Origin of the sequence: Bacillus cereus group sp. MYBK5-2 (assembly GCF_051915685.1) — a bacterium.
Lineage (GTDB): Bacteria > Bacillota > Bacilli > Bacillales > Bacillaceae_G > Bacillus_A > Bacillus_A cereus.
In genome coordinates this window covers 1-115,343 of sequence record NZ_JBQAFE010000003.1, presented here as the reverse complement: position 1 = coordinate 115,343, position 115,343 = coordinate 1, and the positions used below count along the sequence as shown (strand labels likewise).

Here is a 115,343-nt window from a genome sequence, read left to right as displayed (position 1 = left end):
AACAACATATCAAATAAAGGAATTCCTATCGGATATGCTCTTTAAGAAATGTAAGATAAATTTACCATATAGAAAAGAAAAGTGTCAATTGTATTTTTCTTATTTAAAAGAAGAAAGTTAATAAAAGAAATTTAGTTATCTCCACTATATGTAAATATAATATATCTTGAGATTCTCTAGATTCCTACGTTACAATGATTTTATACATACATAAAGGAAGTGAATCTATGTCCATATTTACCCAATTCGTAAAAAGCATATACTCGCCTAAAGATATGGCGCTATTCCGTTTTCAAAAAATCGGTAAAACCATTTTGTATATTATGCTACTTTGCTTAATTACTACTATTCCAAGAACTTTTTTGTACGGTAGTTTTATCCAGGATGGTGTTGGCATGGTAAATCAAGTCATCGATAAAGATTTACCTGATTTTAAAATCGAAAATGGCGAACTAAAAGCCGATATTGATCAACCTATTGAAAAAGAAGAAGGAAATACACTTTTCGTATTTGATCCAAATTCAACAGACCTAGAAAAATATCAAAATAAAACAGGTTTATTTGTTTTAAAAGATAAAGTAGTCTCTATGGGAAATGGTCAAACACAAACGTATTCTTATAACGATTTGTTAGGTGCATCTCTTGAGAAAAAAGATCTACAAGAATTCATTTCTTTATTCGATAATATTTATCCAATTTTATTATTTGTTATTGGATTCTTAGTGTACCTATTCCAATTATTCATAACTTTTGTAGGTGTGACTTTACTTGCGTTCATCGGTTCTGCTATGAGCGGTCAACGTAAACTATCCTATAAACAAGTTTGGACACTAACTGCATACAGCTACACAATTCCAACAATCTTCTTTATGATTATGGATGCATGCAAGATTGTCGTACCTGGATCAACATTCATCTATATCGCAGTTGTTTTAATTGTTCTGTACTTAACAATTAAAGAAGTTCCAAAACCGAAAGAAAAATAAGAACGAAAAAAAATGCCTAAATAGGCATTTTTTTTTTGGACAAGCATATATTCCTAGCAAAGGAGTGAAGAATATGAAGAGATTAGGTATATTCCTATTCGTGCTTGTTCTCGGTTATATATTTTATTACGATATAAAAATCGGTACTTTACCGATGTTAAGTTCATATAAAAAAACAACTGCTGCTCAAACAATTAAAAAAGAAAACACAGACAGTCAACAAAATAAAGCGAACAAAACAGAAAAAGAAACGGATGTATCTTATAAAACAATTGAAGTAAAAACTGGTGAGACAGTTCTTTCTATTACAGAACAAATTAACAAGAAAAAAATTCCTTCCATAGAAAAAGTCATTGACGACTTTAAACAATTAAACAAAAGTACCTCTGCTACAAAAATACAAATTGGAAAGTCTTATAAATTCCCGTTATATCAATAAGCTATCACTTAATCCTTGTCAATTACATAAAGGCGCTGATACAATAGTAAAAGTGAAACCGAGTACTTCGGTTTCTATAGCCCTATATCACGTATACTATCATTGATATGAGGGACTAAATAAGAAACTTCTTTTATAAGGAGAGCGATCTATTCGTGAATGAAATGACTCATCGTACAAAAACACGTCCAGTTAAAGTCGGTAATTTAACAATCGGCGGTAATAATGAATTAATTATACAAAGTATGACAACAACAAAAACACATGATGTTGAAGCAACAGTTGCTGAAATCAAGCGTTTAGAAGAAGCCGGCTGTCAAGTCGTCCGCGTTGCCGTTCCAGATGAACGCGCAGCAGATGCTATTGCTGATATAAAAAAACAAATCAACATTCCACTTGTTGCTGATATTCATTTTGATTATCGCCTTGCTTTAAAAGCAATTGAAGGTGGCATCGATAAAGTACGTATCAATCCAGGTAATATTGGTCGTCGCCATAAAGTAGAAGCTGTTGTAAATGCAGCAAAAGAGCGCGGTATTCCAATCCGTATCGGTGTAAACGCTGGTTCATTAGAGCGACACATTTTAGAAAAGTACGGGTACCCAACTGCAGATGGTATGGTTGAGAGCGCGCTACATCATATTAAAATTTTAGAGGACTTAGATTTCCACGATATTATCGTATCTATGAAAGCCTCTGATGTTAACTTAGCAATCGAAGCATACGAGAAAGCTGCTCGTGCTTTTGATTATCCATTACATTTAGGTATTACAGAATCTGGAACATTGTTTGCCGGAACTGTAAAAAGTGCTGCTGGTCTTGGAGCAATCTTAAATAAAGGCATCGGAAATACACTACGTATTTCATTAAGTGCTGATCCAGTTGAAGAAGTAAAAGTTGCTCGCGAATTATTAAAATCATTCGGTCTTGCGTCTAATGCAGCAACACTTATCTCTTGTCCAACTTGTGGTCGTATTGAAATCGATTTAATTAGCATTGCTAACGAAGTGGAAGAATACATCTCTACACTTCAAGTACCAATTAAAGTTGCAGTACTTGGTTGCGCTGTAAATGGCCCTGGTGAAGCTCGTGAAGCTGATATCGGTATTGCCGGTGCACGTGGAGAGGGATTATTATTCCGTAAAGGGCAAGTCGTTCGTAAAGTGCCAGAAGAAACAATGGTAGAAGAACTGAAAAAAGAAATCGACGTAATTGCTGCTGAAATGGCTGCTGAACGAGAAAAAGAAAAAGAGACACAAGAACAATAAAAAGAAGGTTGCCACAATATTTGTGAGCAACCTTCTTTTCTACGTAAAAAAGCTCGTCAGTTATATAACCGACGAGCTTTTACTTTGCACACTTTGGACAACGACCATATATTTCAAACTTATGACCCGTTACTTCATAACCGGTAAAATCTTTATTCATAAAATCCATTGGGCAGGAAGTAATCTCTTTCGTTCCCCCACAATCCAAACAAATAAAATGATGATGATGTTCCATAATAGAACAAGTAAAACGAAAATGTTTTTCACCATTTAATTCCGTTTGTTCTAAAACACCAATCTCAGCAAAAACTGTTAAGTTACGATAAATCGTATCAAAACTAAGCCCTGGATAATCGTCCTTCATATGCTCTAAAACGTCTTTCGCAGTTAAATAACGATTATGTGCTGCAAATAATCTGAGCATCTCTTCTCTTTTTCCAGTATGTTTATATCCTTTTTCTTTCATTAGGCGTAAAGCTTCTGTTAGATTCATACCTATCCCTACTTTATGCAGTTTTTTTCTTCTTCCATAAAATCGCACCGATTAAAATAAGAACTGCTATCATAACAATTGTACCACCTGGCGCTAGATCAAGTTGATACGAAGCAAACATTCCACCAATTACTGCAATTTCACCAAATAAAATGGAAAAGAAAATTGTTTGTTTAAATCCTTTAGCAATACGAATACTTGCTGCAACTGGTAACGTCATTAATGATGATACAAGAAGAACCCCCACTACACGCATTGATACTGCAATGACAAGAGCAACTAATATAATGAAAATAAAGTGAATCCATTTCGCTCTTAAACCAGTTGATACTGCGTATTCCTCATCAAATGATAATAGAAACAGCTCTTTATATAATAAAATAATTGTCGCAACAACAACAATTGCTACAATCCCAATAATAATTAAATCCGTACTTGTTACAGCACTGACACTACCAAATAAATAACTAAATAAGTCTGTGTTAAATCCATTTGCAAGTGAAATGAAAATAACTCCAACCCCCATCCCTGCCGAAAGGATAATTGGAATTGCTAATTCTTGATAGTGCTTATATACAGTTCGTAACTTTTCGATTAGTAGCGCTCCACCAATCGAGAAAATCATCCCCATATATAAGGGGTTTAAAAATCCCCCTGTAAAAATGGTTTTTTCAAGTAATAAACTTGCTGCAATACCCGATAACGTCACGTGACTTAATGCATCCGCAATAAGAGATAAACGACGAATAACAACAAACACACCAATTAGTGGTGCAACAAGTCCAATTAAAATACCTGCGTATAAAGAATTACGTAAAAAGTCATATTGTAAAAAATCTTGTATCATTATATCCTCCCGTGATGCTCATGTTCGTGTTCTAAACGATGAACATGATGTCCATATAAGACGGACATTTCTGCATCTTCTAACTCTCGGAACTTCTCTACATTTCCATGGAAATGTAGATGTTGGTTTAGGCATGCAACATGTGTTACTTTTTCGGTAACAGCTCCCATATCATGAGTAACAAGAATTAATGTGATCCCGAGCCTTTTGTTTAAATCCTCTAATATTTCGTAAAAACTTTCCACATTTTTTACATCAATTCCAACAGTAGGCTCGTCCAAAATAAGCAATTCAGGATCACTAACGAGCGCACGAGCAATAAATACACGCTGTTGCTGTCCACCAGAAAGCTCTCCAATGTTACGATCTTTAAACTCACTCATCCCTACATCAGCAATTGCTTTTTCTACCTTTTTCTTATCCTCTTTTGTGAAAAAGCGAAAAAGCCCTTTTTTCGAAACAAGTCCCATTGACACAACTTCAGAAACAGTTGCTGGAAAACCAGAATTGAAACTATTTGCCTTTTGGGATACATAACCAACTTTGTTCCATTCCTTAAACTTCTTACTATCAACGCCAAACACGCGAATGCTTCCTTCTTTTGGCTTTAAAACACCTAATAAACACTTAAGTAAAGTTGATTTACCTGAACCATTCGGTCCCACTAAACCTAAAAAAGCTCCCTTCGGAACTTGCAAATTAATATTTTCTAACACATTCCGATCTTCATATCGGAATGTTAAACCTTCAATTTCTAATATATTATTCATAGCATCTCACCTATTTTAATTCAGAATGATTCCGATTTATATCTATTTGAATTATAGTACAGCTTATTATAGTTGTAAACCAATCTGCCTAAAATATATCTATTTTTTCAAGAAACCTTACTATTATAACAAAAAGCAGAGAAAAATTCTCTGCTTCCGAAAAATATTCCTATAAACTTTTTAGTGAATAGCCGATTTAAACTTACCACCATTTGTCTCTTGCGTGCTCATAATCGTAACAAATGCATTTTCATCAATTTCATGCACAATTGATTTTAACTTCGTCACTTCTAGACGCGTTACAACTGCATAAATAACTTCTTTTTCTTTATCCGTGTAACCACCTTTCGCTACAAGCTTTGTAGTTCCACGGCCAAGACGATGCAAAATCGCGTTTGATACTTCCTCATATTGATCAGATACAATTAAAACCGCCTTCGTTTCATCTAGCCCTTGAATTACTGTATCGATCGTTTTAAATGCGATATAGTACGTCATAACAGAATACATCGCTTGTTCCACACCAAACACAAATGCTGCCCATGCAAAAATAAATAAGTTCACAAACATTACGAATTCACCAACAGAGAATGGTAATTTCTTCGTTAATAAAATCCCCATAATTTCAGTTCCATCTAGCGATCCACCATGACGAATTACAAGTCCTACACCAAGACCTAAAATAAGACCACCAAACACTGTCGCTAAAATAGGTTCTGTTGTAAATGGCGGTACCGCATGTAACGTTGACTCAATGAAAGCTAACGCTACAATACCAAATGTCGAAGATAACATAAATGTTTTTCCAATTTGCTTATAACCGGAATACATAAATGGGATATTGAGAACAACGACTAAAGTAGAAAAACTTAACCACCAAATGTTAGGAGTAAGATAATCTAATATAAGAGAAATACCAATAATTCCACCATCAATAATTTTATTTGGCATTAAAAATAGTTCAATTGCTACCGCCGCGCATGCTGCTCCAAAAATAATCATAACTAAACGATAAATGAGATGAATAACACTTTCTTTTCGATGTTGCTTTTGCTCCATAAGTCCTCCCTTTACTCTTTTTCTGTAGTTTTGTCCTTATATTATAACATACGCTTCTTTTCCTCATGAAAAAGAAACTCCACACGAATATGTACAAGCTATATGCTCATATATTTCGATAGAAGAACGCGTGAAGGAGGATAATAAGATGAACCTCATTAAACAAATTGTTAATAAAAAATTAAATCATATTTCTACAAAAGAGCTATTAAAATATAGCAAAGAATATGAAGTTCCCATTACAGCCGCACAAGCTGATCAAATCGTTTTACTTATGAAGGGTAAAAATATTAATATTTACGATAACAACGAGCGACTAGAGCTTTTAAAACAAATCGCAAAAGTAACTTCCCCTGCCACTGCCCAACAAGTAAATACATTATTTCAGCAACTACTAAAATAAGGAGGGGATTTCCCCCTCCTTATTGCGCTTTAATTTTTTCAAGAAGCCCTTCATCAAAAGTGCCGTTTTTCAGCATTTCGATTTCCAATTTGTATGGTGGCTTCTTATCTTTTTTATCTTCCCCTACATACGGTGTTTCAAGAATTTTTGGTACATGCATTAACTGTGGATGATGTACAATGTGATGCAATGCTTTATACCCAATGTGACCAAATCCAATGTTTTCATGACGGTCTTTTCCTGCTCCGCGTACATTTTTACTATCATTAATATGAAGTACTTGTAAACGATCTATACCAACGATTTTATCAAATTCGTTTAATACGCCGTCAAAGTCATTTACAATATCATATCCTGCATCGTGCGTATGACACGTATCAAAGCATACAGATAGCTTTTCATTATATTTTACACCATCAATAATTTTTGCAATTTCTTCAAAGCTACGACCGCATTCTGTTCCTTTTCCTGCCATCGTCTCTAACGCAATGTTAACCGTCTGTTCTGGCGTTAATACTTCATTAAGCCCTTTAATAATTTGTTGAATACCAGCATCTGCTCCAGCACCAACGTGCGCTCCTGGGTGAAGAACAATTTGTTTCGCTACACCTAATGCCGATGTTCTTTCAATTTCCATGCGAAGAAAGTCTACGCCTAATTGGAATGTTTCTGGCTTCGTCGTATTCCCAACATTAATAATATACGGCGCATGGACGATAATTTCCTCAATTCCGTTCAGCTCCATATGTTTTCTTCCTGCTTCTATGTTCAATTCTTCAATTGGTTTTCTTCGTGTATTTTGCGGTGCACCTGTATAAATCATAAACGTTGTTGCACCGTATGAAACAGCCTCTTCACTTGCTGCTAATAACATTTTCTTACCACTCATGGAAACATGAGATCCAATCTTTAACATACAATCACCTCTTCAATATACAATAGATATAATGATAGCATAATTTGTAGAAATATGTAGTGAATTGTTTGTTCACAAAAGACGCACTACACAAATTCATATGACTATTTAGACAGACTATACTCTTCATTTAAATTAGCGGGATTAAAAAAAGATAAGGGAAACCCCTTATCTTTTTTTATTGCTATATTTTCTCTTCACTTTGTCACGTTCTGTTGCAAGTTTACGTTTATAGTTTGGTTTTACTTTTTTCGGTTTTTTAATAACTTTCGTTGCCATAACATCAAGTTCGTCATTTGGTTTTTTACGGCTCTTACGACGACGACGCTCACCTAAATCTGCCCACTCATCTCCACGTAAATCTACATGTTTAAACTCGATATGACGTTGTTTTTCTAAGCTATCTAACGCTTCTTCGTTTGCTGGATCATAAATCGTCACTGCAATACCAGAATGCCCTGCACGTGCTGTTCTTCCAACGCGGTGAACGAAGAAATCTAAATCTGATGGTAGCTCATAGTTAATAACATGGCTAATCCCTTCAATATCAATACCACGTGCTGCTAAATCAGTCGCAACAATATATTGGAATTCAAGGTCACGAATTTGTTTCATCATTTTTTTACGATCACGTGGTGATAAATCCCCGTGAATTCGTCCAACTTTTAAGCCACGTTCCATTAATCCATCAGCAACTTGGTCTGCCATCTTTTTCGTATTCGTGAAAACAACTGCTAAATACGGTTTAAATTGAAGTAGCATTTTATGCACTAAATCAATTTTATTACGATGTTTAGAAGGCACTAAATAGTGTTCAATGTTTCCAGCTGCAACTTGTTTTGGATTGATATGAATATGCTCTGGATTCTCCATATATTTCTTCAGAAACGGTTTTAGTTTTTGAGGAATTGTTGCAGAGAAAACTAACATTTGCAAGTTTTTAGGCATGCGTGCTGCAATTTTGTCTACATCATGAATGAATCCCATATCAAGCATTAAGTCTGCTTCATCGACAATAATCGTATTTGCTTTATGAACAAATAACGCTTGTTCTTCAACTAAGTCTTTAATACGTCCTGGTGTCCCAACTACGATATGAGGTTGTTTTTTCAATTTCTCAATTGAACGTTGTTTATCAGTTCCACCAATTAAACAACGTGCTGTAATCATTTGGTCTTCCGCACAAAACTTTGTTAATTTCACGATTTCTTCGTAAATTTGTTGTGCTAACTCACGAGTAGGCGCTGTAATAACAAGTTGTACTTCTTCACGACTTGCATTAATTCTGTTTAATGTAGGAAGTAAGTATGCATGTGTTTTCCCAGAACCTGTTTGGGATTGTCCAATTACACTTACACCTTTTTTCACGACTGGGAAAATTTTCTGCTGAATTCCTGTCGGCTCTGTAAAGCGTAGTTCACGAACTGCATCTATTAAAAATGGTTTAAAATCATACTGTGTAAAAGTTTGTTGTGTCATAAGTTACACCTTCTTTCTAAAATTTCTACTGCGCGCACAAATCAGTCAAGTCTACATTATATCGAAATCTACAAGTAAAATCCATCTTTAGTTTAGGTTTTCACTTCAAAAACTAACCTTCTTCCCTTTTATTGCATATTGTATGTGTATATACCTAACTGAAGAAAGGAGGATTTCTCACATGTTTCCGAAATCCCCTACAAGGCAAATGTATCCGAATCCAGGGCAGCAACCTTATACACCATATCCAATTCCACAACTACCACCAATGGCACAAAAAAAGAAAGGTTTTCTTGCTAAGCTTTTTAAAAAACACGATCCAACCGAGCCATTTATGCAAATGGTTCCACCTTACCGACAAATGGAAGGGCAACCAATGATGCATCAGCAACCACCACCGCCGCAATATCATCAGCAATATCCGCAGCAATACCAGCAACAATATCCGCAGCAACATCCACAATATCAACCATACATGCAGCAACATCCTGAGCAAATGATACCGCCTCAAATGTATGAATCAAATGAAACGCGCGGCGGCTCAACTACAACTGCGGCAACAGCAAGCAGTGGCATCGGCAGTTTTTTTTCGAACTTAATTTCGAATCCAACTAATATGATAAATAACATCGAAAAAGTATCCCAAGTCGTTCAATCTGTAGGTCCTGTCGTCGAACAGTATGGTCCTATTATGCGTAGTCTACCAAGCATTGTTAAAATCCTCACCTCTGGAAAAAGCACGGAAGAAAATCAAACGGAAAATGTAACAGAGCCAGTTGAGGTAGAAAGTCCGCCTCCTGCACCTCAAAAAAAGAAACGAAAACGAAAGAAAATAGTGATTGAACCTGTAATAGAAAAAGAGTTACCGAAAGAACCAGTTCAACAAACAGCAACAAAACCAAAACTATATGTGTAACAATCCTTTGTTTTCTATCCACTCCTCCTTTATAATGTAAAAGACTATGCACAAAAGTATCCCTTGTTTAGAAGGAGAGGATTACTCATATGAAAATTGTTAAAATTTCCCCTCGTGGTTATTGCTACGGTGTTGTCGATGCAATGGTAATTGCACGTAACGCCGCATTAGATAAATCATTGCCGAGACCCATTTATATTTTAGGTATGATTGTTCACAATAAACATGTTACAGACGCTTTTGAAGAAGATGGAATCATCACATTAGACGGTCCAAGTCGCTTAGAAATTTTAGATAAAATTGATTCTGGTACTGTTATTTTCACTGCACACGGTGTTTCTCCAGAAGTTAAACAACGCGCAAAAGAAAAAGGTTTAACAACAATCGATGCTACTTGCCCAGATGTTACCAAGACGCATGACCTTATCGAAGCTAAGAAAGCGGAAGGGTATCATGTCATTTATATCGGTAAAAAAAATCATCCAGAGCCAGAAGGCGCAGTTGGTATTGCACCTGACATCGTTCACCTTATCGAAAGAGCCGATGATTTAAAAACATTAGAAATCCCAACAGATAAAATTTTAGTAACAAATCAAACAACGATGAGTCAATGGGATGTTCAACATTTAATGGAGGACATTCAAAAAAAATTCCCAACAGCAGAATTCCATAAAGAAATTTGTTTAGCAACTCAAGTTCGCCAAGAAGCTGTCGCTAAACAAGCTGATGTTGCAGACTTAACAATTGTTGTTGGTGATCCGAAAAGTAACAATTCAAATCGCTTAGCACAAGTATCACAAGAAATCGCGGGTACAAAAGCATATCGAGTTGCTGATGTAAGCGAAATTCAATTAGAGTGGCTACAAGGTGTAGAAAACGTAGCTGTTACAGCAGGTGCTTCTACTCCAACGCCAATTACGAAAGAAGTTATCGCTTTCTTAGAGCAATATAACCCAATGAATCCCGCTACATGGGAAAGAGTTCGAAAAGTACCGTTACAAAAAATATTACCTCGCGTGAAAGTGAAAAAAGAACAATAATAAAAACCGTTGCTTGCATGAGCAACGGTTTTTATTTTTCTTATACAAATATAAATGGATCTGTATGTAACTGCGAAGCATGAATGTGTACATTGAGTTTCTTTGCATCCACTTTTTCTTGTAATTGCTTTTGTACACCTTGTTTCATTACTTTTTCAACATTATGTCCTGGGTCAACTATATTTAAACCGAGCATCATCGCATCATGAGCAACATGATAGTACATGTCACCAGTTACATATACATCTGCTCCTTTAAATTTCGCTTGGTTTATATATTTATTACCATCTCCACCAAGTACAGCTACTTTACGCACTTTATCGTCTAACTTACCGACAACTCTTGCGCCCTTCACGTCTAATGATTGTTTCACATGTTCTGCAAATTGACCAAGCGTCATTTCTTCTTGTAAATATCCTATTTTTCCTAGGCCTAACGTTTCACCTTTATTATCAAGCGGATACACATCGTATGCTACTTCTTCATAAGGGTGCGCCGTTACCATTGCTTTAATCACTTTCCGCTGTAATGAAGCTGGAATAATCGTTTCGATTCGCACTTCTTCTACACGTTCTAACTGTCCAGTTTCCCCGATATAAGGATTTGTCCCCTCTTGAGGTACAAATGCGCCTGTACCCTCGCTACTAAACGTACAGTGGCTATAATTGCCGATATGACCAGCACCTGCGTCTCCTAATGCATTCCTTACTTCTTCTGCATGAGTGACTGGCACAAACACAACAACTTTTTTCATTTCTTCTGCATATGTCGGTGCCAAAACTTCTGTATTTTGCAATCCTAACGCCTCAGCAAGTAAATCATTTACCCCGCCCTTAGCAACATCCACATTTGTATGCGCTGCATAGATTGCAATATCATTTTTAATACACTTTTCAATAATTTTCCCATACGCCTTATCTGTATGAATCGCTTTTAACGGGTTAAAAATTAAAGGATGATGAGCAATAATGACATTTGCCCCTAATTGAATTGCTTCATCCACAACTTCTTCCGTTACATCTAACGCAATCAATACGTGCCGCACGGGTTTATTAAGCGCTCCAATCTGCAGGCCAATCTTATCTCCTTCCATCGCCAAATGCTTCGGATACATACTTTCAAATAAAGAAATAATTTCATGGCCATTTGGAATTTTACTCATGATAAAACCTCCCCTATCATTTTCATTTTCGCTTCTACTTCCCCACGCTTCGCTTTTGTTTCTTCAGAATCAGCTGCACGTTCTAACTGTTTTAAAATATTTTGGAAGTTTTTTAATTCTCCTTCCCATTTTTCAACGAAGGCTTCACTTTTTTCTGTTATTAAAAATGGTCCCATAAACAATTCAGCTTGTTTATTTTCAGAGTAAGGCGCTGCAACATTTCCTCGCTCCCCTACTAAAATTTCGTAAATTTTCCCATCTTCTTTTACGATTTTTTCATGGATAAGCTCCCAACCATTCTCAATAAACCATTCACGAATATGATGCGCTGCAATATTAGGCTGTAAAATTAAACGTGTTACACCTTCTAATTTTTCTTTACCACTTTCTAAAATGTCACGAATTAACGCTCCGCCCATTCCGGCAACCGTAATTACATCTACTTCTCCTGGTGCGATAACAGCTAATCCATTCCCTTTACGCACATCTACTTTATCTTGTAAACCACTTTCAGCTACAGTTGCTTGCGCAGAGCGAAATGGTCCATCTACGACCTCTCCTGCAACTGCTTTTGTAGCAATATTATTTATAATTGTATAACACGGTAAATACGCATGATCCGATCCAATATCAGCCACTGTAGATCCTACTGGTATTTCACGTACAACTTCTTCTAATCGTTTTGAAAGCTTTACTTCATTCATGTATTTCCATTACTCCTTCTCTTGTCAGTCTGTCTCCATGATAATGAATTTATAGTAGTTGTTGCAAGCCCATAACAACAATTCACTGCTCTATCATTCATCGTATTTTAGAAAATATAGAAAAACAAGCCCTTTGCATAAGCAAAAGGCTTGTCATACGGAACTTTATTTTTTCTTCGATAACCAATCAGCTACTTTAGCGGCTTGATCAGCTGGAACTATATTGGCAGGCATATTGCCTTTTCCTTTCGAAAGAATTTCTTTAATTTCATCCTTTGAAAGTTTCCCACCAATTTTTTGCAAGTTAGGTCCAACTGCCCCTTGTAACTGATCACCATGGCAGCTCGTACAACTTTGCTTCACAATATCTTCTGGTTTTGATGCCGTTTGTGCTGGCTTCCCGCCATTTTTTGCATCAGCTAACTCTTTAGATTTATTTAGCCCCTGAAATGAAAATACAAACATAACGATAATACCCAATGCTGCAATAAGAGCGAACGGAATCAGCGGATTACGTTTCATATCTCTTCTCCCCCTTCTATATCCCTAAATAGTTAGATGATTCAGTCATTTCCATTGTACTTGAAAACGCTCTATCAGAAAAGAGTAAACTACCACTCGTTAAAAATATTCCATAAATTCAGTTTATTGTTTTTTATTGTCATATCGCTTATTATTTCGATAATTATTAACGTTTCTCATCATATTTTTCGCTTTTCTACATATATTTTTGTATAGAATAAACAAAATTAATCGAAAAATCGAAAAATGAGCATTTGCAAATCAAAAGACAATTCTGTAAAATAAATTACAAGAAATTGTAATCGTTGCCGATAGCTAAATTTTAACAAAAATTAACAAAATAAAAAAGTTTACTTCACAATGGTGAAGTAAACTTAAAAAATAACCTATTCTAAGAAATCCTTAAGACGCTTACTACGGCTTGGATGTCTTAATTTGCGAAGTGCTTTTGCTTCAATTTGACGGATACGCTCTCTCGTTACGCCGAATACTTTCCCAACTTCTTCAAGCGTACGAGTTCGTCCATCATCTAAACCGAAACGAAGACGTAGAACATTTTCTTCACGATCTGTTAGCGTATCTAACACATCTTCTAATTGTTCTTTTAGCAATTCATAGGCTGCATGGTCCGCAGGCGATGTTGCTTCTTGGTCTTCAATAAAGTCACCTAAATGGGAGTCATCTTCTTCACCAATTGGTGTTTCAAGAGAAACTGGCTCCTGTGCAATTTTTAAGATTTCACGTACTTTTTCTGGAGCAAGATCCATTTCTTCACCAATCTCTTCAGGAGACGGTTCACGACCTAAATCTTGTAATAATTGGCGTTGTACACGAATTAACTTGTTAATCGTTTCAACCATATGAACTGGAATACGAATTGTTCGCGCTTGGTCTGCAATGGCACGTGTAATAGCTTGGCGAATCCACCAAGTTGCATACGTACTAAATTTGAAACCTTTACGATAATCGAACTTTTCAACAGCTTTAATTAGACCCATATTACCTTCTTGAATTAAGTCTAAGAAAAGCATACCACGGCCTACATAGCGCTTTGCAATACTTACTACAAGACGTAAGTTTGCTTCTGCAAGACGACGTTTCGCTTCTTCATCGCCTTCTTCAATACGCGTTGCAAGTCGAATTTCTTCTTCTGCAGATAGTAAGTCTACACGACCAATTTCTTTTAAATACATACGAACAGGATCGTTGATTTTAACCCCTGGTGGTACACTTAAATCATTGAGGTCAAACTCTTCTTCTGTTTTTGAAATTTGGCGATTATTAGGGCCTTCTTCGTTGTCATTATCACCAACTAAGTCAATGCCTTGTTCACCTAAATATTCATAGTATTCATCCATTTGATCGGATTCAATTTCAAATCCATTCATGCGTTCTGCAATCTCTTCATATGTAAGAACGCCACGTTTTTTTCCGAGCTCAGTGAGTTGTTCTTTCACTTGCTCAAGGGTCATTTCAGTTTCAATTTGTTTAGAACGAGCTGGTTTGTCAGCCATCTGTTCCCCTCCTTACGCGAGATACAAACATTCATTATACTAAAACTTTATCAAAAAAGCTATTTTCTCGCTTTTTGATTTTGTAAATATGCTACATAATATTTAGCAGCCTCTACAGGATCTGTTTTTTCCATTTGTTTCACTTTAAAGATGATCTCCATCTTTTCAAGTTTTTCCTGATGCCGTCTAAGCGTCTCCAAATGGCCTTGTAACACTTCTTCTGTGTATTCTGGATTAATAAATTCATCCGTCGAAATATCAGTGATAATATTTTTCAACTTTTCATCAGAGAGCCAACTTAAAAATGTTCCGACTGAAGGTTCATTTCCCTTTTCATAATATGCGTATAGTTCATATAAAATCCCTTTATGTTCTTCTGTATGAAAATCTTCTATATGGGATTCCATACGAACAGCTACTTCTGCACTTTGCAACATATGGTAAATAATTTCTCTTTCCGCTCTTTCAAAACCTGTTAACTTCGGTTTTGTTTGAACGACTTGAGACGGTTTAGCAACCTGCTTTATTTGTTTTTGCTGTACCTTTTGTTCTTTGCGATATTGGTGCAATTGATTCAAAAGTGTTTCCATTGAATACGAAAATTCTTGCGATAATGACTTCAAATATGACTCTGCCTGCATCGCATCTTGTAACAACGATAACTCTTTTAAAACACTTTTCACATATTCTTCTTTGCCAGACTCATCTTGCAAATTTTTCCCTAAACGCAAATAATTTATTTTAAAACCAACAAAACTCACACTTGATTTCACAAGATTTTCAAAAGCAGTAGTCCCATATTGTTGCACATATTCATCAGGATCAAGCTTATCTGGCAAGGATGTGACTTTCACTTGGCAACCAACTTTTAGCAATAATTGCCCTGCTTTCATCGTCGCTTCTCGCCCTGCTTTATCACCATCATAGCAAAGAACAACAGTTTCAACGTTACGTCGCAGAAGTTTTGCTTGTTCTTCAGTTAAAGCTGTTCCCATTGTCGCAACAGCTTCTTCCACACCACTTTTTACCGCAGCTAGCACATCGGCATATCCTTCGAAAAGAACCACTTGCCCACGCTTTCTAATAAATGGTCTTGCTTGGTGGAAGTTATACAACAATTTACTTTTGTGAAAAATCGGTGTTTCAGGACTATTTAAATATTTCGGAGTGTCATCTCCTAACGCCCTTCCACTAAACGCTATCACCTTACCTTGTAACGTATAGATCGGGAACATAACTCTTCCACGGAAGCGATCATAATGACTACCATCCTTCTCACTTCTTATTAGAAGGCCAGCTTGTTCCATAGTAGACAGCGATAAACCTCTTTTTTGTAAAATTTTCGTCGCTGCATCCCAAGCAGGTGATGCATAACCAATTTCAAACTTCTCAATCATCTCTTTCGTAATACCACGGTTTAATAAATATGAAAGTGCTTCATTTCCCTCTTCCGTATTTACTAATAAATGATGATAATACTTTTTCAATAATTCATGAGCTTGTTGCATGATGACAGTGTCATCAGATATGTCTTCTTGTTGTCCTTGCCCTGATGTATACTCTGCAACCGCAATTCCATTTCTTTCGCCTAGCTTTTGAACAGCCTCGGTAAAAGCCAGTCCTTCCATTTTCATTAAAAAGGAAAATACATTTCCACCTTCTCCACATCCGAAGCAATGAAAAATTTGCTTATCAGATGAAACAGAGAATGAAGGAGAATTCTCACCATGAAATGGACAAAGACCGAAATAGTTACGCCCCTGTTTTCTAAGTTGAACGTATTCACCAATGACTTCTACAATATCGGATGATGTCCGAATCTGTTCAACAACTTCTTCGGGAATTCTGTTCCCCATAACTCCATCTCCGTGTCGTATTTTGTATTCGATATAAATTAAAAAATTCCTTTATAATTCGACAATATTTTTCTAAACTTGTTAGAAAGTGTTGCCGATTACATTGTATAAACGATTTTGAACCTTTCCTATAGGTCCCTTATCTGTATAAATCGCATATACATACTTGCTATATAAAATTGTATACATTTGCTCATCTGTTACAAATGTATCTCTTAGAAACAATACATATACACCTTTTTACAAGAAGAGTAGCAAGCCACATATACTGTTTGATCTTGAGATTTGTAACTTTTTTATGTTGATCCATATAACAATCAACTACATTTTGTTCAGTATCTACAAAGATCCAATTGCCTTGCTATTTCCTTAAAGGATGAGCATATGATGCGACAAACAAAATTCCGACATGAAATTCCGCTCCAACTTGCACAATTTTAGCCTTCACGGGATATACATCTACACCAACTAATATGTTGTTGATGTTTTGCATATTTCTGTATTCTACATCCCTTCTGTGAATCCTTCCATAATGTGCGTTTTCTTGTATAGATTTTGTCGATTTAACGTAATTACATGTCTTTTTCGTAAATCCTATCCCTAGTTTATTCTGAAAAATTAAAGTCTAAACGTAAAATATAGGTTTTTATCACAATTTTTTATTATAATATATTTTCTTCAACTACGCTACATATCCCTTTATTTTTTCATCTTACATTTCAGGATGACAAACTCACACCTTGAATATACTAAAAGACAAAGGAGTATAAGTATAACCATTACACTACAATCTATTACAAAGTCCATAGGCACCATATTTCACACGAGCGAAAAAAGCACATTCACCTTTGGTAAATGTGCTAAAACATTTTTTGGTTTTGCACTGCATTCACAATAATATTTGCTGTTTCTTCAATCGCTTTATTCGATACATCGATTACTTGGCAATTTATTCTACTAATTACTTCCTCAAAGTGATCAATTTCTTCTTGAATACGATTAATATTTGCATATGTTGCTCCATCACTTAATCCAAGTGATTTTAATCGTTCTTTTCGAATATGATTTAACTTATCTGGCGTAATTTTCAAACCGAAACATTTTTCTTTTGCCACTTGATATAGTTCTTCAGGTGGGTCAACTTCTGGCACGAGTGGTACATTCGCAACTTTCAAGCGTTTGTTATGAGCTAAATATTGGGAAAGTGGTGTTTTTGATGTACGCGAAACACCAATCAACACGATATCTGCTTTTAAAATACCTCGTGCATCTCTGCCGTCATCATACTTCACAGCAAACTCAATCGCTTCAATCTTTTTAAAGTATTCTTCATCTAACCTACGGACAACACCTGGCTCATATCTCGGCACTTGCCCCGTAATTTCTTCAATTTGATCAATAAGAGGGCCGATAATATCGTATGCCTCTACCCCTTCTTTTGCAGCCTCTGTTACTAAATACTGGCGCATATCAGGCTTAACTAACGTAAAACATATAAGTGCTTGATTACTCTTAGCAATCGAAATCACTTCTTTTAATGTCCCTGTATCTTCTACATACGGTACACGTCTAATATCAGGAGCAAACGGGAATTGCCCCATTGCTGCTCGAACAACCAAATCAGCCGTTTCTCCTACAGAGTCAGATACGACATATACGATTTTATTATCCATTACATTACCTCACTTTAAACAAATTACACTTATTCGTTATTTACTAAATTTACAAACGCACGTGTAATATTTGTTTTTGTAATTCGCCCAATCACTTCTAAACCTTGTTTCGTATCTTTTACAACTGGCATTGCATCAATCTGTCTTTCTATTAATTCCATCGCAATATCATATAAAGAATCCTCTCTACGACACATCGCAATGTTTGGCATCCTTGTCATGATAATATTAACCGGAAGAGAGGTTAAATCCTGCTTTCCTAAGCTCGCTCTTAATAAATCTTTACGAGACACAACACCAACTAATAGAGTCATCTGATCTACAACGAACAATGTACCAACGTCCTCTAAAAACATCGTACAAATTGCATCGTATACGGAAACATTTTTATCAATTACAACCGGTCTAGATTGATAATCTTGTACTTTAATTTTCTTAACAGCTTCAGATAATAGCTGCCCCCCAGTTTTACCCGTATAAAAATAACCTACGCGTGGACGTGCTTCTAAATAACCAGCCATCGTTAAAATTGCTAAGTCTGGTCTTAGCGTCGCACGTGTTAGACCCAATTGCGCTGCAATTGATTCCCCTGTAATAGGACCGTGATCTTTTACAATCTGAATGATATGTTCTTGCCGTTTATTCAGCTCTATGATAATCACCACCTTTAATGCACAACGAAAAAAGTTATACTATCTCTTAAATATTATATACTAAATATGCTATTCGAAAAAGAAAGTATGTAAAAAGGACCGTATACGGCCCAAAATTATATTTGAAACTTATCAAGTTGTTCTAAAAAACGTCTTGATTTCAAATAAATTCCGCAATATTCATCATAATATGTATTCAATACTAAACGCATTTGTTTTTTTGTGCTATCCTTTACCGATACATTTCCGAGCCTATGTAAATCGAAATGGAAGAAAAGGCGTAATAATTTATGAACAGCTTCTCCTACCGGTATACGATATGGGTCTTGCTCTGCATGACGTGAGCACAGAAAACCGCCTTCCCTTACGGAGAAGGCGACAAAGTCTGTTTCTTGATGACAAATCGCACATGTATCAAAGTACGGGCGCATCCCTAATACCGGAAGCATTTTCGTTTGATAAATTAATGATAATACTTCTGGATCAACACCCTCACACATATAATGCAACGTTTGATATAACATTTCAAATAAATACGGATTATGTTTTTTATCTTCTGTTGCTTTATCAGTTAACTCAACAATAAATGATGCATAAGCAGTTAAAAATATATCCTCGCGAATTTCTTTCATAGTTGAAATAATCTCGCCTTGTTGCAATGTTCCAAGCCCAGATCCCATTTGAATTAGAAAATGGCCATGTGTCATTAATTGCGACACAGATGCTAATCGGCTTTTCGGTTTTTTTGCCCCTCTTGCCATTGCACTTACCTTACCAAGTTCTCTTGAGAATATTGTAACAATTTTGTTCGTTTCTCCGTAATCTGTCGTACGGATAACGATGCCCTCAACTTTTTGAAACATGTTCGTCACCATCCAAGGTTTGAACAAAACGGGTCAAGAAATTGGAGAGTCTAGATGCGCTAGCTCCTCTTCATGTTGATCCATCTCATCGTTTACGTCTTTTTCCATTTCTTTCAAAAGCAAGTACGTTTCAATGCTTCCTGTTTTGGAGAAAAACTTCCAGGTAAAATCTAGCATAAGAATCCACCTTTCTCAATAAGCGTAGCCTATAAACCAATTTCCTTTGTTGTTATTAAATTGACCCATTTTGTCCATTTTCATGTGAGAAAAATTTTTCCTAATTTATCAAAGTTCATAAAAACCAATAATCAGTGGATGAACCAACCATCCACTGATTACAACTTTACTCTATTTTAGTACTCATCCTCGCGGAAACCTAGGTCACGAAGCTGAGACATTTTATTACGCCAATCTTTTTGCACTTTTACCCATACTTCTAAAAATACTTTAGAACCAAGTAGCGCTTCAATATCAAAACGAGCTCGCTTACCAACTTCTTTTAACATTTTCCCTTGTTTTCCGATGATGATTCCTTTTTGTGATGCACGTTCAACAACAATCGTTGCATTTATATAAACTGCCCCGCCCTCACGCTTTTGAATCGCATCGATAACAACAGCCACAGAATGCGGCACTTCTTCACGTGTTAAATGTAGTACTTTCTCACGAATAAGCTCTGCAATAATAAATCTCTCCGGATGATCCGTTACTTGATTCTCTGGATAGTATTGTGGTCCTTCTGGTAAATACTTTTTAATTGTTCCAATTAAAGCGTCCACATTATTACCGTCTAACGCAGAAATTGGTACAATCTCTGCAAATTCATGTAGTTTACGATATTGATCAATTAACTCTAGTAATTGCTCTGGATGAAGTTGGTCAATTTTATTAATGACTAAAAATACTGGTTGTTTCGTTTCTTTTAATTTCTCAATGATGAATTCCTCACCACGACCAAATCCTTCAACTGCATTAACCATAAACAGAACAATATCAACTTCTTTTAATGTCGTTTGAGCCATCTTTACCATGAAGTCGCCTAATTTATGTTTAGGTTTATGTATTCCTGGTGTATCAATGAAAATAACTTGTGCATCATTTTCTGTATATACACCTTGAATTTTATTACGAGTCGTTTGTGGCTTATCACTCATAATAGCAATTTTCTGGCCAATAATACGGTTTAAAAATGTAGATTTTCCAACATTCGGTCTGCCAATAATAGAGACAAAACCTGATTTATAACCTTTTCTATTCATGTAAATCCTCCGCTAAAAATGCTCCTGGTAACAATTCTCCGACTGTCGTCTCTTGAACGTCACCATGTAAGTTTGATAAGTATACTTTCGTATCCTGTTTACATAATTCTACCATAACTTGTCGACATGCTCCACAAGGAGGTACTGGACGCTTTGTATCTGCTACAACCGCAATGGCTACAAATTCGTTATCTCCTTCAGAAACCGCCTTAAATAAAGCTGTTCTTTCAGCACAATTACATAAGCCATATGATGCATTCTCAACATTACATCCACGATACACTTTTCCATCGCTCGTTAATAATGCTGCACCTACTTGAAATTTAGAATATGGTACGTACGCTTGTTTACGCGCTTCGATTGCTTCTAGAATTAATTGTTTACTATTCATATTCCCGCATCCTTCCTGTTCACAGCTATGAAGAGATACACTCTCTCATTAAAGGCCCTTACGGCACTTCCAAAGCTTAATAAAAGCTTCGGAATGCAACTATACCATATACGGTAAAAAGATAATAGCACCAATTATAACAGCTATAATTGCAAACAATAAAACCGCTCCTGCCGCAACATCCTTTGCAATTTTTGCAAACGGATGAATATCGGCAGTCGCTAAATCTACCGTTTTTTCCACAGCCGTATTTACCATCTCTAAACTCATTACACTCCCTATTACAATAAGTAATATCATCCACTCTATTTTCGTAATATGGAAATAAAAGCCGCAGCATATAACAATGACTGCGGCTAAATAATGGATTTTCATATTTCGTTCATGACGAAAACAAAAGAATATACCAGCTATAGCATATCTAAAACTATCTATAAGTTTTCCTTTTTTCATCGTCCTAATCCAAAAGCTTCTAAAATTTCTTTTTGTCTTCCGAACATTTCTTTTTCATCTTCTTCTGTCATGTGATCATAACCAAGTAAATGTAAAAAGCCATGTAACGCCAAAAATCCAAGTTCACGATCGAAAGAATGTCCGTACTCTTCAGCTTGCTCTTTCGCCCTTGGAATAGAGATAATAAGATCACCTAACATGCGCGGCATCTCTGCGCCAACAATCTCCATTTCTCCTTCTCCCATCTCTTCCATAGCAAAGGATATTACATCTGTAGGTTGATCTTTATCTCGGTAATCACGATTAATTTCTCTAATGCGCTCATTATCTACAAATGTCACCGATACCTCCGCACCAGCCTCGATATTTTCCATTTGAGCTGCTTTTTCTAACACTTCACGAATTAAACTCATATACTCTTCTTTTACTTCTTCTGTTTCATCAATAAAATCAATTAACAAACTCATTCTTTCTCCTTTTCTTCCGGAGGTTCCGGATATGTAATACGCGAATGGAAAATACCATTTAACGTTTCACACAACGTTTTTCCAACGATTTGTAGTTCCTTAAACGTCAAATCACATTCACTAAATTGACCGTCTTGCAGTCGATCTTTAATAATACTTTGCACCAAATTATTAATTTGTTCTGGCGTTGGGTGATTCATAGAACGTACCGCAGCTTCTACACTATCAGCAATACCAACAATTGCCGATTCTTTCGAAGTTGCTTTTGAACCTGGATAACGGAACATCTCTTCTGTATATTTTTCTTTATCTTCTTTAATAGCTTTATAATAAAAATATTTCAGTAACGTTGTACCGTGATGTTGCCCAGCGATATCAATAATTTCTTGTGGAATATGATATTCTTCGAGCATTCTTACTCCATCCGTTACGTGAGCAATTATAATATCTTTACTTGTTACAGGATCTAATTTATCATGCGGGTTTTCAATTCCCATTTGGTTTTCAATAAAGAATTGCGGTTGTACTGTTTTTCCTACATCATGATAATATGCCCCTACACGCGCTAATACACCATTTGCCCCGACTGCTTCACAAGCAGCCTCAGAAAGATTCGCTACCATTACACTATGATGATATGTCCCTGGCGCTTCTAACAAAATTCTGCGTAAAAGTGGATGATTTGGGCTTGATAATTCCATAAGCTTCATACTTGATACGATTCCAAGTCCACTTTCTAAATATGGTAAAATCCCCATAGCCAAAACGGATGATATAATCCCTGAAAGTGAAGCCATTAATAATTGCGTACCAATTTCAAGAGGCGAAAAATTCCCATTACGTAATAATAAGAGCGCCGCCAATACGACTACATTTAATACAGAAACGAGTATACCAGCTTGTAAAATCATTGTACGACGATTTTTTTCTCGCAAGAAAATACTAACCGATAACGAACTTAACAATACGTAAATCCCTACACTATAATTTAATGTACTCGTTACTCCTTCATTAAACATAATACTTCCGCATACAGAAAAAATCATACTCGTTAAAAAGACAAATCGATCACCAATCATTAGTTTTACAAGTATTGTTCCCATCGCAACTGGGACAACATATGCAATCCCTGCGTATTCAAGTTTTTGAAACAAACTAATGATTTTCATTAAGACGATTGTGATAGACAAAATTGTAATATACGCTAAAACATACGGTCTATCTTCTCTTTTTCTCTTTAAAAATAATTCAAATTGTTTATGCATAAAGTATAGTAACACACCAATGAGTACCGCTAATCCAACATAAGGTTGAAAACCGTTCCCTTTTTCTAACAAACCAACTAATTTCAACTGATTATACACATCACTTGAAATTGTTTCACCTTCTCTAACAAGAACTTGTCCTTGAAGAATATAAACAGGTGGAACTAAATCTTCCTCTGCTTTTCTCTTCTCTTTCGTTAAGATTGGGTCATAAAAATAGTTAGCTGAAATTGCATATCTTCCTAGCGCCTTAATTGATTCTTTTAAACCATTATCAACATTAACACTATTCATCTCACTTACATATCGTTCTTTCGCATCTTTCAATTCGTCCATTTTAATATGCTCAGTCATGATACTATTAATCGCTGTGACCGCAGCATCTTTCGCTAATACTAATTGGCTCGGATCTGCATTAATCAAATTCAGTAAGTTTGAATCAGATAACTCTTTCGTTAAGTCAGCGGGTAGTTTCTTTTTTAACTTGTCCACTTTCTCAGCATCAGTCATCTTTTTTTGATCATCCGGTCCAACAGCTTTAATCTCTTGCACCACTTCATCCACTTTAGCAAAGACGTCATTCACAATATCAACTTTGTTTTGTTTATACTCACTTTTATATGTATATTGATCTTCAACTTTTGTAGCGGCTTCTTTTTTCTTTTTATCCGTTGTAACTTTATCTTCAATTTTTATAGGAGAATGGATTGTCTTTTTCGCAATAGAATACATATTAACATCTAATTGTTCTGGTTTTACATTATTCATAAGCGCAAAAAACAGCACTGCTCCTAACACAACGTAAGAAATCCAACTTAGTTTTTTCGAATGTTGTAAATTACGAAACCACTTAGAAATTTCTTGAGATCTTGACATGATTTCAATACCTTCTCCTCTCCAGAAATAAAGTGAAACTATTTATAGCTTTCATTTCTTCTACCAAACGATACTTTGAGGCAATATTTTATACACTAGTACCAATAGTTTATTTTCCTTATCTTTCATGATAGTAAAAAATATGACGTTCGCCAACCTTATCATACAAAAAGAAATGATCCTGACAAATAGGATCATTCCATTTTATCATATGCCTCAATAATACGTTGCACCAATGGATGTCTCACAACGTCCGTTTGTTCTAATGTAATAAATGACAGACCTGATACACCAGATAAAATATTAGCAGCTATAGATAGCCCTGATTTTACCCCTTTTGGCAAGTCTACTTGTGAAGGGTCCCCTGTAATAACCATTTTAGAACTAAAACCTAATCTTGTTAAAAACATTTTTATTTGAGCACCCGTTGTATTTTGAGCCTCATCTAAAATAACAAATGAATCATCAAGCGTACGCCCCCTCATATAAGCAAGCGGAGCTATTTCAATTACTCCTCGCTCCATCATACGCTGCGTATATTCTTGTCCAAGAATATCATGTAAAGCATCATATAACGGGCGTAAGTATGGATCTACCTTCTCTTTCAAATCCCCTGGTAAAAAACCTAAATTTTCTCCAGCTTCTACAGCAGGTCTTGTTAAAATAATTTTCTTTACATATCCTTGTTTTAAAGCCCTCACAGCCATTACTACAGCTAAATATGTTTTTCCAGTTCCTGCAGGCCCTATCCCAAAGACAATATCATTCTTCTTCATCGCATGAATATATCTTCTTTGCCCCATTGTTTTTACACGAATGGATTTACCTTTTGCAGTCTTGAAAATTTCTTCCTCATATAACTCTTCAAATTGAGCAATTTTCCCTTGTTGTGCAAGCTGAATCGCATACGCAACATCTCTCTCTGAAATTGATATACTTTTACGAATTACAACAAGTAATTGCTGTAAGATTTTTTCTACGAGTGCCACCGTTTCAACTGCCCCAGATACATGAACAGTTTCTCCTCTAGTTACGATCGATACATTCAGTTCTCGTTCAATTACTTTTAAATGCGCATCATTAACTCCAAAAAGAGCGATTGCTTCGTTAGCATTTTCCAATTGTTGGTTCATTTCTACTAATTGTTCTGCCATTACTCAGTCTCCTTGAATATCGGATTCGGATATTGGTTGTGGCTCTGCAATATTTTCAACCACAGTATAATGCAATGTGACTTTTAGTTGATCCGCCTCAACCTCTTTACTCAAAATCTTATCACTTACAATCATAGCATGTTCATCCAATTTTTTCTTTAGTTCTTTTTCGGCCATCTCCTTCGCTACTTTCAGCGCTTGCTTTTCTGTATATTCTCGATTCGCTTCTTCTTCTTCTCTCACAACATCTTTTTCATATGCAATCGGCAATGTAAAACCAAATAATTTCACATCATGCTTTACACTTTCAGTACGAGAGCGTTTATACTTATCATGCTGAAATCCCCATATTTTTATTTTCGTATCCCCGAATTTAAGAAAATGTTCATTGTATACATTACCAGTATACACTTGGAATTGCGTCTTTAACGGGACATCCACCTTAGATGTATACCACGTTTCGCCATATACAATACCTTTCGCTGAAACAATCGTCGGACTTTCCTCATTACCATATATTCCCGATACGAGAATCTGTCCTTTTTCTACATGATCATTTTTCAGTACAACCGGCTTTCCAACTTCTACAAACGTTTTTGTAATAATCGCTTCTTTTTTTGCTACTAAATTTTGTGGCCTTTGTTCCTTTTCTTTCTTCGGTTCGTTTTTTTCAACAATTTTAAAATGATAAGTCGTTCCCCTTACTTCTAGTCCCGCCCAAGTAATGGCATTAATATTATCTGTCAAATGGCGTTGCACATCTTCTACATTCGGCATTTGAAATTGTAGTTTCCCTTTTTTAATACCCATTTTATCCAATTCTTTCATCAATATATATTCTGTTTCAGGTTTAGCTCCTGTAATTTCAATTTTCCAAACCATATTTGACATTGCAATCACACCAAAAAAGAAAATTAAAAAACCAATTAAAAATCCACTGTTTTTAATTAAACGTTTATTCCAAAAAGGAAAACCATAACGTCCAATAAAATATAATTTACATTCATTTTTTCTATAAATTGGTTTTATTTTTTTCACATCGCGTAACAACATACAAAAAACTAACGTTTCATCAGCTATCTTTTTAACATCCCAAACTAATAAATTCCTCCGTACACATTCATTAACAAACCGTTCCGCTCCTCTACCTTCAATTCGCACTTTTACATATCCAAGCCACTTTATAAACCATTTATTTTTCATTTACCACCTTCACTACCTTTCTAAAAGTAGATATACTACTTTTTATTTGAAGCATTAAAATAGCTCGTACTAAAATAAAACAGAGTAAAACTGTAATCAGTCTCTATCAACGGAGCTTTTACAGGATAAAGAAGAAAAACTTCACAAATGGAAGTTTCACTTCAATCACCTTTTTTTTCATTTTCTAAAAATGTTACTTGCTCAATTATCCCCTCGAGTAAAAGCTCTTCTGGAAGAATCGTTTTAATAACAAAGGATTGTCCTTTAATTAATAATTGACCGTGTTTTAAAAGCAATCGCACTTCTTTATCTGAAAACACTAATAACCCCCGATGATTTTCTATATAAATATGTATTTGCCCAACAAGAGTAATCCGAGGTAGATCCATTAATACATCCACTGGTAGGTCTACTTGTTTTGTCAACCAATTTTTCATTTGTTCTAATTTCTTCATCTCGAAAGACCCCCTCTCATCCCATATATATGTATTTCTTCACAAGTGCCTATCGTGTTATAACGACTTCACTAACATAACTATATTCTGCAAGAGTTCATATCATGTTAATTAAAACAGTCGCTATATGAAATCATATTTGTCAGGACAATGATGGATCAGAGGATGTTACCTTTAATAATAGAAGTATTAATACAAGAATATGCGCCCCTACAGGATATCAGTACAAGTTACATTAAGAAATTGAGCCTAGCAAGAAGTTGGAAACTTGAAAAAACCTGTTACAATTCGTTCTGGACGTGACATACTGACCATAGAATAAGTAGTTGTCATTCATTAGACAAATGAGATAAAATCCGAAAAAGGAAATTGCTCCACTCTGAATTTTGCGGTGTAAGTAAGAATATTTTATAGGTGGTTGTTATATGAATTTCAAAAAAATATTAGGATTCATTAAAAAACAAAAAAATGAATTAATAAGCGAGGAAATACGAAAGGAAATTGGATTTAGTCAAGAAATTTTGAATGTTATAAAACAAGTTACTAACAGCAGCATCCAGCCCTTTTATGCAACTGATTCAAAATCTAAAATAGCCGGAGTCTCTTTCGTTACCTTTGAGGATTCTGCTGAACAGCAAGTTATAAAACTTCAATCTGAGGTTCAGAAACTTGGATACTTAGCTTTTATTTGCGAAAGAAGTTTTAGTCAAGGAAGTAAGAGTGAGTGTAGAATTGCAATTACACAAGGAAATGACCAATTTGATATCCTTACAATCCAACAAACAAATGGCGTTAATTACGAAGTTAGCAATATAGATGTTATTTTTAAACTAAGAAAATGGAATGATCGCTATCCTTTTATCATAATCGGTGCAGATCATGACTGGGTTGATGCCATTTTTAGCGCGTTACCTACAGACGAAGAAATGTATGAATTTTGTCCAGATATAGTGGAACAAGGAACAGAAAGCATTGAGGAGTTAGTCGAAGAAATTAAGAAAACGAAAAAGCTTTTTTTATGGTGGGATTAATCATAACTAAGGCCGTTACCTTTTTTTACATACCAGAGGCGTTTCTATCACTTACAGAAACGCTTTTTAAGCAATATAGCGTTTTTCCTTAATAAGAACAATAAAAAAACGTCTCATACGAAATGAGACGTTTTTTTATGCTAATAGCTGGATAACCAGCTTATTCACAAGTGATCCGTCTGTTTTACCTTTTACTTTCGGCATAACAGCAGTCATCACCTTACCCATATCTGCTTTAGAAGTCGCACCAACTTCAGAAATAACTTGCTTGATTACATCAACTAGTTCTTCTTCAGTTAATTGCTCTGGCAAATATGCGCTTAAAATCTGAATTTCACTTTGCAGTTTATTAACAAGGTCTTCACGACCAGCTTTTTTAAATTCAAGGAGGGAGTCCTTATACTGTTTTACTTCACGAGCTAAAACTGTTATTTCCTCTTCTTCAGTAAGAGTATGTTGCAGTTTAATACCTTCATTTTGTAAAGCAGCCTTAACCATACGAATAACGGTTAATTTTTCTTTTTGTTTATTCTTCATCGCTTGTTTCATATCATCGTTTAAACGACCGAGAAGACTCATAACTTACACCCTCTCTTAGAATTTACGCTTTCTTGCCGCTTCAGATTTCTTCTTACGTTTTACACTTGGTTTTTCATAAAACTCGCGCTTTCTTGCTTCAGCAAGTGTACCAGTTTTAGAAACCGATCTTTTAAAACGGCGAAGTGCATCCTCCAAAGACTCGTTTTTACGAACGACTGTTTTTGACATTCTCTTTCCCTCCCTCCGAAACATCACACTTACATACTAACTTCAGCATGCAAAAAGAAACACTTCTTCAGCATGTCTTTTACGATTATAATACATTTTATCACTTCAGGTCAACTATTTGGCAGAATAAAAGAAGAATAGAAGCATTTCCTTTTCAAAAGTTATACAAATAGCTAGTATCCTTCTTTCATGAAGACAACTATATTTTTATCATTTCAACTTTTTTCATACAGGGATGCACGAAATGCCTCTCCACCTTCTAGTACTTAACCGCTTCAAATAAAGAAAGCATGCAAACCGTTTCCGGTTGCACGCTCTTTTTTATGCGCTTGCTGATTCTTTTTTCACATCATCTTCAAGAACACGAACAAATTGCGCTTCGTTATATGGATAACCAGCTTTCGTAATTTTCACTTTCACTAGCTTACCAATTAATTCTTCTGATCCTTCAAATACAATTTTCAAGTAGTTATCTGTATACCCTACATATAACCCTTCACGGTCGCCGTCTTTAAATTGCTCTTCTGGAATGATTTCAAGCACTTCACCTTCAAACGCTGATGCATATTCTTTCGCTAATTGATTAGATAGCTCAATTAAACGATGAACACGATCATTCTTCACATCTTCAGGAACTTGATCTTCCATGCGTGCTGCAGGTGTTCCTGTACGTTTTGAGTAAGGGAACACATGTAACTCAGAGAAGCGGTTCTCTTTAATGAAATTGTATGTTTCCATGAATTCTTCTTCTGTTTCACCTGGGAAACCAACGATTACGTCAGATGTAATCGCAAGGCCTGGTAACGCTTCTTTCAAACGATCTAAACGCTCTTGGAAGAATTCCATCGTATATTTACGACGCATACGTTTTAATACAGTATTAGAACCAGATTGCAACGGAATATGCAAGTGACGTACAACTACTTCAGATTTATCTAACACTTCAATTACTTCATCTGAAATTTGACTCGCTTCAATAGAAGAAATACGAAGACGTTTTAATCCGCCTACTTCCGCTTCCATATCACGAAGTAATCCAGCTAAGTTATAATCTTTTATGTCTTCGCCGTATCCACCTGTATGAATACCCGTTAATACGATTTCTTTATAGCCTGCATCCACTAATTGTTGCGCTTGTTTAATAACTTCTTTTCCATCACGAGAACGCATTAAACCGCGCGCCCAAGGAATGATACAGAATGTACAGAAGTTATTGCAACCCTCTTGTATTTTTAAAGACGCACGTGTACGATCCGTGAAATAAGGTACATCAAGTTCTTCGTACACACGTGTTTTCATAATATTGCGGACAGCATTAATTGGTTGACGCTCTTTACGGAATTCTTCGATGTAACCTAACATCTTTTCACGATCCTGTGTACCAACTACAATATCTACACCTGGAATCGCCATAATTTCAGCTGGAGATGTTTGTGCATAACATCCCGTTACGCAAATAACTGCATCTGGATTTTGACGCACAGCACGTCTGATTACTTGACGGCTTTTTTTGTCCCCAGTATTCGTTACTGTACATGTGTTAATAACATATACATCAGCTTTCTTTTCATATTCTGTTCTTTCATAACCACCTTGTTTAAACAATTGCCAAATGGCTTCTGTTTCATAGTGGTTTACTTTACAACCTAACGTATGGAACGCAACAGTTGACATTGATCATCACCCCATCAATTCAAAATGATACGAAGCAGCACTTAACGCGTATAACGGCGCCGTTTCTGTTCTTAAAATTCTTGGTCCTAAACTACATGGTACAAATTTATGTTCACGAAGCGCTGTAATCTCTTCCTCAGCTAAACCGCCTTCTGGGCCAAATACAATCAATAGCTTTTGACCTGGTTTCATTGTCGTTAAAGCTTTCGCAAAATTAGATTTCTCGCCTTGTTTTGCTTCCTCTTCGTAAGCAACAAGACAAGCATCATACTCACCACTCATTGAAAGCAATTGCTTAAATGATGCCGGAGCATGTACTTCTGGAATTTCACTTCTATGTGATTGTTCCGCAGCTTCTTTCACAATTTTTCTTAAACGCTCAACTTTTTTATCAGCTTTTTTCGCATCCCATTTTACGATAGAGCGAGATGCTTGAAATGGTAAGAATGCAGCTGCCCCAAGCTCAGTTCCTTTTTGAAAAATTAACTCTAGCTTGTCTCCTTTTGGCAGTCCACTTGCAATCGTCACGAAAACAGGAAGTTCACTTGACGCCTCTACCCATTCTACAATAGCCGTATTAATAAATTCACTGGTAATTTCATCAATTGAACATACTGCTGTTTTTCCATTTACACAGCAATAAATATGATCACCAGCTGACATACGCATCACTCTTGCGATATGATGTACGTCATCACCTACAATGCGAATACTTGTCTCATTTACATATTTCTCTTCTACAAAATAACGTTGCATATAATCACCTTAGTAGAGTTTCGTTCCTTTCGTAAGTCAACACTTACGAAAAGAACGAAACGTTATCATTTTTCATATAACAAACGGCAAGTCCCTCACCTTATAGTGAGAGACTCCCCTTTTCATTATAGACTAAAATCTATATTACGCATTTCGTGCAATAATTGCTACCCAATCTTCCATTCGTAACACTTCTTCAATTGTAAATCCAGCTTTTTCTAGCGCCTCAGAAATTACTTTTTCCTTCGCAGCAATAATGCCCGATGTAATAAATAATCCACCTGACTTCACAACTCTTGCTGCATCTTCAGGGAATAATAGAATAATTTCTGCTAATAAGTTAGCTACGATTAAATCAACTGGACCTTCAATACCTTCTAAAAGACTATTTTGTCCAACAGACACGATATCATCTGTTTTATTTAAACGTACATTCATTTCTGCACTTTCAACCGCAACCGGATCTAAATCATACGCTTGAACAGAAGACGCACCTAATTTTGCTGCTGCAATACTAAGTACACCAGAACCTGTTCCTACATCAATAATATTGTCACCTGGCTGTACTGTTTTTTCTAAAGCACGGATACACATCGTTGTTGTTGGATGAGTTCCTGTACCAAACGCCATACCCGGGTCTAATTCAATGATTTTTTCATCAGGAGAAGATGGTGTATATTCTTCCCAAGTCGGTACGATTGTGAATGTATCAGAAATTTGTACTGGATGGTAATATTTTTTCCAAGCAGTAGCCCAATCTTCTTCATTGACTTCGTTAACGGTAATATTTCCAGTACCAATTTCGATGTCGTAAGATGGAAGCACATCAATAGATGATTTTACACCTGCAATCGTTTCATGTAAAGAATCCGTTTGCGGGAAATACGCTTTTATTAATACACCTTCCGCCGGATATTCATCTGGGTTCAATGCATAAATTTCACCATATTGTTGCTCGCGCTCTTTCGTTAACTCCGCTGGATCCTCAATCGCAACTCCACTAGCACCAGCTTCATGTAAAATATGAGAGACAGCTTCTACTGCTTCTTCTGTTGTATGAATACTAATTTCTGACCATTTCACAATTTACCAACTCCATTTTTTATTTCCATTATTCCCCTTTGAAAGCACGTTTAAGCTTTCCGAATAAACTATCATCCTGCTCTTCTTGTCCTGCAAATTCACGTAATAAATCTTTTTGCTGTGAAGTCAATTTCGTCGGTACAACAACACGAACGACTACATATTGATCTCCTTGGCCGTATCCACGTACATTCGGAGCACCTTTTCCTTTTAAGCGGAATTCTGTTCCAGTTTGTGTTCCTGCTGGAATTTTCAGCTTCACTTTACCATGAACAGTAGGAACTTCCACTTCATCACCAAGCGCCATTTGCGCAAATGTTAATGGCATTTCGCAAATAATGTGATCTCCTTCACGCTCGAAGAATTCATGATTTCTTACATGAACGACAACATATAAGTCTCCTGCTGGTCCGCCATTTACGCCGGCTTCACCTTTTCCAGACACTCGAATTTGTTGACCATTATCGATACCCGCTGGAATTTTAACATTGATTTTTTTACGTTTACGAACTTTACCTGAACCGTGACATGTCGTACATTTTTCTTTAATAATTTGTCCAGTTCCTGAACAATGACCACAAGCTTGACGGTTTACGATACGACCAAACGGTGTGTTTTGTTCAACACTCACTTGACCAGAACCTGAACAATGTTTACATGTTTCTTTTGAAGTTCCTGGTTTTGCTCCACTACCTTTACAAGTATCACATGGATCTTCTACTGGAATTTCCACATTTAATTCCTTACCAAAAATAGCTTCTTCAAAATCTAAAGTGACTTGATATTGTAAGTCAGCACCTTGGCGCGGAGCATTTGGATCACGACGTCTGCCGCCGCCACCGCCAAAGAAAGAACTAAATATATCTTCAAAACCGAAGCCACCGCCGAAGTCTCCTCCGCCGCCAAATCCACCGAATCCTTGATTTGCACCAGCATGACCAAATTGATCGTACTGCGCACGCTTTTGATCATCACTTAACACTTCATATGCTTCTTGTACTTCTTTAAACTTTTCAATTGCATTTTCTTCTTTGCTTACGTCTGGATGGTATTTTTTAGCCAAACGACGATACGCTTTTTTTATTTCATCTGTTGAAGCGCCCTTGCTAAGTCCAAGGACCTCATAATAGTCTCGTTTACTCATAAATTTACAACCCCCGAATCTTTCACATAAACGTAATTTTAACACCGAAAGAAAGTGCTTTGCAACAAAGTTTCCTCACTTACAGTATGCAAAGCGAAAAACTTAAGATCCTCACACATCGCTTCTCATTCGTGAAAAAAGCCAAAGTCAAGGCACGCTTGACTTTGACTTTTTGTCATCTTACTTATTATGTTTACAGTTGAATTACTTGTCTTCTTTTACTTCTTCAAACTCAGCGTCAACTACATTGTCTTTCTTCGCGCCAGCGTCTTGTGCACCTTGCGCACCTTCTGCTTGACCAGCAGCTGCTTGAGCTTGCTCGTATAATTTAACAGTTAATTGTTGTACGATTTCTTGTAAAGCATCTTTTTTCGCACGAATTTCTTCAAGCTCGTTTTTCTCAATTGCAGCTTGTAATGCTTCTTTCGCTTCTGTTGCTTTTGCAACTTCAGCTGCATCTACTTTACCTTCTAAATCTTTTACAACTTTGTCTGTTTGGAATACAAGTTGGTCAGCTTCGTTACGAAGTTCAACTTCTTCCTTACGTTTTTGGTCAGCGTCAGCATTTGCTTCCGCTTCTTGTACCATACGTTCTACTTCTTCATCAGAAAGACCTGAAGAAGATTGGATTGTAATAGCTTGCTCTTTGCTTGTTCCTAAGTCTTTCGCACGTACGTTAACGATACCGTTCGCATCAATATCGAATGTTACTTCGATTTGTGGAATACCACGTGGTGCTGGTGGAAGGTCAGTTAATTGGAAACGACCTAACGTTTTGTTGTCAGCTGACATTGGACGCTCACCTTGTAATACGTGAATGTCTACTGCTGGTTGATTATCAGCAGCTGTCGAGAATACTTGTGACTTACTTGTTGGAATTGTAGTGTTACGCTCAATTAATTTCGTGAACACGCCACCCATAGTTTCAATACCTAAAGAAAGTGGAGTTACGTCTAATAATAGAACGCCTTCTACATCTCCAGTAAGTACGCCACCTTGAACTGCAGCACCTAATGCTACAACTTCATCAGGGTTTACACCTTTATATGGCTCTTTACCAGTTTCACGTTTAATAGCTTCTTGTACAGCTGGGATACGAGTAGATCCACCAACAAGAATAACTTTATCTAATTCGCTTGGAGCAAAACCAGCGTCTTTTAATGCACGACGAGTTGGCTCTAATGTTCTTTCAACAAGACCTGCTGAAAGCTCTTCGAATTTCGCTCTTGTTAACGTTAATTCTAAGTGTAATGGACCAGCAGCTCCAGCACTAATGAATGGTAATGAAATTTGAGTTTGTGTTACACCAGAAAGATCTTTTTTCGCTTTTTCAGCTGCATCTTTCAAGCGTTGAAGCGCCATTTTATCTTGGCTTAAATCAATGTTATTTTCTTTTTTGAACTCAGCTACTAAGTGATCGATGATAACTTGGTCAAAGTCATCGCCACCAAGACGGTTGTCACCAGCAGTTGAAATAACTTCGAATGTGCCGTCTGCTAACTCAAGGATAGATACGTCAAATGTACCGCCACCTAAGTCATATACTAAGATTTTTTGTTCTTCGTCTTGTTTTTCTAAACCGTAAGCAAGTGCTGCTGCTGTTGGCTCGTTAATGATACGCTCAACTTCTAAACCAGCGATACGACCAGCATCTTTCGTTGCTTGACGCTCTGCATCGTTGAAGTATGCAGGTACTGTAATAACAGCTTTCGTTACTGTTTCACCTAAGTATGCTTCAGCAGAAGCTTTTAAGTTTTGTAAAATGATGGCAGAAATTTCTTGAGGTGTATAATCTTTACCTTCAACTTCTACTTTGTAGTCTGTACCCATATGACGTTTAACAGACATGATTGTATTTGGGTTTGTAATTGCTTGGCGCTTTGCAACTTCCCCAACTTGACGTTCTTCATTTTTGAAAGCTACAACAGAAGGTGTTGTACGGTTCCCTTCTGGATTTGGGATAACCTTTGGTTCTCCACCTTCCATAACAGCTACACAAGAGTTTGTTGTACCTAAGTCAATACCGATAATTTTACTCATGGCGAATCCTCCTAGTTTTATGTAAATTATTGATTTACTTTTACCATTGATGGGCGAATCACACGGTCTTTTAATTTATAACCTTTTTGGAATTCTTCCACAACCGCGTTTGATTCAAATTCACTATCTTCCACTTGCATAATAGCTTGGTGTTCATTAGGATCAAACTGTTTACCAACAGCTTCAATCACTTCCACACCTTCTTTAGTCAGCGCTTCTAACAATTGACGATGCACCATTTCCATACCTTGTAACAAGGATTTCGTTTGCTCATCAGTCGCTTCCACTTGCATTGCTCTTTCAAAATTATCAAGAGCTGGCAAGATGTCTGAAACTAGACTTTGTGCTCTATATTTTTCAGCAGCCTGTTTATCCATTTGGACACGGCGCTTATAATTTTCAAAATCAGCTTGTAGACGTAATGTGCGACCTTCCGTTTCCGTTAGTTTCGCTTGTAACTCATCTACTTTTTCTTGTAAAAGAGCAGCCTCACTTTTTTCTTCTACAGTTTCTTCACTGTTTTCTGGCGTGACAGCTTCTTCAACTTGCGCTTCTTTTACTTCTTCTACCACTTGTTCGTTACGCTCTTCCACAATATTCACCTCCTTAAAAGGTATTAGGTATCATGCATAGCATGATTACCTAAGCATTATATATTACACACAGCAATGAAAATTTCATCACTTGAGCGAATGTATTACTCTCATTTACTTTTTAAGCCCATCAGTAAATTGTCTCGTAAATAACTGTAACAAACTAATTACACGAGAGTATTGCATTCTCGTAGGACCTAAAATAGCAATTGTTCCAAGTTGCTCTTCGCCGATCGAATATGTTGCAGAAATTAAACTACAATCCTCCATAGCCGTCGAAGAGTTTTCCCTACCAATTTTCACTTGAATCCCGACTTGTTTATGACGCAAAATGTCATAAAATTCGGCTTCATTATCAATCATGGTAAGTAAAGATCTAACCTTTTGAATGTCATGGAACTCTGGCTGCGAAAGCATATTTGCTTTTCCTCCAAAGTATATCTTTTCCGATAACGGAACTTGAAATGTACCATCCAACATTTTTATTGCACTATCGTAATTATGAACATACCCACGTAAAACTGTAACAATTTCCTTAAAGATTTTATTATGAAGTTCTTCCATCGGTACGCCAGATAGCTTTTCATTTAAAATATTAACCATTTTTTCTAAATCTGATAAATCAACAGATTCCGGAACGGTAATCGTTTTACTTTGTACATGCCCTGTATCGGTTACAATAATAGCGACTGCAGTTTGACGATCAAGCGGCACAATTTGTACATTTTTAAGTTTATTTGTACTTAACTTCGGTCCAAGAACAATTGCCGTATAATTCGTAAGTTCTGATAAAATTTGAGCAGATTGCTGTGCAATTTTTTCCGCTTCAAAAATTCTTTCAGCAAATAAATCTTTAATTTGTACAATTTCAGCGTTCGGTAAGTTTTGCGGCGCTAAAAGATGGTCTACATAAAATCGGTAGCCTTTCTCAGAAGGAACACGTCCAGAAGAACTGTGCGTTTTTTCAATAAAGCCTAATTCTTCTAAGTCCGCCATTTCATTTCGAATAGTAGCTGAACTAAATGTGATTTCATCTTTTTTAGCCAACGTTCTAGACCCAACGGGCTGCGCTGATCCAATAAAGTCATCAATAATTGTTTGTAAAATTAAGAGCTGACGTTCCGTAAGCATCTCATCATCACCTCTGTTAGCACTCTTTGTCTTTGAGTGCTAAATCTATTAATAACTTACCAAAATTGACATTCAATTGTCAACGGAAACGTCACGAAATAATGAAACTTTTTCACGCCTATAGAACATTTAATTAGTCAATCAAAAATGATTGGAATACTTCATTCCCTAATAATTTTCCTTTTCGCGTTAAACGCACATGTCCATCTTCCTCTTCAAGCAATCCCTGCTCTTGGTTGCTTTGTAACTGCTTCGCGAAAACTTGATCCATCTCTACATTAAATTTATTGCGGAACGCCGTTTTAGAAACACCTTTTGTTTTTCGAAGCCCTAAGAACAGCTCTTCTTCCATTCTTTCTTTCTCCGTCACTTTGTGAACATCTAAATACGGAAATCCTGTTTCATCAATTTTATTAAAATATTGCTTCAGGGGACCAACATTTTGAATACGTTCTCCGTTCACATAACTATGAGCTCCAGCTCCAAATCCATAATACTCTTCATTATTCCAGTATGTGAGATTATGTCTACTTTTATTGTCACCTTTTGAGAAATTACTAATTTCATACTGGTTATAACCGTGTTTCTCCATTTCATCCATTACTATTTCATACATTTTCGCTTCATGGTCTTCACCCGGAAGACGTAATTTCCCTTTGTTCATTAAGTTATAAAACACTGTTTTTGGCTCCACAATTAATGAATATGCCGAGAAATGTTGTACACCAAGCGTAAAAGCAATATCTAATGTTTCTTTTACATCTTCTATCGTCTGTCCTGGCAAAGCATAAATAATATCTACATTAATATTTTTAAAGCCTACTTCCTGTGCCTCTCGAATCGCGAGGAATGCATCTTCCCTCGTATGCTTGCGCCCGATCTTCTCAAGAAGTTCATCACGGAACGTTTGCACACCAAAACTAATTCGATTTACTCCACCTTCTAGCAGTACATTTAGCTTCTCTTTCGGTAGATCTCCTGGATTCGCTTCAAATGTTAATTCACAATTCGGGGCGAACGGACGCAAATGACGATTAATAATCTCGAGTAATTTTTTTGTCTGTTCCATATTTAACGCTGTCGGAGTTCCCCCACCCACAAAAATCGTTTTCATACTATCAAATGGAACTTTTTGAACCGTATTTATTATTTCCTTCTCTAAATAATCTAAATATTGATCAACCGGTTGGCGTTCAATAAACACTTTATTAAAATCACAATAGTGACAAATGTGCTGACAAAACGGAATATGAATGTATGCAGCTTGTACCAAATATAACTCCTACCTTTCTAAAAAGAAAACCTCCGCACTCCGGAGGGTTCTCTACTTCTCTAACGTATTACGAATTTGTTCCATTCGCATTTTTCCCCAATCATACATCATTTCAACGATCGGTAAAAGTGACATGCCTAGTTCCGTCATATAATACTCAACGCGAGGAGGAATTTCGGGATATACTGTCCGATCAACAATCCCATCTTCCATTAACTCTTTTAATTGGTTCGACAAAACTTTATGAGAAATGCTTGGGAATAACCGTTGTAATTCACTGAAACGATGCGGCCCTTCCACACCAAGATGCCACAGTATCACAACTTTCCACTTTCCACTAATAATAGAAAGCGTCAATTCCTTTTCACAATTAAAATTACCATTTTGTATTTTATCTTGAATATCTTTTCGAATATTTTCGGACATTAACAATCTCCTAACTCTATATGAACTAAAAAGCTCTCTCATTATTGTAAATGAGAGCTGCTCAGATGTCTAAAAAGTAATTATACAGAAAAAAGAAGCCGCACAAACGACTTCTTTTTTATTTCAAATATTAGTTGTCATCCATTTTCAGTACAGCCATGAATGCCTCTTGCGGTACTTCTACAGAGCCAACAGACTTCATACGTTTTTTACCTTCTTTTTGCTTATCAAGAAGTTTACGCTTACGAGAAATGTCACCGCCGTAACATTTTGCAAGTACGTTTTTACGCATCGCTTTAATTGTAGAACGTGCTACAACTTTATTTCCGATAGTCGCCTGAATTGGCACTTCGAACTGTTGTCTCGGAATTAATTCTTTTAATTTCTCTACGATTACTTTACCACGGTCATACGCTGAATCACGGTGTACGATAAATGATAAAGCATCCACTTGTTCATTATTTAAAAGAATATCCATTTTCACAAGTTTAGATGGTTTATAGCCAATTAACTCGTAGTCAAATGATGCATACCCTTTCGTATTTGATTTCAATTGATCAAAGAAGTCATATACGATTTCTGATAACGGGATTTCATATGTTAATGTAACACGCGTTTCATCTAAATATTGCATATCAATAAACGTTCCACGTTTACCTTGGCAAATCTCCATTACAGCTCCAACATAGTCATTCGGAACCATAATTGAAGCCTTCACAAACGGCTCTTCTACACGATCGATAGACTGTGGATCTGGCATATTAGATGGGTTATCAACAATAACATCTTCACCGTTAGTTAAATAAACTTTATAAATAACGCTTGGCGCTGTTGTAATTAAGTCAATCTTAAATTCACGTTCAATACGTTCTTGAATGATTTCCATGTGAAGAAGTCCTAAGAAACCACAACGGAAACCAAATCCTAGCGCTTGAGATGTTTCTGGTTCAAACTCAAGGGCAGAATCGTTTAACTCTAATTTTTCTAATGCATCACGTAAATCGTTATAACGAGCAGAGTCAATTGGATACAGACCACAGAATACCATCGGGTTTAACTTACGGTAACCTGCTAACGGCTCTGCAGCTGGACGTTTCGCATGTGTAATCGTATCACCAACGCGTGTGTCACCAACATTTTTAATCGATGCTGCTAAGAAACCTACATCACCTACCGTTAACTCGTCACGTTGCGTAGTTTTCGGTGTAAATACACCTACTTCTGTTACTTCAAATTCTTTACCCGTTGCCATCATACGTACTTTATCGCCAACTTTTACTGTTCCATTTACAACACGGATATAAGCAATTACACCGCGGTATGGATCATATAAAGAGTCGAAAATCATACATTGTAACGGCTCTTCTGAATCACCCGCCGGAGCTGGTACTTTTTCAACAATTTGTTCTAAAATTTCTTCAATACCAATTCCAGCTTTCGCAGAAGCAAGTACCGCTTCTGATGCATCTAAACCAATTACATCTTCTACCTCTTGACGTACACGTTCTGGATCCGCACTCGGTAAGTCGATTTTATTAATAACTGGTAAAATTTCTAAATTATTATCAAGCGCTAAGTATACGTTTGCTAACGTTTGCGCTTCAATACCTTGCGCTGCATCTACTACAAGAATCGCGCCTTCACAAGCCGCTAAACTACGAGATACTTCGTACGTAAAGTCGACGTGTCCTGGTGTATCAATTAAATGAAGAATATACTCTTCACCATCTTTTGCTTTATAGTTTAATTGTACTGCGTTTAATTTGATTGTAATACCACGCTCACGCTCTAAATCCATAGAGTCAAGCAACTGAGCTTTCATTTCACGTTGTGTTAACGCGTTTGTTTTCTCTAAAATACGGTCTGCTAACGTTGATTTTCCGTGGTCAATATGAGCAATAATAGAGAAATTACGGATTTTGGACTGTCTTTTTGCTCTTTCTTCTTTATTCATCTATGTTCTCAACTCCTAATAGTCTCGCCAATATACACTAGCACTGATTATATCAATAGAGCAACAAAGATTCAATGAAAACTCGTGCTGCTTACGATACAAATCATTCTATCTATATCTTATGCGAATAAACCATAAGAGACAAACCCTTTTCAAATTTTAAAACGGCTGTCTTACAAACCAGTAAAACAACCGCCTCCCATGTTACTCTTAGCTAAAAATTCCTTTTATTTTCCCAACAACGATATCCGTTCCGAACTTCGTCATTTCATAAGCTACACTTGCTACTGCCATCCCAATTCCTTCTACAACATTAAAACTTCTTAAACGTTCTAACTGTTGTTGTTTTTCTGAGGCCGAAAACGAGCTACCCAAAATTTCTGATTCAGCACCTGTACTTTCTGTCCCTGTCATATGAGCTATTTGTTCATATGACAATTGCTGATAACCTTTCATACTTTTCAAACCATGATTAGCAAGTGCCACTCCTGCTATCATCATAAGTAAACATAAAGCCACACTACATATACACAAAAGCGTAAAGCGACTCAAACGATAATCATCTGTTCCCCTCAATGTGTATATGCTCCCGTATTATCTTGATCAATTTGATGATGCAGCGCCGCATTTAAACCACTCGCTATTACATTCGCCATATCCTCAATAAAAGTATCTACTTCTTTTGGGGTTACCATTAAATTATGACCAAGAGGAGATAGCACTTCATAAATCAGCCTTCTTTTTTCTTCTTCTTCCAACGTACCAACAGCACCTAAAAACATATTTCTGCTCTTTTCATCCGGCATATCTTCTTCTGTTAATTTTTTCTTTTCTCCAAATGAAAATCCCGCTGGTAACAAAGATCGTGAAGGTTTATTTCCTTCTTTCATCTCTCGGCCGAAATGTTTCAAAATAAAATCAATCGTATCACTTGTAATCGAAACAGCATCGACCACAGTCGGAACACCAATTGCGATAACAGGGATACCCAATGTGTCTTTACTTAGTTCTTTACGTTTATTCCCAACCCCCGATCCAGGATGGATTCCAGTATCAGAAATTTGTATCGTGCTATTTACTCGTTCAATAGAACGGGCAGCTAATGCATCAATTGCAATTACAAAGTCCGGGTTCGTCTTCTCAATAATCCCATAAATAACATCGCTCGTTTCGATCCCTGTAATTCCCATTACCCCCGGCCGAATTGCACTAACAGGCCTAAACCCTTCTTCTACACTTTCAGGCTGTAATTGAAACAAATGTCTCGTTACTAATACATTTTCTACAACTATCGGTCCAAGAGCATCTGGTGTTACATTCCAATTCCCAAGACCTACAATTAAACAGCTTGCTTCTTTTGTAACTCCAACCTCTTCTAAGAAACAAGAAAATTCTTTTGCAAAAATACGCTCCACTTTTTGTTGAAGTTCTGTATCTTGCTGACGTATCCCTTGTACTTCAAGCGTTAAATAATTTCCAGGCTTTTTACCCATCGCTTCAGAGGCAGCTTCATCAATTGTTACTTTTGTAATTATAGTCCCCTCTTCTTCTCTCTCTTTTACAATAACTCCCTGTATCCCTTTTTGTTCTTCTTGGCTTTCTTGCAACATTTGATGAGCTTCTACAGCAAGGTCAGTTCTAATGCTATATTTACTTAAATCTAATGGTTCTTTCATCGTATCTCCTCCGTAATTCATAGTAAATATCGTTAGATTTCCCAAAGTTATATAAGGTCATTCTTTCCTTTACGTGAAATTTCATGGATATACTATTGCAATTCTCTTCACCGTTTGATAGAATATCACTTGTTCTATGTAAGAATCGAGTCATTCGATTGCACCAGGGAGGTGAAAAGTATGGCAAACATCAAATCTGCTATCAAACGCGCTAAACTTAGCGAAGAGCGTCGTGCACATAACGCTTCTATCAAGTCTGACATGCGTTCTGCTGTTAAAACTGTAGAAGCTTTAGTTACTAATAACGATCTTGAAAATGCTAAAGAAGCTTTCAAAACTGCTTCTAAAAAACTTGACAAAGCAGCTCGTAAAGGTCTTATCCACCAAAACGCTGCAGCTCGTCAAAAATCTCGCTTAGCGAAACAAGTAAACGCGTAAGGCGTTTAAAAAACGATCCATTTGGATCGTTTTTTTATATACAAAAAAGTTCATGTACTTAGTACATGAACTTTTTTGTGTCATCACATATGATTTAATCGCATTAAGAAAAACTCGAGCACAAGTTTCTTATCCATCTTTCCCGTCTTCATACTATAATCAGCTTCCGCTAATTCTATAATCACTTTTTTTAATTCTTCAAAAGAGAAAAACTTCGTTTGATTCATTGCCAACTTCACGCGATACGGATGTACACCAATATGAGACGCAATTTGATTTTGTCCATAACCACGTTGCTGTAGCTCTTTCACTTGATACAACAAGCGGAATTGACTCACTAATAACGCAAGCAATTTAATCGGCTCTTCCTGCTGCGTAAATAATCCATCCAAAATTTGCATTGCACCTGCAATATCTTTTTTCACCACTTTTTCTGTCAAAGCGAATACATTTTGCTCAACGGATTTTGGCACAAGCTCTGCAACAAGTTTCGTCGTAATCTCTCCACCCATACCAACGTATAACGTTAACTTGTCCATTTCCTTCGCCAACATTGTTACATTACTTCCCACAAGCTCTAGCAACAAACTAACAGCCGCGTTATCAATATGCACATGCACTTCATCTGCACGAGCAACAATCCATTTCTGAACATCCTGTATTTGCATCGCATTTGCTTCTACTACATCTGCTGTTTTCTTTAATAGTTTTGTAATTTTTTTTCGCTCATCAAGTTTTTCGTAAGGCGCAACAAAAACAAGAATAGAAAATGGAGAAGGTTCACCAATGTATTCTTCTAAAATTTTTATATTTTGCTCTAACTTTTCTTTTTGCGAAGTCAAAAATAACGGTGATTTTATTAACAGTACTTTCCGTTCTCCGAAGAAAGGAAGCGTACGCGCATCCTCAACCACATCTTCTAAATACGCTTCTTCTAAATCGTATGTCACAACATTAAACTCTCGATCTTCTTCTTCAAGTGCTTCTGTCGTAATAAGCTTTATCGTTTCATTTATAAAAAAAGCTTCCGTTCCATATAGTAAATATAACGGAGCAAACTGTTTCTTTTTAATTTTTTTATGTATATCACTCATACTTTTTCCTACTCCCTAACTTGGCAATATATATTTATACTAATGCCCTAGCTTTTGTTTTACAAGTACAAAGGAACAGGCTTTATAACCCGTCCCTTTATTTATATTAAACGCCACGCAATAAGCCCCGGGTTTCTTATTGGTGTGCGGTAATCACCTTCCCTTTATTATTCGCAATAAAAATTTGAGTATAAGTGCCAACTGTTAACATGCTTGGAAACGAAAAACTCACATTACTTCATGATTTAAAAGTAGCAAAAAAGCTCGTTTTCTCTTCATATGGAAATTGTAGATTTTTTTCTGACAATATTTTATACTAAAGTGGAATGTTGGGGAGGGATTCTAAATGAATGATTTTGAACAAAACGTTCAAAGTAAACGCAATGACGCTATTGATTCAGGGGTAGGATTTATCGTCTCATTTGGTTTTTTCGCAACACTTTTCATCATTGCAACTGTTATTAAATTTATCGGTTCTTAAAGACTGCCACTTCATGGCAGTCTTCTCTTTTTCATCTATTATGTGTTTTATCATATGTGATTTTACTTTTAAAGGTTCCATTTTCCCCTTTAAAAACATAGGAAATAGCACCTTGCTTGTCCGTGCGCCATATCGCACTCCCCATCTTCTCAAAACGCTCTATCACTTCTTTATGTGGGTGTCCATACCTATTCTGCTTACCAACAGATATAATCGCTACACGAGGCTGCATGACGTTCAAAAAAGGCTCTATAGATGACGTATTACTCCCATGATGAGCAACTTTTAAAACATCCACTTGTAAATCTGGATATGCCTCTACTAAAATCTTTTCCCCTTCTTCTTCCAAATCGCCTGTAAATAGCCACTTCAACCCTCCAAATTTTGCCCATATTACAATTGAAGCGTTATTTTCGCTTTTTTCTTTTCCTTTTGGAGCTAAAACGAAAAATTCCGCTTCATTTACACTCCAACTCGCCCCTTCCCCCACTTCAGTTATTTTCATTTCCTTTTCTAATGCCTGTTTCTTGACTACTTTTTCTAATACTGCATCTTGTCCCTTTCGGCCAAATACCACTTCTTTTACAGGTATATATGATAATAATTCTTGCGCAGCACCTATATGATCTGCATCTCCATGCGTTACGATTAATTTATCAATTGTTTTAATACCTTCTTTTTGTAAAAAGGGTATTAAAACATCATTTCCAACAGAAAATTCATGCTTTTTTTGTTGCCATTCTTCCTTATTCACACGAAGCGTTCCACCTGTATCAATAAGATAAATCCCTTTATCATACGGAAGGCGAATTAATATTGCATCACCTTGTCCAACATCAATAAATGTTACACTTCCGCTTCCTCTAAAATATGGATATATATAATGACATGTGCTAATAAAAAGAAATACACTCGCAACTATACAAACTATTTTTTTCGGCGCTCTCCGTTCCCAAACCATCAATATGCTGACAATACTCGCGCAATATACAGCTACAAGATTGAGGGGCGTTTCCCCGAAGATAAGCTGGGTAAATGGTAAACTTTCACAATAACTTAGAAAATCATTAGACATACTCAAGCCTATTGATAATACATCGGCAAATCCTTTTGCGAGAAACGGGACAATTGGCATACACAGTAAAATAATAATGCTACATGGTAATACAATGATAGATAAAAACGGAACGTATAAGAGATTGAGGAGAATGCTATATGGAGAAAAATAACCAAAGTGATATAACAAAATCGGAGTACTAACGAGCTGTGAAATGATAGAAATATAAATAGAATTCCGGATTACTCCGTTGCTACTCCCTAACAATAACGGAGCAGACAAAAGTAAAGCGAAGCTACCTACAAAAGAAAACTGAAATCCAATATTAAAAACAAGATAAGGGTCATATATAAGCATGCATATAGCTGTTACACTTAAAGCATCTAAACTAGACAAACGAATCGAGCACATAAAAGCAATCAACATCAAAACTCCTGTTATAGAAGCTCTTATAACAGAGGGTGACGCCCCTGCTAAAACCATATACAAAGGAATACAAACGATAAGGCAAATTGTTGCTACCTCCCTTGTCACACCGCTTCTTAGCAAAATAAAATATACTATCACCATCAACAATACAATGTGCGAACCTGAAATTGCTAACAAATGTACAAGACCAAATTGTTGATATTGCTCTTCCACTTCAAACGTCATTTGTTGTCTATCACCAAATAGTAATGCATTCATAAAAGCACCTGATTGCTCTGGAAACATTTCTGTAACTTTCGAGATTGCTTGTTGCCTCAAAAGAAGAATCCATTGCGTGAGCGACAGTGATGTTTTATAGCATTCAGAAATATATGTAGCCTCAAATGTGAAATGAATATGTTGTTTGTATAAATAATCACGGTAATTAAAACCATGAAAATTCCGAGCTGTTTCCGGTTCTTTCCTCTCCCCCTCGAATACACATGATATCCCTGCGTATAATTGTTGCATTTTTTTCTTTTCCAAGACTGATTTGATTCTATAACTTAACTGCACTATATTTTTATTCTGATCTTCAAATTGAAAAGATAGGCGATCCCCATTAACAAGCGGTGTATTTTGTATAACCCCTCTTGTAACTCCATAGGACTCCCCTAGAGGCTTATTCCACGTTTGAACATAGGAAGTGTATATAGCGCTACTAAAGCACGCTACAATACAAAAAATGAAGGTTTTACGCGAAGTGCGATATAAACAGAAGAAAACATTTAAAAAGAGGCAAAAAACTATCAATAAAAGTGACGATGAAAAGGCAATTGCAACCCCTATTATAAACGAGATTGCAACATACCCCCATTGTTCCTGCAACTTATACTCACTCCTTATAGCATCATTTTTGCTTTCGTGAATACATGCTGTAATTCTTCCATTGATAAATTATCTTTTTCTAAAGACGCAAATAATTCTTTCAACTCTGTATAACGTTTTTGATCCTCTAATGCAGCAATATCATATTCTAGCGGAACGTGTTTCACTGTTACATTCGCTTGTTCAAATAACTCTATGGCGTATGGATGATTTTTATAATCCTGCGCATAATAAACCGCTGTAATACCACTTTGAATAATTGCCTTACAACATTGTAAACAAGGGAAATGCGTAACGTAAATTTCTGCTTCCTCTGTTTTCGCACCAAACTTGGCACATTGTAATAAAGCATTCATTTCGGCATGAATTGTCCGAACACAATGATTATCGATTACGTAACAACCATCATCTATACAATGTACGCCACCTTTAATTGAACCATTATATCCACCAGCAATAATTCGTTTATCGCGAACGATTGTCGCTCCTACCGCAAGCCTTGTACATGTACTACGCAAAGATAGTAGATGGCTTTGCGTCATAAAATATTGATCCCATGAAATTCGTTCCATATTTTTCACCTACTTTTTTGTCTACTTGTAGTGTAGCGAAAGAAGAAAAACTTCGTCAATCTTTTACGGAATAATAATTTGATCTTTTATCTTTTCAAGAGACTTCGCACCAATTCCATCAATCTCTAATAAATCTTCTATTTTCTGAAACGGACCATGTTCTTCTCGATATTTCAAAATACTTTCTGCCTTTCGAGAGCCAATCCCTGTAATTTTTTCTAGTTGTTCTTTCGCCGCTGTATTTATTCGAATCTTGCCATCTTCCTTAGAAGAAGTAAGCACCCCTTGTTCTGATTCATTTTTACTCGGTATATAAAGAAGCATTTGATCTTGTACAATTTGTGCTAAATTCACTTTTTTCATATCTACTTCTGATAAAAAACCACCAGCCTTTTGAACCGCATCCTTTACGCGATCTCCTTCCTTCATTTCATATACCCCTTCTTTACTAACCGCTCCTTTCACATCAATTATAATTGTTCTTTTCTGTTCCTTTGTATCCGATATTTTCGGTTTACCCTTTTTTTCGATTTCCTTCTCTTGTACATTCATTGTAATAGGCGTTCGTTCTACACTCTGATTCGTTTTCCAAAAAACAAGAAAAAGTAAAGTTCCAATAATAGCTACTAAACCTAACCACTTTTTCGGAAAATCCCACATCATTTTACACCTCTAATCATAAATTTATAACATCATTCATATTGTTTAGGAGAAAGCTGTTACGAAGGAGGGATGAAACTTTGAACATAGGAATTATAGGGACAGGAAACATGGGGAATATACTAATCGATGCATTTTTAGAAACCCGTGCTGTCAAACCTTCGTGCCTTACAATCATTAATCGGACGCCTGCAAAAGCATATCATATAAAAGAAAAATACCCTTCTGTTCATATAGCAAAAACAATCCCGGAAGTAATCGAACAATCACAACTTATTTTTATTTGTGTCAAGCCGATAGATATATACCCTATCCTAAAAAAATACGCTGAACATTTTTCTGATGAAACGTGCTTAGTTTCTATTACAAGTCCAATATCTCCATCACAATTAGAGACTCTCGTACCTTGCCACGTCGCGCGTATCATTCCAAGTATCACAAATCGCGCGCTCTCTGGCGCCTCACTATTTACATTTGGAGATAATTGCTCTGAAGAATGGCAACAAAAACTACTTCGTCTATTCAAAAACATTTCTACACCTCTTGTAATAGAAGAAGATATAACGCGCGTTTCATCTGATATAGCAAGTTGCGGTCCTGCTTTCTTTAGTTATTTACTACAATGCTTCATTAACGCTGCTGTAGATAAAACAAATATTACACACGAAGAGGCTACTACTTTAGTAAGTGAAATGGTCGTGGGGATGGGGAAATTACTTGAAAAAGAAATCTTCACATTACCTACCTTACAAGAAAAGGTTTGCGTGAAAGGCGGCGTTACTGGGGAAGGCATTCGGGTTTTAGAAGAGCACGTTGGAGATATGTTCCATAAGTTAATCGAGCGAACACATGAAAAATTTGATGAAGATTTAGAATGCGTTGATCAGCAATTCAATAAACACACATAATAAATACGTCATTTTCATTCCAAATCCTTTTTATAAATACTTACTTTTTTTACAATACATTTTCACTTCAACTACTATTCCCGCACTTTACTCATATAATCTTCAGATTATGCTAGAACTAAAAATACATCTTCTTTATAAAACAAAAGCAACCTTCTCGGTTGCTTTTGTTTTTATCCGTTTTTCTTCGCCATGAAGAAAATACGCTCTGTTTGTTCTGTAACTTCAAGTCGCTCAAAATCACCTGTTACACGAAGCACTGTAAAACCTGCTTCTTCAAGCCATTTCGTTAACTCTTCCACTTGATATGCACGTTGCACGTGACATTCGTCAAACCGATGGTACACATCTTCTTCTGGATCTTGAACAAAGAATGTTAAATCATGCTCTACACTATTTGATTCTTCACCAGGGAAGCAATTCCAAATAAGAGATATTTCTTCTCCATTCACTGTATACGTTTCATTTTGAAATACATGATGTATTTTATATAAAGAATGTACATCAAATAAAAACAAACCATCTTGACGTAAATGGTGAAATACTCTTCTAAATGTTTCTTGTACTCCATCTTCTTGCAATACATAATTTAATGAATCACAAAAGATGGTTACACAATCAAACTCACCTGGAACATCAAGCTCTCGCATGTCTTGTTGATAAAAAGGAATAAAGTATCCCTCTCCTCCTAGTTTTTGCTGAGCGACTGTTAACATTTCTTCTGAAAGATCGACACCTATTAAATCGTAACCCTTTTGCACAAGCGGCAGGGTTACATTACCCGTACCGCATGCTACATCAAGAATTTTTGCCTCTTTCATATCTGCCTGCTGCAGGCTTTCCTCTGTAAATTCCACCCATTTATCATAAGGGACATCATTCATTAGTTCGTCGTACAACAATGCAAATTGTTCGTATTTCATTGGCCTAACTCTTCTGTAATATCTTCACGTGGCACATCGCCCCATAGACGCTCTAAATTATAGTGATTACGCTCATCTTTATGGAATACATGAGCAACTACATCTCCAAGATCAACTAATACCCAACGTGCTTCGTCAAACCCTTCCATACGTTGTACGTCGATTTGGAACTCATGTGCTTTTGATTTAATTTCACGTGCAATTGCTTGCACTTGTTTGTCTGAATTTCCGTGACAAATAATGAAATAATCTGCAATTGGTGAAATACCTTGCATATTTAGGACAACCATATCTTCTGCTCTCTTATCATCAGCTGCTTTTGCCGCTAATACTAATAAATCTTTATCGTTCATTTACTCATTTCCTCCTTGATAACTGCATTGTATGTTTGGAATGTTAATGGATAAATCGTCTGATTTTTTTCCATTAAAAATTGAATTGTTCTCTTTAACGCAAATAATAAAGCTTGATTTATATCCGTATATGCGAGTTTACGAGCCTCTTCCACTCCTGGAAACTTTCGCCCAGGTTCAATGTAATCAGCTACATAAATCACTTTATCTAACATCGTCATATTCTCATGACCACTTGTATGATATGTAATAGCTTGCAAAATTTCAGAATCCGTAATGCCTACTTCTTTTTCTACTAAGTATGCCCCAACAGGTGCATGCCATAACTCTTTGTTATAGCAAAGTAAGTCTTTCGGCAAATCTTCACGTTTAATAATTTCTTCCATCTCTGAAATTGCTCTACATTTCGCATAATCATGGAATATAGCTGCCATCTCTGCTTTTTTCTCGTCCACACCGTATAACTTAGCAAGCTCAATCGCTGTCTCCATTACACCAATTGTGTGTATATAACGTTTTTCATGCATTTGTTGTTTGACAATATGCAGTGCATTCTCACGATTCATACAACCCATTCCTCTCGATATATACCTGTACTTTTTCAGGAAGTAAATATTTACACGTTTTCTTCTCCTTATATCTCTCACGTAATAAGGATGAAGAAACTGCAAATTCCGGAATTTCCACTGTAGTAATCTTATATGGTGTATGCAATGTATACCCAGGTCTTGCAACTCCAACAAACGTTACAAGATTAAGTAAAGCTTCAATGTTATACCACTTCGGTAAATACTCAACCATATCCCCACCAATAATAAAGTGAAACTGCACATCCGGATACTTCTTCGTCAATTGTAACATAGTGTCATACGTATAAGATGGGCCCTTCCTACTTAGCTCTTCTAAACAAATAGAAAAGTGCTCTTCTGCCTCAGTCGCGAGCTCTAACATATGTAAACGACTTTCTACACTTGTAATATTCCGCCCTTGTTTATGTGGCGGAATCTGGTTTGGCAAGAACCATACTTCTTCCAAGTTCAAAGCGTGATATACTTCATTTGCAATTAGCAAATGTCCATAGTGAGGCGGATCAAATGTACCGCCAATGATGCCAATTTTTCTCAAAAGAAACGCCCCTTCCTTTTACATACAGCAACTCTCCTCGGTTAGGAATGAAGAGAGTTGCTATTAATAAAAGTTCAATTGGTTTCGCTCTCTACATCATTACGCATAAACGATAAAAATAGCGCATGCTAGTCTTTTTATCGAGGAAGCTTAATTTGTTTATTTTCTCTTGATTCTTTGTATAAAACGATTGTGCTTCCAATTACTTGAACGATTTCAGCACGTGCACCTTTTGCAAGTTCTTCCGCAACCTCACGGCGATCAAATTCACAGTTTTGTAATACACTTACTTTAAATAACTCACGAGCTTCTAAAGTATCTGCGATTTGTTTAATCATATTTTCATTTACTCCGCCTTTTCCTACTTGAAAAATTGGTGTTAAATGATGTGCTTGTGCACGTAAAAATCTTTTTTGTTTTCCTGTTAACATATATGTTAGCCTCCAAGCTTTTCTATAACTAATTGTTTCATTCTCTCGATATTTGGCGTGCGTCCTGTCCACATTTCAAATGCAAGTGCTCCTTGATAAACAAACATATCAATACCATTTTGAATGATTGCACCTTGCTCTTTTGCCTCACATAAAATTTTCGTTTCAAATGGATTATAAATTATATCTGATACAATCGTTCCTTTTTTTAACGAACAAATTTGTAATGGCGTATGTTCTACGTGTGGATGCATACCTATCGTTGTCGTCTGAATGATAATATCATAATTTCCTTGTTCTTCTGTCGCTTTTTCTAACGACAAAGCAACAGAATTAACATCGGCCGTACGTGCAGCAATAAGTTCCTTCGCCTTATCTACTGTACGATTGGCTACATCAATCTCTTTTACACCTACATCAGCAAGAGAAAAATAAATAGCTCGGCTGGCACCACCTGAACCAAGTAACAAAATACGTTTCCCTTGAAGTGGTTCATTACTAATTGACTGCAGCGCTCGAACAAAACCAATCCCGTCTGTGTTATAGCCAATTAATCTTCCATCCTTATGAACCACTGTATTTACTGCACCGATTTTCCTTGCCAATGGGTCAATCTCATCCAAATACTCCATAATAGCAACCTTGTGCGGAGTTGTTACATTAAATCCTGAAATACCTAATGCTTTTAAACCTCTTACTGCTTCCCCTAGCAATTCCTCTTCAACAAGGAACGCATGATAATGGGCATCCATATTCAAGTGTTCAAATGCATCGTTATGCATAACGGGTGATAATGAATGTCCAATTGGATTTCCGATTACACCATATAATTGTTTCATAAATCCCTCTCCATATTAAATTAAAGATTTACGTAGTGAAACACTTACTCCTTTTGGTACGTGTGCAACAATTTTTGCTCCTGGTTCGTTCACAGTAACCCATCCTAATCCAGAGAATACAACATCCGTTTTAGGTTCACGAATATTAAATTCGTATTTCACTAGCTCAGGCATATTTGCTAATTCTTCTGGCGTTGGTGGGCTTAGTAAATCCCCGGCATGATTTTTATATAATTCATCTGCTTTCTCAAGCTTTGTACGATGGATTGTTAAGCGATTCGAGAAGTGACAAGTAAATGCACGACGACCACCACTTACATAATCAAAACGTGCCAATCCACTAAAGAATAACGTTTGTTCTTCATTTAATTGGAATACCATCGGCTTAATTTCTTTTGTTGGTGTAATAAGCTTTAAGCTTTGCTTTCCAACATAATGAGCCATTTGGTGGTGGTTAATAATACCTGGCGTATCATATAAAGAAGACTCTTCGTCCAATGGAATATCAATTAAATCAAGTGTTGTTCCTGGGAAATGAGATGTTGTAATTACATTTTCAGTCTCATCACTAAATTCTTTAATCATACGATTAATAAATGTCGATTTCCCTACATTCGTACATCCAACAACATAAACATCTTTGCCGCCGCGATAATACTCAATAGCATCTGCTAGTTCAGCGATTCCTTGTCCCTTCGCTGCACTAATTAAAAAGACATCTTCTGGTTTTAATCCTAGCTGCTTTGCACTATAGCGCATCCAATGTTTTACTTTATCATGTTTTACTGACTTTGGAATTAAATCAGCTTTATTTCCAACAAGTAATACTTTATTATTCCCTACGAAACGATGTAAGCCAGGTAACCAGCTACCATTAAAATCAAAAATATCTACAATTTTGACTACTAATGCATCTGATTTTCCAATTCCATTTAAAATGCGTAGGAAGTCATCATCTGTTAACGATACATCTTGAATTTCATTGTAATGCTTCAAGCGAAAACAACGTTGACAAATAACTTGTTCTTTCTCTAAAGATGAGGCAGGAGCATACCCCACTTCGTTTTTATTTTCTGTTTGAATTTCTACACCGCAACCAATACATTTAATTGTTTCAGTCAAACTTTATTCCTCCCAGTTAATTAAACCTTTTTTCTTCATATTTTTCATAATTCTTCGTTCAATTTTTCGATTAAAGCGCGTTACTAATCCGTCCGTTTGTGCTACCGGTACAACTAAAATTGTATGAAGGCCTACTCGGTTGCCACCAAGCACGTCCGTCAGTAACTGATCTCCAATTACTACAACTTCATCTGGCTGCAAACGCATCTCTTGTATCGCACGCTTAAATGCGCGAACAAATGGTTTACGTGCACTATGAATAAATGGAATACCTAATGGATCAGCAAAATCTTTTACACGTTGCTCATTATTATTTGAAACGACCGTTACTTGAATGCCTTGCTCTTTCATTTCCAAGAACCATTTTTCAAGTTGCGGTGTTGCATTGGGACGATCCCATTCAATTAAAGTGTTATCTAAGTCAGTAATAACGCCTTTAATCCCACGTTTTTTTAAATCTTCTGGTTGAACATGATATACATTTTTCACATATTCATTTGGTAAAAATAGTTTCAATTTCTTTCACCTCTTTGAGGATTTTTCATAAAATTTTTCGACAACATTTTTCGATATATAACCTGTGGATAAAATTGTACACATTTTCCACATTAATTTTTCAGTTAATTTGGAATTTACTAACAAACTATACACACTTTATCCACCTAGGTATGTGGATAACCACTCGTTTGTGACTGTCATATTTTTTTGGTACATTAAATGCATCAACGAATCAATCCTTATATTATTAGGAGGTGACTCACCTTGAAAACAAAACATATGGAACAGTTATCCACTGAGTTACTCACTGAGTCTTATTATAAAGCAAAAGAACTAAAATTAAATCCCGACTTCATTTTACTTATAAAACAAGAAATCATTAGACGCTCATTAGAGGACAAGCTTGTCAAATCATCTTGATTACATATAAAGTGAAAGTTTAATCAGCCCTTACCAATTAAACAGTTAAAGGATAATTTATTGGATGCCCTGTAAAAAGAGCCATCCTACGATGGCTCTCGAATAAACAAGTACTCCCATCTAGGGGATTTCATCATTAAGTATCTTTGCCCATAACTCTTACTTACGGTTATAAAAGCTTTTCTTTATTTATGAGCTAAGCGAGTAGCTATTTTTTCACCAAGACGAAGCTCTTGTCCACTCTTTAATTCCTGCACTACTTCTATCATATCTTTTTCAAACAATAACACAACTGTTGAACCAAATGTAAAGTATGCCATTTCTTCACCTTTTTGAACAGTGTCTCTCTCATGCAAAAGCTCAATACTATTAACAAACATGGCCCCTACTTTTACAAGAGCCATATGCTCGCCATCACTGCTTACTTCTGTAACAGAACGATAATTTTTTGACAGTGGTTCTTTCCCGTATTCCATACCAGCTGCATTTACCGGATATGATTTTCTACCGAGTACAAATCTTTCAGTCACAGAACCAGAAAGCGGACTATGAATGCGATGATAATGACTTGGACTCAAATAAATTACCATATATGTACCGCCTGCATATCGCGTTGCACGTTCTTCATTACCTAGCATATCCACAATTGAATAGCGCTTTCCTTTAATATCAAATGTTTTTGTATCCTCAATAGGACCATGATCTGCAAAAACACCATCAACAGGACTAACGATACTCGATGCATCTGTATCAATACTACGCTTTCCTTCTTTTAGCTTACGCGTAAATAATTCATGCAATGTTCTATATTCCTTCAAACCCTTTTCCATCTCATCTTGATTAATTTGAAAAACTTTCGCATACGATGGAATAATGATAGAGCTCAAACGAGATTGTGCAAATTTACGTAATATATAAGAAGTAAAGCGACCATTTGTAAGTTCTATCATAAGTCGATATAATGTACGTCGCAAATTGCGAAACCCCCTAATCAGTCTATAACTTTAGTTTTCCCTTCTTTTCTTTCTATATCATATGTAAAATTGGTTCTTATTCCCACATATCATATAAAGCAGCCTTATTATATATACAGAAAACTAAGTATGGTATTATTCTTAAATTATTTAGCACCTTCTAATATTACAGATAGAATCCGTCATTTTCAACAGTGAACATGTATTTCTTCTTAGCATAACGCGTTTTCTTTTCTTATTTACAATAAGAAAAGCAGCCCATTTTAAATATGGCTGCTTCTAATACACTTTACTCTTTCGCTTTTTTCTCTTTCTCTGCCCTGACAAACTCGTGGAACATTTTCATTAAAGCACGCTTTTCAATCCGTGATACGTAGCTTCTAGAAATACCAAGCGCCTTAGCGATTTCCCGCTGTGTTTTCTCCTTATCTAGCCCAAGTCCAAAACGTTTCACAATCACTTCTTTTTCTCTTTCGTCTAAAATATCGATATACTCTTTAATTTTTTCTAACTCCATACTAAGCTGAATCATATCAATTACATCTTCAGACTCTGATTTTAATATATCAATAAGCGATATTTCATTGCCCTCTTTATCTTGCCCGATCGGATCATGAAGTGAAACATCTTTTTTCGTTTTCTTTAGTACACGTAAATGCATCAAAATTTCATTTTCAATACAGCGTGCTGCATACGTCGCAAGCTTCGTTCCCTTTCCTGCAGAATAGCTCTCGATCGCTTTAATGAGCCCAATCGTACCAATTGAAATTAAATCTTCTGCATCTTCTCCTGTGTTCTCAAATTTTTTAACGATATGAGCTACAAGCCGTAAATTATGTTCAATTAAAAGATTTCTCGCTTGAGCATCACCTTGCTCCATTAACTCTAAGTACTTTCTCTCATCATCTGATGATAACGGCTGCGGGAACGCATTATTCTTCACATAAGAAACAAAGACAAACACTTCTCGAACCATATATCCAATTGCGGCGAATAGACTCAAACCTTTCACCTCCGCCAAAATAGTGGTCTTTATTATGTGTATGTGGGCGTGAGGTTGTTTGTGTCTGTACAGTTTATTTATAAAACTCAACACTTCCAACATTTAAAATATTTTATTGTTATATTATAATTATATAAAATTGTTATTTATATATGAATATGCTATTAAAGGGGACATTATTCATGATTACATTAGAACGATTATTAAATGTAACAATTTATTTAGGGGTATTTTTACTTTTCATTTCGTTCATTACTTTTGTTATTAAAAGAGGGCCTGATTTATTATTTTTTCAATTTGGAATTTCTTTATTTTTTGGAGCTCAAATTATAACTGGAATAAAATTTTTTCATAACTATGGTTTCTCGTTTCACTCAAAACTAGAACTACTTATCTTTATTTTCTATGTAATTGGAATTATTACATGTATACTATTGTTCTTTCATTTTCAAAATCTGTATCGAATTTTTTTATTAATTTGTAGTTTTTTATTTTTAACTGGATCCAATTATTACTTTAAAGAAACATTAAATTTTAGTAAAAAAATTCCAAAGCAACATAAAACTTTTTTAAGTACACAAGAAGACTCTTTTCCAAAAGAAGTCCGTAAATTTTCAGAGGATTACAATAATATAATAAGGAATGACTTTTATGAAATACCGATGATTCCTACTGAATTACAGATTACAAGCAAAAAAGATTCTTCACATAGTACATCTTTCTTAGTTGAACTTCATAATAGCGAGAATGAAATTACTGATGACTCTGTACAATTAACTCCATCAGACCGTTTTTATGTGCTGTTAAATACACAAAAAACAAAAATATCAAAAATAGTATATGAAGGGCAGAATTTTTTCACATTTACAGTCACACTAAAGGCTCTTAATTTACAGCAAGAACCAGAAATTCATAATATGTTTTTAGAAATAGATAAACGTAGAGCGATGAATCTTCTTAATTTTGAAATTAAAGCCCATACTAAAGAATGGAAAGTAATATTTAAAAGTGATAGTTCTCATTCCAATCTTCCTATCACATTTACTTTTGAAAAGCGAACAGGCAAATTATAAAAATAAAAAGAGTTATTTTCTTTGAAAAATAACTCTTTTTATTTTACTTACTCCAAATCTTTCTCCCAGTTTGGGCATCAATATAACGAATTTCCCGACTACAATCAAAAGGTTCTTTATGTTTTTCATCTGTCGTTTGTTTGTACAGTAGTTTGTATTTCGTTTCCTCTGCATCATGATCTAAAAACCATTCTAATTTAACTCGGATAGCCGCTCTGTATATTTCTAACGCTTTTTCTTTTATTAATTTTGGTGTTGTTTCATATGTAAGTAATTTTTTTATAAAGTTGCTAGACTCCCCCGAGTAGTGCATAACAGCACCATTTTCTGCATTGATGTTGATCATAAATTGGTTATACTCTGCCGGAATATCATTTATATATACAGAAAAGATAAATCTTTCAATCCCATCTTCTGCTTCTTCACGTTCCTCCCAAAGACGCAGATATTGTTTGATATCTGGAATAACTCGTTCTAAAAATTGAAGTGCTTTTTGTAAACATTCCTCTCTAGACAGTATTTGCTTTACTTCTTTATCATCTGTCAGTTTTATAAAACCAGTTAATTCATTGGTTAATTTATCAATTGTAACGCTAACTAAATTATTATATTTCAACATCGGTAAATGCTTTTTAAAGAATTCATTCATTAAATATGGATTCTTTTCTTCTTTCTGTTTTTGTAATTCCTCTTTCGGAACAAATTTCATCCTTATTTCATCATCATTTTCCGTCTCATCTACTTTTGTAAAACCTTCTTTATTCCAGTCAAATAATTCGAATATGTCACCTCGTTCGTTACCTTTTCTCGATTTTCCAACAGCTACAGCCGAAGGCAATTTATAATGATCTGGCTCATATAAATCTTTACCTGTACTTGCATCAATAAACGCATGACTAGGCTCTGGTTCATATACAAGATGGTACCCTTTTACTTCTTCCCCGCTTTCATACTCACATGAAGAGTATGTTAAATCTATAAATACAAGTCTCATATCTTGTCTAGCTTTCAAATTTTCTAAAACGATATTCTCCTCAACAATTTCACTTGGCCATAACGGTTTTTTCTCTATAGCTTTTTGTCCATTGTAATGAAATTGCACAACATTACCTGAAGGGTTCACTCGCACAACGCACCCTGTATTCGGCAATGGATAGCTATTCACTTCTTGCATATAATTTACTTCTTTCCAACCACGCCTGTCGTCCTTAACCGTTACATATGTATAGAATTCATATCCTTCTTTTGTATATTTTTTCAAGAACGCATTTGCAATCTCCCTTGCCTTCTTCTCCTCTATCGCTTCCTTACCACTTGAAAAAGAATTTTCATCATCTATCCTAAACTCAATTAAATTACCAGTATGTCTATTCAATGTAATTTGTATCGTTCTCTCCTGATCCTCTTTATGCTCCCACCATAATAGATGATACGGGTCATCAACCCCTTCTTGATCATCTACAACAAGACTATATTCATCTGGAATGTTAATAATATGAGCCACTCGCTCTTTTCTTTCTTTATCTTTTTGATTCATCATACCGCTCCCTTTATTACATTTTAAGGTAATTATAACAAACAAAACCAAAGAACTATAAAAAAAAGACTAGAGATATCTCTAGTCTTTTACTTCGTCTCACGATGTAACGTTACTCGCTTTAATCGTGGACAATATTTTTTTAGTTCGATGCGTTCTGGATTGTTTCGTTTATTTTTTTTAGAAATGTAATTACGATCGCCGCACTCCGTACAAGCTAATGTAATATTTACACGCATATTTAATTCTCCTTTCTTTCAAAGATTGCAACTAAAACGTAATGATTACGATTTATATATTATAAAACTTCATTCTATTTGTCAATTGCACAAACAAGAAGATTCCATTTAGAATCCCCTTGTTTTTTATAGTTAAATAAATTTTGTCTCGCATTAACGGGCAGTAAGACCCCTACTGATTTAAAGTTTCACTTTATTAAAACGATTCGTATGTAACAAACTCACTAATCGGCTTTCGATATCCTCGTGGGCGAGTTTTAGTCGTATCACTTTTTCCTATCGTAATCATTAAAACAGGTACTATATGCTCCGGCATATTTAATTCACTTTGTACTGCTTTTTCATCGAAACCAATCATTGGACATGTATCATAGCCATAATATTTAGCTGCGTACATAAAAGTCATCGCGCTTAACGAAGCATTTCTAATCGCTTCATCCTCCATGAAACGCTCTCCTTTTCCTTCATATAGACCTTTCGTTTGCCTAATTGTATCTTCATATTCACATTCATCAATCATTTTTAAAACTTTCATACCGAAGTAAATATTTTCAACATTTTGGTATGCTTTTTTATCACCACAAACGAGCACTACCGCTGATGCACTCGATACTTTATATTGACCGAAAGCTAATTCTTTTAATCTTTCTTTTCGCTCTTGATCACGAATTACAACATAATGTGTGTGCTGCAAATTATAGCAAGATGGAGAAAGCTTAGTTAACTCAAATATTTTTTTAAAATCCTCATTAGGGATTTCTATACCTTGTATAAATTTCATTGCAGAACGTCTAGCAATTGCTAATTCTTCAAAGTTCACCATATATCCTCCTCAATAACTATAAATTCAAATATACATTAATTTATACAAATAGATAAATCAAATAAAAACACTTTAAATCCGAATAATAATTATGATTAACAGCAAAAAAGACAAAAAGCTGAAACAATTAGTTCATACGAAATTCACACGAATCTATTACTATAGAAACTGTACATAGTGAACTTATTAACAATCACGTTTATTTATATAAAATCTTACTCGAAAGGAGTTGAAAGTATGAAAACTAAATATCGCTTTATGATCTCATCATTTGCTGCTTGCGCTTATATGATTTGGTATTTAGTATAATAACGACCTCACTTGCAAATAGGAAAAGGTGTGTATATAAATGGAATATAATCAATCAACAGTTAACTACTGGAAAGCTTTTGTATTACCATATACATTTGCTTTAGAAGAGTTAAAAACTAAATTTGAAATTATGAACCGGGAAGCTCAATTTCTAGAGGATTACAACCCGTTTGAACATATAAAAACAAGACTAAAACAACCTGAAAGTATTATTAAAAAACTAGAGCGCAAAAGCTTATTACCAACAGTTGAAAACGCTCAAACACATTTACAAGATATTATTGGTATTCGTATTACATGTTGCTTCGTAGAAGATATCTATCATTTGAAAGAAGTCATTCAAAAACGCGAAGATATGGAAGTCATAGAAGTAAAAGATTATATCGCTAACCCAAAACGAAACGGATATAAAAGTTTACACATGATTATTAAATACCCTTTATCACTAAATTCTGGTACAAAAGATGTATTTGCAGAAATTCAGTTACGTACACTAGCAATGGACTTTTGGGCAAGTTTAGAACACAAACTTTATTATAAATATGAAGGGAAAATACCGGAGTATTTAAAAGATGAACTACATGATGCAGCAATGAAAGCTGAAGATCTGGATAATAAAATGGCCACAATTCGTCAAGATATTGATGATATTGAGGCATGTTCAAATCAAATTATGCTACCACTATAAAAAAAGGTTCTCGCCAATGAGAACCTTTTTTCTACCATTTTGGGAAGTACGACTCCTACACTTATTAAAGTTTCACGTTATTTTTTCTCTATCGTTCGAACCTCTTCAATCTTCCATTTATCCTCTTCTTTTCCAAGGGCATACTGTACTTTCTTTTGAAGAGTGATACTGTCGTCTACTTCCTTTTCTTTCGTTTCAACAATAACATACCCTACTTTACTAACTTTCATATCTATATGTTCCAATTCAATTTTCTTATTTCCCTTTTGAAATGCGGCTTCTTTTTGTGTTTTTAAGTCTTCAGTACTAGGCATCTTCTTTGAAAATAACTCCATATGTTCTGCAAGATTTTTTTCATTCGTCGTTCGCACAAATGTATGAATAACATCTTGAATAGATCTCTCTTCTTCTTTTGTTATTTGTACCTTTTCCTCAGTTTTTTTAGTAGTAGATTTTTGTTCTACATTATTCTCTTCTTGTTGACATCCGACTAGTAATACTACAAATACTAAAAGGAATCTTAATTTCCTAAATAACTTTTTCATATTCCCAACTCCTAAAAAGAAAAGTGAGGCATTTCGCCTCACTTTCGCTCTTAATTAGCGTCTTCCTTTATTCGGATCGCCACCGCCAACAATATCAAAGACACGTTTCGCTATATTTGTATTCTCTTGAACGCCAGAGAACAAGTATTTACCTGGACCAAATGCATATACGTTCACATCTTCCCCTGTATGTCCACCCGTTGTCCAGCCTGTAACCGAGCGCTTATTGAAAATATCTTCAATTGCATTATCAATCTTTGTTACATCTTTTGAAGGAGCTATATCATTTACAGCTTGAATTTCTTCTGGAGTTAATTGTAAATCAATATACTTTTTCAATGTTTCTTCTACATTTGCACCTTTTGCAATCTCATTTGCCATAAAGTCTGGTGTACGCTTTGCAGCTTTAATTGGATCTACTTTAAAGTTATACTCGCCATTGGCACCTAAAGATAATCCACCAGTAGCGTGATCTGCCGTTGCAACAACTAACGTATTTTTATCTTTTTTCGCAAACTCAATCGCTGCTTTGAAAGCTTTTTCGAAGTCTTCCATTTCACTCATTGCACCAACAATATCATTATCATGTCCAGCCCAGTCGATTTGACTTCCTTCCACCATTAAGAAGAAACCATTTTTATTTTTGTTCAAACGCTCAATTGCTGCATTAGTCATTTCTTCTAATGAAGGTGTTTTCTCATTACGGTCAATCATTTTATCTAATCCACCTGGTGCAAATAAACCAAGAATTTGATCATTTTTATCATTTAACAATTGATCTCGATCCGTTACATAGCTATAACCAGATTTCTTGAACTCTTCTGTAAGATTACGATCTTTTCTAACAAAGTTCTTTACGCCGCCGCCAAGCATAACATCTACTTTATGCTTCCCTTTAATTTTCTCATCAAAATAATCATTTGCAATTGCGTCCATATTTTTACGGCTAATGTCATGCGCACCGAAAGCAGCTGGTGTTGCATGTGTAATTTCAGAAGTTGCAACGAGTCCCGTTGATTTCCCTTTTTCTTTCGCTTGCTCAAGAACTGTTTTCACTTCCGCTTTATCATTATCAACTGCAATTGCAGCATTATATGTTTTAATCCCTGCTGACATAGCTGTTGCTGCCGATGCAGAGTCTGTAATATTTTCATGTTCATCTTCTGGGTATGTTTTTTGTGTTCCTACAAGATGCTTATCAAATTCTGTAGATTCCATTTCAAAGGTTTTTGGATTATCTTTCATATAACGGTGAGCCGTCATATATGAAGGGCCCATACCATCCCCAATTAATACGATAACATTTTTAATCTTTGCATTGCTTCCGTTCTCATCTGCATTAACCTCACTAGAACGAGTAAAATTCCATGTTGCTACCGAAGTAACTGCTAATGATGCCACAACTGCAAATGGCCATGCTTTTTTCACAAACTTTTTCACTGTCTTGTCCCCCTAATTAGGTTATTCATTTCCCACTATCAAATTTAATGGAAGACTATTAAGAGAAAATTAGCTGTATGTAAATTTTTTGTTAACTTATGTAAATATCAGTTATAATTTGTATAACTTTGTCTTTTTGTATCAATCATCCCGCCCTTTACAATTTAAATATAAACAAGTTGGATTTCATTTAACGTAAATCTCTTTTTTTACATTTTGACTCTATTTTTATGAAAATAAATAGAAATGCGGTGAGCCTTTATGAAAATAGTAAAGCTAAATGAGTCTTTTATTTTTGAATTACTTAATCTTTGCAAATCTGTTGGATGGTTACACGATGAAATTTTTATGAAAAAACAATTCGAAATGTATCTTTCTATCGGCACACTTGTAGGTTACATTCATGAAAACAAACTCATTGCGACTGGAGGAGTATTTCCCTTTCCAAGTAACTTCGCTTCCATTGGTATGTTAATCGTTCACCCTAATTTTCAAGGACGCGGATTAGGGCGCATGTTGCTAAATCATTGCTTGGAACAAATTCATCCAAAACAACCCATTGCACTTATTGCGACAAAAGCTGGCGAACCTCTATACACATCATGTGGATTTCAAACAGCAACAACGATTCATCGTTTTGAAAAGCAGACTATTAAGACGTATCCTTCTCACTTACAACAAGTACAAGAAGAAGACCTTATATCTCTTACTTCTCTGGATCAAATTGCAACTGGTATGAATCGTTCTCTACTTTACTCTTTGCTATTACCAAGGGCCGTATACTCTTTTAAAATTGAAAGAAATAACTGTATAGAAGCTTTTTCATTATGCATACAAAAGGGCAATATATTATGTATCAATCCACTTATCGCCAAGCAAGAAGAAGATGCTATCCAATTATTAAAAAAGATATGTGAATGTTGGAATGGTATAGTACGAATTGATGTTCCACACTCACAATTTACATTTCGTCAATTTCTTCAAACAGAAAATTTCCAAGAAACGCTCCTTTCACCTCTTATGATAAAAAATGGTAGCCAACTTCCTGGAAATCGTAATATGCTATTTGCTATGATAGATACAGCGTTATGTTAGAAAGGAGACACCTAATTGAAGCGATTTAGCTATTTTATGGTAGGTTGTCTTACTCTTACACTATTAGTAGGATGTAGTGCAGCAGAAAAGCCAGTAGAACAAGTAAAACAAGTTAAAAATACAATTACAGCGAAACTAGCTACCGAGGAAAAAATGGTAGAAATAGATGGTCAAACCATTTACTTTAAAAAGATTGGTAATGAAAAACCACCTTTACTTATGATTCATGGCTTTGGAGGGTCATCAGATGGTTTTCAAAAGATTTACTCCGATTTAGCAAAAGATCATACAATTATTTCTGTAGATGCTTTAGGATTCGGGCGCTCATCTAAGCCAATGGATTTTTATTATTCTTTTCCAACTCATGCAAATTTGTATTATAAATTAATGAAAAAACTAGGGTATGATTCATTCGCAATACTGGGGCATTCCATGGGGGGAGAAATTTCTCTAAATTTAACATATTTATATCCTGAAGCAGTTACTCACCTTATTTTAACTGATGCTACAGGTGGCCCTCATACATTCGTTAATAAACAAGGCTCACCAAAACCACAATTGTCGACTGATTTAAATGCCGTTTCTTCTATTACAGATTATGATGAAAGCAAAGTGAAATTCAAACGTAATGATGAAGAGCATTATAATAAAATGAAATTATGGCCTAGACGTCTTAAAATTAATGCAAATGAAATAAAACAGCCAACTTTAATTATATGGGGCAGAAATGATAGTAGCGTTTCCTGGAAAGAAGGAGAAACGTATCATCAATTCTTAAAAAATAGCACTTTACATATTATTGAAAAAGGTTATCATGCACCATTTCGCCAAGAACCACAAGAATTTGTCGGGTATGTAAAAGATTTCTTTAAGAACAATCCGATTAAAGTTGAAAAATAACATAAACGGGTATCTCAAAATGAGATACCCGTTTTCATATATTAAGCAGCTTGCTTTTGGCGTTTTGGAGTTTTTGATCCTAATACTTTCGGGATAACGAAGCCATCCATTCCAAATTTCCCAGCGTTCATACCGGAAACAAGAACAAACATAGATAAGATAACCATCTCAGGGTTCACACCAATTGACCCACTAAACATATAGGAAAAGTTCATTACAAGACCAAAAAAGACCGCTGTTTTTGTTAAACAGCCTACAATTAAACCAATTCCGACTAAAATTTCTCCCCATGTTACAAGTGTATTAAACAAATCCACATTTGGAATTGCAAATTCTTGTAAGAATGATGCCCACCAAGATTGAACAGCCGGTTGTGCACCTTTAGATTTTTCAATTGCCCCTTGCAAATAACCTGTTGCATCGAATCCTTTTCCTTGTAGTTTACCGATTCCAGCCATTAACCATGTGTAACCAAGATATACTCGAATTACTGCTAATGCAAAAGAAACTGCTTTGTTTTCTCTTAAAAATTGAATAGCCATATCTTCCTCCTAAAGTTGTAATTAAGTTAGTTACAGATAATATAATAACATTAGTTACTTATTTTTCAAACGTTAATTATGAATAATCTGTGACATGCGTATGAAACATTAAAAACTAACGTTTATATAGTAACTTTTATTACCTGTAAAAACTTGAACATATCATACCACAAGTGATAACCATTTTCATTGAAAAAAATGTGAGTTAAATGTGAAACACGTTTATTCGAATATAGAATAAACGTGTTTCACACTAATTATAGAATCGAAATGTATGTGTCTCCTCATCAATTAAACTCGCTTCTTGAAAGGCTTCTTCTAACGTTTTCCCATGGTTAATAACCCCATAAAATAAGCGTATAGTAAACATAATTGCTGCATTTCCATCTACATAATCAATCGATCCAATATATGATTTCGCACCACTACGTAAAAAAGATTTTGCTAGATTTTGCTCCCCTAACGTGCACCCGCTATTGACAATATGTGTATTATGCAATTTTGCATATTCATAAATTTCTTCTGCACCAAAATACCCTCTCGGTTCATCTTGTTCATATACTTCTTCGCCTAACTCTTCCATGACAAACTTCCCTTCTTCACCATGAAAGCAAAAAATAATATAATTAATATCGTTAAATAAGTTCTTTCCAGAAAGAACTCCCACAAAATCTTTCGGTCTACCAATCCAATATGTCACAACCCTTGCACCAAAATATTCAAGAGATGCTCGTATTGATTGCGCCTCTAAATCCGAATTAAAACCAACTACTAATGCAATATTCAACAAACAACCTCCATCCTATAATCAGCCCTTATCAATCAGACTTTTATGGGATAAATCCATTTCATATATACCTGTTTCTTTCAAAAAATCTGATCTAGTTAAAACGACTTTCTGTAAATGTTGCCTATATGCTGTAATTGTTCCATCGTGAGATACAATACAAATTCTTTCCGCACCCAGTTCATAACACCAAAGAAGAAATTCATCTACTATTTGCTGAAAACTATTCTCTGAAATAGTGTTTATACCTTCCTTCCATAACTGATTATTTGAGCTTTTCTCTATCGAAAAATGCGGAAATAACTTTGTTATCATTCCCTGATCTACTATATAATCGCACGGTAATGTTCTCGCTTCTTCTCGATAAGGAAAAATACGCGGAGATACATATGGATGAACGATTTTTTGACAAGCAACTTTCGCACTCCATATTGTCGCCGTTTGCAAAGTTCTAAGTGTAGGACTAGCAATTAATATATCCGTCTCTTGTAATGGCACATTGCATTGAAGTAATTTAGCCTGATTCCTTCCTTCATCCGTCAATGGCGGATGAAGCACTTTTAAACTTGATGGCAAATCCCTTGTATGTTCTCCTTCCCCGTGCCGAACAAAGACGATTTTCATCCCCTTCCTCCTCTCATTATGAAATCCTCTTACATATTTCTTCCCTATCTCATACTTTATTCCTGCTATATGAAAACCAATATGTAAAAAACATTTGACATGAAACTTTGTAAAATATTACAATATTATATGTAAAAAACTTTTTACACAGAAAGGAGAATTACATATATGAAATGGATAATTGTCTTTATTGGAATGATTGTATGGGGATATATAAACGGCTTCTTTAGTAGTGATAAAACTGCTAATCCTTGGATTACAGATGATGAACGTGAAACAAAAATTAAGCAAAAAGCAATTACGGCAAGCTGGTCCGGTGTTTTTATGTTTTGTACCATTAGCCTCTTAAATAAATGGTTAGGTTTAAGCACAAACGATAAATCACCGTACTTACCAGACACTATCGCAGCTATTTTAAAAGAAAATGTAGAGTTACAAGTTTTACTCATGCTATTTGTTATGTATGGAATATTTTACTTACATTATCGAAGAAAATTAAGTGTCTAACTTCTAACTCATGATTATCCTCCTAAATGGTTATAGTAATCATGACAAAATGAAAGGAGAGATATAAACATGAGTAACTCGAATGAATTTTTAGATACACTACATGAAAAACAAGCAAAAGATGAACAAAATAGAAAGCGCCAAGGGAACGGAAACCCAGCGAAAAAAAAGCCAAATAAAACACATAAATAACAATTAAAACTGCCTAAAATGATCTTTTAGGCAGTTTTTTTATTCTTCTTTCACCGAGATAACATTTCCCCAATTCCATTTCTCATAATACCACGCTGGTACATCTATATTTTCAATCCACTTCTTTTCCTGCTTCCGATCTTTATGAGCAAGCCATACATCCGCTTTCTTACGGTCTGAACGTATCCAAATTAATTGATTACTCTTCTTCATGAAGATCGGGTGGTAATCCCCTTGCTTGTTCGTTTTCTTTGTGATTTGATGCTGTGCATTACTTGTACTATCGACCTCATATAAAGATGGTAGTGGCCTTTTTTCTGGTGGAGTTTCTATCCCTGCCTCTTTTGCTCGTGAAACGATAATTACTCTATCGTTCTTCCATACAAAATCCCAATCAACATATCCTTTCGGCGTAAATATGTTCTGCTGAAGCGCTGGCAATTCCTTTACTTTTAAATGTTTATTTTCTAATGCAACTCTTCCGCTCCCTTCAATATAAGCTAATATATTTTTTGATGGTGCCCATTGAAACCATTGTGCGTTTAATAACATTTGATCTACTTTTTCAAACCGACTGCCGTCTGCACGAACTAAGCAAAGCGTATTACTATCAGCTGACCATGAAGCTGTCGGTACTGCTAAAAATGAAATCCACTTTTGATCTGGTGACCACTTAAAGCCACTTGCTACTAGCGCTAGAAAATCATCGTGTTCATTTGGCAATGCATACAAATGCTTCATTTTGTGAGGATTCATATGTGCATCTTTTTGCACTTCATATAGCTGAGCCCCTGTCCATCCTGTTGGAAGTAAGTGCGCTTCAGAGGATACAAGAAAGTTCTTTCCATCGGGGTACCATGCATAATCCCCTACACCAGCCGATACATTTTCAAAATCTGCATTCTTTTTTTCTACATCAAATGTATTTAATGTACCTGTAAATATAAATGCAATTATATTTTCTGTTGGTGACCATTGATAATTCGATGCTTCTGAGTGAAACGGCGTAACTTTCTTTCCATCTTTCAGCCGATATAACTCAAGAATACTTTGTTTCTTCCTTTTTACATACGCTAGCCATTCCCCATCATATGACCACTTCGGCCCTGTTATGTACTCTCCTTTTGTAATCTGTATTTCTTTCCCATCAACTTTAATCCAAAGATTATGATGACGAATAAAAGCAACTTTCACACTATTATTTTCTGCACTAGTAATAGTGATAGAACATAAAAACATAAACAACACTACACTACTACTTACTATTAGCCTTTTCATACCATCACTCCATTTCCCTCATAGCATTCCTCACTTTATCCCTACAATATGTGAAAAATATCGATTCGACATAATCAGAAAAAATTTCCCAAGAAATTTTCAATCCATAGAGGATTGGTATGAATTATGTCGAAAGTATAGTTTAGCCAACATTTATATGTATAATTTCTAACTAAAATGCAAGATTTTATTTCTGAATATTAGCACTTTTTTATTAGGGGGAGTATCAATGAAAAAAACTACATCTACACTATTAAGCATGGCGCTTGTCTTTTCTAGTTTTGGAGCTTTAAGTGCTCATGCTGAATCACTACAAAAGGAGAAGCAATTTAGTCCACAATTAAAAACAACGATTGAACAGTGGGGAGAACATAAAATCGCTCAAAATGTTGAAACGAAAACAACAAAAGAAATATCAGTAATTGTAGAATTACAACATGCACCTCTCGCTGCTCAAAGTAATATTCAGCATGCTCCAGATTTACAAAATAGTAATGCACAGTCTTATCATGCTGAGCTCAAAAAAGCACAAGAAGATACGACTAAGAAAATAAAAGAAAAAGCACCTGGTGCAAAAATTAAAGAAGTGTATAATACGTTATTTTCCGGATTCTCTATTTCAATTCCTGGAGATCAAATTACCTCTCTTGCCTCTTTACCTGAAGTAAAAGCAGTCTATCCGAACTTAACATATAAATTGCATGAAACATCAAAAAGTGCTATTAACGAAGAAGCACCAAATATCGGTGGACCGACAATTGGTGCACCTGAAGCGTGGAATTTAAAAGATCCATTTGGCAAACCGCTTGATGGAAAAGGCATGAAAGTAGCCATTATCGACTCTGGCGTAGACTATACACACCCTGACCTAAAGGCAAATTATATCGGTGGATATGACACGGTTGATGAAGATAACGATCCAATGGATGGTAACGTACATGGTACTCATGTAGCTGGAATTATTGCGGGTAACGGAAAAATTAAAGGCGTTGCTCCAAACGCTTCTATTCTAGCCTATCGTGTAATGAATGACGGTGGAACTGGTACAACAGATGATATTATCCAAGGAATTGAGCGAGCAATTCAAGATGGTGCGGATGTGTTAAACCTCTCCCTTGGGCAGGATTTAAATGTACCTGATCAGCCTGTAACATTAACGTTAGAACGGGCAGCGAAACTTGGTGTTACTGCTGTCGTTTCAAATGGAAATGACGGACCAAAACCTTGGTCTGTTGATGCTCCCGGTAACGCAAGTAGTGTCATTTCTGTTGGAGCATCTACGGTTTCTATCCCGTTTCCAACATTCCAAGTAACTGGTTCCAGCAAAACATATCAAGGGTTACCATTATCAAAATCCGATTTTCCAATAGGAAATGATTCTCCTCTTGTATATGTTGGTTATGGCAATCCAAGTGATTATGCAAAACAAGATGTGAAAGGGAAATTCGCACTTATTTTACAAGGTACTTCTAGTACATTAGTAAAAGCAGAACAAGCGAAGCAAGCTGGTGCACTTGGTGTGTTATTAATCTCTAGCGAAAAAGAAATTAATATGATGCCGGAATATTTTTCACGTGAACATCTAGCTGTCCCAGTAATGCAATTATCAAATACAAATGGGGAAGAATTAAAAACTTTAATTACAAAACGAAAGAAAAATATAAAAATTGGACAACCAAAGCAAACAGAACTTATCGGTAACTTTAGTTCAAGAGGACCATCACAAGGAAGTTGGCTAATAAAGCCTGATGTTGTTGCACCTGGAGTACAAATTACTAGTACAGTACCGCGAGGCGGCTATGAATCGCATAACGGAACAAGTATGGCTGCTCCGCAAGTAGCTGGAGCGGTTGCCCTCTTGCGTCAAATGCATCCTGATTGGACGACAGAACAATTGAAAGCGGCTCTTGCCAACAATGCCAAAACATTACATGATGTCAATGAAAATGCATACCCTGTTATGGCACAAGGATCTGGTTTAATTAACATTCCGAAAGCAGCTCAAACAAATGTATTAGTAAAACCTAACAATGTCAGCTTCGGTCTTATTAAGCCCAATAGCGGAAAAGTAAAACTGACGCAAAATGTTACATTACAAAACCTTTCTAGTAAAAAGAAAAGTTTTTCAACTCGTGTGGAATTACTAGATGCAAACACAAACACAAAAGTAAGAGCTTCTGTCCCTTCATCGATTAGCATACAACCAAATAGTAGTACCGAAAAACCATTTACTATCAATGTAGATAGCTCACTACCACAAGGTGTGTATACTGGAAATGTATATGTAAAAGAACAAGGGGCAAAAGAAGAAATTCGAATTCCATTCACATTTAGTATCGATCCTAAAGATTATAAACGTATCGATGGACTTGAAATTATTAATTCTACTTTTAGCCCAAATGGCGACCACGTACTAGATGATAATCTCATCAACTACTATTTAGTTGCGCCTGTGGATGATGTCACATTGCATGCAAATTTAGTTACGAAAGAACGTGTAACGTATCAAGGGATTATCCATCAAGCTAAAAATGCAACTCCTGGATACAAACCTTTCAAATGGAATGGTACAAAAGCCGATGGCACTCCTTTAGCTGACGGGCTATATCAAATCGAAGCAGTTGCTTCTAATTCTGGCGGAGAAACAAAACAAACAGCTGCTGTATTTCTTGATCGAACTGCACCTAAGTTAACATACGAAGTTGACCAAGAAAATCTCGTAATTAAAGGAAAAGTTGATGATATTCTACTAGATTGGATGTCAGAATCTGGTTGGATAGCACCTGGTATTCCAGTGAGAATGCAATATGAAATTAATGGAAATGGTGTATGGGACCAGGCATTCCTGAACCCTTGGGAGAAAAGCTATGACATTTATTTCGATCGTACTCAATTACAAGAAGGAAAAAATACTATTCACATTGTAGCAACTGATGCAGCTGGCAATACCTCTAATTTAACTGTTAATTTAGAAGTGAAATAAAGTGAAACTTTAATCAGTGGAGATTTCGTTCATCCCCACTGATTATTAGCCTTCACCAATCGGGAGTTACGGGCAGTTAATCTCCCCTCTCACTTCTTTACTCCAACCGAATTTTGAGGTAGGAATTTTACTGCTCATTAACACGGGATAAAAAAATTTTGTTGACAATTTTTTTAATATAGTTTTATAATACAAAACATAGTTTAGTTGAACGAATTATATATCGGCTTTGAAGGAATACTAGTAGCGACTTATATCACTGTCTCAGAGAACTGATGGTTGGTGCGAATCAGTACATATACAAGCGTGAATTACAATTCTGGAGCTTCTTTCCCGTAATGCTTTTTATGCATGAAGAGAAAGACGGATCTTTCCGTTATCGTAAAGTGAGTGGTAAACAATTAGTTGTTTACAAATAGGGTGGTACCGCGATTTTTATCGTCCCTATCGGATTTTCCGATAGGGACTTTTTTGCGTCCATCCTCTTACACAATTTCATATATACGCGTTGAAAGAATCGCAGTAGTATCTTATATCCCTGTTACAGAGAGCTAATGGTCGGTGGAAATTAGCACATATATAAGTATGAATTACAATTCTGGAGCTTCTTTTTCGTAGTGCTTTTATGCATGAAGGAAAAGACGGAATTTTTCCGTTATCATTAATTGAGATGTAAGTATATTTTCACTTACAAATAGGGTGGTACCGCGATTCTTTCGCCCCTATCGGACTTTCCGATAGGGGCTTTTTCTATTTCTCACAGAAACAGATGTTAAATAATTCCGAATCTTATGATAAAATTTTATAAGCGCTTACAAAAATGAAAGGAGGTGATACAAGCTATACGAAATCGATATTCAATTTTATTGAAAAAAAGGAGGATGTCTAAATGACAAAGAAAACAGAAATTCCATCACATTTAAAACCATTCGTATCCACACAACATTATGATCAATACACACCGGTGAATCACGCTGTGTGGCGTTATATTATGAGACAAAATCATAGCTTCTTAAAAGACGTTGCTCATCCAGCCTATGTGAACGGACTACAATCATCTGGTATTAATATAGATTCAATTCCAAAAGTAGAAGAAATGAATGAGTGTTTGGCACCAAGTGGCTGGGGTGCTGTAACGATTGACGGACTTATTCCCGGCGTAGCATTCTTCGATTTCCAAGGACACGGATTACTACCAATCGCAACAGATATTCGGAAAGTAGAAAATATCGAGTACACACCAGCTCCAGATATCGTACACGAAGCCGCAGGACACGCACCGATTTTACTTGATCCTACATATGCAAAATATGTGAAACGTTTTGGGCAAATTGGTGCAAAAGCTTTCTCTACAAAAGAAGAACATGATGCATTTGAAGCTGTTCGTACATTAACGATAGTAAAAGAAAGCCCTACTTCTACTCCTGATGAAGTTAAGGCTGCTGAAAATGCTGTAATTGAAAAACAAAACTTAGTTTCTGGTTTATCAGAAGCTGAACAAATTTCACGTCTTTTCTGGTGGACAGTAGAATATGGATTGATTGGAAATATAGATGATCCAAAAATATATGGTGCTGGTCTCCTTTCTTCTGTTGGCGAAAGCAAACATTGCTTAACAGACGCTGTAGAAAAAGTTCCATTTTCTATCGAAGCATGTACAGGGACAACTTATGACGTAACAAAAATGCAACCACAACTATTCGTTTGCAAGTCCTTTGAAGAATTAACAGATGCGCTTGAAACATTTTCTAAAACAATGGCCTTTAAAACAGGTGGAAAAGAAGGTTTAGAAAAAGCAATTCGCTCTGAGAACTATGCAACAGCTGAGCTAAATAGCGGATTACAAATTACAGGTACATTTAGCGAGACAATTGAAAACGATGCAGGTGAATTAATTTACATGCGAACAAATTCGCCAACGGCATTAGCACTTCATAATAAACAGTTAGCGAATCATTCTACTTCTGTACACAGTGACGGATTTGGAACACCAATTGGATTACTCACTGAAAATATTGCATTAGAAAATTGTACAGACGAACAACTACAATCATTAGGAATTACAATTGGAACTATCGCTGAGTTTACTTTTGTAAGTGGTATTCATGTAAAAGGAACAGTAACAGATATTGTAAAAAACGATAAGAAAATTGCTCTTATTTCCTTTATCGATTGCACAGTTACTTATAACGCCCGCGTTTTATTTGATGCTTCATGGGGCGCATTTGATATGGCTGTTGGCTCACAAATCACTTCAGTATTCCCAGGTGCCGCAGATGCAGCAGCATTTTTCCCAATGGATGAAGAAGTTCAAGAAATTCCTGCTCCACTTGTACTGAATGAACTTGAACGTATGTATCAAACAGTTCGAGATATTCGAAGTGAGGGGATTTTACACGAAGCGCATATCGATCAATTAGTAGCAATTCAAGAAGTATTAAATAAATTTTATGCGAAAGAATGGTTGCTGCGCCTTGAAGTATTAGAGTTACTTTTAGAGCATAACAAAGGGCATGAAACATCTGCAGCATTACTACATCAACTTTCTACTTTCACAACTGACGAAGCTGTAACACGCCTTATTAACAATGGTCTTGCGTTACTTCCAGTAAAGGATGTGAAAAATGATGCTAAGATTAACTGAAGAAGAAGTTCACGAGGAATTATTGAAGGTAGATAAATGGATGGTAAAAGATGAGAAATGGATTGAACGAAAATATATGTTTTCCGACTACTTAAAAGGAGTCGAATTTGTCTCTGAAGCCGCCAAACTATCAGAAGAACATAATCACCATCCATTTATCCTTATCCAGTATAAAGCAGTTATTATTACTTTGTCATCTTGGAATGCAAAAGGTTTAACGAAACTAGATTTTGAGCTTGCAAAACAATTTGACGAACTATTTTTACAAAACGAAAATGCAATTATAAGAAAATAAAAAAGAGAAGCCTTTTTAGGCTTCTCCTTTTATTTTGAAATGGATACAATGTCCAAATGGATCCTCGACTTGTAATATTCCATCTTTGTACGTAGCAATCTTGCCAATATTTTTTAAGCTTTCACATACTTGCTCTTTTTGTTTTTCATCCGCTAGTACAATTGTGAAATATTTTAAACCAACAGAACCTGGCATTTGCGGTGGTACCCCTTCACCTTGCCACGTATTTAAACCGATATGATGATGATAACCACCTGCTGATACGAACAACGCTCCATTACGAGCTGGGATCGTTACTTCAAAACCAAGACCATCAACATAGAAACGTTTCGCTTCCTCTAAATCAGCTACATGGAAATGAATATGCCCCATCACAGTACCAACTGGAAATCCATTCCATGCACTTCCTTGCTGTAATAATTCTTCACCAGCTAACGGGTTACTAACAAATGGGAGTTCTCCATTCTCATCACGCCAAACTTCTTTTTGTCGATCATGATAAATTTCAATCCCGTTTCCATCTGGATCAGCTAAATAAAGAGCTTCACTAAAGTAATGATCGGCTCCGCCATGTAGTGGATATACCATCTCTACAAGATGACGAAGAACATTCGCTAAATCCTGCCTACTTGGTAATAAAATTGCGTAATGATATAACCCTGTTCTTGCTCTTTGTTTCGGAAAAGCTTCTTTCTTTTCTTCAATGATAAGAAGTGGTTCATCATTTTCATTCCCAAATGTAACGACTGCTTCTTCTTCTTTTAGCACCTTCATACTTAGTACTTCCGTATAAAACTCTAGTGATTTCTTTACATTAGATACGTATAAATGAACAACATCAAGTGTTGTATCGGGATGAAGTTGAAAACTCATCTTGTTAGCCCCCCCATTTAAATTAGTTCTTCTTTGACATTTTTTCTTTTAAGAAATTATCTACAAAACCATCAGCTTTTGCAACAAATAAATATGCACCCATTGCTAATAATGCAAGTTCTAATTCGAAACCAGGATTTTTTCCATCTCCCAATAAACCAGCTGACCATTTCACTTTTACGATTGCTCCAACCATAACAAGCGCAAATAATAATCCAATATATCTTACACCTAAACCTAGAATTAATAATAGGCCTCCAACTAATTCAAATGTTGCTACACCGTATGCAAGTCCTCCTGGTAAACCAATGCTTGTAAACCACCCTGCAATATTGTCAATTCCTGATTGGAATTTTGTTAAACCGTGCATGAAGAATGTTACCCCTAACACGATACGAATAATTAAGTTACCAATATGTTGATTCATTTCTTTCTCTCCTTTATAGTTTTCTTATACAAAACTTTTATTTACATTACAAAACATACACTAATTTTTTTTATTCGTCAATTCATTTTCACTGGGAAAAAATATATTTTTTTTGCTATGATACAAATAGTTGTTTACAAAAAGGAGCTTGATTTTATGAATATTGGTTCTGCAATACGTGAAATTCGTCAACGTAGGGGCATAACAATCGCACAAATTTGTGAGGGAACAGGTCTTTCTAAAGGATTTATGAGTCAGGTTGAAAATAATAAAACATCACCATCTATCTCAACTTTAGAAACGATCTCCAATTTTTTAAACGTTCCCCTTCCTTATTTATTGTTAGAGCAAAAAGATCGATTAAAAATTGTCAAAAAAGAAGAACGGAAATACAGTGTATACGGCAAAGATGAGCAAAGAATTGAACATGTTGCGGAGCAAGGGGGCCTTCGCCTATCTTTAGTAGAAATCCCTACTGGATTCCCGAAAGAAAATTCACCAAATGCCCATGAAGGGGAAGAATGTCACCTTGTATTACGCGGAAAATTAGAAGTTCAGCACGGTGAAGATATTGCAATTGTAGAAGAAGGTGATTCTTTCTCATGGAATGCATGTGTTCCTCATATTGTTCGTAATATAGGAGAAGAAACTGCATTATTACTCATCTCTAGTTATGCAGAAAATCGAAAACGTGTTTACTAAATAATAAAAAAGAAGCCTGTTAAACAGGCTTCTTTTTTATCCCCTTATAATTCCATAACTTGTCCCAACTAGTACAGTCTTTTCATGCTGATTGCGATAAACTGACTCGATTGAAACTTTTTTATAGCCTTCCATTTGCTCAACATTTGTTAAAGTTAGTTCACAAGTGATCGTATCTCCTGTGAAAACTGGTCTAATAAACTCACTTACTAATTCTCTTGCTATGTAATGTAACTCTTCTCCCACTTTCGTCCCAATGCTAGCAGTCAATAAACCATGAACCATTAATCTTCCATTTTCATCGTATTCCACATGGTGTCTACCTTTATCACCGGTAATATTTGCAAATTCAAAAACTTCTTCCTCAGTAAATCTTCTTTCATATTTAAATACATCCCCAGCTTTTACACTCATTTTTATCCCCCTAATAATAAACAGAATTTTCTTTTATTTTATCATAAAACGGGCCTCAATCCATTCTCTATTATCAAAAGTCTCAAAATTACCTCGCTATACTTTTTTACTTTCCATTCATTTATCGGTGACCATCTCTTTTTGCGACTTGATATCCATAATACGCACATGTTCCATTTCTCGATAGCTCTCTAACTTCAAATCCACAGCTTCTATAAAAATCAAAATTGTTCGCTGATGTATGCGCAAACCAATCACCGTGGGGAAGTTTTTGCAGGCAAAGAGCTACAAGCTTCTTACCTAATCCCTTCCCTCTATATTCACACTTCACAACTAAATTTACTATGTTCGCAATCATAATTCCATCAGAAATGACTCTAACCATCGCAATCATCTCTTCCTCATCCCAAATTGTGAAAGCCCATGTTGAATTTTCGAATGCTATCGTAAATTTTTCAATTTGCCAAGAAGGGATATTATCATTACTCCAACCGGCATCTTCAAATAAAGCTTTAATTGCATATGCTGGTACACTACTCGTTCCCTCACGAATAATAAGTCCATTATGATAAATGTACATGTAACCCCTCCCTTTATTTTCATATACCATTCTTCAAAAAATGCAATTTACCTTTAAAAAAGTAATTTTTTCATCCAACACGCTTAATAGAATAAACTAGAGCATCGATTCCATGAAATGACGTTGTTTTCTCGTAGCTGAGCCCAGTTTTTCTAGCAACAAATATTGAGGCGGGATGATTCGGATTAATAAGAGAAATTAATTTATTCATTCGTAATGCTTGGAAACCATAGTCACGAAATGCTGCCGCCGCTTCTTTTGCATACCCTTTTCCCCAATACTGAGGAAGTAACCAATAACCAATTTCAATTTCCTCTTTTCCATCTATTTTCTGCTTTACCAGCCCTGCATGACCAATTCTTGTTCCCGTTTCCTTTTCAATCAATACAAATAAACCGAGACCGTTTTTATAGCTAGGAATCACCCATTCCTCCAGACTTTTTTTACACTGTATATATGTTTTTAATGTCCCATTTCCAATATAACGCATTACCTTCTCGTTCCCCCATAGTGAAGCGTAGAACTGTAAATCATCCATTGTATATTTGCGAATTTGTAAACGTTCTGTATGAAACATGCTGGCACTCCTTTCCACTAATTTATTCTTCATTTCACGATCATGTTTTGTATGTATACGGTATGTTACTATTTATTATAAAGTGAAACTTTAATCAGTGGGGAATTTTGTTCACCCCACTGATTATTAGCCTTTACCAATCCGACGTTTACGGGCAGTGGATCTCCCGTCTAACTTCTTTTCTTTAACTGAATTTTTAGGCAAGAGTCTTACTGCCTGGAAAATAGCGGGATAAATGAACCAACAATAAAATACAGAATATTCATTCTAAATAACCAAAAAAAGCAGTAGACAAATATTGTCCACTGCATCCATATCATAACTAGCATAAAGAAAACTACAATTGAGGGGGGTGTAGGATTTTCAAATATACTAGATACTTATCCCGTTCTAACGGGCGGTAAACTTTCCAATTGTTTCAAGTGAAAAGTTTACCGCACATAAGAACTTCCTTCGTTCATTAAGATAGTATTGCTAAATAATCATATACACGCTTAGATTTCTCTCCACCCATTCGTGCATGTTGAAGAAGAGAAATACCATGAGGGCCAGATGCACGCAATGCTTCTGGTTGAGCTACTAAAATAGCTTGTACAACTTCTAATTCACCAAGCATAGCTGCTGCAAAAATATCCATCCGAGCACCCTTTTCTAGTAAATAAAGAGCAATATCTTTACGACCTACATGTGCCGATGCGCCTAACGCACTTTCCCAATCTGATCCACCCCAATTATAAGAGGCGTGAAGTAAGCTTGGTGATTCAACCAATAGCTCTTGTACTTTCTCTAAATCCCCGTGAGCTGCCATAACAAATTCTCTTACTAATTCCGTGGTAATACGCTCTTCTGTTTGCATCGCTCTTCTCCCCTTTTAGAAATTCGTTTCGGTGTAAAAAAAGGCTTTTCACTTCCTTGAAAAATATCTACATCTATGCCAAATACATGTTGAAACATTTCATGGCATAGTACTTCTTCTGGTATACCATCATACTGAATCTTTCCTCGCTTTAATACAAGTAAACGATCGCTATATTGAGCAGCTTGGTTAATGTCATGTAAAACCATTATAATTGTCATTCCAAACTCCTCATTTAATCGTTTCACAAGTTCCATTACTTCCAACTGGTGAACAATATCTAAAAAGGTTGTTGGTTCATCCAATAATAAGACATTTGTACGTTGCGCTAACGTCATCGCAATCCAAGCACGTTGCCGTTCCCCTCCTGATAAAGAATGTAAAAGACGATATTCATACCCTTCAAGATTTGTAACAGACAATGCCCAATCAACAATTTCTTCATCTTCTTTATTTAAGCGGCTACTCCATGATTTATGTGGACCTCTTCCGAACTCAATTAGTTCTTTCACTGTTAAATCTAATTGATGATCATGCATTTGTGGTAACATTGCTAATTGCTTCGCTACATCAGCACTCTTCATCATATGAATATTTTTCCCATCTAAAATGATGTCCCCTTCGCTTTGTTTCAGTAGCCTTGCTATTAAACGAAGCAAAGTAGATTTTCCCGATCCATTCGGACCAATTAAACTAACGATTTCTCCAGCCTTAATATGTACATTCATATTTTGCATTTGAAATCTTTCAGAGTGTGCGTAAAACACTTTGTTAACGGAAATCACTTTGTTTTCCTCCTCTATGAATTAAATATAAGAAGAACGGACCACCTAAGAAGGACAGTAAAATACCAACAGGCAATTCGATTGGGTCAAACCAACTTCGAGCTATTGCATCCGCAAAAACAAGTAATACCCCGCCGCCAAGGCATGATAAAGGTAGCAAATATCTATAATCATTTCCAACTAATAAACGTAGCATATGTGGTACGACAAGACCGACAAATCCAATAAGACCAGACACACTTACTGCAATTCCAGCTAATAATGTACTTACTACTATTAAATAAAACCGACTTTTTTCCACATTATGTCCTAATAACTTTGCCATTTCATCTCCAAGCATTAACACTCGAATATGCTTAATACCAAAGAAAGCTAATATAATGGCGAATATTGCATAATAAATAATCATGTTTAAATGTGCCCAACTTACACCACCAATACCGCCCGCTAACCACGGTAACACCGATTGTACTTTGTCACTATGTAATAACATTAATGCTGACGTTGCTGCACCAATTAATGCATTGATCGACACCCCTACTAAGACGATTCTTGAAGGTGGTGCCCCTTTTTGCCATGATAAAGCATAAATAACCATCGCTGTTATGAAAGCTCCTAAAAACGCCCCTAGTGGTAAAAAAGCTAGATGCTGTGGGAATAAAATCATGATGACAATTGCTACAAGGCCTGCTCCAGATGAAACTCCGATAATACCAGGATCTGCAAGAGGGTTTCTCATAACCCCTTGTAGCAGTGTACCAGATGCAGCTAAACATGTTCCTACTATAAACCCAATAAGCACTCTCGGTATGCGAAGATCCCATACAATTCGATGAACTGTCGAACCTTCCTCTTGTATACCTGTTAAAATATCTCGTATAGAAAAGGATAAACTTCCTGCGAAAAGACCGTACAAGAGACCTAGGATTGTTAATACAACTAAAGTAACTGCTATTATCCATCTTTTTTTCGCAAAAGGATGTTCCTTTTCTCTTACTACTTCACTACTTTCCATACGTATCATTTCCTTACATCTTGTATACTTTTATACATAAAATCCATTGCTTCTGTAACTTTTGTACCAGGATTAGATCCAAATAAATCAGGTGGCAAAATAACTACGCGGTTTTGTTTTACTGCCTCTAAATTTTTCCACGCTTCATTTTTCATCATTTCGCCTTCGAATGCTTTTTTCACACTTTTTGAATCTCCGTGTGTAATTAAATAAATCACATCTGGATTCGCCTCAATAATACGTTCTACACTTAGCTGTGCATATTGCGGATATTCTTTCGTTTCTGGAAAATCAGAAGCAATATTTTTTCCGCCTGTTTTTTCTAAAATATCACCTGATAAAGATGTTGGTAATGCCGCTAAATAAGTACCTGGTGCGCCATACACTAGCAATGCTTTCACATCGCTCTTTTTCTCATATTTCTTCATTTGATCATTCATTTTTTGATTAATTTCTTTTGCTTTATCTTCTTTCTTCATTACCGTTCCATATAATTCAATATTCTTTTGAATATCTTGTACAGAATTCGCAGAAGAAATGATAACTTGCGTTCCTTGTCCTTCAACCGTTGGCACATTCTTTTGGAATCCATTGTTAGCAACAAGTACATCGGGCTTTAAACTAGCAATTTGCTCAAAATTCGGTTGATGTGCATTCCCAATTACTTGTGCTTTCTTTAACTCCTCTGGAAGAGTTAATTTCGTATCCGGGCGACCTACTATTTTTCCACCTAAAGCATGAATAATATCCATGTCCCCCATACTTAATGTTGCGAAATTTTCTGGCACTTTATCGAATGTTACCTTTCTTCCTGATAGGTCGGTAATTTCGATTTTCTCTTTTCCTTTTTCTGTTTTGGTTGCAGACGCTTTTTCGTCCCCTTTGGCACTGCAACCTATTAACAAGAAAAAAATAGATAAAATCGCTGTAAATAGCGTAATAGATTTTTTCATTCCTTCACCTCTAATTGATAATGATAATCATTAACTACTATTCTACTTTAATTGATAAGAATTATCATTGTCAACACGAAACGCATACATTTTTCTACAAAAAACAAAAAGCGTGACAAAAAGATTTTTTCTTTTCGCCGCGCTCTAGTTAACAATATTATTCACATTCATTTTCCTCTAGCTGGTCACGCATCACTTTCACACGCTGAAAGAAAAAGAACGATAAACTTAAAAATATAACGATGCTCCCCATCATAACAAAAAATTGGATTGTCTCTTTTGCTCCATTCGGAATCAACAAGCCAACCATTAACAATGTACTTACAGCGAGAAGAATTTGTCCGAACCGAGTATAGTCTTCTATTTTTCCTTTTAATTCTTTCATTATATTCTCACTCCTCCATTTCACTGTATCATATTCTATGAAACTGAAAGACCAGTAAATACAGCCATTCTGGGAGATGTTTTCCAATAAAAAAAGAGCCGCTTTACTGCGGCTCTTTTGTAATCATTATTCACCTTTATATGCTTCCATATAAATTTCTTTCAGTTCTGAAATAAGCGGCAACTTTGGATTAGCAGTTGTACATTGATCTTCAAAAGCTCTTTCTGCTAATACTCCAACAACCTCTTCAAATTGCTCTTTATCTACTCCTTGTCCTGCAATACTCATATTAATATTTAAGCTTTTTCCAAGCTCAATAATTGCTTTGACGAGTGATTCCACCCCTTCTGCTGCCGAGCTTGCTGGAAGCCCGAGCATTCTCGCTATATGTGCATATCTTTCATCTGCCACAAAGTGCTCATATTTTGGGAACAATGCGTGTTTTCTTGGCTTAATAGCATTATAGCGGACTACATGCGGCATTAGAATGGCATTTGCGCGTCCGTGCGGAATATGGAATTCTGGTCCAATTTTATGTGCTAAGCTGTGATTAATACCGAGGAAAGCATTTGCAAATGCCATACCTGCAATTGCAGAAGCGTTATGCATTTTTTCTCTTGCTTCTTCATCATTTCCATCTTTATATGCTCTCGGTAAATATTTGAATACGAGATCAATAGCTTTTAATGCTAATCCATCTGTATAGTCATTTGCCATAACAGACACATACGCCTCAATTGCATGTGTTAAAACATCCATACCAGTATCTGCTGTTACATGTGGTGGTACTGTCATTACAAATTGCGGATCAACAATTGCTACATCTGGTGTTAATTCATAATCTGCAAGCGGATACTTTATATTATTTTTCTTATCTGTAATAACCGCAAATGGTGTCACTTCTGATCCCGTTCCTGATGTCGTTGGAATCGCAACAAACTGCGCCTTATTTCCTAATTCCGGATATTTACATGTACGTTTTCTTATATCTAAAAACTTCTGTTTAATGCCATAGAATGTCGTTTCTGGATGCTCATAGAATAACCACATTCCTTTTGCTGCATCCATAGCTGAACCACCACCAAGTGCGATAATTACATCTGGCTTAAAGCTTCTCATCATTTCCGCACCTTTAAAAACAGTTTCATCTGATGGATCTGGTTCGACCTCAAAGAAAACTTCAACTTTCACATCATTTGCATGCTTGTTTAAATAGTGCGCGACTGTATCGACATAGCCATGTTCAACCATTCCAGGGTCCGTTACAATAAATGCACGTGAAATGTTAGGTATATTTGCTAAATAAGCTGTAGCATGTTTTTCAAAATAAATTTTTGGTGGCAATTTGAACCACTGCATATTCTTTTTTCTATTTGCCAGCCTTTTTATATTTAATAAATGAGTGGCTGTTACATTTTGGGAAACTGAATTCTTTCCGTATGAACCACAACCAAGTGTAAGTGATGGAATAAATCCATTATATATATCACCTATTCCACCTTGTGATGAAGGTGCATTTACAATGAGACGGCAAGCTTTCATACGTAATCCAAATTGCTTTTGCACATCTTTATTTGTAGAATGGATAACTGCCGAATGTCCTAAACCACCGAGGTTCAACATTTCTTCGCAATATGTAAATCCTTCTTCTAATGAATTCGCCTTCACACAAGCTAATACTGGACTCAGTTTCTCACGAGATAACGGATATGCTGCTCCGATACCTTGAATTTCAGCTACAAGCATTTTTGTATGTTCAGGAACAGTAATCCCAACTAAATCGGCAATATACTGTGCTGATTTCCCTACAATATCACTATTTACTGCACATGTATTTTCATTTATAACAAGCTTTTCTAATTTTTTTCTTTCTTCTTCTGTTACAAAGTAACAATTGTTTTCAATCATTTCTGTTTTAACATCATCATAGATTTCTTTATCGACAATGATTGCTTGTTCCGATGCACAAATCATACCGTTATCAAATGTTTTCGATAAAATTAAATCATTAACAGCTCGTTTTACATGTGCTGATTTTTCTATATAACACGGTACATTACCAGGCCCAACGCCTAACGCTGGTTTTCCAGTAGAGTAAGCTGATTTCACCATACCAGCGCCTCCAGTTGCTAGAACGAGTGCTACACCATCATGGTTCATTAATTGTTTCGTCGCTTCAACAGACGGTCTTTCAATCCATTGAATACAGTGTTTTGGTGCACCAGCTTTCATCGCTGCATCATATACTGTTTTCGCCGCTGCCACAGAACATTTTTGTGCGGAAGGATGAAACGCGAAAATAATTGGATTTCTTGTTTTTATCGCAATTAACGCTTTAAACATTGTTGTCGACGTTGGATTCGTTACTGGCGTTACCCCAGCTACTACACCGACAGGTTCCGCGATTTCTATTATTTCTTCATGAGAATCTTCGTGAATAATTCCTACCGTTTTATCTTGCTTTATACTATGCCAAATATATTCAGTGGCAAAAATATTTTTAATGCATTTGTCTTCATATACACCACGGCCAGTTTCTTCAACTGCTAATTTTGCTAGCGGCATATGTTGATCAACACCTGCTAATGCCATTTCATGAACAATGTTGTCAATTTCCTCTTGTGTAAAACTTTCTAATGCTTGTAAAGCTTGTTGACCATTATTTACTAGCGTATCAATCATCTTTTTTACTTCCTGCATTTCATTTACAACTTTCTCTTTGACTACCATGTAAATTTCCTCCTATTCTACTATCACGGTCCTTATATGTCCCTATAGGTCAAAATAAGTCCCAATTAACATAAAAAAATAGAGATGCTTTCCTACATGAATTTCATTGTTTGTGAAATGTTTCACAAGTTTGTTCGTGAGTAACATTTCCTGAATTCAATATACATGAAATCATTTCGTTTGTGTATGTCTATTTTGTGAAATGTTTCACAAAATAATGTAATAAAAAAACGCACTGCTCTATATTAGCAGTGCGTTTTTTTATTATGCTAGCGCTTGTGCTAAATCTTCAATTAAATCTTCACCATCTTCAATACCGACAGAAATACGAATTAATGTATCTGTAATTCCTAATTCTTTGCGGCGATCAGCTGGGATTGATGCATGTGTCATTTGAGATGGAATAGAAATTAAACTTTCTACTGCTCCTAAACTTTCAGCCAGTGTAAAATACTGCAATTTCTCAAGTACTTTATTTAATGTCTCTTCACTATCTACATCAAATGAGATAATAGCACCAAAACCATTTGCTTGTTCTGTTGCTAATTCGTGGTTTTGATGTGATTCAAGACCTGGGTAATATACTTTATTTACTTTTGGATGATTATTTAAGAACTCAGCAATAGCGCGTGAATTCGTTTCATGTTCTTCCATACGAATTCCTAATGTTTTTAAACCACGAAGTAGTAAGAAGCTATCTTGTGGCCCAAGAATACCTCCTGTTGAGTTTTGTACAAAGTGAAGATTTTCTGCTAGTTGTGGGCTATTTACAACTACTAGACCTGCAACTACGTCACTATGACCTCCTAAATATTTCGTTGCACTATGAAGCACAATATCTGCTCCTAAAGAAATCGGCGACTGCCAATATGGCGTCATGAATGTGTTATCAATAATTGTTAATAAGTCTTTCTCTTTAGCAAGAGTAGATATTTTCTTAATATCAGTAATTTTTAGTAGTGGGTTCGTTGGTGTTTCCACATAAATTGCTTTCGTATTTGGACGAATCGCTTCTTTAACTTCCTCTAAGTTTGTTGTATCTACAAATATATGCTCAATACCGAAACGGTTTAATACTTTCGTAATAACGCGGTATGTTCCGCCATAAACATCATCTGTTAAAATAACGTGGTCACCTTTTGAGAACAACATAATTGTCGCTGTAATAGCAGCCATTCCTGAACCAAATGCAAATCCAGCATGCCCATTTTCTAATACAGCAATCATTTCTTCTAAAGCTGCACGTGTTGGGTTACCTGTACGTGAATATTCATATCCTTGATGCTTACCAACTGCTTCTTGTTTGTACGTACTTGTTTGATAAATCGGTACGTTTACAGATCCAGTTGAAGGTTCTCCTATGCGAATACCATGAATTAACTTTGTCTTTGCTCTCATTTTTTATTCCCATCCTTTGTATATGTCTTTACTTAAATAGCGCTCACTGCTATCAGGAAAAATGGTTACAATATTTGTACCTTGTGCTGCCTTCTCTGCCTCAAGTAAGCTCGCATGAAATGCTGCTCCTGAAGAGCTCCCAACGAGAAGTCCTTCTTTTTGCGCTAATTCTTTCACTCGTAAAAATGCATTTCGATCAGAAATCGTATGAATTTCATCAAAATAAGATGTCTTCAAAAATGGCGGGATAAATTCCAGTCCAATTCCTTCGGTCTCATGTGAACCAGCCTTACCACCATTTAAAATAGATCCTTCTGGCTCTACGATAACTGTTTTAATATCTATATTTTTTTCTTTCAAGTAAGATGCAGTCCCCATAAACGTACCGCCAGTTCCTGCTCCAGCAACAAATATGTTAATCTCTCCATTCAATGCGTCCCACAGTTCAGGTCCTAATGTTTTAAAATATGCACGAGGATTTGCCTCATTTGCGAACTGACTTGGAGAGTATGAATTCGGTATTTCATTTACTAACTCTTTTGCTTTAGCAATTGCACCGGTCATTCCTTGCTCAGTCGGTGTATGCACGACCGTTGCACCTAGTGCTTTCATTAATTCTTGTTTTTCAATACTAAATTTCTCTGGTACACAAACAATAACACGTAAATCATGCTCTAATGCTGCAAGTGCCAGTCCAATACCAGTATTCCCAGCAGTCGGTTCAATAATTGTTCCACCCTGGGTAACAAGCCCTTTTTCTAGCGCATCTTCGATTAATTCTCTTCCTAAACGATCCTTAACGCTTCCGCCTGGGTTATAAAATTCAAGCTTTGCAAATAAACGGACCCCTTTCGGAAGTGAAAAACGAGTAATTTCTACAATTGGTGTATGACCAATTAACTCATGAACTCCACGATATACATTCATCGTGTTCTCCCCCTTGTTTGCCAATAAAGAAAAGGCAACTGTATGTATTTTCTTTATATGAGACAGTTGCCTTTTTGTTACATTACTTTAACTCTTCTAACACTTTTACGATAAAGTTTGTAGAATGAAGAGCTGCTTGATCTAAAAACTGATCAAATGAAACATTTGATTCTTTACCAGCAATATCAGAAAGTGCGCGAATGATAACAAACGGAATTTCATATTGGTGGCATACTTGTGCAACAGCTGCTGCTTCCATTTCTACCGCATAAAGATTTTCAAATTTATCACGAATTGCTGCAACACGGTTCGGATCACTCATAAATGAATCACCTGTTGCAATCATACCTTTTACAACTTGAATATTTTCTTCAGCCTGCATACATTTCTCAGCTAATGCAACTAACGCCTCATCAGCTTTAAATCCAGGCGGCATTCCTGGTACTTGACCATATTCATAGTTAAATGCTGTTACATCTACGTCATGGTGACGAACTTCAGTGGAAATAACTACATCACCAACGTTTAGAGAATGATGGAATCCACCAGCTGAGCCAGTATTAATTACTTTTTCAGGCTTATATTTTTCTAATAAAATTGTCGTTGACATCGCTGCGTTTACTTTACCAATACCAGACTTTAACAAGATTACTTCATGCCCTGCTAATAGCCCTTTCGTAAATTCACAACCTGCAACCGTTTCTGTCTCTGCTTGTTCTAATTTGTCACGTAAAATACGTACTTCTTCTTCCATTGCTCCAATTACAGCAATTCTCAATCTAATCCCTCTTTCTATTGCTTAGTTGCCTCCATTACCCAAACGAAATGATTTAATCTCGTGAACGTTACATGGAAGCCATTGTTTTCAAAAATAGTCTGCATAACTGGAATACGTGTATAGTATTCCGTTTGCAAATCGTTTGCTAACTGGTGGAAACCTCTTTCTTTTGCTGTTTCAACAGTTTTATCATATGCATCTTGATCTGCAAATATCGTATCAGCAAACACTATTTTACCACCTTTGTTTAGCAATTGACTATACTTCGCAATTGCTACATTTTTTTCATCATCTGTTAAATGATGAAATGCATAGGTGCTTACAATGGTATCAATTGAATTTGGAACTTCAAACGAAAGAAAATCACCCTCTGTAATTGAAAATTCTTTTGGCAATTTCTCTTTTGCAATCATGCGCATTTCACGCGACGGTTCTATACCGTAAACTGTGCGGCCAGCAAGTAATAATTTATTTGTTAAATTACCTGTACCGACACCAAATTCTAATACATTACCAAATGACTTGTTAACTACATCCTCTAGAATGTCCTCATAATGGGCGAAAACTTCTTTATATTGTATATCTTCGCCTTGTACAAATGAGTCGTACGTATGAGCCCACTCATCAAATAAACCATTAAATTCTGTACCCATAAAAATTCCCCTTTTTCTTATCGGTTTTATCAGTATGATATTCCCTCTTTCTAAAAATGTCAATTGAAATGTACATGGTATTTCCTTCTTTTCTTTGTTACACTATAGTTGATTACATAGGAGAGGGGCCGTCTTCATGTCATTTACCTTTGAAATGTTAGAAGATAAAGTAGAGTTTTTTGAAGCGGGAGACTTAGCTTCTTTAGAACGAAAAATTAGTGAACAAATTGATAATAATAAAGCACTTATGCTTGAAGTTCATCACATCTCTCATCAAATGGTCATGGATCCTGAAAGCAAAAGACCTTATTATAGCGCGGTTGTTCATTTTAAATTAAAGAAATTGCGTTAACAAAAAAGAGAAGCTCCTAAGGAGCTTCTCTTTTTTAGTTTAGAGTTTGAACAAGTACTGGTTTCCAGCCCTCATTGTCTACCCAATCAATATTTACGTAATATCTTTTGCCACTTTGCTTATCTTGAACATCACCATAAGCTTTGCTCTTTCCAGTTTTGTCTCTTCCAACAAAATGGAATACTAATTGCTCTTTCGGTATCTCAACACCTGCAGCAATTGCACTTTGCATCTCATTCCAATCTGATGATCCTTGTTTAAACGTCATCGCCGGTGATGAACCTTGTTCTGTTCCTACAGCTTTCCAAGAAGGTTTTGTGTAAGCCTCTTTTGCCTTAGATACAGTTTTTTCAGCTGATACTTTCTCGTTAGCTTTCGCTTCTTCTTCAGCTTTTTTCTGTTCTTCTTCAGCCTTTAGCTTCTCTTCTTCAGCTTTTTTCTTAGCTTCTGCTTGCTCTTGTTCTTTTTTCTTAGCAGATTCTTTATCTTCTGATTTTCCAGCTTTCTCATTCTTTGTTGTTTGTTGAGAGACTTTCTTATCAGTAGAAGATGCTTGCTCTTTCGTACTAGGAACGAACAATTGATATGCTACAATAGCTACTAATAGTAATACAATAGCGATTGCAATATTTAAAACACCGTTTTGACGACGTTTTTGTTGTTTCTGTTGGAATCTTGATCCTCCTGCCATTCTCCAAACCTCCATGCAGTTTTTCCTAATTGCTATTGTAACATTAAATCTAGAAAGGTTGAACATTTACAATGATATTTTCATGAAATGAAGACATTTCACTATAAATTGCAAGATTACTTTTCATTCTCCAATTGATAGATTGCTCCCACCATATCTTTAAAAATAGGTGTAACTTTATTCACTTTGCTATCAGTCTCTAGATCAACAACAACTAAAGCATATCTTGGATTCTCATACGGAAAATAACCTGCAAACCAGCGATTCACCCTCGTCCCTTTCCCCGTTTGCGCTGTCCCGGATTTTCCAGCGACACTTAGTGGCAACGAACGGAATGCCGTTCCTGTTCCTTTCTCCCTTGTTACAACGCCTCTTAATAACTCTTGTAATGTTTTCACTGTTTCATACGAAAGCTGTTTTCCATTTAACGTATGGCTCTCAAATGTAAAAAAATCCGCTCCATTTTTATATACTATTTTTTCAACAGCTTTCACTTCCATCTTTTCTCCATTCCTCGCAATCGTCGCCATCATATTGGCAATTGCTAGAGGTGATATACGTACATCTTTCTGTCCAATCGCTGTTTGTTCTACCGCTTTTTTATTACTTTTATTTTCTTCATTTCCCCAAATAGTAGTGCCTTTCTCTTCTGACATTTGCTCAAAATGAGGTGTATGAAATACAGAACCTTTCCATCCAACCTTTTCATTTGCTCCTAGAGCTGCTACGTATGTTTCTAACACCGTCCTATCCTTTTGTAATAGCTCGTTACCTAACTCGGAAAATGTCCTGTTACAGCTCCTAGCAAAGCTCTCTTTAAAGTTAAGCGTACCCATCCTAACTTGCGGGTCGTTTTCACCATATAAATCTTTATTACAGTTAAATGTCCGATTAAACAAATTTACTTTTTGATCAATGACTGCAGCTGCAACTACTGTTTTAAAAACAGAGCCTGGAAAATGTGGCGTTAACATTTGATTTTCAAGTGTAGTTTTATATAAATTCTCATCCCTTACTTGTAAAGACGGCTTACTAACCATCGCTAATATTTCATTTGTCTTTACATCAAGTAATACTAATCCCCCCTTCTTTATTTCGTTTGCTTCAATCACTTCTTCTGCTTTTTGTTGCAACTCTTTATGTAAAGTAGTTTGAATCCTAACTGGATAAAATGGATTTCCTGGTGAAGTGTATTTCGCTTGCTTTCCGAAAATTGGTTCTCCTTGCCGATCTACTTGATATAATACTTTTGCCTCTCCATCAGTCAATAGAAATTCATCAAATGATTGCTGTAATCCTGAAATCCCTATCGGCGTTTGTTTTGAAATTTTTTTCAATTCTCCATATCGCTTTTGAAATTCCCTTTCGTTCTCCCCTACATCACCAATTAAATGACTTATCTCTCCAGTTTGTTTTAATCGCACTTCAGCTGCTACAATACCTAATACATGTAATTCATTTACCTTCTCCATCTGCTCTCGTGTCACTCGAAATGGAGCAGTTTCTCCTTGTAGGGTAAATGCATTTTTGTTATTTTTCATTTGTCTTCTAATCTCTTGTCTCGACACACCAATGATATGCGCGATTTTCTCTAACATGTCATTTTTTATTTGTAAAAATGGAAAAATAATTAAAACAGGATATTTTTCCTCACCTATTTCTTTACCATTACGATCTATAAACTGCCCACGTCCATCGTCTACTGTAATGGATTGTGTGCGTTGCGTAACACTTTTTTCAATTAAATTTATTTTGCGATCAGTAAATGATTCTGTATCTATAATTTGAATTTGGATTAAACGACAAAGCAATAAAAACATAACGCTCATAAAACAAATTAAAACAATTGTAATTCTCCGTTTTATTTTCATAAAAAACACCTCGTCTATTGTAGTTTAGACGAGGTACTATTTTATTTATACAATCTCCAAAACAAAAACAGATATTATATAAGGCTATTATTGTTTCTTTGGCTTCTCTAAAAATTTCATAAGAAGCGATCTAAATTCAGTTTCATTCACTCCAGTGTTTTTAGCAACTTCAATTACAGTGGTTGTTACATTAGCCGCTATTTTTAAATAATCCTTACTAAGATTATCCATTTCATTTCTTTTTTCTTTTGCATTCTCAACTGTTACAGAATCAATACAAGTAATCATCTTATCTACAATATGTAAATAATTATTTTGTGCATCTATTATTTTTTGAATATCATCTTTATTACTTACTTTCGATTGTTTTAAATATGTATATGCTTGATTCACTTCATCTTTTAAAATTTTATCATTATTCTTCGCCTGTTCTTGTAACATATTCTTCATATCATCTATTGTTTTTTGATCCATCGAATCTCGCAATAAATAATCTGGATTCCCAATTGCGTAATCATACTTAATCGTTACATCTTGAAATATTTTCATGACAATTGCTAATTGATACGCTACATCAAAATCATTAAATTCCTTTTTATCTTGTGGATTTTCTAAGGCTTTTGAACTCTCAGTTGCTTTAATATCCTTTTTTTCTTCTTGCTTTACTTTTTCTCCCTTTGATGATGTAGTTTCTTCATTCGTTCCGCATGCAGCAAGTCCTAATATGGAGATACTACAAACCAATCCTGTAAAGATTTTATGTTTCATAATTAGCCCCTTTTCCCTTTCAAAACCTATGGTCTCTAATTATGATATCAAAGCTTAAAGTGTTTTTTTGACATTTTTTGTCGAATCACTCTAAGGTTTACACAATTTTTTTCATTCTACAGAAAAAAAAGATTCTCCCGATAGGAGAATCTTTTTTTATTTTACAGAGACAATCTCTACTTGCATTTCTCCGCCTGGTGTTTGGATTGTTACTTTCTCACCAATTTGCTTACCTAATAAGCTTTTTGCGATTGGAGAATCGTTAGAAATTCTTCCTTCGAATGGATCAGCTTCCGCGCTACCTACGATTGTATACGCTTCTTCATCTCCGTTTGGTAATTCTTTAAATGTTACTGTTTTACCTAATGTAACAACAGTAGATACTTCGCCAGTATCTTTAATGATAACTGCGTTACGAATCATATTTTCTAATTGTGTAATACGTCCTTCTACGAACGCTTGCTCATCTTTCGCTGCATCGTACTCAGAGTTCTCAGAAAGGTCCCCGAAGCTACGTGCGATTTTAATACGTTCTACTACTTCTTTACGTCTTACTGTTTTTAATTGCTCAAGTTCGTTCTCTAGTTTTTGCTTACCCTCTTGCGTCATAGGGTATGTTTTTTCTGTTGACATATTTTCCACTCCTTTTATATACCAATCCCCCGAAAAAAAGAGGAGTTCCATATGAAAACTCCTCCGCTTCCATTGTTAGCGGAGGTTTCTAGTACCCTTGCACTAGCGGAGTTGTCACATACAACCCCGTATTTCCAATTCTTCTTTATATAAAGAAGATATGTATGGAAAGTTGATATAAATATGCCCTCACCTATATATAGATGAGGTTGCATGTTTCATTGTATTCGATAGGAAGGGAAAAAATCCCTTCCTATCGTATATCTTTTACTATGCTATTACAAATTTACTTTTTGTTCAAGAATTGTTGCAATTTTTGTCACCATAATATCAATTGCAACGTGGTTTTGTCCACCTTCAGGGATAATAATATCCGCAAATTTCTTAGAAGGCTCAATAAATTGATTGTGCATTGGACGTACAACATTTACGTACTGATCAATAACTGAATCCATCGTACGACCGCGCTCTTTAATATCACGCTGCATGCGGCGCAAAATACGAAGGTCAGCATCCGTATCAACGAATAATTTAATGTCCATTAACTCGCAAAGACGTGGGTCTTCTAAAATAAGAATTCCTTCTAAAATAATTACATCTTTCGGCTCAACTGGAATAATTTCTTCTGAACGCGTATGCAATGTATAGTCATATACAGGCTTATCAATTTGCTCATATGCAAGCAACTGCTGCAAATGTTCAATTAACAGATCATTATCAAACGCAAGCGGATGATCATAATTTGTTTTTAAACGCTCTTCCATTGGTAAATGGCTTTGATCTTTGTAATAATAATCTTGCTCTAAGATTAAAATAGAATGACCTTTAAAATGGTCAAAAATCGCTTTCGTTACACTCGTTTTACCTGATCCCGAACCACCAGCAATTCCAATTACAACAGGCTTATTCGTCCCCATTCGACTATCACTCTTTCTTATTGAAGTATGCTTTTGCGCATCATATTATTCACATACACTCGTTGATCCACTTTGAATTTCACGATTTGCAACGGATGTCTCGCTGCATCTAATTCGTTTCCATCCTCATCCCAAATTTTCTCCACCGTTTGCGTAAAGTTTTCTATTTCTGGTCCAAAGAACTCCACTTCATGTCCTGGTTTGAAATGATTACGTTGCTCAATCGTTACGATGCCCGTTTCTTCATTATAATCTAACACTAAACCAGCAAAATCATACGTTGTTTTCTTACTATGATTTCCAAACATTTGCTCTTGATGTCCTGGAACCCCTTCAAAGAATGCAGGAGCTGTATCACGATTTGCACATTTATCAAGCTCATCTAACCATTCTTGTTTAAACTCAAAGTTATCTGGATCCGCACAATAAGCATCAATTACTTTACGATATACAGTTGCTACAGTCGCTACGTAATGGATTGATTTCATACGTCCTTCTACCTTTAAGCTATCGATTCCGATTTCAATCATTTTCGGAATTGATAAAATTAAATTTAAATCTTTTGGACTCATCGCAAAGTGAGCATCTCCTTCTTGGAATAGAGGAAGCTCTTTTGCATCTTTATGTTGTGATACTGTTTGAACTAAATCATAATCCCAGCGGCAAGATTGGCAACAACCACCACGATTAGAATCACGCGCTGTCATATGGTTACTTAATGTGCATCTTCCTGAATATGCGATACACATTGCACCATGTACGAATGCTTCAATTTCAATATCCACTTTTTCTTTAATTTCTTTCATTTCTTCATAGCTTGCTTCACGAGCTAATACAAGACGATGTAAACCTTCTTCTTTCCAATACTGTGCTGCTTTCCAGTTGGATAGTGATTGCTGTGTGCTTAAATGCACCTCAACAGAAGGCGCTACGCGTTTAGAAGTCTCAATGATAAGCGGATCAGCAACGATAATTCCCGTTACGCCAGCTTTTTCAATCCCTTTTAAATATTCCTCTAGCCCGTCCATATTTTCATTATGTGCAAAGATATTTGTTGTTACGTATATTTTTGCTCCATACTTCTTTGCAAACTCAACGCCTTCTGCCATTTCTTCTAGCGTAAAGTTACCTGCATTCGAACGAAGACCAAATTCTTGTCCACCTAAATATACAGCATCTGCCCCGTAATGGATAGCTACTTTTAATTTTTCTAAGTTACCCGCAGGGATTAACAGTTCAGGTTTCTTCACAATAACACGTTTGCCATCGATCACTCGTGAAATTTCTTGTACAGTCATTTCCTACACCCTCCTCGTTTAGTAAACCGTTTCTTTAAAGAAGAATCCTGTATCTAACGGACGATTTACTGGTTGCATTTCTTCTATTTCTTTATATAGATCATCTTTCACGTCATAATATGCATCACGATCTTCTACGCATAAATCAATCGCTTGACGATATTTCTTCGTTACTTCAATAATGTATTCAGAGCTTTTTAGTACACCGTCGATTTTTAAGCTATCAACTTCAGCTTCGATTAGTTCCTCTAATTCATCGATGAAACAAATATCGTTGGGACTCATAATGTGAGTACCATTTTCATCTTCATAAATTGGATATTTATTGTTGCGCTCTGGGTCATATAAGAACATATTCTCTTCATATTTTTTCTTTTCAATGTCAAGATTACGTCCTTGATACTCAAAGTAGTTTCCTACTAATGAACGCTTCGATTGGAACATACAAGTCATACCGTGAATTTGTACTTCTAGTTCCACTTCAGCATTTTCTTTTAAATCAACAATTTCATCTAAGCTCAGCTCACGAGCTAATACAGCACGCTTCGCTCCTCTTTGTCCCCAGTAATTACAAGTGAACCAGTTTGTTGCTGTCGTTTCTGTATTCCAGTGCAACTGCATATTTGGTGCTACTTCGCGAACAGCCATTAATACCGCTGGATCTCCGAAAACAATTGCATCTACATTTACTTCGTTTAAAAATGAAACGTAATCTGTTAATTCTTCTACTTTATCGTTGTGGAACATAGCGTTCATGGCTACGTATACTTTCACACCATTTTCATGTGCAATCTTCACAGTTTGTTTTACATCTTCACGTGAAAACTCCCCTGCTAAACGTAAACCAAACTTTTGCTCACCGATCATTACCGCATCTGCTCCTGCTTTCGCAAGAGGTTCGATATCCGCCACCGCTCTTGGCGTTACTAACAATTCAGGTTTCTTCATACCTTGGTCACCCTCTCTTTTTACTAACAGCTACTCCATCACCAATTGGGAAAATCGTTGTATCATATCCTTCATGATTCATAAGCCACTCATTGTACGTCTTAATACGACGGATTAAACCACGTGTACGTCTGTTTTCAATTTTCTCTTTTGTCGTTACAAGACCGTGGTACATAACATTATCTGAAATAATTACTCCACCAGGATTTAATAACGGTTCATATAAGTCAAAAAAGCGACGATACTGTCCTTTTGCTGCATCAATAAAAATAACGTCAAATGTCCCGTGTTCTTTTACTTGTTCACCTGTCTCTAACGCATCACCGTAAATAACTGAAATACGATCTGTTACTGGGGAACGTTCTATATATTCAAGTGCTTTTTCATATCGCTCACGATTGCGCTCAACTGTCACAATACGTGAATTTGGAATAGCTTGCATCATACGAATACTAGAATAACCGATTGCTGTTCCAAGTTCTAAAATGCTTTTCGGTCCAATTAAACGTAAAAATTGCAGCATAAATTCCATTCCAAGTCGATCCATAATCGGCACATGATTTTCTGTTGCATATTCTTCCATTTCAAGAATTAATTTATCTTTCGGATCAATAAATGATAATAGGTACTCGTTAACTGCATCCTCCATAAATGGTCCTCCTTATTTACATGGAGAAGTGCCTCTATGACGTCTTTTCACACATAGAATGCAATAAAAATACAAGCCAGCTTTACCCTTAGCTTGTACGTCCCGTTTTGATATTAAAAACGATTCTTCTGCCAGTTTTTAACCCGATATATTTTACCACAAAAAAGAGGGATGTGCGACTTTTTTCGCTATCCCTCCCCATTTCACTGTTTTTTCGTAATGTATTTTTGCTTTAATGCATTATGCTCTTCTAATGTTTTCGCATAATACACTTCACCACTTGGTGCAGCTAAGAAATAATAATAATCTGTTTGCGCAGGTTCTAACGCAGCTTCCACTGAATGTTTACCAGAGTTTGCGATCGGCCCTACCGGCAATCCTTTTACAACATACGTATTATACGGTGAGTTGACCTTTAAATCTTCGTATAATACACGTTGTTTATGCTTTCCAAGTGCATATAATACCGTTGGATCCGTTTGAAGCGGCATACCTTTTGTTAAACGATTATAAAAGACACTAGAGATCTTTTGACGATCTGTAAAACCAGTTGCCTCTTCTTCAATAAGTGAAGATAATGTTAAAAGCTGATGAACATCCCAATTCTTCGCTTTCATTTTCGCCTCATTTTGAACAATGATTGCATTTGTTTTCTCAAGCATTGGAATTACAATTTCTTCTAACGTTGTATCTTTCTTATAAAACGAATACGTTGCAGGATATAAATAACCTTCTAATGGGTATTTAATATTACTATCAAAGATTTTATCCGTTAATAACTTCGGATACTTTTGCTGCATTTTTTGAATAAATGCTTTATCGTTTAATTGACGCGTAACATCATCTTTATTCCACTTTAGTTCTGTCGCAATCGTTTCTGCAATTTCAGTTACTTGCGCCCCTTCTTTAATCGTCACTTTATAAAGAGCTGGACGATGCACGTTGCCAGATGACATTTGTTCGATAACATCTTCAGCATTCATTGAAGGATTTAATAAATATGTACCTGCTTGTAAACTTTTCGATTTAGCCTTTGTATAAAAACTAAAAACTGTACCGTTTTTTACAGCGCCTTTTTCTTCTAAAATTTCTCCAATTTTACTTGTAGATGATCCTTTCGGAATTTCTACTTCAATCTCTTTTTTATTCCCGCTATCAACTGGTCCTAATGCGGATGAAATATACGCATAGACTGAACCACAAACTAAAAGCAGTGCAATAATCGAAAATAAAAAGATGCGTCTACGCTTCTTTTTCACTTGATTCTCTATCAAAACATTTCCTCCTTACTTAATTGTAGACCGTATGTACACTTTTCTATACAGCACGATGTAAAAACGCAACAAATTCACTTATCTTTTTTAATTGACAATTTATTTTTCTACAATCCGTCTCATTATACTACAAAGACTTACACAGTTTCGACAAAAAATCTTTCATTTTACATATAAATACAAAAAAAGATGGACTGTATATCGTCCATCTTTTCAGTACTTATTATTCAGCTTCTTGCTCATCAGCTAGAGTGTTAAACATTTCTTGTACCATTTCCCACTCTTCTTCAGATTCGATTGGAAGTAAAGTTCCGCCCTCTTCTTCATTTTGCTCATAAGCCATTGCATCATAAATTTGGTCTCCATCTTCGTCTACTTCACCGATTGGAGAGAAGACTACGTATGATTTTTTGCCAAATTTTTCAGCGTCAAAAGTGAAAATAATTTCACATAAATGTTCGTTACCTTTTTCGTCTACAATTGTAATTTGATTTTCTTCCATTTTGGTCACCTCTTATTTACTATCTAAAAATCCTTGTAAGATTACGACTGCAGCCATCTTATCAATTACTTGCTTTCGCTTCTTACGGCTTACATCGGCTGAAATGAGTAGACGTTCCGCTGCCATCGTTGACAAACGCTCGTCCCACATTACAACGTCTAATTGTAACAGCTCTCGTAGGTTTTCTGCAAATTGTTGGCACGCTTCACCACGTGGGCCAATTGTACCATTCATATTTTTAGGTAAACCTACTACTATTTTGTCCACATTGTACTGCTTTACTAACTCAGAAATACGATCAAAACCAAAGTGACCTCGTTCTTCGTTAATCTTAATTGTTTCTAATCCTTGTGCTGTCCAGCCCATTTCGTCGCTAATTGCAACTCCGACTGTTTTTGTACCTACATCTAAACCTAATATCCGCATAAACTACTCCTCACGATGATGTTTCAAGTAAGACTTCACAAGCTCTTCAATTAACTCATCACGTTCAAGCTTGCGAATGATGCTACGTGCATCTTTATGGCGAGGTATGTATGCTGGGTCTCCACTTAATAAATAACCGACGATTTGGTTAATCGGATTATAGCCTTTTTCTTGAAGTGCATCATACACAGTTAAAAGTACATCATTTACATGGACACTCTGTTTTTCATCTTGAATGCTAAACTTCATTGTTTTATCAAAACCGTCCATTTCAAGCACCTCACTTATATAGTAAGTATAGGGAGAAGAACTTCTCCTCTCCCTACCATTGTACACTACTATCTCTTTATTTTGAAACAGATTTAACGTACTCTTGTACAAATGCTAAAGCTTCTTCGACTTGAGCTGGGTTTTTACCGCCTGCTTGTGCCATATCAGGACGGCCACCACCGCCACCGCCGCAACGAGAAGCTACTTCTTTCACAAGTTTACCAGCATGGTAACCTTGGCTAATTAAGTCTTTCGTTACACCTGCTAGGATGTTTACTTTATCGTCATTAACAGACGCTAATACAACAACTGCTGACTCTAATTTATTTTTCAGATCATCCATCATCGTACGTAAGTTGTTCATATCTGCAACATTTACTTTCGCTGCTAATACATTCACACCATCAACTGTCATTACAGAATCAGTTAAGTTTCCAGCTTCGATATTGCTTAATTTTGCAGCAAGAGATTCATTTTCTTTTTGCAGTTGTTTCACTTCAGCAAATAGACCATCAACTCTTGTTAAAATATCTTTCGGATTTGTTTTCATTTTTCCTGCTGCTTCTTTTAATAAACCTACTTGATCGTTCATTAATTCGTATGCAGACTTACCAGTTACTGCTTCAATACGACGAGTTCCTGCACCAATACCAGACTCAGCAACGATTTTGAAAATACCGATAGAAGCTGTATTATCAACGTGACAACCACCACAAAGCTCTAAGCTGTAATCGCCAACTTGTACAACGCGTACAACATCTCCGTATTTTTCACCGAATAATGCCATTGCGCCCATTTCTTTCGCTTCTTCGATTGCTTTTTGAGAAATCTCAACATCAATACTTTCCCAAATTTTTTCGTTTACCATACGCTCAATTTTTTCTAATTCGTCAGCTTGTACTTGACCGAAGTGAGAGAAGTCAAAACGTAGACGTTCAGAAGTTACAAGAGAACCTGCTTGGTTAACGTGTGTTCCAAGTACGTCTTTTAATGCTTGGTGTAGTAAGTGAGTTGCTGTATGATTTTTTACAACGCTACTACGGTTTTTCGTATCGATAATAGCTTTTACAGCCGCATCTTTCGTTAATGTACCTTCTTCAACAACAACTTTATGCAAGTTTTGGCCGTTTGGTGCTTTTTGTACGTCTTTTACAAGAACTTTCACACCATCTGCAAGAAGGTAACCACGGTCTGCAATTTGTCCACCACTCTCAGCATAGAATGGTGTTACATCAAGAATTAACTGTCCTTCTTCACCAGCTTGTAAGCTGTCTGTGTATTCGCCGTTTTTCACAAGTGCAACAACGTTACTTTCTGTTGCAACTGTACCGTAACCAACGAATTCGCTCGCTACTTTAATTTCTCCAAGGACACCACCTTGAACTTGCATAGAATCAACGTCTTGACGAGCAGCACGTGCACGCTCACGTTGTTTTTCCATTTCATTTTCAAAACCTTCATGATCAACTGTCATGCCAGCTTCTTCTGCATATTCTTCTGTTAATTCAATTGGGAAACCGTATGTGTCATATAGACGGAACGCATCTACTCCAGAAATAACAGTTGTTTTTTCTTCTTTTGCTTTTGCAATTACTTCAGCTAAAATCGCTTCACCATCATGAAGTGTTTCATGGAAACGCTCTTCTTCGTTCTTCACAACTTTCGCAATGAAATCTTTCTTTTCAAGTACTTCTGGATAGAAGTCTTTCATTACTTCTCCAACAACCGGTACTAATTCAAACATAAATGGACGGTTGATGTTTAATTTCTTCGAATAACGAACAGCGCGGCGTAATAAACGACGTAATACATAACCACGGCCTTCGTTAGATGGAAGAGCACCGTCACCAACAGCGAATGTTACTGTACGGATATGGTCAGCAATTACTTTGAATGCCATATCTTTTTCTAAATCGCCATTACGATATTTTTCACCAGAAATTGTTTCTGTTGCACCAATCATCGGCATGAATAGGTCTGTATCAAAGTTCGTAGGTACATCTTGAACGATAGATGTCATACGCTCTAGACCCATCCCTGTATCAATGTTTTTCTTAGGAAGTGGTGTATATGAACCGTCTGGATTATGGTTAAATTGAGAGAATACAAGGTTCCATACTTCTAAGTAACGCTCGTTTTCTCCGCCTGGATATAATTCTGGGTCACTAAAGTCATTACCGTAAGCTTCTCCGCGGTCATAGAAAATCTCTGTATTCGGTCCACTTGGCCCTTCACCGATATCCCAGAAGTTTTCTTCTAAGCGGATAATACGCTCTTTTGGAACGCCCATTTTCTCATTCCAAATTGTGAATGCTTCTTCATCTTCTGGATGGATTGTAACTGATAGTAATTCTTTATCGAATCCGATCCATTTGTCGCTCGTTAAGAATTCCCAAGCCCATGTAATTGCTTCTTCTTTGAAGTAATCACCAATTGAGAAGTTTCCTAACATTTCAAAGAATGTATGGTGACGAGCTGTTTTCCCTACGTTTTCAATATCGTTTGTACGAATTGATTTTTGAGCATTTGTAATACGTGGATTTTGTGGGATTACACGTCCATCAAAATATTTTTTTAATGTAGCTACACCACTATTAATCCATAGAAGAGATGGATCTTCATGTGGAACTAGTGATGCACTAGGTTCTACTGCATGTCCTTTTTCTTGGAAAAAGTCTAAAAACATTTGACGAATTTGTGCGCCTGTTAGTTGTTTCATTGTATTTTCCTCCTTAAATATAAAAAACTCCCGTCCCTATAAAAGGGACGAGAGTTAACTCGCGATACCACCCTAATTATGAATTGATTACAATAACAATCAATTCATCACCTCATGGTGCCGTAACGTGGCAAGACGGCAGTGATTAGCTGCTCTCAGGATTAGCTTTCTGTTACCCTTCATTTAAAGCTTCTTTCAGCCATATGGAAGCTTCTCTCTATAAATGGACTGTAACGTACTTGTTCCGTCATTGATTTAATGTATTATATGACTAAATATAATAGAATTCTCTTAAGTTTGTCAATGTAGATAATCATTTATATTGTATTAATTGCTTATTAATCATAGGTATTCTACTATTCATTCTTAACAGCCTTTTCATATATTATGCGTTTATTAACAAATCGGAATCTCCTTATAAGAATGATTTATAAAAATTTCTAAATATTACTTTTTTGCTATAATTAAATTATTGTTAATAAAATAAAGGAGCGATCACAATGACAACCTTACTTAGCAAAGCTAAAAACATATTAGCGACTGACGAAACGATATTATTTTACGCAGCATGTTCATTAGACATATTTATTTATCGTTCCGTCGCAAGGCCAGGATTGCTAATTTTAACGAACAAAAGACTATTCTTTTATGGGCCAGATGTAAGTAAGAATCCAATATTTGAAGAGTACTCTTTCGCAAAAATTTCTAATCTAAAAGAACAAAAGCGTCTTTTCAACAATCAAATTATATTTATGTATGATAACGAATGGAAAAAAATAAAACATATTCAAACAAATGATGTGAGCTCCCTCGTTCAAAAAATACACGAGCAACTTTCTAAATAAATATATGATTAGCCCTCTATTTCTTACATAGAGGGCTTCTATACTTACACATCTTCTTTTTTCAAGAGCGGTCTCACATGAACAATGACAGTACGAATAACTGCTAAAATCGGAACCGATATTAGCAATCCTACAATCCCAGCTACCTCTCCCCCAACTAGTAAGGCAAGCATAATAATAACGGGATGCATACGAAGTGACTTACCAACGATGTAAGGCGATAAAATGTTACTCTCCACAAATTGCAAAATCGCAATCGTGATCCCCGCCTTAATAAGTAAACTCGTTGATACTGTTGCTGCAATCATTAACGTCGGGATCGCTCCTAAAATAGGACCGAAGTATGGGATTATATCCGTTACCCCAATAATAATGCCAAGCAATAATGGATATTTCATACCGATAAACCAAAAAGAAAGAGCTGATACTCCCCCTAATACTAAACAAACAAATAACTGTCCTCGAATATAGCTTCCAAGTGACTTATCAATTTCTTTCGCAAGCATTTGCCCCGTACCTCGCCATTTACTTGGGACTAGTTTCCAAAAGATATGATAAAACTCACCATAATCTTTTAATATGTAAAATACAATGAACGGTATTAAGAAAATAATGAGCAATGAATCGAGTACACCACGAGCTGTACTCATCACTTTATTTAAAAGCGCTTGAATCTTCGTTTCCACACCCACAAAAAGTTGTTTCACCTTTTCATGAATGAACGAAGGGAAATTCGCTGTTTGTTCTGTAACGCCATCCATCCACGAATCGTACATCTTTGTAAACTGGGGAAATTGTTCATTAATCTCTTGTAACTGTTTAATAACGACTGGTGTTCCTTTATAAATCCCATAACCAATTCCGCCAAAGAAAAGGATATAAATGAGCAAAATGGCAAGTGTACGGGGCATCCCTTCCTTATGAATTTTTTCAATTAAAGGGTGCAATAAATACGCAATAAAACACGCGATAAGAAACGGCGTGATTGCCACTTTAAATACAAAAATAATCGGTGCCCATAGCGGCTTAATTTTTAAAAAGACGAGCAGACAAAGAAAAACAAGTAACAATAATCCTAAACGATATATCCAAATGATTTTAAGATTCTTCATATGAAAAACCTCCTCCACCTTTATTTTGAAAATAAATGGGGTAGGTTATGTGCGAAACTTTTAAAATCTTTTCATACGGACCATACTGTTTTTTAAAGACGTACATATAAATAACATAACAAGGACAACCACCCCTGAGAATACAGCATGAATTAATATAATCAGGAGGGCTAATTATGGTTTTGTTTATGCTTGGATTATCAGCACTTTTTATGATTCTTGAATGGATTTGTATCGGGTTCGGTATTTGGAAGGGGTTCTTTATTCATTCCTCACGTAAAGAAAAAGCGAAGCAATTATGGCAGTATGGAATACTTGGCGTTGGCTGCTACGGTCTATCTTATCTTTTCTCAGAGATCGGACTTTTTTATTTGCATATGGGTGCATAAAAAAACTCCCTTGTCTACAAGGGAGTTTTTCAATTTATCGAAATGATTATAAGTAAGACTTAATCATCTTACGTGCTTTTTTCATATTGCGTTTTGAAAATACATCTTGTTTACGAGCATATTGATATGCTGCAGCTCCAACACCTAATGCGATTAATGAATTGCGTAGATTCAAAGTAAATCCCCCTTTTCGTTATCCGATCGTTCTTTCATTCTCATCAAATAAATCATCAAGAGAGCTTAATGAACCGTCTTCCTCAACTTGATGTGTATGGATTTTCCCCTTTGAAACCGATAATTCGATATAACAATTCCAGCAATAAAATTGGTTGACACCTATTTTTCCAATGTCTTTCCCTTTGCAATTTGGACAAATGAACATATGGCTTTCATCTCCTTACAGTCTCCCAGATTCTATTCGCCATTATGTCCAAACTGCATTCATTTATACATTACTGGAGCCTTTCAACGCTATGCGTTTGAAAGTTTCACTATATAATTTCACCTTGTTACATGAAATCATACGGTGAAATGTTTTCCACGTCCATTTCCTCGCCATTAACTGTGACCATCTGTACTTCTCCTTGTGATTCTTGCAAGCGACTAGCTAAAGTTGTTTGACGCATTGCATCATCAAGGCGATTTACACCAGATTGGAAAGCTGCTTCCTCCCCGCAAATAATAAGGAACTTCTTACTTCTTGTAATACCCGTGTAAATTAAATTACGACGTAACATACGGTTGTAACTTTTCACGATTGGCATAATAACAATCGGAAATTCACTACCTTGTGATTTATGAATGGAACAACAATATGCATGCGTAATTTGATTTAAATCGGGCTTCGTATACGTTACCTCAATTCCATCAAATGAAACGATAATCATATCTTGTTGCTCAACGTTCTCTTTTGCATAAAACACCGAAACAATTTCCCCAATATCACCATTAAACACTTGGCTCTCCGGCTGATTCACGAGTTGCAGTACTTTATCGCCTCTTCGGTACACAACATCGCCGTAAGCAATTTCTTTACTCTTTTCCCTCTTCGGATTAAATACTTGTTGCAGCGCTTCGTTTAATACATTAATACCAGCAGGCCCGCGGTACATCGGTGCTAATACTTGAACATCCCTTGCACTAAAGCCTTTTGTTTTAGCATTTTCGCAAACTTTTTTCACAACCTCAACAATTTGAGCCCCTGTACAGCTGATAAACGAACGATCTTTTTTATTTTGCGCTAAATCTGGCGGGAGTGTGCCGTCTTTGATCGCATGGGCAAGTTGAATAACAGATGAGCCTTCTGCTTGACGATAAATTTCAGTAAGCTTCACTGTCGGAACTGCGCCTGCATTTAATAAATCTTTTAATACTTGTCCAGGTCCTACAGATGGCAACTGATCTTCATCACCTACAACGATAACTTGAATATTCGTCGGCAACGACTTAAATAGCTGATTTGCAAGCCAAATATCAACCATTGAAAATTCATCGATAATAAGGAGCTTACCTTGGACAGGATCCGTTTCATTACGCTGGAAAGATCCTTCTGGCGTCCAACCAAGTAAACGGTGAATTGTGCAAGCTGGAAGTCCTGTCGATTCACTCATCCGCTTCGCTGCTCTTCCTGTTGGAGCTGTTAATAGTATTGGAAATGGATTATCATCACTGTATTCATTCGGATTTAACGATAATCCGTGAAGTGACGCATACATTTCAACAATCCCTTTAATAACTGTTGTTTTCCCTGTTCCTGGTCCACCTGTCAATAACATCATCGGTTTATGAAGTGCCGTTTGAATTGCTTCTTGCTGAAACGGTGCATATTGTACGTTCAGTTGTTCTTCAATTTCACCTAACGTTTTTAACACTTCCGCTTCTGGAAATGAAGGTGTTTCTTCTTGATTCATAAGCCTGCGAATAGACTTTACAACACCTTTTTCAGAGTAGAATAACGTCGCTAAATACACTCGTTCTTCTTCTATGATGACTTTCCCTTCACTTTGCATCGTTTCAATACAACCTATAATATCTTCCTCAGTCACTCTTCCTTCTTGATTGTTTAAAAGTGACATCGTTTCTCTTACAAGTTGATCTTTCCTCATATAAACATGACCAAGTTGTAATGAGACATTCTCTAATGTGTAAAAACATCCCGCTCGTACACGGTCGTCATGATTACCCGATATCCCTAACGCACGCCCTATATCATCCGCTCTTCCAAAACCAATCCCGTCCACTTCTTCAATAAGTTGATACGGATTATTACGAATCACTTCTAATGTCATCTCTTTATATTGCTGGTAAATCTTAATAGAAAGTTTCGTTCCAAAACCGTAGCCATTTAAAAAGCTCATTACTTTCTCTAATCCTTGATGTTCAACAATTGTCTCATATATTTCCTGAGCCTTTTGTTTATTAACAACACCATTTAATGCCTCAGGGTCATCCATAATTTTAGAAATAGCATGTTCTCCGAGATGGTCCACAATTTTTTCAGCTGTACGCTTTCCTATCCCTTTAAATAAATCACTCGCTAAATATTGCACCATACCTGCTTTTGTTTGCGGCAATTCTTTTTTAAATGTTTCAACCATATATTGTTTTCCATACTTTGGATGGTCCTTAAAATGACCAGTCAATGTAAACACTTCATCTTCATGCATGCGGGGAAAATGACCGTTTATCATTACTTTCTTTTCGTCATACGTTTCATTCGTTTCAATGACTTTCATACTGACAACGGAATAGAGGTTTTCTTCGTTGTGGAAAATGGTATGAAGAACTTGCGCTTTTATAAACTTTTTCTCTTCCTCAAACAAATCCATTGCATGTTGATTTCCCATCTTTCCTCTCCTTTCCGATATTTTCACTTTAATGAGCAGTACATCCCCCACCTTTTTAGATGAGGGATAACTACCCATTAAACTATATTTTTATCTTATTCAGCTTCTTGCTCTAATAAACGAACGCCATTACCCGCTAAAAAGTGATCTGGCTGAATTTCAGTTGCTTTCTTAAATAAAGCGAGAGCCTTCTCATTATTTTCCTCAAATACGTACGCAACACCTAAATTGTAATACGCATCTGCATGCTCTTCATCCATTTCTAATACCTTTTCAAAATAAGGTTTCGCCTCTTGAACATGTTCTAATCGCGCGAAGCAAAGTCCGCACTGGAATACAGCTTCTACATCGTTTTCATCTAATTCTGTTGCTCTTTGTAAGAATGGTAGTGCAAGACGATCATTTCCAAGCTGTACATGTGTGATACCTAACATAAATGTTACATCAGCTGATTGTAATCCAGCTTGCATTGCTTGTTCAAATACAGCTTTCGCCTCAGTAAATTGCTCTTGGCCATAATATACATTTCCTAAACCATAATAGGCAGCTGCAGATTTATCATCTAACTCTAGTGCGCGTTTATAAAATAAAATCGCTCGCTCGCTATCACCTAATACGTCTAATAAATTTGCAAAATTAATGTATCCAAGCGCATCTTTCGGATTTTCTTCGATTGCTTCTGTAAAATTTTTAGCTGCTTCTTCCCAGTTTCCTTCTTGCATATATTGAATACCTGTTTCAAGTTTGTTTGACATGTCCTTCACCTCTACAACAAATTATAACAAAGAATGTATTTTCCAAGCGAACGAAAATTCGCTTTATGTAAAAGAAACCTCTAACCGCTAATCGGCAGAGGCTTCTCGTTTATCCTAAATAATCCAATTTCTTACCACTACGGTATACTTCATCAATTGTAGCACCGCCTAAGCACTCATCTCCATCATAGAAAACGACTGCTTGTCCTGGTGTAATTGCACGAATTGGCTCATCACAAAGAATACGAACTGTATTTTCATCAACGATTTGAACCGTTACTTTATTGTCTTCTTGACGATAACGGAATTTCGCCGTGCACTTAAATTCTGTTTCTTTTTCTTTGTTACTTACCCATCCTACATTCGTAGCAATAACTTCATCACCATATAGAAGTTCGTTATGGAATCCTTGATCAACATATAAAATGTTTTCTTTTAGATTTTTCCCAACAGCAAACCATGGATCACCATTACCACCAATTCCAAGGCCATGACGTTGTCCAATTGTATAATACATTAAACCGTCATGCTTCCCTTTCACTTCACCAGATAATGTTTGCATTACACCTGGTTGTGCCGGTAAGTAGTTACTTAAGAAATCTTTAAAGTTACGCTCACCAATGAAGCAAATACCTGTACTATCTTTTTTCGCCGCTGTCGCTAAGCCAGCTTCTTTCGCCATTTCACGAATTTGCGGTTTCTTTAATTCACCTAACGGGAACATTGTTTTTGATAATTGCTCTTGGCTTAATTGATTTAAGAAATACGTTTGATCTTTATTGTCATCAACGCCGCGAAGCATTTTATATTCGCCGTCCATATAAGCAACGCGTGCATAATGGCCTGTTGCCACATAATCCGCACCAAGCGCAATTGCATGCTCTAAAAATGCTTTAAATTTAATTTCTTTATTACACATTACATCTGGGTTTGGTGTACGACCAGCTCGATACTCATCTAAGAAGTACGTAAATACTTTATCCCAGTATTGTTTTTCAAAGTTTACTGCATAATACGGAATACCAATTTGGTTACACACTTCAATTACATCATTGTAATCTTCTGTTGCTGTGCAGACACCATTCTCATCTGTATCATCCCAGTTTTTCATAAAAATTCCGATTACATCATAACCTTGCTCTTTTAATAAAAGTGCTGCTACAGATGAATCGACGCCACCGGACATTCCGATGACAACGCGTGTTTCGTGAGGTAGTTTGTTCATCATGTCACCTCCCATGCTAATTTTGTGTTAATCGCTTCACGATTTTCACTGTTTCGTACGCTGCTTTTTCAATTTGCTCTTTCGTATTTCCAAGTCCAAAACTAAAGCGTACGGATGAACGTATTTGATCGGAGTCTTTTCCAAACATTGCTACTAATACATGTGATGGATCAATCGAACCAGCTGTACAAGCAGAACCGCTTGATACTGCAATGCCAGCAAGGTCTAAGTTCACAAGAAATGGTTCAATGTTCATTCCTGTAAAACTTACATTAAGTACATGCGGTAAGCGATGTTCTAAGTTTCCGTTTACCTCGAAAGTAATGCCTTCATTTTTGAAGACAGATACCATTATATCTTTAAACTCTTCATATTGGGCATTTTTTTGCTCACGAGTTTTTTCAGCTATAAGAATTGCATGCTGAAGCCCAGCAATACTAGGCACATTTTCCGTACCAGCACGGCGTTTTCTTTCTTGCTCTCCGCCTATTAATAACGGTTCAAATTTCACATTTGCACCAGCGTATAAGAACCCTACACCTTTTGGCCCATTAATTTTATGAGCTGAAATTGATAATAAATCAATTCCAAACTCTTTCACATTAATTTCTACTAAACCGTAAGCTTGTACCGCATCTGTATGGAAATAAGCTTGATGATCTTTTAGCAGCTTTCCTATTTCCACAATTGGTTGCATTGTCCCTACTTCATTATTCCCAAACATAACAGATACAAGAATCGTCTCTTCTGTTAATGCCTTTTGTATGTCAGAAGCTTGAATGCGCCCTGTTTCATCGACAGGTAAATATGTTACTTCAAACCCTTCACGCTCTAACAATTCGCACGTATGCAAAATCGCATGATGTTCAATTTGCGTCGTTATTATGTGGTTACCTTTATGGCGGTTCGCACGTGCTACACCTATAAGCGCTAAATTATCAGCTTCTGTACCACCGCTCGTAAATATAATTTCATTCGGATTCGCATGAATGCTGCGTGCACACACTCGTCTCGCCTCATCTACTGTGTGACGAGTTTGACGTCCATAAAAGTGAATACTAGACGGGTTCCCGAATATTTCTGTCATATATGGAATCATCTTTTCGACCACTTCTGGGTGAGTCGGAGATGTCGCAGCATGATCTAAGTAAATGCGTTCCATTAAATCTCCTTCTTTCCAAATCGTTTCACAAGGAATTAAATGTAAAACATATAGCCCCCGTGATTTTCTTCCTCATAACGTACTAAATCTTCTAACGTTGTACTATCTAACACTTCTTGCACCGCATCACGAACACGCATCCATAACTGGCGCTGTGCTGGCTCTTCTTCTTCTATCATTTCTACAACACTAATCGGTCCCTCTAATACACGGATTACATCCCCAGCTGTAATGTTAGCCGGTTGATCAGATAATACATATCCGCCGTATGCCCCGCGCGTACTCTTTACAAGACGAGCGTTACGAAGTGGTGAAATTAATTGCTCTAAGTAATGCTCGGATAAGTCATGCGCCTGCGCAATTGATTTTAATGAAATCGGACCTTCACCAAACTTTTTTGCAAGATCAATCATAATTGTTAAGCCATAGCGGCCTTTTGTTGAAATCTTCATCTATTTTGCACCTCTTTTCAAATTTTCACTTCTATTGGTTATATCTTATTTATAAAAAGAACACAATTTAAAATCCTATGAAATTATAGCATAATATAGTATTATAAGAAATTTCAACTTGTGTATCAAAATGATAACATAAAATCACATTGAAAAACTCGGAAATTATTACAATTGAAAGAAAAATGAAAATATTACCCTTCATTTTTCCCATAAAACAGCATCCTATTTCAAATTCCGTAGAAAAAAATGATACGATAGAACGAGATTATATATTAAGGGAGACGGTCCAAATGAAACAACCACTCGCACATCGAATGCGCCCTACAAATATTCAAGAAATTATTGGGCAACAACATTTAGTTGGTGAAGGAAAGATTTTATGGCGAATGGTCCAAGCCAATCATTTTCAATCTATGATTTTATACGGTCCTCCAGGTACAGGAAAAACATCCATTGCCAGTGCAATTGCAGGAAGTACCGGTACCCCGTTTCGTCTATTGAACGCTGTTACTCACAATAAAAAAGATATGGAAGTTGTCGTACAAGAAGCGAAGATGCATCGACACCTCGTTTTAATTTTAGATGAAGTTCACCGTCTAGATAAAGCAAAGCAAGACTTTCTATTACCTCACTTAGAAAGCGGACTTCTTACTTTAATTGGTGCTACGACAAGCAATCCATTCCATGCAATAAACTCCGCTATTCGAAGCAGGTGTCAAATTTTCGAATTACACGCACTAACAGAAGAAGATATTTTAATTGGGTTAAAAAGAGCTTTAGAAGATAAAGAAAAAGGCCTTGGAGAATATGCAGTAACGGTAACAGATGAAGCACTACATCACTTTGCAAACGCCTCTGGTGGTGATATGCGTTCCGCTTATAACGCACTTGAGCTTGCTGTATTATCTAGCTTTACTACAGACGATCAAGCGGCTGAAATCACACTCGAGATTGCAGAAGAATGCTTACAAAAGAAGAGCTTCGTCCACGACAAAGGCGGCGATGCTCATTATGATGTATTATCAGCATTTCAAAAATCAGTGCGCGGAAGTGATGTAAATGCAGCACTCCATTATTTAGCACGCCTTATTGAAGCAGGTGATTTACAAAGCATTGGCAGACGCCTTCTTATTATGGCTTATGAAGATATTGGACTTGCTAGCCCACAAGCTGGACCACGTACACTAGCTGCAATTGAATCAGCTGAACGAGTTGGATTCCCAGAAGCACGCATCCCACTTGCAAATGCCGTTATCGAGCTATGCTTATCACCAAAATCAAATTCAGCTTATAAAGCACTTGATGCTGCATTACACGATTTACGCAACGGTCAAACAGGTGACATTCCAAGCCATTTAAAAGATAGTCATTACAAAGGCGCAGAATCACTTGGAAGAGGCATTGGATATTTATATCCGCACGACCATCCAAACGGCTGGGTAAGGCAACAATACTTACCTGATAAAATAAAAAGCAAGCAATATTATAAACCGAAAACGACAGGAAAATTTGAGCAAGCACTTTCTACTGTTTATGAAAGATTACAAACTTCGAATAAAACGAAAAATAAAGGGTAACATAAACGAAAACGTCACCATTATGGAGGCTTCGCTTATGAAAACACGTCAAGATGCATGGACAAAAGAAGATGATCTCCTTTTAGCAGAAACTGTTTTGCGACATATTCGCAGCGGAAGTACACAAATAAAAGCGTTTGATGAAGTTGGCGACGCTTTAAACCGCACTTCCGCAGCTTGCGGCTTTAGATGGAATGCTGAAGTAAGACCGAATTACGAAGATGCGGTGCAGCTTGCAAAAAAACAACGTAAAGAATTAAAACGTTCTGAAGCTAATATAGAAAAAGATCGGTTCACGAAAACGAAACAACTCGTAATTGACGCCGATTTTTCAGAAGATATTACGTCAAGTAAACAAGATCTTACAATGCAAAATGTCATTTCATTTTTACAAAATTTAGAACATAACAATCCTTCACTTGCAAAGTTGCAAACTGAAAATGATGTATTACAAGCTCAACTCACCTCTCTGCAAAAAACGAATCATGAACTTGAAACGAAATTAGCAGTACTCACAAAAAAACAACAAGCAATCGAAGAAGATTACGCGATGCTTGTTCGAATTATGGATCGTGCTCGAAAACTTGTTTCAGTCGAAGAGCAAGAAGAGCAAATTGCCCCGATTTTCAAAACCGATCAAAATGGGAATTTAGATATTATTTATTCTGCAGAGAATTAAAAACAGGGATGTCACTTTTTTAACTGAGTGACATCCCTGTTTGTTTTCCGTGAACCATATATAGATATCGGTAAATGAAATTATATTAACGGTTTTTCGAATATATCTATCACAACTTGCAATATATCAACGATTTTTCAAATATATCTATCACAACTTACAATATATCAACGATTTTTCAAATTTATCTATCACAACTTATAATATATCAACGATTCAATAAAGGATATCGATTTAACGACAAAGATTGACAATAACATTCCTCCTTGTCATACAAGGAAACTCCTAAAACGGATTAGATATTTTTTACTAAAATGTTATTATAAACATATACCTTTAAAGGGAGATGGTTGCTATTTCATTAATAATCTTCAAAATAACTCTTGGCCTTCTCGTCCTAACTTTAGCTCTTTTCACCATTAACAGTCTAAAAAAGACATCCGCCTATAAATCAGATAAATACGATTATTGCTTACTAACCTTACTTACATTTGAACTAGTAGTGATGCAAATATTCATATTTCTTTAATACATATAAAAAAGCATATATCCAAAATGGATATATGCTTTTCTTTTATTCTTGCCCTACACGTTTCACTTCTACGTTTTTAATGCGTTCACGTACAACGTGACTTGCCATAATTAAGCCTGCCACAGATGGTACGAATGCATTTGATGAAGGCGGTAATTTCGCCTTACGAATTTTTGCATTCTCGTCTGGTACAATTTCTTTACGTACTTCTTCACGAATTACGATTGGGTTTTCGTCAGAGAAGACAACTTTTACACCTTTTTTAATACCCTCTTTACGAAGCTTCGTACGAATGACTTTCGCAATTGGATCTGTATGTGTTTTAGAGATGTCCGCAATACGGAAACGAGTTGGGTCCATTTTATTTGCTGCACCCATACTTGAGATAATTTTAATTTTACGACGTAAACATTGTTTAATTAAATGAATTTTGAACGTAATCGTATCAGATGCATCCACTACGAAGTCTAAACCGTACTTAAAGAACTCTTCATATGTTTCATCTGTATAAAACATTTCTAGTCCAATTACTTCACACTCTGGGTTAATGTCTGCGATACGCTCTTTCATTAATTCTACTTTTGAACGTCCTACAGTAGATACTAAAGCGTGAATTTGACGGTTTACGTTTGTAATATCTACAACGTCTTTATCAACTAATACGAGACGTCCTACGCCAGAACGTGCTAACGCTTCAGCTGCAAAAGAACCTACGCCGCCAATTCCTAAAATACCGACTGTACTATTTTTTAATATTTCAAGTCCTTCTTTACCAAAGGCTAATTCATTACGTGAAAATTGATGTAACATTCAGCTCTACACTCCTATTACAAAAATGGTCTACCATGTATTCTAGCGTTTTTCCGACTATTTGTATAGAAAAAGTTATAGAATTCCTAAAAATACATATTTCGAGAATGAAAACATAGACCAGAATTTTATTTCTTCCTAAATACACGTTTAAAAAGGAGGATTTAGAGAACCGAGCAGATCGAGGCGCTGAAGCCAGGAGGAGCGCAGTGTAGAAATACTACTCGAGCACCGGACTGGCGAAGCAACGAT

Annotated in this window: 125 protein-coding genes and 3 other annotated features; of the genes, 26 read left to right on the top strand and 99 right to left on the bottom strand. The window is 36.0% G+C overall.

What is annotated here, in order from left to right:
• The first annotated feature begins 227 nt into the window (after positions 1–227).
• The 3 genes from yqgB to ispG all read left to right on the top strand — a co-directional run bounded on the left by yqgB (position 228) and on the right by ispG (position 2,693).
• A complete protein-coding gene (gene yqgB, locus ACTFP3_RS12870) occupies positions 228–986 on the top strand; it encodes a protein YqgB (protein WP_000021897.1) in 759 nt (252 codons plus the stop codon).
• A gap of 73 nt (positions 987–1,059) precedes the next feature.
• Positions 1,060–1,425, top strand: coding sequence for a protein YqfZ (gene yqfZ / locus ACTFP3_RS12865; RefSeq protein WP_000825414.1), 366 nt, complete (start codon positions 1,060–1,062; stop codon positions 1,423–1,425).
• Between the two features lie 164 nt (positions 1,426–1,589).
• Positions 1,590–2,693 carry a flavodoxin-dependent (E)-4-hydroxy-3-methylbut-2-enyl-diphosphate synthase gene (gene ispG, locus ACTFP3_RS12860; protein ID WP_153577907.1) on the top strand — a complete coding sequence of 368 codons (1,104 nt, stop codon included), beginning with the start codon at positions 1,590–1,592 and terminating at the stop codon, positions 2,691–2,693.
• A 79-nt stretch (positions 2,694–2,772) separates the two neighbouring features.
• On the opposite strand, the gene ACTFP3_RS12855 is transcribed toward ispG, so the two are convergent.
• The 4 genes from ACTFP3_RS12855 to ACTFP3_RS12840 all read right to left on the bottom strand — a co-directional run bounded on the left by ACTFP3_RS12855 (position 2,773) and on the right by ACTFP3_RS12840 (position 5,862).
• A complete protein-coding gene (locus ACTFP3_RS12855) occupies positions 2,773–3,186 on the bottom strand; it encodes a Fur family transcriptional regulator (protein WP_001054516.1) in 414 nt (137 codons plus the stop codon).
• 13 nt (positions 3,187–3,199) lie between these two features.
• On the bottom strand, positions 3,200–4,033 hold the full coding sequence (locus tag ACTFP3_RS12850; protein WP_000613815.1) for a metal ABC transporter permease: 834 nt from the start codon (positions 4,031–4,033) through the stop codon (positions 3,200–3,202).
• Positions 4,033–4,803 carry a metal ABC transporter ATP-binding protein gene (locus ACTFP3_RS12845; protein WP_440010672.1) on the bottom strand — a complete coding sequence of 257 codons (771 nt, stop codon included), beginning with the start codon at positions 4,801–4,803 and terminating at the stop codon, positions 4,033–4,035. The genes ACTFP3_RS12850 and ACTFP3_RS12845 overlap by 1 nt, the downstream gene beginning before the upstream one ends.
• Positions 4,804–4,983: 180 nt before the next feature.
• The gene (locus tag ACTFP3_RS12840) at positions 4,984–5,862 is read right to left on the bottom strand and encodes a YitT family protein (RefSeq protein WP_000435963.1); all 879 of its coding nucleotides are present in this window, start codon (positions 5,860–5,862) and stop codon (positions 4,984–4,986) included.
• Between the two features lie 148 nt (positions 5,863–6,010).
• Here ACTFP3_RS12840 and ACTFP3_RS12835 point away from each other — a divergent pair, with 148 nt between their 5' ends.
• A complete protein-coding gene (locus tag ACTFP3_RS12835) occupies positions 6,011–6,265 on the top strand; it encodes a DUF2624 domain-containing protein (RefSeq protein WP_001048954.1) in 255 nt (84 codons plus the stop codon).
• Positions 6,266–6,284: 19 nt separating this feature from the next.
• Here the strand turns inward: ACTFP3_RS12835 and ACTFP3_RS12830 are convergent, their stop codons facing one another.
• Complete coding sequence (locus tag ACTFP3_RS12830) at positions 6,285–7,181, bottom strand: deoxyribonuclease IV (RefSeq protein ID WP_000912460.1); 897 nt, start codon at positions 7,179–7,181, stop codon at positions 6,285–6,287.
• A 168-nt stretch (positions 7,182–7,349) separates the two neighbouring features.
• The gene (locus tag ACTFP3_RS12825) at positions 7,350–8,660 is read right to left on the bottom strand and encodes a DEAD/DEAH box helicase (protein WP_000194017.1); all 1,311 of its coding nucleotides are present in this window, start codon (positions 8,658–8,660) and stop codon (positions 7,350–7,352) included.
• 181 nt (positions 8,661–8,841) lie between these two features.
• Between ACTFP3_RS12825 and vrrA the strand changes: the two genes are divergently transcribed.
• Both vrrA and ACTFP3_RS12815 read left to right on the top strand, forming a co-directional pair.
• Positions 8,842–9,576, top strand: a complete 735-nt coding sequence (gene vrrA / locus ACTFP3_RS12820; RefSeq protein WP_000484166.1) for a VrrA/YqfQ family protein — start codon at positions 8,842–8,844, stop codon at positions 9,574–9,576.
• An 89-nt stretch (positions 9,577–9,665) separates the two neighbouring features.
• Entirely contained in the window at positions 9,666–10,616 is a 951-nt protein-coding gene (locus ACTFP3_RS12815) for a 4-hydroxy-3-methylbut-2-enyl diphosphate reductase (protein WP_000706662.1), read from the top strand.
• 40 nt (positions 10,617–10,656) lie between these two features.
• Here the strand turns inward: ACTFP3_RS12815 and ACTFP3_RS12810 are convergent, their stop codons facing one another.
• From ACTFP3_RS12810 to yqfC, 19 genes are all read right to left on the bottom strand, one after another.
• Positions 10,657–11,778 (bottom strand): Nif3-like dinuclear metal center hexameric protein, encoded by a 1,122-nt coding sequence (locus ACTFP3_RS12810; RefSeq protein ID WP_000036242.1) that lies wholly within the window; start codon positions 11,776–11,778, stop codon positions 10,657–10,659.
• A complete protein-coding gene (locus ACTFP3_RS12805; protein WP_001006542.1) occupies positions 11,775–12,482 on the bottom strand; it encodes a tRNA (adenine(22)-N(1))-methyltransferase in 708 nt (235 codons plus the stop codon). The genes ACTFP3_RS12810 and ACTFP3_RS12805 overlap by 4 nt, the downstream gene beginning before the upstream one ends.
• Positions 12,483–12,647: 165 nt before the next feature.
• A complete protein-coding gene (gene cccA, locus ACTFP3_RS12800) occupies positions 12,648–13,004 on the bottom strand; it encodes a cytochrome c550 (protein ID WP_000828141.1) in 357 nt (118 codons plus the stop codon).
• Positions 13,005–13,390: 386 nt separating this feature from the next.
• Entirely contained in the window at positions 13,391–14,518 is a 1,128-nt protein-coding gene (gene rpoD / locus ACTFP3_RS12795; RefSeq protein ID WP_000764065.1) for an RNA polymerase sigma factor RpoD, read from the bottom strand.
• A gap of 59 nt (positions 14,519–14,577) precedes the next feature.
• Positions 14,578–16,374, bottom strand: coding sequence for a DNA primase (gene dnaG / locus ACTFP3_RS12790; protein ID WP_000528223.1), 1,797 nt, complete (start codon positions 16,372–16,374; stop codon positions 14,578–14,580).
• Positions 16,375–16,455: 81 nt separating this feature from the next.
• Complete coding sequence (locus ACTFP3_RS12785; RefSeq protein WP_000479734.1) at positions 16,456–16,599, bottom strand: hypothetical protein; 144 nt, start codon at positions 16,597–16,599, stop codon at positions 16,456–16,458.
• A 136-nt stretch (positions 16,600–16,735) separates the two neighbouring features.
• Complete coding sequence (locus tag ACTFP3_RS12780; protein ID WP_002195798.1) at positions 16,736–16,867, bottom strand: hypothetical protein; 132 nt, start codon at positions 16,865–16,867, stop codon at positions 16,736–16,738.
• Between the two features lie 367 nt (positions 16,868–17,234).
• Entirely contained in the window at positions 17,235–18,047 is an 813-nt protein-coding gene (locus ACTFP3_RS12775) for a pyruvate, water dikinase regulatory protein (protein ID WP_000368945.1), read from the bottom strand.
• 29 nt (positions 18,048–18,076) lie between these two features.
• Entirely contained in the window at positions 18,077–18,709 is a 633-nt protein-coding gene (locus tag ACTFP3_RS12770; protein WP_000583756.1) for a helix-turn-helix transcriptional regulator, read from the bottom strand.
• Positions 18,710–18,816: 107 nt separating this feature from the next.
• A complete protein-coding gene (gene recO, locus ACTFP3_RS12765) occupies positions 18,817–19,563 on the bottom strand; it encodes a DNA repair protein RecO (RefSeq protein ID WP_000487009.1) in 747 nt (248 codons plus the stop codon).
• 33 nt (positions 19,564–19,596) lie between these two features.
• On the bottom strand, positions 19,597–19,740 hold the full coding sequence (locus ACTFP3_RS12760; RefSeq protein ID WP_000883924.1) for a YqzL family protein: 144 nt from the start codon (positions 19,738–19,740) through the stop codon (positions 19,597–19,599).
• Between the two features lie 176 nt (positions 19,741–19,916).
• Positions 19,917–20,822, bottom strand: a complete 906-nt coding sequence (gene era / locus ACTFP3_RS12755; protein WP_001080230.1) for a GTPase Era — start codon at positions 20,820–20,822, stop codon at positions 19,917–19,919.
• On the bottom strand, positions 20,815–21,213 hold the full coding sequence (locus tag ACTFP3_RS12750; protein WP_016123383.1) for a cytidine deaminase: 399 nt from the start codon (positions 21,211–21,213) through the stop codon (positions 20,815–20,817). The genes era and ACTFP3_RS12750 overlap by 8 nt, the downstream gene beginning before the upstream one ends.
• A 99-nt stretch (positions 21,214–21,312) precedes the next feature.
• Positions 21,313–21,666, bottom strand: a complete 354-nt coding sequence (locus tag ACTFP3_RS12745; RefSeq protein WP_016123384.1) for a diacylglycerol kinase family protein — start codon at positions 21,664–21,666, stop codon at positions 21,313–21,315.
• The gene (gene ybeY / locus ACTFP3_RS12740; protein WP_136363636.1) at positions 21,663–22,133 is read right to left on the bottom strand and encodes an rRNA maturation RNase YbeY; all 471 of its coding nucleotides are present in this window, start codon (positions 22,131–22,133) and stop codon (positions 21,663–21,665) included. Before ybeY ends, ACTFP3_RS12745 begins: the two co-directional genes overlap by 4 nt.
• Positions 22,130–24,274 (bottom strand): HD family phosphohydrolase, encoded by a 2,145-nt coding sequence (locus ACTFP3_RS12735; protein ID WP_000091509.1) that lies wholly within the window; start codon positions 24,272–24,274, stop codon positions 22,130–22,132. The genes ybeY and ACTFP3_RS12735 overlap by 4 nt, the downstream gene beginning before the upstream one ends.
• 194 nt (positions 24,275–24,468) lie before the next feature.
• The gene (locus ACTFP3_RS12730) at positions 24,469–25,428 is read right to left on the bottom strand and encodes a PhoH family protein (RefSeq protein ID WP_000840501.1); all 960 of its coding nucleotides are present in this window, start codon (positions 25,426–25,428) and stop codon (positions 24,469–24,471) included.
• Between the two features lie 3 nt (positions 25,429–25,431).
• Complete coding sequence (gene yqfD / locus ACTFP3_RS12725; RefSeq protein ID WP_000792498.1) at positions 25,432–26,631, bottom strand: sporulation protein YqfD; 1,200 nt, start codon at positions 26,629–26,631, stop codon at positions 25,432–25,434.
• Between the two features lie 161 nt (positions 26,632–26,792).
• Positions 26,793–27,086, bottom strand: a complete 294-nt coding sequence (yqfC, locus tag ACTFP3_RS12720) for a sporulation protein YqfC (protein WP_000732269.1) — start codon at positions 27,084–27,086, stop codon at positions 26,793–26,795.
• 425 nt (positions 27,087–27,511) lie between these two features.
• On the opposite strand from yqfC, the gene ACTFP3_RS12715 reads away from it, so the two are divergent.
• Entirely contained in the window at positions 27,512–28,117 is a 606-nt protein-coding gene (locus tag ACTFP3_RS12715; protein WP_326035932.1) for a DUF4253 domain-containing protein, read from the top strand.
• A gap of 135 nt (positions 28,118–28,252) precedes the next feature.
• Here ACTFP3_RS12715 and ACTFP3_RS12710 read toward each other — a convergent pair whose 3' ends face one another.
• From ACTFP3_RS12710 to gpr, 14 genes are all read right to left on the bottom strand, one after another.
• Positions 28,253–28,696 carry a GatB/YqeY domain-containing protein gene (locus tag ACTFP3_RS12710; protein ID WP_000054562.1) on the bottom strand — a complete coding sequence of 148 codons (444 nt, stop codon included), beginning with the start codon at positions 28,694–28,696 and terminating at the stop codon, positions 28,253–28,255.
• Positions 28,697–28,711: 15 nt separating this feature from the next.
• Positions 28,712–28,885: a 30S ribosomal protein S21 gene (rpsU, locus tag ACTFP3_RS12705; RefSeq protein WP_000048061.1), complete on the bottom strand. Its 174-nt coding sequence runs from the start codon at positions 28,883–28,885 to the stop codon at positions 28,712–28,714.
• Between the two features lie 321 nt (positions 28,886–29,206).
• A complete protein-coding gene (gene mtaB / locus ACTFP3_RS12700) occupies positions 29,207–30,559 on the bottom strand; it encodes a tRNA (N(6)-L-threonylcarbamoyladenosine(37)-C(2))-methylthiotransferase MtaB (RefSeq protein WP_000108679.1) in 1,353 nt (450 codons plus the stop codon).
• A 6-nt stretch (positions 30,560–30,565) separates the two neighbouring features.
• Positions 30,566–31,315 (bottom strand): 16S rRNA (uracil(1498)-N(3))-methyltransferase, encoded by a 750-nt coding sequence (locus tag ACTFP3_RS12695; RefSeq protein WP_001190154.1) that lies wholly within the window; start codon positions 31,313–31,315, stop codon positions 30,566–30,568.
• Between the two features lie 144 nt (positions 31,316–31,459).
• On the bottom strand, positions 31,460–32,398 hold the full coding sequence (gene prmA, locus ACTFP3_RS12690) for a 50S ribosomal protein L11 methyltransferase (protein ID WP_000872101.1): 939 nt from the start codon (positions 32,396–32,398) through the stop codon (positions 31,460–31,462).
• A 28-nt stretch (positions 32,399–32,426) separates the two neighbouring features.
• Positions 32,427–33,542, bottom strand: a complete 1,116-nt coding sequence (gene dnaJ, locus ACTFP3_RS12685; protein WP_000043947.1) for a chaperone protein DnaJ — start codon at positions 33,540–33,542, stop codon at positions 32,427–32,429.
• Positions 33,543–33,746: 204 nt separating this feature from the next.
• A complete protein-coding gene (dnaK, locus tag ACTFP3_RS12680) occupies positions 33,747–35,582 on the bottom strand; it encodes a chaperone protein DnaK (protein ID WP_000034700.1) in 1,836 nt (611 codons plus the stop codon).
• A gap of 26 nt (positions 35,583–35,608) precedes the next feature.
• The gene (grpE, locus tag ACTFP3_RS12675) at positions 35,609–36,175 is read right to left on the bottom strand and encodes a nucleotide exchange factor GrpE (protein WP_000392711.1); all 567 of its coding nucleotides are present in this window, start codon (positions 36,173–36,175) and stop codon (positions 35,609–35,611) included.
• 114 nt (positions 36,176–36,289) lie between these two features.
• Positions 36,290–37,306 carry a heat-inducible transcriptional repressor HrcA gene (gene hrcA, locus ACTFP3_RS12670; RefSeq protein ID WP_000954941.1) on the bottom strand — a complete coding sequence of 339 codons (1,017 nt, stop codon included), beginning with the start codon at positions 37,304–37,306 and terminating at the stop codon, positions 36,290–36,292.
• 133 nt (positions 37,307–37,439) lie between these two features.
• Positions 37,440–38,579 (bottom strand): radical SAM family heme chaperone HemW, encoded by a 1,140-nt coding sequence (hemW, locus tag ACTFP3_RS12665; RefSeq protein ID WP_000249433.1) that lies wholly within the window; start codon positions 38,577–38,579, stop codon positions 37,440–37,442.
• Positions 38,580–38,630: 51 nt separating this feature from the next.
• The gene (locus tag ACTFP3_RS12660; RefSeq protein ID WP_001293539.1) at positions 38,631–39,005 is read right to left on the bottom strand and encodes a winged helix-turn-helix transcriptional regulator; all 375 of its coding nucleotides are present in this window, start codon (positions 39,003–39,005) and stop codon (positions 38,631–38,633) included.
• Positions 39,006–39,135: 130 nt separating this feature from the next.
• Positions 39,136–40,959, bottom strand: a complete 1,824-nt coding sequence (lepA, locus tag ACTFP3_RS12655) for an elongation factor 4 (protein ID WP_001030949.1) — start codon at positions 40,957–40,959, stop codon at positions 39,136–39,138.
• Positions 40,960–41,169: 210 nt separating this feature from the next.
• Complete coding sequence (locus ACTFP3_RS12650; protein WP_001215037.1) at positions 41,170–41,535, bottom strand: YqxA family protein; 366 nt, start codon at positions 41,533–41,535, stop codon at positions 41,170–41,172.
• The gene (gene gpr, locus ACTFP3_RS12645) at positions 41,532–42,635 is read right to left on the bottom strand and encodes a GPR endopeptidase (RefSeq protein WP_000662616.1); all 1,104 of its coding nucleotides are present in this window, start codon (positions 42,633–42,635) and stop codon (positions 41,532–41,534) included. Before gpr ends, ACTFP3_RS12650 begins: the two co-directional genes overlap by 4 nt.
• Before the next feature lie 180 nt (positions 42,636–42,815).
• Here gpr and rpsT point away from each other — a divergent pair, with 180 nt between their 5' ends.
• Positions 42,816–43,073 (top strand): 30S ribosomal protein S20, encoded by a 258-nt coding sequence (gene rpsT, locus ACTFP3_RS12640; RefSeq protein ID WP_001274011.1) that lies wholly within the window; start codon positions 42,816–42,818, stop codon positions 43,071–43,073.
• An 83-nt stretch (positions 43,074–43,156) separates the two neighbouring features.
• Here rpsT and holA read toward each other — a convergent pair whose 3' ends face one another.
• Positions 43,157–44,167 (bottom strand): DNA polymerase III subunit delta, encoded by a 1,011-nt coding sequence (holA, locus tag ACTFP3_RS12635; protein WP_001279916.1) that lies wholly within the window; start codon positions 44,165–44,167, stop codon positions 43,157–43,159.
• A gap of 346 nt (positions 44,168–44,513) precedes the next feature.
• Here holA and ACTFP3_RS12630 point away from each other — a divergent pair, with 346 nt between their 5' ends.
• Complete coding sequence (locus ACTFP3_RS12630) at positions 44,514–44,648, top strand: YqzM family protein (RefSeq protein WP_000997609.1); 135 nt, start codon at positions 44,514–44,516, stop codon at positions 44,646–44,648.
• A 31-nt stretch (positions 44,649–44,679) separates the two neighbouring features.
• Here the strand turns inward: ACTFP3_RS12630 and ACTFP3_RS12625 are convergent, their stop codons facing one another.
• The 3 genes from ACTFP3_RS12625 to ACTFP3_RS12615 all read right to left on the bottom strand — a co-directional run bounded on the left by ACTFP3_RS12625 (position 44,680) and on the right by ACTFP3_RS12615 (position 48,236).
• Positions 44,680–47,001 (bottom strand): DNA internalization-related competence protein ComEC/Rec2, encoded by a 2,322-nt coding sequence (locus ACTFP3_RS12625; protein WP_440010667.1) that lies wholly within the window; start codon positions 46,999–47,001, stop codon positions 44,680–44,682.
• Positions 47,002–47,015: 14 nt separating this feature from the next.
• Complete coding sequence (locus ACTFP3_RS12620; RefSeq protein ID WP_000439769.1) at positions 47,016–47,573, bottom strand: ComE operon protein 2; 558 nt, start codon at positions 47,571–47,573, stop codon at positions 47,016–47,018.
• Positions 47,574–47,636: 63 nt separating this feature from the next.
• Complete coding sequence (locus ACTFP3_RS12615) at positions 47,637–48,236, bottom strand: helix-hairpin-helix domain-containing protein (protein ID WP_000989937.1); 600 nt, start codon at positions 48,234–48,236, stop codon at positions 47,637–47,639.
• 77 nt (positions 48,237–48,313) lie between these two features.
• On the opposite strand from ACTFP3_RS12615, the gene comER reads away from it, so the two are divergent.
• The gene (gene comER / locus ACTFP3_RS12610) at positions 48,314–49,141 is read left to right on the top strand and encodes a late competence protein ComER (RefSeq protein WP_001020554.1); all 828 of its coding nucleotides are present in this window, start codon (positions 48,314–48,316) and stop codon (positions 49,139–49,141) included.
• 173 nt (positions 49,142–49,314) lie between these two features.
• On the opposite strand, the gene ACTFP3_RS12605 is transcribed toward comER, so the two are convergent.
• The 8 genes from ACTFP3_RS12605 to ACTFP3_RS12570 all read right to left on the bottom strand — a co-directional run bounded on the left by ACTFP3_RS12605 (position 49,315) and on the right by ACTFP3_RS12570 (position 54,450).
• On the bottom strand, positions 49,315–50,064 hold the full coding sequence (locus ACTFP3_RS12605) for a class I SAM-dependent methyltransferase (protein ID WP_000873069.1): 750 nt from the start codon (positions 50,062–50,064) through the stop codon (positions 49,315–49,317).
• Positions 50,061–50,417 carry a ribosome silencing factor gene (gene rsfS / locus ACTFP3_RS12600; protein ID WP_000998173.1) on the bottom strand — a complete coding sequence of 119 codons (357 nt, stop codon included), beginning with the start codon at positions 50,415–50,417 and terminating at the stop codon, positions 50,061–50,063. The genes ACTFP3_RS12605 and rsfS overlap by 4 nt, the downstream gene beginning before the upstream one ends.
• The gene (gene yqeK, locus ACTFP3_RS12595) at positions 50,414–50,983 is read right to left on the bottom strand and encodes a bis(5'-nucleosyl)-tetraphosphatase (symmetrical) YqeK (RefSeq protein WP_001078478.1); all 570 of its coding nucleotides are present in this window, start codon (positions 50,981–50,983) and stop codon (positions 50,414–50,416) included. Before yqeK ends, rsfS begins: the two co-directional genes overlap by 4 nt.
• Positions 50,973–51,542 carry a nicotinate-nucleotide adenylyltransferase gene (nadD, locus tag ACTFP3_RS12590; RefSeq protein WP_001226048.1) on the bottom strand — a complete coding sequence of 190 codons (570 nt, stop codon included), beginning with the start codon at positions 51,540–51,542 and terminating at the stop codon, positions 50,973–50,975. The genes yqeK and nadD overlap by 11 nt, the downstream gene beginning before the upstream one ends.
• 137 nt (positions 51,543–51,679) lie before the next feature.
• The gene (gene yhbY, locus ACTFP3_RS12585) at positions 51,680–51,973 is read right to left on the bottom strand and encodes a ribosome assembly RNA-binding protein YhbY (protein ID WP_000955224.1); all 294 of its coding nucleotides are present in this window, start codon (positions 51,971–51,973) and stop codon (positions 51,680–51,682) included.
• A 5-nt stretch (positions 51,974–51,978) separates the two neighbouring features.
• The gene (aroE, locus tag ACTFP3_RS12580) at positions 51,979–52,812 is read right to left on the bottom strand and encodes a shikimate dehydrogenase (protein WP_000812076.1); all 834 of its coding nucleotides are present in this window, start codon (positions 52,810–52,812) and stop codon (positions 51,979–51,981) included.
• 15 nt (positions 52,813–52,827) lie between these two features.
• Complete coding sequence (yqeH, locus tag ACTFP3_RS12575) at positions 52,828–53,934, bottom strand: ribosome biogenesis GTPase YqeH (protein ID WP_000140799.1); 1,107 nt, start codon at positions 53,932–53,934, stop codon at positions 52,828–52,830.
• A 3-nt stretch (positions 53,935–53,937) separates the two neighbouring features.
• Entirely contained in the window at positions 53,938–54,450 is a 513-nt protein-coding gene (locus tag ACTFP3_RS12570) for a YqeG family HAD IIIA-type phosphatase (protein WP_000765314.1), read from the bottom strand.
• Between the two features lie 246 nt (positions 54,451–54,696).
• On the opposite strand from ACTFP3_RS12570, the gene ACTFP3_RS12565 reads away from it, so the two are divergent.
• Entirely contained in the window at positions 54,697–54,852 is a 156-nt protein-coding gene (locus tag ACTFP3_RS12565; RefSeq protein WP_000850094.1) for a sporulation histidine kinase inhibitor Sda, read from the top strand.
• Positions 54,853–55,037: 185 nt separating this feature from the next.
• Here ACTFP3_RS12565 and ACTFP3_RS12560 read toward each other — a convergent pair whose 3' ends face one another.
• Both ACTFP3_RS12560 and sigK read right to left on the bottom strand, forming a co-directional pair.
• Positions 55,038–55,826, bottom strand: coding sequence for a phosphatidylserine decarboxylase (locus tag ACTFP3_RS12560; RefSeq protein WP_001255000.1), 789 nt, complete (start codon positions 55,824–55,826; stop codon positions 55,038–55,040).
• Between the two features lie 289 nt (positions 55,827–56,115).
• Positions 56,116–56,829 carry an RNA polymerase sporulation sigma factor SigK gene (gene sigK / locus ACTFP3_RS12555; protein WP_000051382.1) on the bottom strand — a complete coding sequence of 238 codons (714 nt, stop codon included), beginning with the start codon at positions 56,827–56,829 and terminating at the stop codon, positions 56,116–56,118.
• A 152-nt stretch (positions 56,830–56,981) separates the two neighbouring features.
• On the opposite strand from sigK, the gene ACTFP3_RS12550 reads away from it, so the two are divergent.
• The gene (locus ACTFP3_RS12550; RefSeq protein ID WP_002024823.1) at positions 56,982–57,902 is read left to right on the top strand and encodes a hypothetical protein; all 921 of its coding nucleotides are present in this window, start codon (positions 56,982–56,984) and stop codon (positions 57,900–57,902) included.
• Positions 57,903–57,945: 43 nt separating this feature from the next.
• On the opposite strand, the gene ACTFP3_RS12545 is transcribed toward ACTFP3_RS12550, so the two are convergent.
• The 3 genes from ACTFP3_RS12545 to ACTFP3_RS12535 all read right to left on the bottom strand — a co-directional run bounded on the left by ACTFP3_RS12545 (position 57,946) and on the right by ACTFP3_RS12535 (position 60,501).
• A complete protein-coding gene (locus ACTFP3_RS12545; RefSeq protein WP_046393002.1) occupies positions 57,946–59,439 on the bottom strand; it encodes a YcdB/YcdC domain-containing protein in 1,494 nt (497 codons plus the stop codon).
• Positions 59,440–59,528: 89 nt separating this feature from the next.
• Positions 59,529–59,678 carry a 50S ribosomal protein L33 gene (gene rpmG / locus ACTFP3_RS12540; RefSeq protein ID WP_001265617.1) on the bottom strand — a complete coding sequence of 50 codons (150 nt, stop codon included), beginning with the start codon at positions 59,676–59,678 and terminating at the stop codon, positions 59,529–59,531.
• Between the two features lie 196 nt (positions 59,679–59,874).
• Positions 59,875–60,501 (bottom strand): nitroreductase family protein, encoded by a 627-nt coding sequence (locus ACTFP3_RS12535; protein ID WP_044306410.1) that lies wholly within the window; start codon positions 60,499–60,501, stop codon positions 59,875–59,877.
• Between the two features lie 349 nt (positions 60,502–60,850).
• Between ACTFP3_RS12535 and ACTFP3_RS12530 the strand changes: the two genes are divergently transcribed.
• Positions 60,851–61,501 carry a GTP pyrophosphokinase gene (locus ACTFP3_RS12530; RefSeq protein WP_000456230.1) on the top strand — a complete coding sequence of 217 codons (651 nt, stop codon included), beginning with the start codon at positions 60,851–60,853 and terminating at the stop codon, positions 61,499–61,501.
• A 77-nt stretch (positions 61,502–61,578) separates the two neighbouring features.
• Here the strand turns inward: ACTFP3_RS12530 and ACTFP3_RS12525 are convergent, their stop codons facing one another.
• Together ACTFP3_RS12525 and ACTFP3_RS12520 are read right to left on the bottom strand one after the other, a co-directional pair.
• Positions 61,579–62,046 (bottom strand): hypothetical protein, encoded by a 468-nt coding sequence (locus ACTFP3_RS12525; RefSeq protein WP_440010664.1) that lies wholly within the window; start codon positions 62,044–62,046, stop codon positions 61,579–61,581.
• A gap of 54 nt (positions 62,047–62,100) precedes the next feature.
• Positions 62,101–63,486, bottom strand: coding sequence for an alkaline phosphatase (locus ACTFP3_RS12520; RefSeq protein WP_000714912.1), 1,386 nt, complete (start codon positions 63,484–63,486; stop codon positions 62,101–62,103).
• Positions 63,487–63,747: 261 nt separating this feature from the next.
• Here ACTFP3_RS12520 and ACTFP3_RS12515 point away from each other — a divergent pair, with 261 nt between their 5' ends.
• The gene (locus ACTFP3_RS12515; protein WP_000706687.1) at positions 63,748–64,581 is read left to right on the top strand and encodes a GNAT family N-acetyltransferase; all 834 of its coding nucleotides are present in this window, start codon (positions 63,748–63,750) and stop codon (positions 64,579–64,581) included.
• 15 nt (positions 64,582–64,596) lie between these two features.
• Positions 64,597–65,481, top strand: a complete 885-nt coding sequence (locus tag ACTFP3_RS12510) for an alpha/beta fold hydrolase (protein ID WP_000819810.1) — start codon at positions 64,597–64,599, stop codon at positions 65,479–65,481.
• A gap of 41 nt (positions 65,482–65,522) precedes the next feature.
• Here the strand turns inward: ACTFP3_RS12510 and ACTFP3_RS12505 are convergent, their stop codons facing one another.
• The 3 genes from ACTFP3_RS12505 to ACTFP3_RS12495 form a co-directional block, all read right to left on the bottom strand.
• Positions 65,523–66,023: a DoxX family protein gene (locus ACTFP3_RS12505; protein WP_065222836.1), complete on the bottom strand. Its 501-nt coding sequence runs from the start codon at positions 66,021–66,023 to the stop codon at positions 65,523–65,525.
• Between the two features lie 253 nt (positions 66,024–66,276).
• Positions 66,277–66,813 carry a delta-aminolevulinic acid dehydratase gene (locus ACTFP3_RS12500; protein ID WP_440010662.1) on the bottom strand — a complete coding sequence of 179 codons (537 nt, stop codon included), beginning with the start codon at positions 66,811–66,813 and terminating at the stop codon, positions 66,277–66,279.
• An 18-nt stretch (positions 66,814–66,831) separates the two neighbouring features.
• Positions 66,832–67,434: a histidine phosphatase family protein gene (locus tag ACTFP3_RS12495; RefSeq protein WP_440010660.1), complete on the bottom strand. Its 603-nt coding sequence runs from the start codon at positions 67,432–67,434 to the stop codon at positions 66,832–66,834.
• 168 nt (positions 67,435–67,602) lie between these two features.
• Here ACTFP3_RS12495 and ACTFP3_RS12490 point away from each other — a divergent pair, with 168 nt between their 5' ends.
• Positions 67,603–67,941 (top strand): phosphoglycerate mutase, encoded by a 339-nt coding sequence (locus tag ACTFP3_RS12490; RefSeq protein ID WP_440010658.1) that lies wholly within the window; start codon positions 67,603–67,605, stop codon positions 67,939–67,941.
• Between the two features lie 69 nt (positions 67,942–68,010).
• Entirely contained in the window at positions 68,011–68,133 is a 123-nt protein-coding gene (locus ACTFP3_RS12485; RefSeq protein ID WP_000071866.1) for a DUF4023 domain-containing protein, read from the top strand.
• A 39-nt stretch (positions 68,134–68,172) separates the two neighbouring features.
• Here ACTFP3_RS12485 and ACTFP3_RS12480 read toward each other — a convergent pair whose 3' ends face one another.
• Entirely contained in the window at positions 68,173–69,411 is a 1,239-nt protein-coding gene (locus tag ACTFP3_RS12480; protein ID WP_440010657.1) for a TolB family protein, read from the bottom strand.
• Positions 69,412–69,640: 229 nt separating this feature from the next.
• Between ACTFP3_RS12480 and ACTFP3_RS12475 the strand changes: the two genes are divergently transcribed.
• The 3 genes from ACTFP3_RS12475 to ACTFP3_RS12465 all read left to right on the top strand — a co-directional run bounded on the left by ACTFP3_RS12475 (position 69,641) and on the right by ACTFP3_RS12465 (position 75,333).
• Positions 69,641–72,394 (top strand): S8 family peptidase, encoded by a 2,754-nt coding sequence (locus tag ACTFP3_RS12475; protein WP_078439794.1) that lies wholly within the window; start codon positions 69,641–69,643, stop codon positions 72,392–72,394.
• A gap of 220 nt (positions 72,395–72,614) precedes the next feature.
• Positions 72,615–72,843 (top strand) — a binding site (T-box leader).
• 50 nt (positions 72,844–72,893) lie between these two features.
• Positions 72,894–73,121: a binding site (T-box leader), on the top strand.
• A gap of 162 nt (positions 73,122–73,283) precedes the next feature.
• Positions 73,284–75,038 (top strand): aromatic amino acid hydroxylase, encoded by a 1,755-nt coding sequence (locus ACTFP3_RS12470; protein WP_440010655.1) that lies wholly within the window; start codon positions 73,284–73,286, stop codon positions 75,036–75,038.
• Positions 75,019–75,333 (top strand): 4a-hydroxytetrahydrobiopterin dehydratase, encoded by a 315-nt coding sequence (locus ACTFP3_RS12465; protein WP_000979538.1) that lies wholly within the window; start codon positions 75,019–75,021, stop codon positions 75,331–75,333. Before ACTFP3_RS12470 ends, ACTFP3_RS12465 begins: the two co-directional genes overlap by 20 nt.
• A gap of 15 nt (positions 75,334–75,348) precedes the next feature.
• On the opposite strand, the gene ACTFP3_RS12460 is transcribed toward ACTFP3_RS12465, so the two are convergent.
• Positions 75,349–76,206, bottom strand: a complete 858-nt coding sequence (locus ACTFP3_RS12460; RefSeq protein WP_086386120.1) for a VOC family protein — start codon at positions 76,204–76,206, stop codon at positions 75,349–75,351.
• Between the two features lie 22 nt (positions 76,207–76,228).
• Entirely contained in the window at positions 76,229–76,633 is a 405-nt protein-coding gene (locus tag ACTFP3_RS12455; protein WP_001071553.1) for a DoxX family protein, read from the bottom strand.
• A 156-nt stretch (positions 76,634–76,789) separates the two neighbouring features.
• Here ACTFP3_RS12455 and ACTFP3_RS12450 point away from each other — a divergent pair, with 156 nt between their 5' ends.
• On the top strand, positions 76,790–77,335 hold the full coding sequence (locus ACTFP3_RS12450; RefSeq protein WP_001020693.1) for a helix-turn-helix domain-containing protein: 546 nt from the start codon (positions 76,790–76,792) through the stop codon (positions 77,333–77,335).
• Between the two features lie 36 nt (positions 77,336–77,371).
• Here ACTFP3_RS12450 and ACTFP3_RS12445 read toward each other — a convergent pair whose 3' ends face one another.
• The 13 genes from ACTFP3_RS12445 to ACTFP3_RS12385 all read right to left on the bottom strand — a co-directional run bounded on the left by ACTFP3_RS12445 (position 77,372) and on the right by ACTFP3_RS12385 (position 89,386).
• The gene (locus ACTFP3_RS12445) at positions 77,372–77,749 is read right to left on the bottom strand and encodes a MaoC/PaaZ C-terminal domain-containing protein (protein ID WP_000111564.1); all 378 of its coding nucleotides are present in this window, start codon (positions 77,747–77,749) and stop codon (positions 77,372–77,374) included.
• A gap of 121 nt (positions 77,750–77,870) precedes the next feature.
• Complete coding sequence (locus tag ACTFP3_RS12440; protein ID WP_000276126.1) at positions 77,871–78,329, bottom strand: GNAT family N-acetyltransferase; 459 nt, start codon at positions 78,327–78,329, stop codon at positions 77,871–77,873.
• Between the two features lie 70 nt (positions 78,330–78,399).
• Positions 78,400–78,939 carry a GNAT family N-acetyltransferase gene (locus ACTFP3_RS12435; RefSeq protein ID WP_139848815.1) on the bottom strand — a complete coding sequence of 180 codons (540 nt, stop codon included), beginning with the start codon at positions 78,937–78,939 and terminating at the stop codon, positions 78,400–78,402.
• Positions 78,940–79,366: 427 nt separating this feature from the next.
• A complete protein-coding gene (locus tag ACTFP3_RS12430) occupies positions 79,367–79,762 on the bottom strand; it encodes an ankyrin repeat domain-containing protein (protein WP_001192766.1) in 396 nt (131 codons plus the stop codon).
• Positions 79,729–80,547: an ABC transporter ATP-binding protein gene (locus ACTFP3_RS12425; RefSeq protein WP_440010652.1), complete on the bottom strand. Its 819-nt coding sequence runs from the start codon at positions 80,545–80,547 to the stop codon at positions 79,729–79,731. The genes ACTFP3_RS12430 and ACTFP3_RS12425 overlap by 34 nt, the downstream gene beginning before the upstream one ends.
• Entirely contained in the window at positions 80,534–81,562 is a 1,029-nt protein-coding gene (locus tag ACTFP3_RS12420; RefSeq protein ID WP_002024813.1) for a FecCD family ABC transporter permease, read from the bottom strand. Before ACTFP3_RS12420 ends, ACTFP3_RS12425 begins: the two co-directional genes overlap by 14 nt.
• Before the next feature lie 5 nt (positions 81,563–81,567).
• Positions 81,568–82,515 (bottom strand): ABC transporter substrate-binding protein, encoded by a 948-nt coding sequence (locus ACTFP3_RS12415; RefSeq protein ID WP_440010650.1) that lies wholly within the window; start codon positions 82,513–82,515, stop codon positions 81,568–81,570.
• A gap of 157 nt (positions 82,516–82,672) precedes the next feature.
• On the bottom strand, positions 82,673–82,900 hold the full coding sequence (locus ACTFP3_RS12410; RefSeq protein WP_000661263.1) for a YrhC family protein: 228 nt from the start codon (positions 82,898–82,900) through the stop codon (positions 82,673–82,675).
• 126 nt (positions 82,901–83,026) lie between these two features.
• Positions 83,027–85,630, bottom strand: coding sequence for a bifunctional acetaldehyde-CoA/alcohol dehydrogenase (adhE, locus tag ACTFP3_RS12405; RefSeq protein ID WP_000260507.1), 2,604 nt, complete (start codon positions 85,628–85,630; stop codon positions 83,027–83,029).
• A gap of 264 nt (positions 85,631–85,894) precedes the next feature.
• Entirely contained in the window at positions 85,895–87,028 is a 1,134-nt protein-coding gene (locus tag ACTFP3_RS12400) for a bifunctional cystathionine gamma-lyase/homocysteine desulfhydrase (RefSeq protein WP_440010647.1), read from the bottom strand.
• Positions 87,029–87,031: 3 nt separating this feature from the next.
• A complete protein-coding gene (locus ACTFP3_RS12395) occupies positions 87,032–87,955 on the bottom strand; it encodes an O-acetylserine dependent cystathionine beta-synthase (protein ID WP_049107972.1) in 924 nt (307 codons plus the stop codon).
• 82 nt (positions 87,956–88,037) lie between these two features.
• Positions 88,038–88,733, bottom strand: a complete 696-nt coding sequence (gene mtnN, locus ACTFP3_RS12390) for a 5'-methylthioadenosine/S-adenosylhomocysteine nucleosidase (RefSeq protein ID WP_001217024.1) — start codon at positions 88,731–88,733, stop codon at positions 88,038–88,040.
• A gap of 14 nt (positions 88,734–88,747) precedes the next feature.
• Positions 88,748–89,386 carry a class I SAM-dependent DNA methyltransferase gene (locus ACTFP3_RS12385; RefSeq protein WP_000536320.1) on the bottom strand — a complete coding sequence of 213 codons (639 nt, stop codon included), beginning with the start codon at positions 89,384–89,386 and terminating at the stop codon, positions 88,748–88,750.
• A 136-nt stretch (positions 89,387–89,522) separates the two neighbouring features.
• Here ACTFP3_RS12385 and ACTFP3_RS12380 point away from each other — a divergent pair, with 136 nt between their 5' ends.
• A complete protein-coding gene (locus tag ACTFP3_RS12380) occupies positions 89,523–89,738 on the top strand; it encodes a YrzA family protein (protein ID WP_000010984.1) in 216 nt (71 codons plus the stop codon).
• A gap of 34 nt (positions 89,739–89,772) precedes the next feature.
• On the opposite strand, the gene ACTFP3_RS12375 is transcribed toward ACTFP3_RS12380, so the two are convergent.
• The 13 genes from ACTFP3_RS12375 to alaS form a co-directional block, all read right to left on the bottom strand.
• Positions 89,773–90,429, bottom strand: coding sequence for a YrrS family protein (locus tag ACTFP3_RS12375; RefSeq protein WP_069604496.1), 657 nt, complete (start codon positions 90,427–90,429; stop codon positions 89,773–89,775).
• A 116-nt stretch (positions 90,430–90,545) separates the two neighbouring features.
• A complete protein-coding gene (locus tag ACTFP3_RS12370) occupies positions 90,546–92,300 on the bottom strand; it encodes a peptidoglycan D,D-transpeptidase FtsI family protein (protein WP_000695149.1) in 1,755 nt (584 codons plus the stop codon).
• Between the two features lie 87 nt (positions 92,301–92,387).
• Positions 92,388–93,068, bottom strand: coding sequence for a hypothetical protein (locus ACTFP3_RS12365; protein ID WP_000680878.1), 681 nt, complete (start codon positions 93,066–93,068; stop codon positions 92,388–92,390).
• A gap of 156 nt (positions 93,069–93,224) precedes the next feature.
• Positions 93,225–93,701, bottom strand: a complete 477-nt coding sequence (greA, locus tag ACTFP3_RS12360) for a transcription elongation factor GreA (RefSeq protein WP_000102591.1) — start codon at positions 93,699–93,701, stop codon at positions 93,225–93,227.
• Between the two features lie 278 nt (positions 93,702–93,979).
• Positions 93,980–94,618 carry a uridine kinase gene (gene udk / locus ACTFP3_RS12355; RefSeq protein WP_000537078.1) on the bottom strand — a complete coding sequence of 213 codons (639 nt, stop codon included), beginning with the start codon at positions 94,616–94,618 and terminating at the stop codon, positions 93,980–93,982.
• Between the two features lie 17 nt (positions 94,619–94,635).
• Positions 94,636–95,916 (bottom strand): peptidase U32 family protein, encoded by a 1,281-nt coding sequence (locus tag ACTFP3_RS12350; RefSeq protein ID WP_440010644.1) that lies wholly within the window; start codon positions 95,914–95,916, stop codon positions 94,636–94,638.
• A gap of 18 nt (positions 95,917–95,934) precedes the next feature.
• Positions 95,935–96,864: a peptidase U32 family protein gene (locus tag ACTFP3_RS12345; protein WP_000742801.1), complete on the bottom strand. Its 930-nt coding sequence runs from the start codon at positions 96,862–96,864 to the stop codon at positions 95,935–95,937.
• Positions 96,865–96,871: 7 nt separating this feature from the next.
• Entirely contained in the window at positions 96,872–97,513 is a 642-nt protein-coding gene (locus tag ACTFP3_RS12340) for an O-methyltransferase (protein ID WP_000389102.1), read from the bottom strand.
• A gap of 203 nt (positions 97,514–97,716) precedes the next feature.
• On the bottom strand, positions 97,717–98,787 hold the full coding sequence (gene mltG, locus ACTFP3_RS12335; protein ID WP_000572139.1) for an endolytic transglycosylase MltG: 1,071 nt from the start codon (positions 98,785–98,787) through the stop codon (positions 97,717–97,719).
• A 223-nt stretch (positions 98,788–99,010) separates the two neighbouring features.
• Positions 99,011–99,289 (bottom strand): DUF1292 domain-containing protein, encoded by a 279-nt coding sequence (locus ACTFP3_RS12330; protein WP_000392247.1) that lies wholly within the window; start codon positions 99,287–99,289, stop codon positions 99,011–99,013.
• Between the two features lie 12 nt (positions 99,290–99,301).
• A complete protein-coding gene (ruvX, locus tag ACTFP3_RS12325; protein ID WP_001221193.1) occupies positions 99,302–99,715 on the bottom strand; it encodes a Holliday junction resolvase RuvX in 414 nt (137 codons plus the stop codon).
• A 3-nt stretch (positions 99,716–99,718) separates the two neighbouring features.
• A complete protein-coding gene (locus ACTFP3_RS12320) occupies positions 99,719–99,985 on the bottom strand; it encodes an IreB family regulatory phosphoprotein (RefSeq protein ID WP_000348590.1) in 267 nt (88 codons plus the stop codon).
• A 76-nt stretch (positions 99,986–100,061) separates the two neighbouring features.
• Positions 100,062–102,704, bottom strand: coding sequence for an alanine--tRNA ligase (alaS, locus tag ACTFP3_RS12315; protein ID WP_000811825.1), 2,643 nt, complete (start codon positions 102,702–102,704; stop codon positions 100,062–100,064).
• 40 nt (positions 102,705–102,744) lie between these two features.
• Positions 102,745–102,964 (bottom strand) — a binding site (T-box leader).
• A gap of 240 nt (positions 102,965–103,204) precedes the next feature.
• Here alaS and ACTFP3_RS12310 point away from each other — a divergent pair.
• On the top strand, positions 103,205–103,549 hold the full coding sequence (locus tag ACTFP3_RS12310; RefSeq protein WP_000209578.1) for a PH domain-containing protein: 345 nt from the start codon (positions 103,205–103,207) through the stop codon (positions 103,547–103,549).
• A 44-nt stretch (positions 103,550–103,593) separates the two neighbouring features.
• On the opposite strand, the gene ACTFP3_RS12305 is transcribed toward ACTFP3_RS12310, so the two are convergent.
• Positions 103,594–104,661: an AI-2E family transporter gene (locus tag ACTFP3_RS12305; RefSeq protein WP_000793128.1), complete on the bottom strand. Its 1,068-nt coding sequence runs from the start codon at positions 104,659–104,661 to the stop codon at positions 103,594–103,596.
• A 176-nt stretch (positions 104,662–104,837) separates the two neighbouring features.
• Here ACTFP3_RS12305 and ACTFP3_RS12300 point away from each other — a divergent pair, with 176 nt between their 5' ends.
• On the top strand, positions 104,838–105,050 hold the full coding sequence (locus ACTFP3_RS12300) for a hypothetical protein (RefSeq protein ID WP_000242535.1): 213 nt from the start codon (positions 104,838–104,840) through the stop codon (positions 105,048–105,050).
• 46 nt (positions 105,051–105,096) lie between these two features.
• On the opposite strand, the gene ACTFP3_RS12295 is transcribed toward ACTFP3_RS12300, so the two are convergent.
• The 7 genes from ACTFP3_RS12295 to cymR form a co-directional block, all read right to left on the bottom strand.
• On the bottom strand, positions 105,097–105,225 hold the full coding sequence (locus ACTFP3_RS12295; protein ID WP_001053553.1) for a YrzQ family protein: 129 nt from the start codon (positions 105,223–105,225) through the stop codon (positions 105,097–105,099).
• A gap of 18 nt (positions 105,226–105,243) precedes the next feature.
• The gene (locus ACTFP3_RS12290; protein ID WP_000469281.1) at positions 105,244–105,432 is read right to left on the bottom strand and encodes a hypothetical protein; all 189 of its coding nucleotides are present in this window, start codon (positions 105,430–105,432) and stop codon (positions 105,244–105,246) included.
• 127 nt (positions 105,433–105,559) lie between these two features.
• Positions 105,560–107,896, bottom strand: coding sequence for an SF1B family DNA helicase RecD2 (recD2, locus tag ACTFP3_RS12285; RefSeq protein WP_086397231.1), 2,337 nt, complete (start codon positions 107,894–107,896; stop codon positions 105,560–105,562).
• A gap of 95 nt (positions 107,897–107,991) precedes the next feature.
• Positions 107,992–108,651 (bottom strand): tetratricopeptide repeat protein, encoded by a 660-nt coding sequence (locus ACTFP3_RS12280; RefSeq protein WP_000066409.1) that lies wholly within the window; start codon positions 108,649–108,651, stop codon positions 107,992–107,994.
• A gap of 109 nt (positions 108,652–108,760) precedes the next feature.
• Positions 108,761–109,876, bottom strand: coding sequence for a tRNA 2-thiouridine(34) synthase MnmA (gene mnmA, locus ACTFP3_RS12275; RefSeq protein WP_001038010.1), 1,116 nt, complete (start codon positions 109,874–109,876; stop codon positions 108,761–108,763).
• A gap of 16 nt (positions 109,877–109,892) precedes the next feature.
• Positions 109,893–111,038, bottom strand: coding sequence for a cysteine desulfurase family protein (locus ACTFP3_RS12270; RefSeq protein ID WP_049107976.1), 1,146 nt, complete (start codon positions 111,036–111,038; stop codon positions 109,893–109,895).
• A 35-nt stretch (positions 111,039–111,073) separates the two neighbouring features.
• Positions 111,074–111,490, bottom strand: coding sequence for a cysteine metabolism transcriptional regulator CymR (gene cymR, locus ACTFP3_RS12265; protein ID WP_000704116.1), 417 nt, complete (start codon positions 111,488–111,490; stop codon positions 111,074–111,076).
• A 293-nt stretch (positions 111,491–111,783) separates the two neighbouring features.
• Here cymR and ACTFP3_RS12260 point away from each other — a divergent pair, with 293 nt between their 5' ends.
• Entirely contained in the window at positions 111,784–113,070 is a 1,287-nt protein-coding gene (locus ACTFP3_RS12260; protein ID WP_000812943.1) for a replication-associated recombination protein A, read from the top strand.
• Between the two features lie 37 nt (positions 113,071–113,107).
• Positions 113,108–113,749: an RsfA family transcriptional regulator gene (locus tag ACTFP3_RS12255; protein WP_000857710.1), complete on the top strand. Its 642-nt coding sequence runs from the start codon at positions 113,108–113,110 to the stop codon at positions 113,747–113,749.
• 574 nt (positions 113,750–114,323) lie between these two features.
• Here ACTFP3_RS12255 and ACTFP3_RS12250 read toward each other — a convergent pair.
• Positions 114,324–115,091 (bottom strand): tRNA threonylcarbamoyladenosine dehydratase, encoded by a 768-nt coding sequence (locus ACTFP3_RS12250; protein WP_000903179.1) that lies wholly within the window; start codon positions 115,089–115,091, stop codon positions 114,324–114,326.
• Positions 115,092–115,343: the final 252 nt, after the last annotated feature.

What these genes read in the sequence shown, in the direction of transcription:
- alaS (WP_000811825.1), bottom strand. Translation starts at nt 102,704, where the DNA reads ATGAAACAACTAACAGGCGCACAAATTCGTCAAATGTTTTTAGACTTT.
- ACTFP3_RS12290 (WP_000469281.1), bottom strand. Translation starts at nt 105,432, where the DNA reads ATGTTCATTTGTCCAAATTGCAAAGGGAAAGACATTGGAAAAATAGGT.
- ACTFP3_RS12780 (WP_002195798.1), bottom strand. Translation starts at nt 16,867, where the DNA reads ATGCAAAACATCAACAACATATTAGTTGGTGTAGATGTATATCCCGTG.
- ACTFP3_RS12460 (WP_086386120.1), bottom strand. Translation starts at nt 76,206, where the DNA reads ATGAGTTTTCAACTTCATCCCGATACAACACTTGATGTTGTTCATTTA.
- ACTFP3_RS12445 (WP_000111564.1), bottom strand. Translation starts at nt 77,749, where the DNA reads ATGAGTGTAAAAGCTGGGGATGTATTTAAATATGAAAGAAGATTTACT.
- ACTFP3_RS12350 (WP_440010644.1), bottom strand. Translation starts at nt 95,916, where the DNA reads ATGACTGTACAAGAAATTTCACGAGTGATCGATGGCAAACGTGTTATT.
- gpr (WP_000662616.1), bottom strand. Translation starts at nt 42,635, where the DNA reads ATGAAAGAACCATTAGATTTAAGTAAATATAGCATTAGAACTGACCTT.
- ACTFP3_RS12375 (WP_069604496.1), bottom strand. Translation starts at nt 90,429, where the DNA reads ATGGCAGGAGGATCAAGATTCCAACAGAAACAACAAAAACGTCGTCAA.
- yqfD (WP_000792498.1), bottom strand. Translation starts at nt 26,631, where the DNA reads ATGAAAAATAAATGGTTTATAAAGTGGCTTGGATATGTAAAAGTGCGA.
- ACTFP3_RS12330 (WP_000392247.1), bottom strand. Translation starts at nt 99,289, where the DNA reads ATGGAAGAAAATCAAATTACAATTGTAGACGAAAAAGGTAACGAACAT.
- ACTFP3_RS12300 (WP_000242535.1), top strand. Translation starts at nt 104,838, where the DNA reads ATGGTTTTGTTTATGCTTGGATTATCAGCACTTTTTATGATTCTTGAA.
- cymR (WP_000704116.1), bottom strand. Translation starts at nt 111,490, where the DNA reads ATGAAGATTTCAACAAAAGGCCGCTATGGCTTAACAATTATGATTGAT.
- ACTFP3_RS12280 (WP_000066409.1), bottom strand. Translation starts at nt 108,651, where the DNA reads ATGTCAAACAAACTTGAAACAGGTATTCAATATATGCAAGAAGGAAAC.
- ACTFP3_RS12495 (WP_440010660.1), bottom strand. Translation starts at nt 67,434, where the DNA reads ATGAAAATCGTCTTTGTTCGGCACGGGGAAGGAGAACATACAAGGGAT.
- ACTFP3_RS12805 (WP_001006542.1), bottom strand. Translation starts at nt 12,482, where the DNA reads ATGAATGAAGTAAAGCTTTCAAAACGATTAGAAGAAGTTGTACGTGAA.
- ACTFP3_RS12830 (WP_000912460.1), bottom strand. Translation starts at nt 7,181, where the DNA reads ATGTTAAAGATTGGATCTCATGTTTCCATGAGTGGTAAGAAAATGTTA.
- yqgB (WP_000021897.1), top strand. Translation starts at nt 228, where the DNA reads ATGTCCATATTTACCCAATTCGTAAAAAGCATATACTCGCCTAAAGAT.
- ACTFP3_RS12455 (WP_001071553.1), bottom strand. Translation starts at nt 76,633, where the DNA reads ATGAATCAACATATTGGTAACTTAATTATTCGTATCGTGTTAGGGGTA.
- ACTFP3_RS12410 (WP_000661263.1), bottom strand. Translation starts at nt 82,900, where the DNA reads ATGAAAGAATTAAAAGGAAAAATAGAAGACTATACTCGGTTCGGACAA.
- ACTFP3_RS12365 (WP_000680878.1), bottom strand. Translation starts at nt 93,068, where the DNA reads ATGAAACATAAAATCTTTACAGGATTGGTTTGTAGTATCTCCATATTA.
- ACTFP3_RS12270 (WP_049107976.1), bottom strand. Translation starts at nt 111,038, where the DNA reads ATGGAACGCATTTACTTAGATCATGCTGCGACATCTCCGACTCACCCA.
- rpmG (WP_001265617.1), bottom strand. Translation starts at nt 59,678, where the DNA reads ATGCGTGTAAATATTACATTAGCTTGTACGGAGTGCGGCGATCGTAAT.
- ACTFP3_RS12750 (WP_016123383.1), bottom strand. Translation starts at nt 21,213, where the DNA reads ATGAATAGTAAACAATTAATTCTAGAAGCAATCGAAGCGCGTAAACAA.
- ACTFP3_RS12320 (WP_000348590.1), bottom strand. Translation starts at nt 99,985, where the DNA reads ATGGACGGTTTTGATAAAACAATGAAGTTTAGCATTCAAGATGAAAAA.
- dnaJ (WP_000043947.1), bottom strand. Translation starts at nt 33,542, where the DNA reads ATGAGTAAACGAGACTATTATGAGGTCCTTGGACTTAGCAAGGGCGCT.
- ACTFP3_RS12255 (WP_000857710.1), top strand. Translation starts at nt 113,108, where the DNA reads ATGAAAACACGTCAAGATGCATGGACAAAAGAAGATGATCTCCTTTTA.
- ACTFP3_RS12850 (WP_000613815.1), bottom strand. Translation starts at nt 4,033, where the DNA reads ATGATACAAGATTTTTTACAATATGACTTTTTACGTAATTCTTTATAC.
- recO (WP_000487009.1), bottom strand. Translation starts at nt 19,563, where the DNA reads ATGTTTCAAAAAGTTGAGGGCATCGTTATCCGTACGACAGATTACGGA.
- ACTFP3_RS12395 (WP_049107972.1), bottom strand. Translation starts at nt 87,955, where the DNA reads ATGAATGTATATCGTGGAGTTCATGAGTTAATTGGTCATACACCAATT.
- ACTFP3_RS12480 (WP_440010657.1), bottom strand. Translation starts at nt 69,411, where the DNA reads ATGAAAAGGCTAATAGTAAGTAGTAGTGTAGTGTTGTTTATGTTTTTA.
- ACTFP3_RS12490 (WP_440010658.1), top strand. Translation starts at nt 67,603, where the DNA reads ATGAAATGGATAATTGTCTTTATTGGAATGATTGTATGGGGATATATA.
- ACTFP3_RS12515 (WP_000706687.1), top strand. Translation starts at nt 63,748, where the DNA reads ATGAAAATAGTAAAGCTAAATGAGTCTTTTATTTTTGAATTACTTAAT.
- ACTFP3_RS12535 (WP_044306410.1), bottom strand. Translation starts at nt 60,501, where the DNA reads ATGGTGAACTTTGAAGAATTAGCAATTGCTAGACGTTCTGCAATGAAA.
- ACTFP3_RS12760 (WP_000883924.1), bottom strand. Translation starts at nt 19,740, where the DNA reads ATGCTAGATTTTACCTGGAAGTTTTTCTCCAAAACAGGAAGCATTGAA.
- ruvX (WP_001221193.1), bottom strand. Translation starts at nt 99,715, where the DNA reads ATGCGGATATTAGGTTTAGATGTAGGTACAAAAACAGTCGGAGTTGCA.
- ACTFP3_RS12370 (WP_000695149.1), bottom strand. Translation starts at nt 92,300, where the DNA reads ATGAAAATAAAACGGAGAATTACAATTGTTTTAATTTGTTTTATGAGC.
- ACTFP3_RS12810 (WP_000036242.1), bottom strand. Translation starts at nt 11,778, where the DNA reads ATGAGTAAAATTCCAAATGGCCATGAAATTATTTCTTTATTTGAAAGT.
- ACTFP3_RS12660 (WP_001293539.1), bottom strand. Translation starts at nt 39,005, where the DNA reads ATGTCCGAAAATATTCGAAAAGATATTCAAGATAAAATACAAAATGGT.
- ACTFP3_RS12715 (WP_326035932.1), top strand. Translation starts at nt 27,512, where the DNA reads ATGAATTTCAAAAAAATATTAGGATTCATTAAAAAACAAAAAAATGAA.
- ACTFP3_RS12250 (WP_000903179.1), bottom strand. Translation starts at nt 115,091, where the DNA reads ATGTTACATCAATTTTCACGTAATGAATTAGCCTTTGGTAAAGAAGGA.
- ACTFP3_RS12385 (WP_000536320.1), bottom strand. Translation starts at nt 89,386, where the DNA reads ATGGGTACAGAATTTAATGGTTTATTTGATGAGTGGGCTCATACGTAC.
- adhE (WP_000260507.1), bottom strand. Translation starts at nt 85,630, where the DNA reads ATGGTAGTCAAAGAGAAAGTTGTAAATGAAATGCAGGAAGTAAAAAAG.
- ACTFP3_RS12745 (WP_016123384.1), bottom strand. Translation starts at nt 21,666, where the DNA reads ATGAAAAAAGGAAAACTTATAGATAGTTTTAGATATGCTATAGCTGGT.
- ACTFP3_RS12380 (WP_000010984.1), top strand. Translation starts at nt 89,523, where the DNA reads ATGTCATTTACCTTTGAAATGTTAGAAGATAAAGTAGAGTTTTTTGAA.
- ACTFP3_RS12840 (WP_000435963.1), bottom strand. Translation starts at nt 5,862, where the DNA reads ATGGAGCAAAAGCAACATCGAAAAGAAAGTGTTATTCATCTCATTTAT.
- ACTFP3_RS12470 (WP_440010655.1), top strand. Translation starts at nt 73,284, where the DNA reads ATGACAAAGAAAACAGAAATTCCATCACATTTAAAACCATTCGTATCC.
- ACTFP3_RS12430 (WP_001192766.1), bottom strand. Translation starts at nt 79,762, where the DNA reads ATGCAAACAGAAGAGCGTATTACCACGGAATTAGTAAGAGAATTTGTT.
- ACTFP3_RS12730 (WP_000840501.1), bottom strand. Translation starts at nt 25,428, where the DNA reads ATGGCAGAACAATTAGTAGAAATGAACCAACAATTGGAAAATGCTAAC.
- ACTFP3_RS12775 (WP_000368945.1), bottom strand. Translation starts at nt 18,047, where the DNA reads ATGGATAATAAAATCGTATATGTCGTATCTGACTCTGTAGGAGAAACG.
- yqeK (WP_001078478.1), bottom strand. Translation starts at nt 50,983, where the DNA reads ATGAATCGTGAGAATGCACTGCATATTGTCAAACAACAAATGCATGAA.
- ACTFP3_RS12400 (WP_440010647.1), bottom strand. Translation starts at nt 87,028, where the DNA reads ATGAGAGCAAAGACAAAGTTAATTCATGGTATTCGCATAGGAGAACCT.
- yqfZ (WP_000825414.1), top strand. Translation starts at nt 1,060, where the DNA reads ATGAAGAGATTAGGTATATTCCTATTCGTGCTTGTTCTCGGTTATATA.
- ACTFP3_RS12440 (WP_000276126.1), bottom strand. Translation starts at nt 78,329, where the DNA reads ATGTACATTTATCATAATGGACTTATTATTCGTGAGGGAACGAGTAGT.
- ACTFP3_RS12475 (WP_078439794.1), top strand. Translation starts at nt 69,641, where the DNA reads ATGAAAAAAACTACATCTACACTATTAAGCATGGCGCTTGTCTTTTCT.
- greA (WP_000102591.1), bottom strand. Translation starts at nt 93,701, where the DNA reads ATGTCAACAGAAAAAACATACCCTATGACGCAAGAGGGTAAGCAAAAA.
- ACTFP3_RS12340 (WP_000389102.1), bottom strand. Translation starts at nt 97,513, where the DNA reads ATGGAGGATGCAGTTAACGAGTACCTATTATCATTTATTGATCCGAAA.
- ACTFP3_RS12465 (WP_000979538.1), top strand. Translation starts at nt 75,019, where the DNA reads ATGATGCTAAGATTAACTGAAGAAGAAGTTCACGAGGAATTATTGAAG.
- ACTFP3_RS12530 (WP_000456230.1), top strand. Translation starts at nt 60,851, where the DNA reads ATGGAATATAATCAATCAACAGTTAACTACTGGAAAGCTTTTGTATTA.
- ispG (WP_153577907.1), top strand. Translation starts at nt 1,590, where the DNA reads ATGACTCATCGTACAAAAACACGTCCAGTTAAAGTCGGTAATTTAACA.
- mtaB (WP_000108679.1), bottom strand. Translation starts at nt 30,559, where the DNA reads ATGTCAACTGTTGCGTTCCATACGTTAGGTTGTAAAGTAAACCACTAT.
- ACTFP3_RS12485 (WP_000071866.1), top strand. Translation starts at nt 68,011, where the DNA reads ATGAGTAACTCGAATGAATTTTTAGATACACTACATGAAAAACAAGCA.
- dnaK (WP_000034700.1), bottom strand. Translation starts at nt 35,582, where the DNA reads ATGAGTAAAATTATCGGTATTGACTTAGGTACAACAAACTCTTGTGTA.
- ACTFP3_RS12260 (WP_000812943.1), top strand. Translation starts at nt 111,784, where the DNA reads ATGAAACAACCACTCGCACATCGAATGCGCCCTACAAATATTCAAGAA.
- lepA (WP_001030949.1), bottom strand. Translation starts at nt 40,959, where the DNA reads ATGAATAAAGAAGAAAGAGCAAAAAGACAGTCCAAAATCCGTAATTTC.
- rpsT (WP_001274011.1), top strand. Translation starts at nt 42,816, where the DNA reads ATGGCAAACATCAAATCTGCTATCAAACGCGCTAAACTTAGCGAAGAG.
- vrrA (WP_000484166.1), top strand. Translation starts at nt 8,842, where the DNA reads ATGTTTCCGAAATCCCCTACAAGGCAAATGTATCCGAATCCAGGGCAG.
- ACTFP3_RS12435 (WP_139848815.1), bottom strand. Translation starts at nt 78,939, where the DNA reads ATGAAGAATAAATTAGTGGAAAGGAGTGCCAGCATGTTTCATACAGAA.
- ACTFP3_RS12525 (WP_440010664.1), bottom strand. Translation starts at nt 62,046, where the DNA reads ATGAAAAAGTTATTTAGGAAATTAAGATTCCTTTTAGTATTTGTAGTA.
- ACTFP3_RS12310 (WP_000209578.1), top strand. Translation starts at nt 103,205, where the DNA reads ATGACAACCTTACTTAGCAAAGCTAAAAACATATTAGCGACTGACGAA.
- ACTFP3_RS12630 (WP_000997609.1), top strand. Translation starts at nt 44,514, where the DNA reads ATGAATGATTTTGAACAAAACGTTCAAAGTAAACGCAATGACGCTATT.
- ACTFP3_RS12550 (WP_002024823.1), top strand. Translation starts at nt 56,982, where the DNA reads ATGAATATGCTATTAAAGGGGACATTATTCATGATTACATTAGAACGA.
- recD2 (WP_086397231.1), bottom strand. Translation starts at nt 107,896, where the DNA reads ATGGGAAATCAACATGCAATGGATTTGTTTGAGGAAGAGAAAAAGTTT.
- dnaG (WP_000528223.1), bottom strand. Translation starts at nt 16,374, where the DNA reads ATGGGGAACAGAATTCCCGAAGAAGTTGTTGAACAGATTCGGACATCA.
- ACTFP3_RS12420 (WP_002024813.1), bottom strand. Translation starts at nt 81,562, where the DNA reads ATGGAAAGTAGTGAAGTAGTAAGAGAAAAGGAACATCCTTTTGCGAAA.
- mnmA (WP_001038010.1), bottom strand. Translation starts at nt 109,876, where the DNA reads ATGAACAAACTACCTCACGAAACACGCGTTGTCATCGGAATGTCCGGT.
- ACTFP3_RS12735 (WP_000091509.1), bottom strand. Translation starts at nt 24,274, where the DNA reads ATGTCAAGATCTCAAGAAATTTCTAAGTGGTTTCGTAATTTACAACAT.
- rpsU (WP_000048061.1), bottom strand. Translation starts at nt 28,885, where the DNA reads ATGTCAAAAACAGTCGTTCGTAAAAACGAGTCTTTGGAGGATGCACTT.
- yhbY (WP_000955224.1), bottom strand. Translation starts at nt 51,973, where the DNA reads ATGTTAACAGGAAAACAAAAAAGATTTTTACGTGCACAAGCACATCAT.
- holA (WP_001279916.1), bottom strand. Translation starts at nt 44,167, where the DNA reads ATGAGTGATATACATAAAAAAATTAAAAAGAAACAGTTTGCTCCGTTA.
- ybeY (WP_136363636.1), bottom strand. Translation starts at nt 22,133, where the DNA reads ATGAGTTTGTTAATTGATTTTATTGATGAAACAGAAGAAGTAAAAGAA.
- ACTFP3_RS12815 (WP_000706662.1), top strand. Translation starts at nt 9,666, where the DNA reads ATGAAAATTGTTAAAATTTCCCCTCGTGGTTATTGCTACGGTGTTGTC.
- ACTFP3_RS12615 (WP_000989937.1), bottom strand. Translation starts at nt 48,236, where the DNA reads ATGATGTGGGATTTTCCGAAAAAGTGGTTAGGTTTAGTAGCTATTATT.
- rsfS (WP_000998173.1), bottom strand. Translation starts at nt 50,417, where the DNA reads ATGAACGATAAAGATTTATTAGTATTAGCGGCAAAAGCAGCTGATGAT.
- aroE (WP_000812076.1), bottom strand. Translation starts at nt 52,812, where the DNA reads ATGAAACAATTATATGGTGTAATCGGAAATCCAATTGGACATTCATTA.
- rpoD (WP_000764065.1), bottom strand. Translation starts at nt 14,518, where the DNA reads ATGGCTGACAAACCAGCTCGTTCTAAACAAATTGAAACTGAAATGACC.
- era (WP_001080230.1), bottom strand. Translation starts at nt 20,822, where the DNA reads ATGAATAGAAAAGGTTATAAATCAGGTTTTGTCTCTATTATTGGCAGA.
- ACTFP3_RS12345 (WP_000742801.1), bottom strand. Translation starts at nt 96,864, where the DNA reads ATGAAGAAACCTGAATTGTTAGTAACGCCAAGAGCGGTGGCGGATATC.
- hrcA (WP_000954941.1), bottom strand. Translation starts at nt 37,306, where the DNA reads ATGCTTACGGAACGTCAGCTCTTAATTTTACAAACAATTATTGATGAC.
- ACTFP3_RS12605 (WP_000873069.1), bottom strand. Translation starts at nt 50,064, where the DNA reads ATGAAATACGAACAATTTGCATTGTTGTACGACGAACTAATGAATGAT.
- ACTFP3_RS12825 (WP_000194017.1), bottom strand. Translation starts at nt 8,660, where the DNA reads ATGACACAACAAACTTTTACACAGTATGATTTTAAACCATTTTTAATA.
- ACTFP3_RS12710 (WP_000054562.1), bottom strand. Translation starts at nt 28,696, where the DNA reads ATGAGTCTTCTCGGTCGTTTAAACGATGATATGAAACAAGCGATGAAG.
- ACTFP3_RS12450 (WP_001020693.1), top strand. Translation starts at nt 76,790, where the DNA reads ATGAATATTGGTTCTGCAATACGTGAAATTCGTCAACGTAGGGGCATA.
- ACTFP3_RS12620 (WP_000439769.1), bottom strand. Translation starts at nt 47,573, where the DNA reads ATGGAACGAATTTCATGGGATCAATATTTTATGACGCAAAGCCATCTA.
- ACTFP3_RS12415 (WP_440010650.1), bottom strand. Translation starts at nt 82,515, where the DNA reads ATGAAAAAATCTATTACGCTATTTACAGCGATTTTATCTATTTTTTTC.
- ACTFP3_RS12855 (WP_001054516.1), bottom strand. Translation starts at nt 3,186, where the DNA reads ATGAATCTAACAGAAGCTTTACGCCTAATGAAAGAAAAAGGATATAAA.
- ACTFP3_RS12305 (WP_000793128.1), bottom strand. Translation starts at nt 104,661, where the DNA reads ATGAAGAATCTTAAAATCATTTGGATATATCGTTTAGGATTATTGTTA.
- ACTFP3_RS12695 (WP_001190154.1), bottom strand. Translation starts at nt 31,315, where the DNA reads ATGCAACGTTATTTTGTAGAAGAGAAATATGTAAATGAGACAAGTATT.
- yqfC (WP_000732269.1), bottom strand. Translation starts at nt 27,086, where the DNA reads ATGAAGAAATTAGAACAAATGAAAAATTGGTTGACAAAACAAGTAGAC.
- ACTFP3_RS12835 (WP_001048954.1), top strand. Translation starts at nt 6,011, where the DNA reads ATGAACCTCATTAAACAAATTGTTAATAAAAAATTAAATCATATTTCT.
- udk (WP_000537078.1), bottom strand. Translation starts at nt 94,618, where the DNA reads ATGGGGACGAATAAGCCTGTTGTAATTGGAATTGCTGGTGGTTCGGGA.
- cccA (WP_000828141.1), bottom strand. Translation starts at nt 13,004, where the DNA reads ATGAAACGTAATCCGCTGATTCCGTTCGCTCTTATTGCAGCATTGGGT.
- ACTFP3_RS12545 (WP_046393002.1), bottom strand. Translation starts at nt 59,439, where the DNA reads ATGAATCAAAAAGATAAAGAAAGAAAAGAGCGAGTGGCTCATATTATT.
- ACTFP3_RS12845 (WP_440010672.1), bottom strand. Translation starts at nt 4,803, where the DNA reads ATGAATAATATATTAGAAATTGAAGGTTTAACATTCCGATATGAAGAT.
- ACTFP3_RS12505 (WP_065222836.1), bottom strand. Translation starts at nt 66,023, where the DNA reads ATGGCTATTCAATTTTTAAGAGAAAACAAAGCAGTTTCTTTTGCATTA.